General features: G+C 65.4%; 100 protein-coding genes and 2 tRNA genes (2 of these 102 cut by a window edge). 41 read left to right on the forward strand and 61 right to left on the reverse strand.

Annotated features, from left to right (window positions below; genetic code table 11):
* From ACWPM1_RS03300 to ACWPM1_RS03320, 5 genes are all read right to left on the reverse strand, one after another.
* Positions 1-3,388: the beginning of a beta strand repeat-containing protein gene (locus tag ACWPM1_RS03300; RefSeq protein WP_455693413.1), read on the reverse strand. It extends 4,160 nt beyond the left edge of the window; the window shows 3,388 of its 7,548 coding nt (coding positions 1-3,388); its start codon is at positions 3,386-3,388; its stop codon lies off the left edge, out of view.
* Positions 3,388-5,175, reverse strand: a complete 1,788-nt coding sequence (locus ACWPM1_RS03305; RefSeq protein WP_455693414.1) for a ShlB/FhaC/HecB family hemolysin secretion/activation protein — start codon at positions 5,173-5,175, stop codon at positions 3,388-3,390. Before ACWPM1_RS03305 ends, ACWPM1_RS03300 begins: the two co-directional genes overlap by 1 nt.
* Before the next feature lie 116 nt (positions 5,176-5,291).
* Positions 5,292-6,023, reverse strand: coding sequence for a hypothetical protein (locus ACWPM1_RS03310; protein WP_455693415.1), 732 nt, complete (start codon positions 6,021-6,023; stop codon positions 5,292-5,294).
* Entirely contained in the window at positions 6,010-8,052 is a 2,043-nt protein-coding gene (locus ACWPM1_RS03315; RefSeq protein WP_455693416.1) for a CHASE2 domain-containing protein, read from the reverse strand. The genes ACWPM1_RS03310 and ACWPM1_RS03315 overlap by 14 nt, the downstream gene beginning before the upstream one ends.
* A gap of 10 nt (positions 8,053-8,062) precedes the next feature.
* On the reverse strand, positions 8,063-11,107 hold the full coding sequence (locus ACWPM1_RS03320) for a CHAT domain-containing protein (RefSeq protein ID WP_455693417.1): 3,045 nt from the start codon (positions 11,105-11,107) through the stop codon (positions 8,063-8,065).
* A gap of 198 nt (positions 11,108-11,305) precedes the next feature.
* Between ACWPM1_RS03320 and gdhA the strand changes: the two genes are divergently transcribed.
* Positions 11,306-12,661: an NADP-specific glutamate dehydrogenase gene (gdhA, locus tag ACWPM1_RS03325; RefSeq protein ID WP_455693418.1), complete on the forward strand. Its 1,356-nt coding sequence runs from the start codon at positions 11,306-11,308 to the stop codon at positions 12,659-12,661.
* Here gdhA and ACWPM1_RS03330 read toward each other — a convergent pair.
* Positions 12,658-13,944, reverse strand: coding sequence for an acyl-CoA dehydrogenase family protein (locus tag ACWPM1_RS03330; protein WP_455693419.1), 1,287 nt, complete (start codon positions 13,942-13,944; stop codon positions 12,658-12,660). The two genes, gdhA and ACWPM1_RS03330, sit on opposite strands and share 4 nt — an antisense overlap.
* A gap of 59 nt (positions 13,945-14,003) precedes the next feature.
* Between ACWPM1_RS03330 and ACWPM1_RS03335 the strand changes: the two genes are divergently transcribed.
* Complete coding sequence (locus tag ACWPM1_RS03335) at positions 14,004-15,086, forward strand: phosphotransferase family protein (protein ID WP_455693420.1); 1,083 nt, start codon at positions 14,004-14,006, stop codon at positions 15,084-15,086.
* Positions 15,076-15,429 carry a DUF6285 domain-containing protein gene (locus ACWPM1_RS03340; protein ID WP_455693421.1) on the forward strand — a complete coding sequence of 118 codons (354 nt, stop codon included), beginning with the start codon at positions 15,076-15,078 and terminating at the stop codon, positions 15,427-15,429. Before ACWPM1_RS03335 ends, ACWPM1_RS03340 begins: the two co-directional genes overlap by 11 nt.
* Here the strand turns inward: ACWPM1_RS03340 and ACWPM1_RS03345 are convergent.
* From ACWPM1_RS03345 to ACWPM1_RS03360, 4 genes are all read right to left on the reverse strand, one after another.
* A complete protein-coding gene (locus ACWPM1_RS03345; RefSeq protein ID WP_455693422.1) occupies positions 15,426-15,842 on the reverse strand; it encodes a response regulator in 417 nt (138 codons plus the stop codon). The genes ACWPM1_RS03340 and ACWPM1_RS03345 overlap by 4 nt on opposite strands.
* On the reverse strand, positions 15,839-17,671 hold the full coding sequence (locus ACWPM1_RS03350) for a PAS domain-containing protein (protein WP_455693423.1): 1,833 nt from the start codon (positions 17,669-17,671) through the stop codon (positions 15,839-15,841). The genes ACWPM1_RS03345 and ACWPM1_RS03350 overlap by 4 nt, the downstream gene beginning before the upstream one ends.
* Positions 17,664-18,425 carry a Crp/Fnr family transcriptional regulator gene (locus ACWPM1_RS03355; protein ID WP_455693424.1) on the reverse strand — a complete coding sequence of 254 codons (762 nt, stop codon included), beginning with the start codon at positions 18,423-18,425 and terminating at the stop codon, positions 17,664-17,666. The genes ACWPM1_RS03350 and ACWPM1_RS03355 overlap by 8 nt, the downstream gene beginning before the upstream one ends.
* Before the next feature lie 151 nt (positions 18,426-18,576).
* Positions 18,577-18,669 (reverse strand) — tRNA-Ser (locus ACWPM1_RS03360).
* 187 nt (positions 18,670-18,856) lie between these two features.
* On the opposite strand from ACWPM1_RS03360, the gene ACWPM1_RS03365 reads away from it, so the two are divergent.
* The 3 genes from ACWPM1_RS03365 to ACWPM1_RS03375 all read left to right on the forward strand — a co-directional run bounded on the left by ACWPM1_RS03365 (position 18,857) and on the right by ACWPM1_RS03375 (position 21,468).
* Positions 18,857-19,657, forward strand: a complete 801-nt coding sequence (locus ACWPM1_RS03365) for a DUF1134 domain-containing protein (protein WP_455693425.1) — start codon at positions 18,857-18,859, stop codon at positions 19,655-19,657.
* Positions 19,658-19,747: 90 nt separating this feature from the next.
* Positions 19,748-20,926 (forward strand): amino acid aminotransferase, encoded by a 1,179-nt coding sequence (locus ACWPM1_RS03370; RefSeq protein ID WP_455693426.1) that lies wholly within the window; start codon positions 19,748-19,750, stop codon positions 20,924-20,926.
* A gap of 2 nt (positions 20,927-20,928) precedes the next feature.
* Positions 20,929-21,468 carry a GNAT family N-acetyltransferase gene (locus ACWPM1_RS03375; RefSeq protein ID WP_455693427.1) on the forward strand — a complete coding sequence of 180 codons (540 nt, stop codon included), beginning with the start codon at positions 20,929-20,931 and terminating at the stop codon, positions 21,466-21,468.
* 62 nt (positions 21,469-21,530) lie between these two features.
* Here ACWPM1_RS03375 and ACWPM1_RS03380 read toward each other — a convergent pair whose 3' ends face one another.
* The 4 genes from ACWPM1_RS03380 to secB form a co-directional block, all read right to left on the reverse strand.
* Positions 21,531-22,244 carry a DUF4136 domain-containing protein gene (locus ACWPM1_RS03380; protein ID WP_455693428.1) on the reverse strand — a complete coding sequence of 238 codons (714 nt, stop codon included), beginning with the start codon at positions 22,242-22,244 and terminating at the stop codon, positions 21,531-21,533.
* A gap of 139 nt (positions 22,245-22,383) precedes the next feature.
* Entirely contained in the window at positions 22,384-23,433 is a 1,050-nt protein-coding gene (trpS, locus tag ACWPM1_RS03385) for a tryptophan--tRNA ligase (protein ID WP_455693429.1), read from the reverse strand.
* A gap of 2 nt (positions 23,434-23,435) precedes the next feature.
* The gene (murJ, locus tag ACWPM1_RS03390) at positions 23,436-25,055 is read right to left on the reverse strand and encodes a murein biosynthesis integral membrane protein MurJ (RefSeq protein WP_455693430.1); all 1,620 of its coding nucleotides are present in this window, start codon (positions 25,053-25,055) and stop codon (positions 23,436-23,438) included.
* A gap of 22 nt (positions 25,056-25,077) precedes the next feature.
* Positions 25,078-25,617, reverse strand: coding sequence for a protein-export chaperone SecB (gene secB, locus ACWPM1_RS03395; protein WP_455693431.1), 540 nt, complete (start codon positions 25,615-25,617; stop codon positions 25,078-25,080).
* Positions 25,618-25,829: 212 nt separating this feature from the next.
* Between secB and ACWPM1_RS03400 the strand changes: the two genes are divergently transcribed.
* From ACWPM1_RS03400 to ACWPM1_RS03410, 3 genes are read left to right on the forward strand one after another with little or no spacing between them, the layout of a single operon-like run.
* Positions 25,830-26,480, forward strand: coding sequence for a Tim44/TimA family putative adaptor protein (locus ACWPM1_RS03400; RefSeq protein WP_455693432.1), 651 nt, complete (start codon positions 25,830-25,832; stop codon positions 26,478-26,480).
* Between the two features lie 30 nt (positions 26,481-26,510).
* Positions 26,511-27,722, forward strand: coding sequence for a murein transglycosylase A (gene mltA / locus ACWPM1_RS03405; protein WP_455693433.1), 1,212 nt, complete (start codon positions 26,511-26,513; stop codon positions 27,720-27,722).
* Positions 27,719-28,276, forward strand: a complete 558-nt coding sequence (locus ACWPM1_RS03410) for a Smr/MutS family protein (protein WP_455693434.1) — start codon at positions 27,719-27,721, stop codon at positions 28,274-28,276. Before mltA ends, ACWPM1_RS03410 begins: the two co-directional genes overlap by 4 nt.
* Before the next feature lie 4 nt (positions 28,277-28,280).
* Here ACWPM1_RS03410 and ACWPM1_RS03415 read toward each other — a convergent pair whose 3' ends face one another.
* The 6 genes from ACWPM1_RS03415 to aroC all read right to left on the reverse strand — a co-directional run bounded on the left by ACWPM1_RS03415 (position 28,281) and on the right by aroC (position 36,415).
* On the reverse strand, positions 28,281-29,021 hold the full coding sequence (locus ACWPM1_RS03415) for a transglutaminase-like cysteine peptidase (RefSeq protein WP_455693435.1): 741 nt from the start codon (positions 29,019-29,021) through the stop codon (positions 28,281-28,283).
* A 195-nt stretch (positions 29,022-29,216) separates the two neighbouring features.
* The gene (gene katG, locus ACWPM1_RS03420) at positions 29,217-31,451 is read right to left on the reverse strand and encodes a catalase/peroxidase HPI (RefSeq protein WP_455693436.1); all 2,235 of its coding nucleotides are present in this window, start codon (positions 31,449-31,451) and stop codon (positions 29,217-29,219) included.
* 129 nt (positions 31,452-31,580) lie between these two features.
* Positions 31,581-33,161 (reverse strand): alkyl hydroperoxide reductase subunit F, encoded by a 1,581-nt coding sequence (ahpF, locus tag ACWPM1_RS03425; RefSeq protein WP_455693437.1) that lies wholly within the window; start codon positions 33,159-33,161, stop codon positions 31,581-31,583.
* Between the two features lie 146 nt (positions 33,162-33,307).
* Positions 33,308-33,874, reverse strand: a complete 567-nt coding sequence (gene ahpC, locus ACWPM1_RS03430) for an alkyl hydroperoxide reductase subunit C (RefSeq protein WP_455693438.1) — start codon at positions 33,872-33,874, stop codon at positions 33,308-33,310.
* A 148-nt stretch (positions 33,875-34,022) separates the two neighbouring features.
* On the reverse strand, positions 34,023-35,234 hold the full coding sequence (locus tag ACWPM1_RS03435) for a vanadium-dependent haloperoxidase (protein WP_455693439.1): 1,212 nt from the start codon (positions 35,232-35,234) through the stop codon (positions 34,023-34,025).
* 113 nt (positions 35,235-35,347) lie between these two features.
* Positions 35,348-36,415 (reverse strand): chorismate synthase, encoded by a 1,068-nt coding sequence (gene aroC / locus ACWPM1_RS03440; protein ID WP_455693440.1) that lies wholly within the window; start codon positions 36,413-36,415, stop codon positions 35,348-35,350.
* A 275-nt stretch (positions 36,416-36,690) separates the two neighbouring features.
* Between aroC and ruvA the strand changes: the two genes are divergently transcribed.
* The 3 genes from ruvA to ruvB all read left to right on the forward strand — a co-directional run bounded on the left by ruvA (position 36,691) and on the right by ruvB (position 38,832).
* Positions 36,691-37,287, forward strand: coding sequence for a Holliday junction branch migration protein RuvA (gene ruvA, locus ACWPM1_RS03445; protein WP_455693441.1), 597 nt, complete (start codon positions 36,691-36,693; stop codon positions 37,285-37,287).
* A gap of 94 nt (positions 37,288-37,381) precedes the next feature.
* The gene (locus ACWPM1_RS03450) at positions 37,382-37,804 is read left to right on the forward strand and encodes a DoxX family protein (protein ID WP_455693442.1); all 423 of its coding nucleotides are present in this window, start codon (positions 37,382-37,384) and stop codon (positions 37,802-37,804) included.
* Positions 37,801-38,832: a Holliday junction branch migration DNA helicase RuvB gene (gene ruvB / locus ACWPM1_RS03455; RefSeq protein WP_455693443.1), complete on the forward strand. Its 1,032-nt coding sequence runs from the start codon at positions 37,801-37,803 to the stop codon at positions 38,830-38,832. The genes ACWPM1_RS03450 and ruvB overlap by 4 nt, the downstream gene beginning before the upstream one ends.
* A 544-nt stretch (positions 38,833-39,376) precedes the next feature.
* On the opposite strand, the gene ACWPM1_RS03460 is transcribed toward ruvB, so the two are convergent.
* Positions 39,377-39,958, reverse strand: coding sequence for a hypothetical protein (locus tag ACWPM1_RS03460; RefSeq protein ID WP_455693444.1), 582 nt, complete (start codon positions 39,956-39,958; stop codon positions 39,377-39,379).
* 1 nt (position 39,959) lies between these two features.
* Between ACWPM1_RS03460 and ACWPM1_RS03465 the strand changes: the two genes are divergently transcribed.
* Entirely contained in the window at positions 39,960-40,154 is a 195-nt protein-coding gene (locus tag ACWPM1_RS03465; protein ID WP_455693445.1) for a PEP-CTERM sorting domain-containing protein, read from the forward strand.
* A gap of 71 nt (positions 40,155-40,225) precedes the next feature.
* Here ACWPM1_RS03465 and acnA read toward each other — a convergent pair whose 3' ends face one another.
* Both acnA and ACWPM1_RS03475 read right to left on the reverse strand, forming a co-directional pair.
* Positions 40,226-42,901: an aconitate hydratase AcnA gene (gene acnA, locus ACWPM1_RS03470; protein ID WP_455693446.1), complete on the reverse strand. Its 2,676-nt coding sequence runs from the start codon at positions 42,899-42,901 to the stop codon at positions 40,226-40,228.
* Positions 42,902-43,012: 111 nt separating this feature from the next.
* Positions 43,013-43,906: a DMT family transporter gene (locus tag ACWPM1_RS03475; RefSeq protein ID WP_455693447.1), complete on the reverse strand. Its 894-nt coding sequence runs from the start codon at positions 43,904-43,906 to the stop codon at positions 43,013-43,015.
* 201 nt (positions 43,907-44,107) lie between these two features.
* Here ACWPM1_RS03475 and ACWPM1_RS03480 point away from each other — a divergent pair, with 201 nt between their 5' ends.
* Entirely contained in the window at positions 44,108-45,433 is a 1,326-nt protein-coding gene (locus ACWPM1_RS03480) for a L,D-transpeptidase family protein (protein WP_455695118.1), read from the forward strand.
* Positions 45,434-45,497: 64 nt separating this feature from the next.
* On the opposite strand, the gene ACWPM1_RS03485 is transcribed toward ACWPM1_RS03480, so the two are convergent.
* Both ACWPM1_RS03485 and ispG read right to left on the reverse strand, forming a co-directional pair.
* On the reverse strand, positions 45,498-46,211 hold the full coding sequence (locus ACWPM1_RS03485) for a murein L,D-transpeptidase catalytic domain-containing protein (protein WP_455695119.1): 714 nt from the start codon (positions 46,209-46,211) through the stop codon (positions 45,498-45,500).
* Between the two features lie 42 nt (positions 46,212-46,253).
* The gene (ispG, locus tag ACWPM1_RS03490; RefSeq protein ID WP_455693448.1) at positions 46,254-47,396 is read right to left on the reverse strand and encodes a flavodoxin-dependent (E)-4-hydroxy-3-methylbut-2-enyl-diphosphate synthase; all 1,143 of its coding nucleotides are present in this window, start codon (positions 47,394-47,396) and stop codon (positions 46,254-46,256) included.
* 72 nt (positions 47,397-47,468) lie between these two features.
* On the opposite strand from ispG, the gene ACWPM1_RS03495 reads away from it, so the two are divergent.
* Positions 47,469-48,488, forward strand: a complete 1,020-nt coding sequence (locus ACWPM1_RS03495) for a zinc transporter ZntB (protein WP_455693449.1) — start codon at positions 47,469-47,471, stop codon at positions 48,486-48,488.
* A gap of 114 nt (positions 48,489-48,602) precedes the next feature.
* A complete protein-coding gene (locus tag ACWPM1_RS03500) occupies positions 48,603-49,361 on the forward strand; it encodes a hypothetical protein (protein WP_455693450.1) in 759 nt (252 codons plus the stop codon).
* On the opposite strand, the gene ACWPM1_RS03505 is transcribed toward ACWPM1_RS03500, so the two are convergent.
* Positions 49,341-49,859, reverse strand: a complete 519-nt coding sequence (locus tag ACWPM1_RS03505; RefSeq protein ID WP_455693451.1) for an N-acetyltransferase family protein — start codon at positions 49,857-49,859, stop codon at positions 49,341-49,343. The two genes, ACWPM1_RS03500 and ACWPM1_RS03505, sit on opposite strands and share 21 nt — an antisense overlap.
* A 44-nt stretch (positions 49,860-49,903) precedes the next feature.
* Between ACWPM1_RS03505 and ACWPM1_RS03510 the strand changes: the two genes are divergently transcribed.
* Both ACWPM1_RS03510 and ACWPM1_RS03515 read left to right on the forward strand, forming a co-directional pair.
* A complete protein-coding gene (locus tag ACWPM1_RS03510) occupies positions 49,904-50,908 on the forward strand; it encodes an isoaspartyl peptidase/L-asparaginase family protein (protein ID WP_455693452.1) in 1,005 nt (334 codons plus the stop codon).
* A gap of 275 nt (positions 50,909-51,183) precedes the next feature.
* Positions 51,184-51,633 carry a hypothetical protein gene (locus ACWPM1_RS03515; protein ID WP_455693453.1) on the forward strand — a complete coding sequence of 150 codons (450 nt, stop codon included), beginning with the start codon at positions 51,184-51,186 and terminating at the stop codon, positions 51,631-51,633.
* Between the two features lie 25 nt (positions 51,634-51,658).
* Here the strand turns inward: ACWPM1_RS03515 and ACWPM1_RS03520 are convergent, their stop codons facing one another.
* From ACWPM1_RS03520 to ACWPM1_RS03550, 7 genes are read right to left on the reverse strand one after another with little or no spacing between them, the layout of a single operon-like run.
* Positions 51,659-52,558 carry an RDD family protein gene (locus ACWPM1_RS03520; RefSeq protein ID WP_455693454.1) on the reverse strand — a complete coding sequence of 300 codons (900 nt, stop codon included), beginning with the start codon at positions 52,556-52,558 and terminating at the stop codon, positions 51,659-51,661.
* Positions 52,555-53,589, reverse strand: a complete 1,035-nt coding sequence (locus ACWPM1_RS03525) for a stage II sporulation protein M (protein ID WP_455693455.1) — start codon at positions 53,587-53,589, stop codon at positions 52,555-52,557. The genes ACWPM1_RS03520 and ACWPM1_RS03525 overlap by 4 nt, the downstream gene beginning before the upstream one ends.
* Positions 53,586-54,899 carry a DUF58 domain-containing protein gene (locus ACWPM1_RS03530; RefSeq protein ID WP_455693456.1) on the reverse strand — a complete coding sequence of 438 codons (1,314 nt, stop codon included), beginning with the start codon at positions 54,897-54,899 and terminating at the stop codon, positions 53,586-53,588. Before ACWPM1_RS03530 ends, ACWPM1_RS03525 begins: the two co-directional genes overlap by 4 nt.
* On the reverse strand, positions 54,896-55,858 hold the full coding sequence (locus tag ACWPM1_RS03535; protein ID WP_455693457.1) for an AAA family ATPase: 963 nt from the start codon (positions 55,856-55,858) through the stop codon (positions 54,896-54,898). The genes ACWPM1_RS03530 and ACWPM1_RS03535 overlap by 4 nt, the downstream gene beginning before the upstream one ends.
* The gene (locus tag ACWPM1_RS03540; RefSeq protein ID WP_455693458.1) at positions 55,855-57,132 is read right to left on the reverse strand and encodes a DUF4350 domain-containing protein; all 1,278 of its coding nucleotides are present in this window, start codon (positions 57,130-57,132) and stop codon (positions 55,855-55,857) included. The genes ACWPM1_RS03535 and ACWPM1_RS03540 overlap by 4 nt, the downstream gene beginning before the upstream one ends.
* Positions 57,129-57,785: a hypothetical protein gene (locus ACWPM1_RS03545; RefSeq protein ID WP_455693459.1), complete on the reverse strand. Its 657-nt coding sequence runs from the start codon at positions 57,783-57,785 to the stop codon at positions 57,129-57,131. Before ACWPM1_RS03545 ends, ACWPM1_RS03540 begins: the two co-directional genes overlap by 4 nt.
* 35 nt (positions 57,786-57,820) lie before the next feature.
* Positions 57,821-58,711, reverse strand: coding sequence for a prephenate dehydratase (locus ACWPM1_RS03550; protein WP_455693460.1), 891 nt, complete (start codon positions 58,709-58,711; stop codon positions 57,821-57,823).
* A gap of 132 nt (positions 58,712-58,843) precedes the next feature.
* On the opposite strand from ACWPM1_RS03550, the gene ACWPM1_RS03555 reads away from it, so the two are divergent.
* A complete protein-coding gene (locus ACWPM1_RS03555; protein ID WP_455693461.1) occupies positions 58,844-59,539 on the forward strand; it encodes a c-type cytochrome in 696 nt (231 codons plus the stop codon).
* Here the strand turns inward: ACWPM1_RS03555 and ACWPM1_RS03560 are convergent.
* A complete protein-coding gene (locus tag ACWPM1_RS03560) occupies positions 59,536-60,234 on the reverse strand; it encodes an RlmE family RNA methyltransferase (protein WP_455693462.1) in 699 nt (232 codons plus the stop codon). The genes ACWPM1_RS03555 and ACWPM1_RS03560 overlap by 4 nt on opposite strands.
* Positions 60,234-61,403 carry a Ppx/GppA phosphatase family protein gene (locus ACWPM1_RS03565; RefSeq protein WP_455693463.1) on the reverse strand — a complete coding sequence of 390 codons (1,170 nt, stop codon included), beginning with the start codon at positions 61,401-61,403 and terminating at the stop codon, positions 60,234-60,236. Before ACWPM1_RS03565 ends, ACWPM1_RS03560 begins: the two co-directional genes overlap by 1 nt.
* A gap of 186 nt (positions 61,404-61,589) precedes the next feature.
* On the opposite strand from ACWPM1_RS03565, the gene ACWPM1_RS03570 reads away from it, so the two are divergent.
* Together ACWPM1_RS03570 and ACWPM1_RS03575 are read left to right on the forward strand one after the other, a co-directional pair.
* Positions 61,590-61,663, forward strand: a tRNA-Gln gene (locus tag ACWPM1_RS03570).
* A 52-nt stretch (positions 61,664-61,715) separates the two neighbouring features.
* Entirely contained in the window at positions 61,716-62,588 is an 873-nt protein-coding gene (locus ACWPM1_RS03575) for an LOG family protein (RefSeq protein WP_455693464.1), read from the forward strand.
* Here ACWPM1_RS03575 and thiD read toward each other — a convergent pair.
* From thiD to glmM, 3 genes are read right to left on the reverse strand one after another with little or no spacing between them, the layout of a single operon-like run.
* Entirely contained in the window at positions 62,585-63,382 is a 798-nt protein-coding gene (thiD, locus tag ACWPM1_RS03580) for a bifunctional hydroxymethylpyrimidine kinase/phosphomethylpyrimidine kinase (protein ID WP_455693465.1), read from the reverse strand. The two genes, ACWPM1_RS03575 and thiD, sit on opposite strands and share 4 nt — an antisense overlap.
* The gene (locus tag ACWPM1_RS03585; protein ID WP_455693466.1) at positions 63,379-63,603 is read right to left on the reverse strand and encodes a DUF1272 domain-containing protein; all 225 of its coding nucleotides are present in this window, start codon (positions 63,601-63,603) and stop codon (positions 63,379-63,381) included. Before ACWPM1_RS03585 ends, thiD begins: the two co-directional genes overlap by 4 nt.
* Positions 63,603-64,940, reverse strand: a complete 1,338-nt coding sequence (gene glmM / locus ACWPM1_RS03590; RefSeq protein ID WP_455693467.1) for a phosphoglucosamine mutase — start codon at positions 64,938-64,940, stop codon at positions 63,603-63,605. Before glmM ends, ACWPM1_RS03585 begins: the two co-directional genes overlap by 1 nt.
* A 90-nt stretch (positions 64,941-65,030) precedes the next feature.
* On the opposite strand from glmM, the gene ACWPM1_RS03595 reads away from it, so the two are divergent.
* The gene (locus ACWPM1_RS03595) at positions 65,031-66,308 is read left to right on the forward strand and encodes a dicarboxylate/amino acid:cation symporter (RefSeq protein WP_455693468.1); all 1,278 of its coding nucleotides are present in this window, start codon (positions 65,031-65,033) and stop codon (positions 66,306-66,308) included.
* Positions 66,309-66,371: 63 nt separating this feature from the next.
* Positions 66,372-66,983 (forward strand): superoxide dismutase, encoded by a 612-nt coding sequence (locus ACWPM1_RS03600; RefSeq protein WP_455693469.1) that lies wholly within the window; start codon positions 66,372-66,374, stop codon positions 66,981-66,983.
* Positions 66,984-66,990: 7 nt separating this feature from the next.
* Here the strand turns inward: ACWPM1_RS03600 and ACWPM1_RS03605 are convergent, their stop codons facing one another.
* Genes ACWPM1_RS03605 through ACWPM1_RS03615 form a run of 3 tightly spaced genes read right to left on the reverse strand, consistent with a single transcriptional unit; the run spans position 66,991 to position 69,230 of the window.
* Positions 66,991-68,217 carry an AI-2E family transporter gene (locus ACWPM1_RS03605; RefSeq protein WP_455693470.1) on the reverse strand — a complete coding sequence of 409 codons (1,227 nt, stop codon included), beginning with the start codon at positions 68,215-68,217 and terminating at the stop codon, positions 66,991-66,993.
* Between the two features lie 42 nt (positions 68,218-68,259).
* Positions 68,260-68,871 carry a sigma-70 family RNA polymerase sigma factor gene (locus ACWPM1_RS03610; RefSeq protein WP_455693471.1) on the reverse strand — a complete coding sequence of 204 codons (612 nt, stop codon included), beginning with the start codon at positions 68,869-68,871 and terminating at the stop codon, positions 68,260-68,262.
* Complete coding sequence (locus ACWPM1_RS03615) at positions 68,871-69,230, reverse strand: NepR family anti-sigma factor (RefSeq protein ID WP_455693472.1); 360 nt, start codon at positions 69,228-69,230, stop codon at positions 68,871-68,873. Before ACWPM1_RS03615 ends, ACWPM1_RS03610 begins: the two co-directional genes overlap by 1 nt.
* 10 nt (positions 69,231-69,240) lie before the next feature.
* Here ACWPM1_RS03615 and ACWPM1_RS03620 point away from each other — a divergent pair, with 10 nt between their 5' ends.
* Positions 69,241-70,893, forward strand: a complete 1,653-nt coding sequence (locus ACWPM1_RS03620; protein ID WP_455693473.1) for a CHASE domain-containing protein — start codon at positions 69,241-69,243, stop codon at positions 70,891-70,893.
* A gap of 54 nt (positions 70,894-70,947) precedes the next feature.
* Here ACWPM1_RS03620 and ACWPM1_RS03625 read toward each other — a convergent pair whose 3' ends face one another.
* Positions 70,948-71,739, reverse strand: a complete 792-nt coding sequence (locus tag ACWPM1_RS03625; protein ID WP_455693474.1) for a response regulator — start codon at positions 71,737-71,739, stop codon at positions 70,948-70,950.
* 458 nt (positions 71,740-72,197) lie between these two features.
* Here ACWPM1_RS03625 and ACWPM1_RS03630 point away from each other — a divergent pair, with 458 nt between their 5' ends.
* Positions 72,198-72,419, forward strand: coding sequence for a hypothetical protein (locus tag ACWPM1_RS03630; protein ID WP_455693475.1), 222 nt, complete (start codon positions 72,198-72,200; stop codon positions 72,417-72,419).
* A gap of 3 nt (positions 72,420-72,422) precedes the next feature.
* Here the strand turns inward: ACWPM1_RS03630 and ACWPM1_RS03635 are convergent, their stop codons facing one another.
* Together ACWPM1_RS03635 and ACWPM1_RS03640 are read right to left on the reverse strand one after the other, a co-directional pair.
* The gene (locus ACWPM1_RS03635) at positions 72,423-72,854 is read right to left on the reverse strand and encodes a response regulator (protein ID WP_455693476.1); all 432 of its coding nucleotides are present in this window, start codon (positions 72,852-72,854) and stop codon (positions 72,423-72,425) included.
* Between the two features lie 131 nt (positions 72,855-72,985).
* Complete coding sequence (locus ACWPM1_RS03640) at positions 72,986-74,140, reverse strand: N-acetyltransferase (protein WP_455693477.1); 1,155 nt, start codon at positions 74,138-74,140, stop codon at positions 72,986-72,988.
* A gap of 45 nt (positions 74,141-74,185) precedes the next feature.
* On the opposite strand from ACWPM1_RS03640, the gene ACWPM1_RS03645 reads away from it, so the two are divergent.
* A complete protein-coding gene (locus ACWPM1_RS03645) occupies positions 74,186-75,403 on the forward strand; it encodes a fatty acid desaturase family protein (protein WP_455693478.1) in 1,218 nt (405 codons plus the stop codon).
* 38 nt (positions 75,404-75,441) lie between these two features.
* On the opposite strand, the gene ACWPM1_RS03650 is transcribed toward ACWPM1_RS03645, so the two are convergent.
* The 6 genes from ACWPM1_RS03650 to ACWPM1_RS03675 form a co-directional block, all read right to left on the reverse strand.
* Complete coding sequence (locus tag ACWPM1_RS03650; protein WP_455693479.1) at positions 75,442-75,723, reverse strand: hypothetical protein; 282 nt, start codon at positions 75,721-75,723, stop codon at positions 75,442-75,444.
* Between the two features lie 61 nt (positions 75,724-75,784).
* Entirely contained in the window at positions 75,785-76,882 is a 1,098-nt protein-coding gene (lptG, locus tag ACWPM1_RS03655) for an LPS export ABC transporter permease LptG (protein WP_455693480.1), read from the reverse strand.
* A gap of 6 nt (positions 76,883-76,888) precedes the next feature.
* Entirely contained in the window at positions 76,889-78,121 is a 1,233-nt protein-coding gene (locus ACWPM1_RS03660) for an LptF/LptG family permease (RefSeq protein ID WP_455693481.1), read from the reverse strand.
* Positions 78,122-78,214: 93 nt separating this feature from the next.
* Positions 78,215-78,580 carry an ATP-dependent Clp protease adapter ClpS gene (gene clpS, locus ACWPM1_RS03665; protein WP_455693482.1) on the reverse strand — a complete coding sequence of 122 codons (366 nt, stop codon included), beginning with the start codon at positions 78,578-78,580 and terminating at the stop codon, positions 78,215-78,217.
* Positions 78,581-78,716: 136 nt separating this feature from the next.
* Positions 78,717-79,505 carry a phasin family protein gene (locus ACWPM1_RS03670; RefSeq protein ID WP_455693483.1) on the reverse strand — a complete coding sequence of 263 codons (789 nt, stop codon included), beginning with the start codon at positions 79,503-79,505 and terminating at the stop codon, positions 78,717-78,719.
* Positions 79,506-79,615: 110 nt separating this feature from the next.
* Positions 79,616-81,466 (reverse strand): PHA/PHB synthase family protein, encoded by a 1,851-nt coding sequence (locus ACWPM1_RS03675; RefSeq protein ID WP_455693484.1) that lies wholly within the window; start codon positions 81,464-81,466, stop codon positions 79,616-79,618.
* A 94-nt stretch (positions 81,467-81,560) separates the two neighbouring features.
* On the opposite strand from ACWPM1_RS03675, the gene ACWPM1_RS03680 reads away from it, so the two are divergent.
* On the forward strand, positions 81,561-82,760 hold the full coding sequence (locus ACWPM1_RS03680) for an LL-diaminopimelate aminotransferase (protein WP_455693485.1): 1,200 nt from the start codon (positions 81,561-81,563) through the stop codon (positions 82,758-82,760).
* A gap of 3 nt (positions 82,761-82,763) precedes the next feature.
* Here the strand turns inward: ACWPM1_RS03680 and ACWPM1_RS03685 are convergent, their stop codons facing one another.
* On the reverse strand, positions 82,764-83,978 hold the full coding sequence (locus ACWPM1_RS03685) for a UbiH/UbiF/VisC/COQ6 family ubiquinone biosynthesis hydroxylase (RefSeq protein WP_455693486.1): 1,215 nt from the start codon (positions 83,976-83,978) through the stop codon (positions 82,764-82,766).
* Between the two features lie 79 nt (positions 83,979-84,057).
* Here ACWPM1_RS03685 and ACWPM1_RS03690 point away from each other — a divergent pair, with 79 nt between their 5' ends.
* Positions 84,058-86,073, forward strand: coding sequence for a protein-disulfide reductase DsbD family protein (locus tag ACWPM1_RS03690; RefSeq protein ID WP_455693487.1), 2,016 nt, complete (start codon positions 84,058-84,060; stop codon positions 86,071-86,073).
* On the opposite strand, the gene ACWPM1_RS03695 is transcribed toward ACWPM1_RS03690, so the two are convergent.
* The 3 genes from ACWPM1_RS03695 to ACWPM1_RS03705 form a co-directional block, all read right to left on the reverse strand.
* Positions 86,024-86,614, reverse strand: a complete 591-nt coding sequence (locus tag ACWPM1_RS03695; protein WP_455693488.1) for a hypothetical protein — start codon at positions 86,612-86,614, stop codon at positions 86,024-86,026. The genes ACWPM1_RS03690 and ACWPM1_RS03695 overlap by 50 nt on opposite strands.
* 84 nt (positions 86,615-86,698) lie before the next feature.
* Positions 86,699-88,894, reverse strand: coding sequence for an excinuclease ABC subunit UvrB (uvrB, locus tag ACWPM1_RS03700; RefSeq protein WP_455693489.1), 2,196 nt, complete (start codon positions 88,892-88,894; stop codon positions 86,699-86,701).
* Positions 88,895-88,964: 70 nt separating this feature from the next.
* Complete coding sequence (locus ACWPM1_RS03705; RefSeq protein WP_455693490.1) at positions 88,965-89,555, reverse strand: ankyrin repeat domain-containing protein; 591 nt, start codon at positions 89,553-89,555, stop codon at positions 88,965-88,967.
* Between the two features lie 154 nt (positions 89,556-89,709).
* Between ACWPM1_RS03705 and ACWPM1_RS03710 the strand changes: the two genes are divergently transcribed.
* From ACWPM1_RS03710 to ACWPM1_RS03740, 7 genes are all read left to right on the forward strand, one after another.
* Positions 89,710-90,258 carry a DUF3617 domain-containing protein gene (locus ACWPM1_RS03710; protein WP_455693491.1) on the forward strand — a complete coding sequence of 183 codons (549 nt, stop codon included), beginning with the start codon at positions 89,710-89,712 and terminating at the stop codon, positions 90,256-90,258.
* A gap of 64 nt (positions 90,259-90,322) precedes the next feature.
* A complete protein-coding gene (locus ACWPM1_RS03715) occupies positions 90,323-91,087 on the forward strand; it encodes an esterase/lipase family protein (protein ID WP_455693492.1) in 765 nt (254 codons plus the stop codon).
* A 50-nt stretch (positions 91,088-91,137) separates the two neighbouring features.
* Positions 91,138-92,574: a circularly permuted type 2 ATP-grasp protein gene (locus ACWPM1_RS03720; RefSeq protein ID WP_455693493.1), complete on the forward strand. Its 1,437-nt coding sequence runs from the start codon at positions 91,138-91,140 to the stop codon at positions 92,572-92,574.
* On the forward strand, positions 92,574-93,518 hold the full coding sequence (locus tag ACWPM1_RS03725) for an alpha-E domain-containing protein (RefSeq protein ID WP_455693494.1): 945 nt from the start codon (positions 92,574-92,576) through the stop codon (positions 93,516-93,518). Before ACWPM1_RS03720 ends, ACWPM1_RS03725 begins: the two co-directional genes overlap by 1 nt.
* A 4-nt stretch (positions 93,519-93,522) precedes the next feature.
* Positions 93,523-94,338 (forward strand): transglutaminase family protein, encoded by an 816-nt coding sequence (locus tag ACWPM1_RS03730; RefSeq protein ID WP_455693495.1) that lies wholly within the window; start codon positions 93,523-93,525, stop codon positions 94,336-94,338.
* A 61-nt stretch (positions 94,339-94,399) separates the two neighbouring features.
* Positions 94,400-95,158 (forward strand): peptidase, encoded by a 759-nt coding sequence (locus ACWPM1_RS03735; protein WP_455693496.1) that lies wholly within the window; start codon positions 94,400-94,402, stop codon positions 95,156-95,158.
* A gap of 157 nt (positions 95,159-95,315) precedes the next feature.
* Positions 95,316-95,918 carry a response regulator transcription factor gene (locus tag ACWPM1_RS03740; protein ID WP_455693497.1) on the forward strand — a complete coding sequence of 201 codons (603 nt, stop codon included), beginning with the start codon at positions 95,316-95,318 and terminating at the stop codon, positions 95,916-95,918.
* Position 95,919: 1 nt separating this feature from the next.
* Here ACWPM1_RS03740 and ACWPM1_RS03745 read toward each other — a convergent pair whose 3' ends face one another.
* The gene (locus ACWPM1_RS03745; RefSeq protein WP_455693498.1) at positions 95,920-96,585 is read right to left on the reverse strand and encodes an extensin family protein; all 666 of its coding nucleotides are present in this window, start codon (positions 96,583-96,585) and stop codon (positions 95,920-95,922) included.
* A 35-nt stretch (positions 96,586-96,620) separates the two neighbouring features.
* A complete protein-coding gene (gene putP, locus ACWPM1_RS03750) occupies positions 96,621-98,066 on the reverse strand; it encodes a sodium/proline symporter PutP (RefSeq protein WP_455693499.1) in 1,446 nt (481 codons plus the stop codon).
* A 298-nt stretch (positions 98,067-98,364) separates the two neighbouring features.
* Between putP and ACWPM1_RS03755 the strand changes: the two genes are divergently transcribed.
* Positions 98,365-99,843, forward strand: a complete 1,479-nt coding sequence (locus ACWPM1_RS03755; RefSeq protein WP_455693500.1) for an ATPase domain-containing protein — start codon at positions 98,365-98,367, stop codon at positions 99,841-99,843.
* Positions 99,844-99,910: 67 nt separating this feature from the next.
* Complete coding sequence (locus ACWPM1_RS03760; RefSeq protein WP_455693501.1) at positions 99,911-102,373, forward strand: ATP-binding protein; 2,463 nt, start codon at positions 99,911-99,913, stop codon at positions 102,371-102,373.
* Here ACWPM1_RS03760 and ACWPM1_RS03765 read toward each other — a convergent pair.
* The 3 genes from ACWPM1_RS03765 to ACWPM1_RS03775 all read right to left on the reverse strand — a co-directional run bounded on the left by ACWPM1_RS03765 (position 102,370) and on the right by ACWPM1_RS03775 (position 105,809).
* On the reverse strand, positions 102,370-103,362 hold the full coding sequence (locus ACWPM1_RS03765; protein ID WP_455693502.1) for a hypothetical protein: 993 nt from the start codon (positions 103,360-103,362) through the stop codon (positions 102,370-102,372). The two genes, ACWPM1_RS03760 and ACWPM1_RS03765, sit on opposite strands and share 4 nt — an antisense overlap.
* 162 nt (positions 103,363-103,524) lie before the next feature.
* Positions 103,525-103,986 carry a YecA family protein gene (locus ACWPM1_RS03770; RefSeq protein WP_455693503.1) on the reverse strand — a complete coding sequence of 154 codons (462 nt, stop codon included), beginning with the start codon at positions 103,984-103,986 and terminating at the stop codon, positions 103,525-103,527.
* A 26-nt stretch (positions 103,987-104,012) separates the two neighbouring features.
* A complete protein-coding gene (locus tag ACWPM1_RS03775) occupies positions 104,013-105,809 on the reverse strand; it encodes a hypothetical protein (RefSeq protein ID WP_455693504.1) in 1,797 nt (598 codons plus the stop codon).
* A gap of 254 nt (positions 105,810-106,063) precedes the next feature.
* Here ACWPM1_RS03775 and ACWPM1_RS03780 point away from each other — a divergent pair, with 254 nt between their 5' ends.
* The gene (locus ACWPM1_RS03780) at positions 106,064-106,924 is read left to right on the forward strand and encodes a hypothetical protein (RefSeq protein ID WP_455693505.1); all 861 of its coding nucleotides are present in this window, start codon (positions 106,064-106,066) and stop codon (positions 106,922-106,924) included.
* On the forward strand, positions 106,918-107,331 hold the full coding sequence (locus ACWPM1_RS03785) for a hypothetical protein (RefSeq protein ID WP_455693506.1): 414 nt from the start codon (positions 106,918-106,920) through the stop codon (positions 107,329-107,331). Before ACWPM1_RS03780 ends, ACWPM1_RS03785 begins: the two co-directional genes overlap by 7 nt.
* 28 nt (positions 107,332-107,359) lie before the next feature.
* Here ACWPM1_RS03785 and typA read toward each other — a convergent pair whose 3' ends face one another.
* Positions 107,360-109,189 carry a translational GTPase TypA gene (typA, locus tag ACWPM1_RS03790; RefSeq protein ID WP_455693507.1) on the reverse strand — a complete coding sequence of 610 codons (1,830 nt, stop codon included), beginning with the start codon at positions 109,187-109,189 and terminating at the stop codon, positions 107,360-107,362.
* A 254-nt stretch (positions 109,190-109,443) separates the two neighbouring features.
* Between typA and ACWPM1_RS03795 the strand changes: the two genes are divergently transcribed.
* Positions 109,444-112,200, forward strand: coding sequence for a TonB-dependent receptor (locus ACWPM1_RS03795; RefSeq protein ID WP_455693508.1), 2,757 nt, complete (start codon positions 109,444-109,446; stop codon positions 112,198-112,200).
* 115 nt (positions 112,201-112,315) lie between these two features.
* A complete protein-coding gene (locus ACWPM1_RS03800; protein ID WP_455693509.1) occupies positions 112,316-112,774 on the forward strand; it encodes a DUF805 domain-containing protein in 459 nt (152 codons plus the stop codon).
* A 48-nt stretch (positions 112,775-112,822) separates the two neighbouring features.
* On the opposite strand, the gene ACWPM1_RS03805 is transcribed toward ACWPM1_RS03800, so the two are convergent.
* Positions 112,823-113,771: the 3' end of an ABC transporter permease gene (locus tag ACWPM1_RS03805; protein ID WP_455693510.1), read on the reverse strand. The gene runs 1,562 nt beyond the window's last position; 949 of the gene's 2,511 nt are visible here — the last part of the coding sequence; its start codon lies beyond the right edge, outside the window; it ends in the stop codon at positions 112,823-112,825.

A 113,771-nucleotide genomic window follows, 5' to 3' on the forward strand; every position in this document is an offset into this window, starting at 1 on the left:
CGTATCCGTTGGCACCGATTACCAGCCCGCCTTCGGAAGTGCCGGTGATGGCGATCGACCCACCGTTGGCTGCACCCAGAATAGCGTTGCCTCCGGTGGCAGTGCCCGCGGCCGTGAGCGCGCCCGAGGTATCGCCCTCGGAAAGGATCTCGATATATGCTGCGCTGACCGATCCCCCGTCCGCGACGAGCGAAGACGTGCCGCCCCGGACAGTCGGCGTGGAATCGGCGTCGAGCGGGTTGAATTCGCCCTCTCCAAGGTAGCCGGTGGAGCCGACATAGATCGCGTCGGCGGTGAGGCTGGCTCCGCCGTCAACCAGTACTCCCGCGGCACCCCCGATCGCTTGGTTGGCGCCGCCGTTGGAGCCGGTGAAAGCGGTCGCGTCGAGTGAAAGGGTGCCGCTTATCAGCAGCGATCCACCACCACCGACATGGAACTGCACGCCGACGACGTCGCCGAAGGCCGAGCCCGCCAGCGAACCGATGACCTGCGAGCTTGCGCCCCGCGCGTACGCGCTGAGGTCGGCGGTGGACCAGGAATGCGTTCCCCCGATGATATCGATTTGTGCGCTACCGCCGAAACCGTCGCCCCCGGTGCCTTCGGCCGCCTGGCCGCCCTGTCCGTAGCCGTCGAAGTCCAGCGAGAACGTCGTGAACGTGGCCGAGGCATCGCTCGTAAGCGACAGCGATCCGCCGCGTCCGTCGCCGCCGTCGCCCGAGGTCAGCGACTGCCCGCCCGTACCGTAAGCTTGCGCGATGAGCGTTCCGGTGATCTCGCCGCCTTCGAGCACGCGGACGGCGATGGTCCCGCCGGTGCCCGATCCGCCATCGAGGTCCGCCGTGCCCCCTTCGCCGAATGCGTACGCTTCGATCGGGGCGGCAACCGCACCGCCGATCGCGTCGATCGCGATAGATCCGCCAAAAGCGGGCGCGCCATTCGTGCTCGGAGCCGAGATGATGCCGGTCTCGCCTGCCGCTTCGAGTACGATGTTGATGCCAGGGGCGACGATCGAGCCGCCGCTGAGCGCCGCGAGCGATATGCTGCCGCCTCGCGATTCCCCTACCGCCTCACCGACCCCGGAATAGGCATCCGCCGAGATCTCGAACTCAGGAGTGGCCTCGCCGTCCTGGGCGCGCGTGCCGACAGAACCGCCATTCGCGGCTGTCACGGAAACGGTCCCGCCGTGCGCGAAACCTGCTCGCGTGGTGGCACCGTAGTTGTAGGCCCCCACATCGATGTCGATGAAACCGGCCTCGATCATCCCGCCGTCGGCGGTGACCGTAATATCGCCCCCCGTCAGGTCGGCTGTTGAATTCGGCAGGCTATCAAAGAAAAAGAACACCGTGTCCGCGCGAGAAACGAGACCGAGGCTGAACTCGGTGCGCAGGACTGCACCCTCGGTTACCGAAAGATCGATCGTACCGCCGCGGGAGAAGGACCCTTGCGGCCCGTTGATACCGCTCGAGGCGCTTGTATCGAGATACAGTTCCGACAGATCTACCGAAATTCCGCCGCCCACGGCGAACGTGATGTCGCCACCAATTGGATCGAGTGCGGCGTCGCCGTCGCGCGCGGTGGCGTAGCCGTAGATCGACGATAGGGATTGATCTCGCCGATCGAACAGTACGTCGATGGTGCCGCCAAATGCATCGCCACCAAGCCCCTCACCGAACGAACTGTTGCCGCCGACCGCCGAGGCGGACAGGTAGAGGAATTCCAAGTCGAGCGCACCGCCATCGGGGTCCGTCGTGAGATCGCCGAGGCTGTCCGCCAGCTGGATCGATCCGCCGCGGCCGACACCGCCGCGTCCCAAAACGAACTCGTCGTTTACGAAGCCCGACGCTTGGCCGCCGTCGCCGTTTGCGTAGATCGCCGTCGAGCCGGTCGTGATCGTCCCGCCGAAACCTGACGCGAGTTCCACCGAACCACCGGTACCATCGCCACCTTGAAGGGCGCCGTAGCCCCCTCGAGCCGACGCGGAGGCGTAGATGCTGCCCGCAGAGATGGTGCCTCCGATGGCGCGGACCGCGACCGTGCCGCCTTGGGCATCGGTACCCGTAAGGCCGTCCTCGCTCGTGCCGCCCTCATGCTGAGCAATCGCGGTAAGCTCGCCCGTGACGGCAATCGTGCCCGACCCCAAGCCGGCGCCGATTGCCTCGACGGTGATGGCGCCCGCCGCGGCATCGTTCCCGGTGCTCAGATTGATCCCGTTATCGGCCTGAATGCGAGTGCCGCTGGCGGCCGTCAGGTTGACCGACTGCCCGCCTTCCAGGTTGGTGGACGAGCGAAAGAAAGTAGTCGGCGCACCTTCGCTGGACGGGCCCGGGGGCGCTGGAGCCACGGTCAAATCGCCCGTCGCGCGCCCGTTCACCCCGTTGACGAATTCTCCCTCGCCGATGCGGATGTTGCCGGCGGGCGAGTTCGCATCGCCCGCCACGAGGACGATCGTTGAGCCGTCAGAAAAAGCATTGGATGCGGGCGCGTAGCCAATATTCCCCGACAGCAGCATCGTCATCGCTTCGTTCTTGGGAATCGCGACAAAGGAGATGGTCTTCGTATCGGCAGATCCGGTCGATGCACTTCCTGTCGTCGTGCCGGTGTGGACTACCCCGTTGGCATCCGTAGTGCCGCTCAGAACGGCAATCTCGAACATGCCCGCGTTGATGGTCAGATCGACTTGCTCGCCAGCCACGTAAGCGATCGATCGGCTGGCACTGATCAACCCGTTCTGCTCGATCCGCGGGGAGACCATCGCGACATAATTGCTCGCCGAGATCGTGCCGTTGTTGATGATCGAGGCGGTGGACCCTGCCGGGCCCCGCAGCTCGGTCGCTCCGTTGGCGTTCGTGAAGCTAACGCCGCCGTTGGCGTTGACCGAGTACGAAATGTCGTTCGTGCTCAGCAGCAGGCCGCCGACAGTGATCACCGCCCCGCCGCCGATCACAAAGCCGTTCGGCGTGTAGAACCAGACGTTCCCTCCGGTGACGGGAAGCTGCTCGGCGCCGGGCGAGACGAAGCTCCGGATCGTGCCGTTAAGGCCGATAGTCGCGGTGCCGCCGGGAATGATCCGGTTGAGGATCGTGTAGTCGCTCAGCGAAGAAGTGAAGGTTGCCGTCGTCGTGCTGGGTAAGAAATCGATTGTCCCACTCGTGGTTGTGCTGGACGGAGTCCAGGTCACCACGGCCTGACTGCTGCCGACGTCAACTGTCGTCGCGTTAACACCCGTGCTCACCGTGACGGATCCCGCGTTGACCGTCGGCGTGCCCTGGAAGCCGCGGTCGAAGGTCTGCCCCTGCGCTCGCTCCGGCGCAGCGGCAAAGACCAGCGCTAGCGCGGAGGCGCTCAGCAGCGCGGTGCGCCGCGCTCTGTGTGAGTTGGTGCGATCCATCAGCGGTCTCCCCAAGGCAGCAACTGTGCCGTCAGAGTAAACAGCACGCGCGGATCGCTCCGCTCGAGCTGATAACCCGCCCGCTGCAGCGGTGCTGCGAAAGTCACTCCGAAATCGAAGCGGTTACTCCATCGTCCGCGGAGGCCGGCGCCCGCGGTAAGCACGGCGCGAGGATCCGGGTTCAGGCCTCCGTCGTCGATCCAGGCCTTCGCCCAGTCGACAAAGCCGAACGGTTCGATGGCCAGTTCGCTCTGTGCGCCCGACGTCAATGAGCCGAACCGCATCTCGAACGCCGCGCCGACCGCACGATCGCCGAGCGCGATACCAGGGTCGAGGCCGCGGCCGATCGTGTAGTTGCCGAGGCTCACCTGCTCGTAGGCGAGCAGGGGGTTGTCGGACCATTGCGCCAAGGGAGCGAGCGCCAAGGTCACTCGCGGTGCGGGACGGAATTCCCATTGCCCTTCATAGCGTACCACGAACGCCTGCGGATCCGCGAGCACATTGCTGATCGGCACGTTGGGAGGCAGGCAGTTTGAAATCGGCGAACAGTCGCTGCTCGCGCCGAGGAAGCCGAGGCCCTTGCGCAGTTCGACCGAATTGGATGCCCGCCATCTTGGCTCGGCCGCCGAGAACCCTGTGCGGCCCCCCACGCTGCCGGCATCGGTCATCCCGTGATCGAGCCGGGCGAAGGCCACCCGCAGCTTGTCGTCGCTGAGCGGCACGGCGCCGAAGGTCAGTTCCTGGTCGACGAACTCGAGGCCGCCGGTGGCGTAGATCGAGCGTGCCAGGCCGCGTTCCAGAACCGCGCGCAAGTGAATTTCGGCCGCGAACGTGTCCGTCTCGAACCCGCCGCCCGCGAGATCTGGCTCGCTATGGCCGAACAGGGCGCTGCCGCCGAGCCGCAGCCCATTCGCGCCGAGCGCCAGTTCGTGGCTGAAGCTGATGATCCGCTGCTCTTCCCAGTCGATGGTATTGTAAATGCTCGCCGTGGTCCGGTCGCCCATGCCGAGCAGGCCGTTGAATGCGACTTGCGCGAAGATGCCCTCCCGGCCGGTCGATTTGGCGCCGAGGTTTTGCGCGCCAACGACCAGCTCCACTGGCACCCTGGTGACCTGGATGTCTCCGATGACCTCACCTGGATTGCGCTGGGCGGAACGAAGCGTCAGCCGCGCGTCGTAGCCAGGAAGGTCGTGGAGAAGCAGGAGATTGCGCTCGGCTTCGCGGGTGTTGAACCAGGTCTCGCCGGTCATCGGCTCGAGGTGCTCGGCGATCAGCCGCTCGGCACCGCCAGCGTCGCCGCGAACCTCCAACTCGACCAGCTTGGCTGCAAGCACGTCCATCCGCACGATCCCGCCCTTTTCGATCCGTTGCGGCGGAATCTGCACGGCGGCGAGGAAACCGCGAGCGCGTAGCAGCGTCGCCGCGCGGTCGCGCACGTCGCAGAGGGAGGCGATGGGCAGGTCCTGGCCGGTCAGGGGGCGCCAGATTGGCTCGAGCTCGCTCGCGGGAATGCCCGGAAGGCCGGTGAACTCGACGGCGGAGAAAGTGACCCTGGCGGCGGAGAAAGCTTGATCGGAAAGGGGGCAGGGACCTCGCTCGATGCCGTCCTCGACCCGCAATCGTTGTACGGGCGCGGTATCCTCGCGGCCCACTTGCAAGTCGTCGCGGCTGGGCGGGGCGACTTGAGCGTGCGCAGCGATGGGCGTGAGCGTGAGCGCCGAGCCCAGCGCGAGGCAAGCGCGAAGCCAACGCCGCGATACCGCACGTTCTTTTGACGCAGGCCCCATCCCTCACTCCTCACCTGTCGGCGCGGGCCTCCCTTTGCGGGCCTGGCCTCGCCGAACTCAAATATGCTTCGAAGGGGTCGTTGCCCCCGGGTGCGACCCGTTTCTAGCTCCGGCGATTAACCGTCGGCGTCTGCCATCGCCGAAGAGAGCACCTCCAACTGGGCAGTGCAGCCCAATTCAATGAGCTTGGAAGCGAGCGCCTCGGCTGTTTCGGGCACCGGATCGAGCACGCGGAAGGTGACTTCGTTCGGCTTTCCGTCGCCGCCGGCGATGACATATGTCGAGCCGTCCGTGATCGGGGCCTGGCTGAGGTCCCACACCGTCAGCATGTCGCCGTCGCCGAAACTGGCTCTGCTTGTCCCCTTCGTGCCGCCGAGCCCGATCGCGTACATCTGCTCGCCGCCGGTGACGGGGCGCCAGAGACGCACTTCGGAAGGATCGGCGAGACACATCGTGCCCGACTGCCGCACATCGACGTACCACAAGTTGGGGCGGGAAATCGCCGCCCCGCCGATGTCCCGTACAGCCCCCGTGCGCATGCGCTGGGCGGAGCGCTGGCGAGTTAGCAGCGCGAAAGCGCCGCTGCGGTCGGCGTTAGCCTTGGTCGAAAGGGTGTATGTGCCTGCACCGCGCAATACACGGGTGCCTTTCTCATCGAGAACGCTGAGAGTGTCGCCCGCCTGAAGGACGATCTTGTCTGTCGCACCAATCTTTCGGCCCACCGGGTAAGTCTTCGCAGACGGTCCGCTTACCGCCACTACGACGCCAGCCTGAGCATGAGCCACCGGGATAGCGGCAGCCAACAGCGCGGCTGTAAAGGCGCCGAGCCGGATTTTACGAAACGACATAGGCCCCCTCCTCATTCAGTTGTTGAGTCCTTAGTAGCAAATTCAGCAATGCATTGTCAGCGTTATAGCGCTTGGCGAGGTCATTTATTTTCCCCGCGGCCGCATCGGGGTGAGTCTCGCCAAGCGACAGCGCGTGCCCCAGGGCCGATCTCTCTTCCGGAGTCCATTCGGGCGCGATGTCGAAAACATCGACCGGCTGCTTGCGGCCCCGGAGAACGATCCGCCCCATCGGCCGCCACCAATCGAGACCGCTACGCTCGACGACCTCACGGCTGACAAGGAGCTGCGTTTCCAGGTTCTTGTTGGCCGCTTCAAGCCGCGCCGCCGTGTTCATGCTGTCCCCGAGCGCAGTGTACTGAATTCGGTTCTCGCCCCCGAAATTGCCCACCACGGCATCGCCGAAATGCAGCCCCACGCGGGTTCGGCCAATGGGTGGCAGCGAAGGGTCCATCTTGGCGACCTCGGCGCGAAAGGCCTCGCCCGCCTGCCACAGCGCGTAGCACGCCCGGGCGGCCCGTTCAGCGTCGTCCGCGCGCGCGATCGGGGCGCCCCAGAACGCCACCACCGCATCGCCGACGAACTTGTCCAGAACGCCGCCGTGATCCAGCACGACCTTGCTCAGCATCGACAGGTAACGATTGACCAGCCGTGCGACCTGTTCGGGCTGGAGCGCGTGGCTCATCTTGGTGAACCCCTCGAGGTCCGAGAATAGCACGTAAATCTGGCTCTTCTCGCCATGCAGCTTGAGCAGCTCGGGATGCTCGATGATCTCGCGTGCCATCTCCTGCGGCAGGTATTTGCCAAGGGCACCCTGGGCGAAATTGCGCTGGACCGCGCCAGCAGTCCGCGCCGCCGAGGTGACGGCGGTGAACGCGAGAATCCATCCGAACACCCAGCCCACTGCCGGCAGGCCATAAGTGTCCACGTTGTTGAACTGCATCGCAAACGGCGCGCCGATCATCACGCCGAACTGCGCGGCCAGAAGCACATAGATGCGCCAGCTACCCCATTCGAGCAGGCCCGTGAGGACCGCCATCAACACGAAAAGGAAGGCAAACGCCCATAAGGTCACGGGCAGCGGCTTATTCGGCGCTTTTCCGTCGAGCATCTGCGAGATCATTTCCGCGTGGACCTGCAGACCCGGCGGGGGCTCATCACCCGACCATTCGCTCATAGGTGTGGGAACGCGGTCGGTATCGACGATATCGCCCCCTATGAGGACATACTTACCGGCGACCGCCGGGGCGAGCGCTTCGGCGAGCGCGGGATCGGTGAACGTCTGGATCGGCAGCGAAGAAAACACCGGGAGCTCGTCGCTGACGGGCAAGCGATAAGTCACCGAACCGACATATCCGGTCAAGGTGCGGCCGCCCTCTCCCGCGAGCTCTAGCATCTTGCGCCCCAGCACCGGAGGAAGGCCGGGATGTGTCTCGGGCCATAGCCTCGTCACGCCGAACTGGTCGCTCAACCGCACGCTTCCAGGATGCGCGTTGCTGCCTTCGAGCCTGGCAAGGAACGACCTGAGATATTGCTCCTGCTCGTACTCGATACTCCCCTCGTTGGTCGCAACGTCGGCATAGCCGACCGCGACCGGGGTCTTCATGGCACGCAGCGCCGAGATCAGTTCGTCGTCTTCGTCTTGAGGCTGGTCGAACAGGATATCGATCCCGATCGCTCTCGCGCCCATCGCGTCGAGGTTGCGGAGCGCTTGCGCCAACAGGCCGCGGTCGAGGGGAGAACGTTTGCGAAGCTGGGCGAGCGTCTGGTCGTCGTAAACCACCAACACCACCCGCGGGTCCTGCCCCACCCGGCGACTGTCGGCGACGAGGTAACTGCGGAAATCGTACATCGCCCTCTCGGCCGGGCTGACCACCGGTAGCTCGCTGTCCGGGGTCAGGCCCCACCCGAATCGAGCCAAAGTCAGGGCGATGACGATGAGGACTCCGGTCAGCACCAGCCGCCGGGTGCCGGCCTCGCGGACGTTCCGCCAGCCGCGCCGCAGCAGGCCTCCGGCGAAGCTACCGCTCACTACGCCTCGCTCAGTTCGCGTGAAAAAGCGGGCGCTCGCCGTCGCCGATGAGCGCGAAACCGGACCAGTAGAATGGGTGGGAGGTGCGGGGATCGTCCATCAGTTGGGCCTGTGCCGCCAGCAGCGCGTCGCCAACTGCGGCGCCCGGCGCGGCATCGAACATGCTCTGGAACAGTCGCTTCGTAGCATCGAACTCGTCGGGCGCCGGCCAGTGGCTGGCGATCACCTGCCGTCCACCGGCCCCGATGAAGGCGCGAACGAGCCCGTCGAGCGCTTGGCCGCCGCCGCCCTCGACACCGGCGGCTTGCGTGGCCTCGAGCCCTGCCAGGCTGGCGGTATTACAGGCCGAAAGGATGACCAGATCGGCATCGAGCTCGAGGTCGAAGATGTCGCCGAACTGGAGCAGGCCGTCCGAACCGGGGCCGCCGAATGACGTCAGCAAAGCTGGCCGGATCGGGCACGAGGGACGCGGCGCGGTGACGATGCCGTGGGTTGCGAAATGGACGATGCGGAATCCGTCGAGATCGCCGCGCCCTTCGATGGCCGTGTCGGTGAACGCCGACCCCGTTATCAGCTCGGAGCTGCTTTCCCCCAGTTCGCGGCTCGCGGTGACGAGCTCCTCTTTGGAGATTGGCCGGTTCCATGCCGCTAGGGGAATTTCGCAGCCCAACTCGTCCCCGGTACTCGCACTCCGCACAAGCGAGGCCTGGGTTATCGGGCCGACCGGCTGGTTCTGTCCCAGCCCCAGGTAGAGCGACGCCGCCTTCGACGATGGTGCCTTGCGCGCATCGCGGAAGCTCGCGGGCGAAAGTGACGTGCTTATGGCCCGATCCCGGCCGAGCCAATCTACGCCCCGGAAGTCGTACTCGTCCCCGCCTTCGTCTACCCGCCGATTGTACGCGTCGACACCCCCCTGGCCCGCGACCAGCAAGTTGACCGGCAGTTCCATGAGCGCCCCGTCCGGTTCGAAGACGAGATGCTTCACGCCGGCAAGGTCGCCCGCAATCGGGCTCATCAGGTCATTGAACAACGCGCGGGCGGTGTCGATGTCGAAGGGGAACGTCGCGTTGACCCCGCCCAAGGTTACCGAAATGCTGTCCCGCAAGCGATTTACGAGCCCGGCCACTTCCGCTGCGCTGGCGCCCACCTTCCATCCGGTTGCCTTAGTCGGAGAGAGATAGACCGAATACATCGAGCCGCCGACCTTTACGAGCTGTAGGTAGGCCTCGTCCGCGCTCAGAATAGACCGTAGCTCGTCTGCCGTCATGTTCTCGCGCGCCTGCGAACGATAGGCAGGATAGGCAGACAGCTTGTCCAGCAGTTCGACCTGGCTCTGCTCGAGCCGCGTGCGGCGAGCGTCAAGCTCGGCCAGCGCCGCGGGATCAGGCTGCTCGGCACCGGGCGCAGTGTATTGCGCGCGGGTGAGATCGATCCGGTTGATCTCCCGCCGCACCGCCGTTTCGCGGCGGAACAAATCGGAAGCCTCGCCGTCGCCCGCCTCCAGTCTGCGCGAAAGCTGTGCAAGAGTCTGCGCCGCGCCCGGTCGCTCGATCAGTTGCGCAGCCGCAAACAGGTCCGACACCAGCTCCGGCTGCTGCGGAACGCTTGCCGCGAGCATGTCGAAATAGGGCACTAGCTGGTTTTCGAGCCCGATGAGCGCGGCACGGTCTTGGGCGGTCTCGGCGACAATCGCCTTGTAGAAATCCATCGCCTGCGCGGCCTGTCCATGTCGCGCCAGGAAGGCCGCGAGTCGCGCCTTCGCGGCACTGACCGAGGCGGTTTCGGGATAGCGCAACTCGGTGAGCGCGAGCGCTTCGCGCAACAGCCCCTCGGCCTGCGCATCCTGGCCCAGCGCCTCGTGAGACAGCGCCATCTCACTCATGAGTTGCGCTTCCAATCGTGCGGCTGAGATTACTCGCCCTTCGCGGATCGACGCGATGCGCTGGCGGGCGTCGGTGAGGGTCGCCAGTGCATCGCCTGGCTTGCCTTCGAGGCGGTCGGCTGTGGCCGCCAACTGGCGGGCCTGGGCATCGATGATCGCGGCACGCTCGACCGTCGTGAGCCGTGTGTCTTGGGAAACCGCGTCGGTCAAACCGGCTGCAATGCCCGAGTTAAGGCCATTGGACAGCGCAGGGTCGATCATTGCCGAGCCGTCCCCCGTTGCCACGGGGTCGACGAGTTCGGGGACCGCTCGTGCGAAAATCTCACGCGCGGCGGCCATGTCGCCGCGGTTGATCGCGTCAATCGCCTCAAAGTTGCGCAGCAGTCGCGACTGGATCGGGTCGCGCAGCTCCATCGCCCGCGCATTTTCGAATACGCGAGCGGCCTCTTGGTAGCGCCCGAGATTGGATAACTGCAGTGCCCGGTTGACCAGCACTTCGTGCCGCGCCGTCGCGGCGGCAGCCGGGTCCTGGGGTGCGCTTGCAGCCAAGAGGTCGGGGCGGAAGTATTCCTCCGCGCCGGAAAAGTTTCCCGCGTTGTTTTGGCGATAGCCCTGTCCGATCAGCAGCGATGTTTCGCCGAGGCTCGCGCGCGCCAGTGCCAGCGACCCCGCTCCCCCGGTAGTGACGATTTCGACCTGGCCGGGGACCACGCGGTCCTCCGCGATGCTCGCGAGCGCCAGGCGCAGCGCGCTGTCGAACGCCGCGAGGCCTTCGACAACTGTGGTCCGACCGCCCGAGGCGACCTGGTAGCTCAGCCATTCGAGGCCGCTGCTGCCTTCGCGGCAAGTGCGCACGGTCGCGCCGGCCGTTCCGCCGGCGGCTACCTGGGCCTCGCCACAGGCGAGCGCCACGCTGCGGTCGCGGGCAACCCGGTCGAGAGCGTCTCCGGCGCCGCGCCAGCTGTAGGCGGTGCCGACCGGGCGCGTCACGTCGCGGCATATCAGCGCCCACTTGCGGTCGTAAATCGAGCTGCGCACGGCGCCCAGCCGAACGCCTTGCGCTTCGCACACGGCCCCGGCATCGCCGATCGCGAAGCGCTCGCCGGCCAGCGGCGATCCGGGCTCGGCAAGCGCACCGTGCGCTCCGAGCGCAGCCGCCAATGCGGCAGCCATGCGAAATAAAGTGAAGTGCACCGTTTCCCCTCTCAAACAGCGACTCCGAAGAGGCGGCCGGAATCTGCGCCATGCCCGCGCACAGGGCAAGGGCCCTATTTATACAACTGCACTTCGCTTGCGGACCGGCCGATTTTGGTATGTCATTGCCCGCACAAGAAAAGCAGGGTCGAGTCGCGCCAAGCAGGGGGGATAACCATGGCCGTTTCGGATCACGTTGACTTTGTGCAATTCATGGAAGGCGTGAAGCGCCGCAATCCGCATCAGCCGGAGTTCGTCCAGGCGGTACAGGAAGTCGCCGAAGACATTTTCGACTTCATGCAGGACAAGGAGGAATACCACCAGGCCCAGATCCTTCGCCGCATTGCCGAGCCCGACCGCGTGGTCAGCTTCCGCGTCTGTTGGGAGGACGACGCGGGTAATATCCGCGTCCAGCGCGGCTGGCGGGTGCAGAACAACAATTCCATCGGCCCCTACAAGGGCGGCATCCGCTTCCACCCGAGCGTGAACGAGAGCGTGCTCAAGTTCCTGGCTTTCGAGCAGACCTTCAAGAACGCGCTCACCGGGCTACCGATGGGTGGGGGCAAAGGCGGCTCGAACTTCAACCCCAAGGGCAAGAGCGTGCGCGAGATCATGCGCTTCTGCCAAAGCTTCATGACCGAGCTGTACCGGCATATTGGCGCGGACGTGGACGTGCCGGCCGGCGACATCGGTGTCGGCGGGCGCGAGATCGGCTACATGTTCGGCCAGTACAAACGCATCACGAACCACTTTACTGGGGTGCTGACGGGCAAGGGGCTCGAATGGGGCGGTTCCCTCATCCGCACCGAAGCCACCGGCTATGGCGCAGTCTACTTTCTGGCCAATATGCTGGCGACCCGCGGCCAGGACCTGACCGGCAAGACGGCGGTCATCTCCGGTTCGGGCAATGTCGCCACTCACGCGGCAGAGAAAATCGTGCAACTGGGTGGCAAGGTGCTGACGCTCTCCGATTCAGGCGGTTTCGTCCATGATCCAGACGGGTTCTCGCAGGAGAAGATCGACTGGGTGAAGACTCACAAGACTCACCGCCGCGGGCGAATCGAGGAATATTGCGAGGCGTTCAAGGGCGCGACATTCCATGCGGGCAAGACCCCGTGGGCGGTGAAGTGCGACGTCGCGCTTCCCTGCGCCACCCAGAACGAACTGCTCGGCGAAGACGCGCGCACCCTGGTTGCGAACGGCTGCGTCGCCGTGAGCGAGGGTGCAAATATGCCCACCGACCTCGAGGGGGTGCATGTCTTCAAGGCCGCGAAGTTGCTTTATGCGCCCGGCAAGGCCTCGAACGCGGGCGGCGTCGCTGTGTCGGGCCTCGAAATGAGCCAAAATTCCGAACGCCGCGCGTGGAAGGAAGATGAGCTCCAGCAAATGCTCAAGGACATCATGCTGGGCATCCATTCGACCTGCCAGCGCTACGGCGACCAAGGCGGCGGTTATATCGACTACGTCAAAGGCGCCAACATCGGCGGTTTCAAGAAGGTTGCCGATGCCATGCTCGCGTTCGGGGTGGTCTAGCCGTACATTCCCCGCTTGGGGCCGAGATAGCCGAACAGGTACGCGCCGACCTTGCGCATCTGGATCTCCTCGGCCCCCTCGGTGATGCGGTAGCGGCGGTGGTGGCGGTAGATGTGTTCGAACGGCTTGTGCCGTGAGTAGCCGATGCCGCCATGCACCTGCATCGCCCGGTCGGCCGCCTGGCACACCAGCCGGTTCGCCCAGTAATTGCACATGCTGACCTTGTCGGAGATCGTCCGTTCGATGTCCTCGTGCGGCATGTTGTCCATTTCCCAGGCGGTCTTGTAGATCAGCAGCCGCAGCATCTCGCACTGGGTGGCAAGCTCCACCAACGGGAACTGGATTGCCTGATTGCGCGCGAGTTCTTCCCCGAAGGGCTTGCGCTCCCGCGCGTATCGCACGCTTTCTTCGACGCAGTAGCTGGCCGCGCCCAGGCTGCTGGCGGCCTGGCGGATCCGGTTCTGGTGGACGAAGCTCTGCGCGAGCGAGAGCCCGCGTCCCTCGGCGCCCAGGATAGCGCTTTCTGGCACCCAGACATTGTTGAACGAAAGCCGAGGATGGTCGGTGGGCATGTTGAACGTCCACATCCATTCCTCGATCTCGAGGCCGGGTGTCGGATTGGGCACCAGGAAGCAGGTTATCCCACGCGCGTCTCCCGGCTCCCCGCTCGTCCGCGCAAACGTTGCGCAGTGCGTGGCGACGTGCATGCCGGTGATCCACATCTTCTCGCCATCGATCCGCCAGCCGTCGATCCCGTCGCGCGTCTCGCGAACCGCGCGGGTCTCCATCCAGGTCGCATCGCTGCCATGGTGCGGCTCGGTCAGGCCGAAGGCGACGCGGCGACGGCCCTCGAACCCTCCCAGGATGTACTCGTGCTTCTGCTCCTCGGTCCCGAACGTCTCGAACATCGCCACAAACGGGAAGTTGCCGACGATCGAGTGTTCGTTCTGAAGGTCGTTGTGGAGGCCAAGACCGCGGGCAGCAAAGCGATCGCGGATCACCGCCATCGCCAAATTCGACCCTTCCTGGCCGCCGTATTTCTTGGGGGCGGAGAAACGCCAGTGACCTGCCTTGTCCGCGATCTTGCGCGACTGTCGCAGAAGGTCCTCCCAATCGCGGCGAGGCAGGCCGCCCTTGTCCCAGTCCGTGCGAGAATGCTCTCGCCGGTGATCGAAAAACCGAACGTTGTCATCCTTTGCTACCAGCGGCTCGATCTCGGCCTCGATGAAGGTCGCCAGTTGGGCGTAGTATTCCTCGATCTCGCGCGGAATCGTGAAGTCCATTCGGCTTTCTCCCTGCGCGGTGGGTGGACCGGGTGCCGCTTTTAGGCAAGGGTCGCTGCATGCCTGCCGACGCATCGCCGCCTGTCGCCGCCTTGGGAAGCGCTGGAAGCGCGCCGGTCGATGTCGAGGCTCTCGCGGTAGCCTTGCTCCAGTCCGCACGCGATTCCGGGTTGGCGGCTACAGCGGTCGACGGACTTGCCCGCCTGGGGGGCGGCGCGAGCAAGGAGATGTGGCGCTTCGATCTGAAGGTCGAAGATGGCGACGCGCTTCGGCTCGTCCTGCGCCGCCAGCCGCCGGGCCGCATGCGCGCCAGCCAGGGCTTGCCTAGCGTGGCGGCGGAGGCCGCACTCGTGCGGCTCGCCGAGCGGGCCGGAATCCCGGTTCCCGCGATCGCCTTCGAGTTGCCTGAAGGATCGCCCGCCGGAGACGGCTACGCAATGGCGCGGCTCGACGGAGAGACTGTCGGCGGTAGGGTGTTGAAGCTGCCCGAACTCGCAGAGGCGCGCACCGGAATGGCGCGTCGCTGCGGCGAGATTCTCGCGCGCCTTCACGCTTCCACGGGTCATGAGGACCTCGGCTTGCCCTCGCGCGGAGCGCGCGATGAATTGAATGCGCTTGAGGCGCGGCATCGCGAGACGGGCCAGGATCGCCCGGTGTTCGAATTCGCGCTGCGGTGGCTGCACGACAACCTTCCGGAGGAGCGCGGGCGGACGCTGCTGCATGGCGACTTCCGCAACGGCAACCTGATGGTCGGTCCGGAGGGCATTCGCGCCGTGCTCGACTGGGAACTCGCCCATGTCGGGCCTCCCGCCTACGACCTGGCATGGATCTGCGTGCCGAGCTGGCGCTTCCAACGGCCCGAGCTGCCGGTCGGCGGCTTCGGCAGCCGCGAGGACCTTCTCGAGGGCTACGCGGCGGCCGGCGGCGCGCCGGTCGACTTGGCAGAGCTGCACGCATGGGAGGTGTTCCAGACCATGAATTGGGGCGTCATGTGCGCAGGGGCCGCGAAGGCTTTCATGGATGGCGCTCGCTCGCTCGAAGGTGCGGTCATCGCGCGTCGGGCCTCGGAGACCGAATTCGACCTAATGCGCATGCTCGCGCCCGATCACCCTGCCTGGAAGGAGGCGCTGGGTGCAGGATGATCCCCCCGCCGGCCTGCTCGTCGCCGAGGCGAGGAAGGCACTAGATGCAGGGCTTGCCCCGGGCTTCCCGCAGAAGGTCGCGGCCAACGCATTGGGTATCTCGCAGCGCGAACTCGAACTCGGACCTTCCTACGCGGACGAGGAACTCGCGAGGCTCGCCGAGTTGCTGGGGGAGACGGGCCGCATCGAAGACCTCAATGCGCAACTGGTAAATACAATTCGGGCTGGTGACGCCATGCGCGAGAGCGACGTCACGCGGCACCTGATCCTGACAACCTTCGCCAAGCTTTCCATCGACCAGCCGGGATATCGCGGCTTCCGGGCGCTCCGGGGTGAGCTCTAAGCCAAACCACTGGGGCCCTGGGTGCGAGCGCCACTCTCGGCGGGGCCGCCATCGAGCAACTCCGCGAGCAAGGTGACCAGCATCCTTTCGTTGGCCGGTTTTTGCAGTCGCGGGACCCGCCCAAGGCCCGAGGGGATAGATCCTTCGTCATAACCGGTAAGGAATGCGAACGGCACTCCCTCTTGGCGAAGATAGTCGGCCGTCGCGAAGTCCGGCCCCGCGCCGAGGTTGATGTCGAGCAAAGCGGCGTCGATGGTCCCCCCTTCGAGAAGCTCCGGAACATCCTCCGCCCGCCCGGTGGGGCCTACCACCGTTGCCCCCCGGCGTTCGAGCGCATCCTTTATGTCGCGCGCCTGGAAGTATTCGTCTTCCACCAGCAGGATCGTCCGGCCCTGGAGGTGCGGTGAGATCATGACACGTGATCCCGTGCGGGAGTGGTCTCCAGGATGCTGGCGCCTTCGAGAAGGGGGAAGCCGATCTTTGCCAACACGCTTTCGCCCTCTATCCGAAGACTTGCCTCACCGTTAAGTTCATAGGGAACACGCTCCTCGATCAATTCGGTTCCAAAGCCCGCGGTGATCGGTCGTGGCGTCAGCCGAATGCAGCGTTCGTTCCAAACGAGTTCGACCCACTGCTGTCCGTTGCGCGTCGTGGTGTCCCAAGTGACCGAAAGTCGGCCGTCCTGATTGGACAGTGCCCCATACTTGAGCGAATTTGTCGCCAGTTCGTGAAGCGCGAGAGTCAGCACTTCGGCTGCCTTGGGTGACAGGCCCACGGCTGGCCCGCCGACCTGCATGCGCCGTTCGTCGATCAGCTGGGATTCCAGCTCATCCCACACGAGGCCCTCGAGATCGACTCTGGCGCCGGGTTCGCGGGTCAGCAGCACTTGTGTGCGCGCCAGCGCGTCGAGCCGGCCCACGAGGTGCGCGGAGAATTCGTCGATATCTTCGTGCCCGTGCGCGGTGAAACGCACCATCGAGCGGATCATCCCAAGAATGTTCCGCACGCGGTGCTGGAGTTCGGCAAGGAGCAGTTCCTGCCGCTGGCCCGCCGCATGCTGCTCAGTGACGTCCTGGCCGATCTTGAGGAAGCCGATGAGCTTGCCATCGGGGTTGCGCAGCGCAGTCGATACGCCGTCGATGAACACCCGCGCCCCGCCTTTGCGGACGTGCCAGCGCACGTCGCCCGCCTTCCCGTGCTCAGCGGCGGTCGCGCGCTCCCGCTCTGGCTGCTTTGCCGCGCGGTCCTCCGGCGTGAACAGGATATGGCAGCTCTGCCCGACCATCTCCTGCGCGGAGTAGCCGAAGACGTTCTGGGCCCCCTCGCGCCAGTCGGTGACCATCCCGTCGACGTCGGTCGTGAAAATCGCGTAGTCCTCGGCATTCTCGACTATCAGGCGCATGCGCTCTTCGCTCTCGCGCAAGGCGGCGTCGGATTCGTGCCACTGGGTCGAGTCCTCCATGACGCCGATCATCCGGCACGGCTCGCCGTCGTCGTCATAGAAGAATCGCCCTCGGGCCGAGCACCAGCGTATGGCCCCATCCGGATGTAGGATCCGGAAGGTCTGTACGTAGGGCTCTCTGGCATCGCGGGCCGCTTCAATTGCAGCGACGGTGCCGGCGCGATCGGCGGGGTGGACGCGGGCCAGCCAGGCTTCGAAGGTTGAGGTGCCTTCGCCCTCTTGGTCGCATTCGGTCCCGTTCTGAAGATCGTTCCACGTTAGCACGCCGCTGCGCAGGTCCCAGTCCCAGCTCGCAAGTTGCCCGACGTCGAGCGCAAGAGCGAGCCGCTCCTCGCTCTCGCGCAGGGAGGTCTCTGCCCGTCTGAGGTCGGTTACATCCTGGGCGATGCCGCCCGCGCGCTTCACCTCGCCGTTCTCGCGGATGGGAAAGCCGGTATCGCGAATCCAGCGGACCGATCGATCCGGCCGGATGATGCGGTAGTCGGCGACACAGGGTTCGCCGGCCAACACTCGCGGGAGCGCTTGCACGGCGAGCGCCCGGTCGTCGGGATGTATGAACTCCGCCCAGCGGGAGAGGTCGTCCATCACTTCATGGGGGGCGATGCCCCAGATTCGTTCGAACGCAGGGCTTAGATATTCGAGCCGGCGTGTCTCGGCGTCGATGATCCACAGCGCATCCTGACTGTTGTCGGCGAATTCGCGAAAGCGTCCTTCGCTTTCCCTCAGGGACAGGCCTGTTTCCGGAAGCAGGCTTGCCTTTGAGGCGCGACCGTCAGCCATTGGCGTCCAGTTGCCGCCCTTCGTGGTCGAGGTGCAGATAGTTCGCGTTGAACATCGACAGCCTCGATAACTCATCGAGGTCGAAAATCTTGAGCCGCTTGGCGCGCAACTCGATCAACCCCTGTCGCCGCAATTCCTGCAGGGTGCGGTTGAGATGAACCGAGGTGACCCCTGTAGCCTCAGCTAGGTCGTTCTGGGTGAGGGGGAAATCGATTGTGTTGTCACGCGCAAGCCCGACTGCACGAAGGCGGTAAAACAGTTCGACGAACAAGTGGGCCAGCCGCTCGAGAGCGCTGCGCTGACCGATGTTGAGCAGCCATTCGCGCTGGACGGAGGATTCGACGAGGTGATGCCACAGCAGCGCCTGCGCTACGCGAGGCCGGGCATGAGTGAGCTCTTCCATCAAATCCGGAGGAATGGCGAGGTATTTCACCGGCGTTATGGCGCCGATCGAATGGTCCATGTGCTGCAGGATGTAGACGTTTAGGTCGCAGAAATCGCCCGGAATGAAGAATCCCACGATCTGCCGGCGGCCGTCCGGCAGGTCCTTGTAGCGGCACGCCCATCCAGACACGATCAGCCGCACCACGGTAGGATCCTGCCCTTCGCGCACGATGTCTCCGCGAGCCTTCGCCTCGCAGAGCGGGGCGGCCTTCAACTGGTTCAGTGCCCGGCGATCGTCGGCCGAGAGACGGACATAGCGCTCGAGATTGAGGATCAGGGTTCCCACCAACGAAGAAAACGATGTTATCATCGGCAGATATCCGACTTTGTCAGCAACGCAGTTACATACGTTAAGGGCGCTTCGCGGCCTCCCAGTGAGGTAACAAATGTGAGCCAAATACGTGCCGGCTGGGGGCAGGCTGATCCTAGCGGCGGAGGTCAGCGCGAAGGCGATCGAATGCTGGCGGAGACGGAGGGATTCGAACCCTCGGTACCGGATTTACCAGTACGACGGTTTAGCAAACCGTTGGTTTCAGCCACTCACCCACGTCTCCGGATCGCAGCGGCGAGCGGGCCCTATAGCGAGGGGTCATGGGAGCGGCAAGGCCCGGGCGCGCGAGAAATGGCCGACTCGTTTCACCGCAAATCAGACTCGGCTCGCCGCGCATTCATTGCCGCTTCACCGGCGAAGGAGTCTCCTGACGCCTGGACGCATCCCGGGGTCGGGAACGGAGGGAAATCATGAGTTTGTTGACTGGCTTGTCGCGCCGCGGCTGGATTGCCGCGCTGGGCGCTGCCGCATTTCTCGCCGCGCCGGCGGCGGCGCAGATCGAGACGATCGATCCCAATTCGGGCATCGATGCCGACCTCGCCCAACCGGCCGAGACGCCGGGTGAGCCGGCGCCGTACGAGAACTCGACCACCTACTCGCAAACCCCGCCGCCGGGCGCCCCGGCCGAAGTCGCGCCCGAGTGGACCGACCCGGTTGTCACCAGCGCCGACCCGTCGACCGCCGCGACCCAGGCTGCGGCCGATCCGGCAGTCGCGGCTGCACAGGGCGACACATACAAGAAGGACGACCTGATCGGCGCCGCGGAGGGGGTGTTCGGCAAAGGCGCGGAAGGCGTCGCGCGGATGATCGAAGACCTGCTCGCCAAGCAGGGTGAGCCCAATGCCTACATCGTCGGCCGCGAGGCGGGTGGGGCGTTCGTCGTCGGCGCGCGCTACGGCTCGGGCACGCTCTATCACAAGGTCGAAGGGCAGAAGCCCGTCTATTGGACCGGCCCCTCGGTCGGGTTCGACGCCGGCGCCAACGCCGGCAACACGTTCGTGCTGGTTTACAACCTCTACGACAGCGAAGAGCTGTTCGAGCGCTTTCCCGCCGGGGAGGCGGCCGCATATGCAATCGGCGGCCTCAATGCCTCTTACATGCGCAAGGGCAACGTCGTGCTGATCCCGATCCGTGTCGGTGCCGGCCTGCGGCTCGGGGTTAACGCGGGCTATATGAAGTTTTCCAAGAAGCAGCGCTGGCTGCCGTTTTGACCCACTAAACTTATTATAGGGTCACCTTCCCGGGGGCTGCGACGGCTTAGCTGTTGCGGCCCCTTTCGCTTGCGGTAAACGAGCCGCGCCATGCTCGAACGCCTCGCCCCGCAAGCCCCCGACGCGCTGCTCGCGCTGATCAAGCTCCACAAGGCCGACCCGCGCGCCGACAAGATCGACCTCGGCGTCGGCGTTTATCGCACCGGACAGGGCGACACGCCGGTATTCGGCGCGATCAAGGCGGCCGAAATGCTGCTGGTGCGCGATCAGGATTCCAAGGCCTATCTCGGGCCGGAGGGCGATATGGCCTTCGTCGAGGCTTTGCTGCCCTATGTGTTCGGGGCGGAGGACCCCACTATGGGCGGGAGGATCGAGGGGTTGCAGACGCCCGGCGGCACCGGCGCGGTCCGCCTGGCGACGGCAATCGGCAAGGCTGCGGGTGTGACTCGCGTGCACCTCGGCATGCCAAGCTGGCCCAACCATGCGCAGATCCTGGCCGATCTCGGCCTTGAGACAGTGCCCTTCCAGCATGCTTGCGTGGACGGCACCGCCGATATCGATGCAGTCCTGGCGGCCATCGAGGGAGCGGAGGAAGGCGACGCCGTGCTGCTGCATGGCTGCTGTCACAACCCCACCGGCATCGACTACGACGCCAGCGACTGGGCGCGGATCGCCGCCGCCTTCGCCGCAAGCAAGGCGCTGCCGATCATCGACCTGGCCTACCAGGGCCTTGGCGCGGGCATGGAGGAAGATGCCGCGGGCCTGCGGACGGTGCTCGCCGCGGTGCCGGAGGCGCTGGTCGCTTATAGCTGCGACAAGAACTTCGGCCTTTATCGGGACCGGGTCGGCGCATTTTACATCGTGGCGAACGAAGCCGGCCAGCTGCCGGCGATCGTCTCCAATGCGGCAGCGCTCGCGCGAGCGAACTGGTCGATGCCGCCGGACCACGGCGCGGCGGCGGTGCGCTTGGTACTGGCGGACAAGGCGCTTACCGCGCAGTGGCAGGACGAGCTCGACACGATGCGCACCCGAATCCGCCAGGTCCGCGAGCGGCTGGCGGCGGCGGGCCGCATCGGCACGGTCGACCTCGCCCCGGTGGGCGCGCAGCACGGGCTGTTCTCGGTGCTCGCGTTGTCGAAAGAGCAGATCGCCGCCCTGCGCGAGGATCACGGTATCTACATGGCGGGTTCCGGCCGTATCAACGTCGCCGGCCTGACGGGGGGCAACATCGACAAGTTCGTCGACGCGCTGCGCGAGGTCGCGGGCTGACCTTGGACCGCCAGCCGGTCCTCGAAGGTGAGCGGCTGCTGCTGCGCCCGCTGCGGCCAGAGGACTGGCCGGCGCTTTTTGCCGTCGCCTCGGACCCGCTGGTGTGGGAAGTTCACCCGGCGCACGACCGCTGGCAGGAGGCGGTCTTCCGCGCGTTCTTCGACGAGGCGCTGGCCGAGGGTGGGGCGCTGGTGGCCATCCGTAAGGACGATGGAAAGATCGTCGGCAGCTCGCAGTTCCGCGCTTGCCCGATCTCGCCCGAGGACATCGAGATCGGCTGGACTTTCCTCGCCCGTGAGTGCTGGGGGACCGGTCTCAACCCTGCAATGAAGCGCTTGATGCTGGCGCATGCACTGTTCGATTATCCGCGTGTACTGTTCCGCATCGGTGAAACGAACGGTCGCTCGCGCAAGGCGCTCGAAGCGATCGGTGGACGGCTGACCGACATGGTCGAGGATGGCGAGTACAAGGGCGCGCCTGTGCGCCACGTGGTCTACGAGATCGACCGCGGGAATTTCGCGAGCGGGCCGCTTGGCCGCTGAATTGAAACGGGCGGGGCGCATCGCTGCGCACCCGCCCGCCGTGTTCCCTCCGGAAGCAGCGCCTAGCGGCGCTGGACCGGCTGCTTCTCCGGCGCGACCGAGATGCGAACGGTCTCGCCTGAACGGCCCGGGAAGTCGGTGAACATCGCTTCGACCAGGTTGGGCACGAGATACTGCAGGCGGTTCGAGGTCGACAGCGCCTCGGCCTTGCCCTCGAACAGGCGCTGGCCGCCGCGGTTGTCGATCTTCAGCTCGATCCCACTGGTGTAAACCGTCTGGATGTCGATGCCGTTGTCGAAGAACGGATCGTAGAAGCCGTAGCTCCACGGGCGGGCGCCGTAGAAACCGCGGCCGTAACGAGGGCCGTAAAAGCCCCGGCCGTACCCGAAGCGGCTGTACCCGAGCCGGCTGTAGCCGAACCAAGGATCGTAGAACGGATCGCGGAAGCCCGTCTCGCGGACGCGCTGACGGCCCTTGTCGATTCCGTAGTCGAACCGGACGATCATGTCGGCGCCGTCGGTGCTGTTGACCGGGCGGTAGCCGAGCGAGGCCATTCGGTCGGCGACGTAGGTCGCGTACTGGCGGAACTCGAGGCCGCCGGCGAGCGCCGGATCGTCGGCCACAACGGTGAAAGTCTGGCCCTGCGGTGCCGGCAATGCGCTCTGGAAGCGCTGAACGTCCGCGTTGAATGGGGTGGCACAAGCCGCGAGCGCGCCTAGCGCCAGCGGCGCGGCGACGAGCTTGAGCGTGCGACCCCAATTGGTCTGAATGGACATCGTGCGAAACCCTTCTGTGATGGAGGGACGATGCTCGGCACCCTCAGAAAGCGGGCACAAGCTGTCACCTATGCGGCGGGGTGTAAAGGATTCGCGGTGAACCGAGTTTGAATGGCGCGGTTAGCAAAAGTTATACCAGTCAGCGGACGAGACCCAGCGCGCTATAGGTCCTGTCGAGCGTCGGCGCGCCGATTTCGCGGGCGCGGGCGGCACCGCGAGCGAGGATCGCATCGAGCGCCTCGCGGTCGGCGAGAAGCTCGCGAAAGCGCGCGGAAATGGGCCGCAAGGTTTCGACCAGCAATTCCCCCAGCGCCGGCTTGAAGGCTCCGAACCCCTGGCCGCCGAAACGCGCCAGAACGTCCGCCGCACTCTCGCCCGTCAGCGCGGCATAGACGGTCACAAGATTGAGCGCTTCCGGGCGCGCTTCGAGGCCGGCCGGCTCGCTCGGGAGCGGCTCGGCGTCGGTCTTCGCCTTCCTGATTTTCTGCATTACGAGGTCGGCGTCGTCGATCAGGTTGATCCGGCTCATGTCGCTCGGATCGGACTTGCTCATCTTGGCGCTGCCGTCGCGCAGGCTCATGATGCGGGCAGCCTCCGGCGGCACGATCGGCTCGGGCAGGGTGAAAATCTCCTCGCCCGCGCCGAAATCGTTGTTGAACTTCTGCGCGATGTCGCGGGCGAGCTCGAGGTGCTGCTTCTGGTCCTCGCCAACCGGCACGTGGGTAGTCTGGTAGAGCAGCACGTCGGCGGCCTGGAGGACCGGGTAGGTGAACAGCGCAGCGGATTGGCCTTCGCGGTTCTTGCCTGCCTTGTCCTTCCACTGCGTCATGCGATTGAGCCAGCCCATCCGCGCTGTGCCCGAAAGCAGCCACTGCAATTCGGCATGCGCGGGAACCTGCGCCTGGTTGAAGAGCACCGAGCGGGCAGGGTCGATGCCGCAGGCCACCAGCGCGGCGGCCATCTCGAGCGTCGCACGCTTGAGTTCGTCGGGAGAATGAGGCTGCGAGATCGCGTGAAGGTCGGCGAGGAAGAACAGGCACTGATTTTCCGACGCGCTACCGCCTTCGGCCGCTTGAGAGCGATTGGCCGTCTCCATCGCGTCCTGCATCCGCACCCAGTTGCGGATCGCCCCGAGGTAATTGCCGAGGTGCAGGTTGCCCGTGGGCTGGATGCCGGAAACGACGCGCATGATTACTCCGCCAGGTCGACCGGCGCTTGCTTGCTCGGGGCCGGGCGCCGGCGCCGTAGCTGGGCCACGAGGTCCTTGTCGAGCGCCCCGATGAGGTAGGCGACCGCGAAGAACACCGCCAATCCGCCGAGGACCAGCGCCAGCAGCGACCACGCGCGCTCTAACACGCTGCCGCCGAAGCGGTCGGCCAGCAGGGGCATGAGCCAGTAGAGGAACCCGCCCATCACCGCGGTCGCAATGGCCTGGCGCGCTACGCGGCCGGCCAGGCGGGCCGAAAAGTGGAACCATCCGCGCAGGTGCAGGATGCAATAGAGCAGGACGACGTTGAGCGTGGCAGTCACCGCCGTCGCGGCGGCGAGGCCGACGATGCCGTAGCGCGGCACGACCCAGAAATTAAGCGCGACGTTTACCGTCAGCGCCGCTGCCGCGGTCCACACCGGGGTGCGGGTGTCTTCGCGGCTGAAGAACGCCGGCTGAAACACCTTTACCAGGACGTAGGCCGGCAAGCCGCACACCAGCGCGACGACGATATCCGCCATGATGGCGCCGTCGGCGAGGGTCATCTTGCCGCCTACGAAGAAGGCGGTGACGAACGCCGGCGCGCAGATCGCGAGTGCGACCGCCGCCGGCAGGGTGAGCAGGGTACCCACCTCGACAGCGTTCCCCTGCAGGCGCTGCGCCTCGGCAGCGTCGCCGGTCTGGATATGCCGCGCGAGCATCGGCAGGATCGCCGTGCCGAGCGCGATGCCGAAGATGCCGAGCGGCATCTGGTTGAGGCGGTCGGCGAGCTTGAGCAGGGTCAGCGACCCCTGCGGCAGGCTGGTGGCGAAGAAGGTGTCGACCAGCTGGCTGATCTGGTAGATTCCGGCGCCGAACGTGGCCGGCAGGATAAGAAGCCCCAGCCGTTTCACCTCCGGCGAGAAGCGCGGGCGATTGACCTGCAAGCGCACCCCGGCGCGCCGGGTGCACAAGAACATGAAGCCGAGCTGGACGACGCCCGCGAGGCACAGCGCGACCGCCAGCGCCCAGGCGACCACCGCGTCGTCGCCCTCGGGCCCGCGCCAGTACCACCCGACCATTATCCCGCCAATCATGACCAGGTTGAGGAACACCGGGGCGAAGGCGCCCGGCGCGAACCGGCTACGGGCGTTGAGCAGTCCCGACAGCATCGCCACCAGGCTGACGAGCGCCAAGTAGGGGAATGTTACCCGGCTGAGCAGGACAGCCAGTTCGAATTTACCCGGTATTTCCGAGTACTCGCGCGCCAGCAGCCACACGATGCCCGGCATCGCGATCATGCAGACCGCACTGAAGACCAACAAGACCCAGACGAAAACCGACAACACGTCACCGGCGAACTCGTCGGCCGAGGCTGAGCCTTCCTCCGGACTTTCGGCGCCGTGCAGCTTCTTCGAATACATCGGCACGAACGCCACGCTGAACGCGCCTTCAGCGAACAGCCGGCGGAAGGTGTTGGGCAGCGTGAAGGCGAGCTGCCAGGCGTCGGCCGCCATCCCCGCACCGAGCACGCGGCTCAACAGCATGTCGCGTACGAAACCGAAGACGCGGCTGACCGCGGTCAGCGCGCCGATCGTTCCGACATTGCGGACGAGATTGCTCATCCCGCCCCCCGGGATTGGCCGATCAGGCCTGGCCGGCCGGCGGCGGTGCGTCGCCGCCCGTTGCCGCCTGCTCTTCTGCCTTGCGCTGGAGCTGCTGCACATAGAGCCCATTGAAGTCGATCGGGTCGATCATCATGGGCTGGAAGCCGAGGTCCCGCGTGGCGTCGGCGATCACCCGGCGGGCGAACGGGAACAGGAGCCGCGGGGCTTCGGCGAACAGGAACGCGTGGGTGTGCTCGTCGGGCAGGTTGCGGATGCCGACGAGGCCGGCATAGGCGAGTTCGACGAGATAGAGGTCGCCCTCGTCGGTCTTGGCGGTGACCTTCACCTTAAGCTCGACCTCGTGGACCTCGTCGCTCACCTGTTCCGCGCCGATGTTGAACTGCAGGTCGATGTTGGGCGGGCTCTGCCACTGGAAGCACGCCGGCGCGTTCGGGTTCTCGACCGAGAGATCCTTGACGTATTGCGAGATGATGCCGGCCACGGGCTGGTTGTCGGCACCGTTTCCGGTGGCGGCGTTGTCGAGGTTGAGGTCGGTGAGCACGTCGCCTTCGTCGGCCATGATATTCGGGTATCCTGCTGGTTGGCGCGGAGCTTTGCCGCGCGTGAAACGCGGGCGCGCCTAGCACCCTCTACGGTATGCCGCAACGGCGCACCCGATTGCCCGGTTCATGCGTTGTTCGTTTGTAATTCGTAACTATGTAGGGCACGATTGAACAACGCCTGGCAGCGGTGACAGCGCAAGCGGGCCATAGCGGAAAACGGACAGAACCGGTGATACTCCAGATCGTCATCCTAGCCATGATCGCAGCCTTCCTGGGCCTGCGGCTCTATTCGGTGCTGGGGCGGCGTGCGGAGCACGAGGAAGAGCCCGTGCCGACCCGCTTCGACGCCGGCGACAGCGCGCCCGCGGCCCAGCCGCAGCTCCGCTCGGCGCAGCCGGTTCGGCCGCCTGCGCTCGAAGGTGCGCTGCCAGCCGTCGAACGCGGGGTGCGAGAGATCGCTGCGGTGGACAAGCGGTTCGATATCTCCGGCTTCGTCGAGGGCGCCAAGAGCGCCTACGCGATGATCCTCGAGGCCTTCTGGCAGGGCGACCGCGAAACTCTCAAGGAGCTCTGCGACGGCGACGTCTACGCCGGGTTCGACGCCGCCATCACGGCGCGCGAAGCCGCGGGCGAGACGCTGGAGAACCGCCTCGTCCGGATCGAGGACGCGACCATCGACATGGCCGAGTTGGTCGGCAAGACTGCCCGAGTGCGTGTGCGCTTCGTTGCCGATATCGCGGCGGTGACCCGCGACAAGGACGGCACGGTGGTCGCTGGTTCGCTCGACGACGCGGTCGAGGCGCGGGACTTGTGGACCTTCAAGCGCGACGTGCGCGAGGTGGATCCGCATTGGCTGCTCGACGAAACCGACGAGGCCTGATCCAGCTCAATCGTTAGCGGAGGAGGGGACATGCGCACCAAGCTTGCGATGGCGCTGCTGTCGGTTGCGCTCGCCGGCTGCCGGGTGATCCCCCAGGGCGAAGTCCCGCCTGCCACGCCGCTGCCACCTAGAGCGCAACCGATGCCGCCGTCGTCACCGCCGCCCGTTCCCACCACCGCCCTGGCGGCCGGTTTGCGCGCGGGGCCCGCGTTCTCCTCGCTTCCGGTCGGCCGCTCGGACGCAGCCGCGGCGCTGGCGAGTTTCCGTGAAAGCTGTCCCCGGCTGCTCGCCCGCGCCGATGCCAGCGGACTGACCACGGGCTCGCAGTGGGCGCCTGCCTGCACCGCGGCGGGCGGATGGACTGGCGAGCCGTCGGCATTTTTCGAGCGCTACTTCGAAACCGTTCGGGTGGGCGAGGGCTCAGCTTTCGCCACGGGCTACTACGAGCCCGAGATCGCCGGCAGCCGCGTGCGCCTGCCCGGCTTCGACGTCCCGGTCTACGCGCTTCCCTCCGACCTGGAGCGTGGCTGGCCGGACGAGATCCCCGAGGCCGAGCGCACGGGGCGCCCGCCGCTCGGCCGCCGCGATGCCTCGGGCAAGTTCGTGCTCTATCACGAGCGAGCAGAGATAGAGGCAGGGGCCCTCGCCGGCCGCGGGCTGGAGATTGCCTGGGCCGCCGACCCGATCGAGTTCTTCTTCCTCCAGATCCAGGGCTCCGGCCGCCTGCGCGCGCCGAACGGCGAGGTCATGCGCATCGGTTACGCGGGCCAGAACGGGCGCGAGTATCTCGGCATCGGGGCGGTGATGCGCGAGCGCGGGCTGATTGGCGGCGACACCGGCTATCCCACCTCGATGCAGGGCATCATGGCCTGGCTGCGCGCCAATCCCGAGGCGGGCCGGGCGCTGATGAACGAGAACAAGAGCTGGGTGTTCTTCAAGGAGCTGACCGGAGACGGGCCGCTCGGCGCGCTCAACGTGCCGGTGCGTCGCGAAAGCTCGGTCGCTGCGGACCCCGCCTACGTTCCGCTCGGAGCGCCGGTGTGGCTCGACATGGACCGACCCGAGGCCGACGGCCTGTGGATCGCGCAGGATACCGGCGGGGCGATCAAGGGCGCGAACCGATTCGACACGTTCTGGGGCGCGGGCGACGATGCGCGGACGATCGCAGGGGGCATGAGCGCGCGGGGGAACGCTCTCGTCCTCTTGCCCAAAGGGACGCTCGAGCGCCTCGGCGTCAGGTGAAGCCGCCGCGCGGGTTGAGCGCCGAGGAGGCGGCCGCTTGGGCGCAGGTCGCGGCGACCGTGAAGCCTCTCCGGATCGTCGCGGCGAAGAAGCCGCTCCCATCCGTCACCACCGGCAAACCGGTCGCAGCGGCTCCGCCGGTCGCGGCAGCATCTACGCGAGGCCCGCCCCGTCCGGCGAAAGCCGCGACGCCCGAGCGGCCTAACCCTCCGGGCCTCGACTCTCACTGGGATCGCCGCTTCCGGGCCGGCTCGGTCGAGCCAGATTTCACTCTCGATCTTCACGGCCACACCCTCGACCAGGCGCATGCCCGGCTCGATTCCGGTCTCGGCCAGGCCAAGGCGATGGGCGCGCGGGTCGTGCTGATAATCGCCGGCAAGTCGCGCCCGGTCGATGCCGCCGATCGCGGCACGGCACGCGGCGCGATCCGGGCCAAGCTGCTCGACTGGCTCGCGGCGGGTCCGCACGGCGGCGATGTCGCGGCGGTTCGCAAGGCTCACCGTCGCCACGGGGGCGATGGTGCGCTCTACCTGGTATTGAAGCGCAAAAGCTGACCGGTCAGCCGGCCCGCAGGCCGTACGTCCAGGCAAAGGCGCCCGAGAAACTGAGCACGGGCGTGTAGTCGGCGATGGCCTCGGCCGGGAGCATCTTGTCGGTGCGGTTGTCGAGGACGAACATCGCGCCGTCGCGCTTCACCGCCAGCACCGCATGATCGTTCTGGCGCTGGTCGCGCAGTACCACCAGGTACATGTCGTCCGACGGGACGCCCAGCGCGAGCAGCAGGCCCATTTTGGCGAGCGCAAAGTCCTCGCAGTCGCCGAAACCGCGCCTGAGGGTTGCCGACGCGGGGGCCCATTCGTCCCCGGCAGGGTCGTCGCGATAGCTGACGTGCCAGTTCACCCACTGGTTTACCATGGCGACGGGGTCGGTCCCGGGTATTTTTCCGGCCTGGGCCAGAAGCTCGTCCCACGGGCCCGGCTCGCTGATCGCGTCCTCGCGGGCACTGTGCCACTTCTGCGTCGGCGCGCCGTTCCCGAAGGGCAGGGCGATCATGCGGAACAGGCTGGGCGCGGGCGGGCGCACGGGGGGAGGTGGCAGCGGAACAGCGCAGTGGGGCGCCGCCGCTTCGTCGTCCGGAGGCAGGGTGAAAGGCACACCGGTGGTCGGCATCACGACCGGGGCCGGTTCAGTGGGGCAGGGTATAGCGACCGAGGGCGCGGGTTCGGCCACGACATCTTGCGCCGGCGCAGGCCCCGCGAACAATGCGATCGCCGCCAGCAGTGGCATCTTGCCGCGCACTCGGTCGCTCACCCCATCCCTGCGATCGTCCTCGGCAAGGATGCGGCCGACTGCGCAGGCCCGCAATGGCGGCCGAACCGGTTCGACTCGATTGCAGCACCGCGCGGCGCACGGATGCGGTTGGCCGATAGCGAAAGGCCCCCGGCATCGCGTCGACGCCGGGGGCCCCGTGCAAGGCGAACCCTGAAAAGGGGGTCAGGCCGCCTTGTGGTATTTCGCGCAGCGGATGTCGAAGCGGTCGGCGTCCATCACCTTGGTCCACGCCTTGACGAAGTCCTTCACGAACTTCTCCTCGTGGCCCTTCTCGGCATAGACCTCCGCCACCGCGCGCAGTTCCGAGTTCGAGCCGAAGATGAGGTCTGCGCGGGTTGCTCGCCAGGTCTCGCCGCCGCCGGTGCGGTCGGTGGCGATGAACTCCTGGTCGTCGCTCCCTTCGACCGCCTTCCAGACATTGGTCATGTCGAGCAGGTTGACGAAGAAGTCGTTGGTGAGTTGACCCGAACGCTTGGTGAGGTGGCCGTGGCCGCGCTCGCCGTGGTTGGCGCCGAGCACCCGCAAGCCGCCGACCAGCACCACCATCTCGGGCGAGGACAGGCCGAGCAGGCTGGCGCGGTCGAGCATCATCTCCTCGGTCAGCACCCGCAGCCGTTTGGGCTGGTAGTTCCGGAACGCATCCGCTTCGGGTTCAAGCACCTTGAAGCTGTCGACGTCGGTCTCCTCCTGCGTGGCGTCGCCGCGCCCGCCGGTGAACGGCACTGGCACGTTGAACCCGGCGTCGGCGATCGCCTTCTCGAGGCCCACCACGCCGCCGAGCACGATCGCATCGGCGAGGCTCATCGAGCCGCGCAGTCCGTTGAGCGTATCGATCACCTTGGCGAGCATCTCGGGCTCGTTGACGTCCCAGGTCCTCTGCGGCTCGAGCGCGACGCGCGCGCCGTTGGCGCCGCCGCGGTGGTCCGACTTGCGGTACGTCGAGGCCGAGGCCCAGGCCGTCTTGATCAACTGGCTGACGGTCAGCCCGCTGTCGCGGATCTTGGCCTTCACGGCCTGAACGTCGGCGTCGGACGGCGTAGTGCCGGCCGGAACCGGGTCCTGCCAGATCAAGTCCTCGGACGGGACTTCCGGGCCGAGGTAACGGACCTTGGGGCCCATGTCGCGGTGGGTCAGCTTGAACCACGCGCGCGCGAAGGCGTCCTTGAACGCCTCGTGGTCGTTGCGGAACTTCTCGCTGATCGCGCGCAGCTCGGGGTCCTCTCGCAGCGCCATGTCGGCGGTGGTCATCATCGTCGGGACCTTGATGTTGGGATCCCAGGCGGCCGGCGCCATGTCCTCTTCGCGCTGATTGATCGGCTGCCACTGCTGTGCGCCCGCCGGGCTACGGACGAGCTCGTATTCGTAGTCGAGCAACAGGCGGAAGTAGTTCTCGCTCCACTCGGTGGGCGTGTTGACCCACGATCCTTCGATGCCGCTGGTCACGGTGTGCTCGCCGATACCGCCGCTCTCGTGGCTCGAGACCCAGCCGAAGCCCAACGCGGCGAGATCGCCGCCCGCCGGGGCTGCGCCGAGCAGCGAGGCGTCGCCGTTGCCGTGCGCCTTGCCGAAAGTATGCCCGCCGGCGGTGAGCGCGACAGTCTCTTCGTGGTTCATCGCCATGCGCTCGAAAGTCACCTTGATGTCGCGCGCGGACTGGAGGGGATCCGGGTTGCCGCCCGGGCCTTCTGGATTGACGTAGATCAGGCCCATCTGGATCGCCGCCAGGGGTCCGTCGAGCTCGTGGTAGCCTTCCTCGGGGCGCAGGCGAGTCTCGACGCCTTCGTTGACCCACTTGTCTTCCTCGCCCCAGTAGATGTCCTTCTCCGGCTCGAACACGTCGGCGCGGCCGCCGCCGAAGCCGAACACCGGGCCGCCCATCGACTCGATCGCGACATTGCCGGCGAGAATGAACAGGTCAGCCCACGAGATGTGGCGGCCGTACTTCTGCTTGATCGGCCACAGCAGGCGCCGCGCCTTGTCGAGGTTGCCGTTGTCGGGCCACGAATCGAGCGGGGCGAAGCGCTGCTGGCCGCTATTGGCGCCGCCGCGGCCGTCGCCGGTGCGATAGGTGCCCGCCGCGTGCCAGGCCATGCGGATAAAGAACGGGCCGTAATGACCGTAGTCTGCCGGCCACCACGGCTGGCTGTCGGTCATCAGCGCGGTGAGGTCCTGCTTCAGCGCGTTGTAGTCGAGAGCGTTGAACGCCTCGGCGTAGTCGTAGTCGTCGCCCATCGGATTCGACGGGCCATTGGGGGCGAGGATGTCGACCGCGAGAGCCTGCGGCCACCAATCGCGGTTGGTGCGGCCGAGCAGGCTACGCACGCTGGAGTCGAACGGGCAGCCCCCATTGCTGTCGGGGCCGCCTCCGTTGCCGATCGATCCGGTTTTGGCGTCCATGGTCAGGCTCTCCTCTTGCTCTCGAGGCGCTGCTGCGCCCCGTTTGTGGCAAGACGATGCCCCTTGCCGGATCAATCGTCCAATCGATTAATTGGGACTTATTGAGCGATGCAGACGATAAATGGACGCTCAAGCGGCCTGGGCGACCGGCTCGTTCCGGATGAGGTAGTCGAACGCCGCCAGCGCCGCCTTCGAGCCCTCTCCCATCGCGACGACGATCTGCTTGTAGGGAACGGTGGTCGCGTCGCCCGCAGCGAACACGCCAGGGATGCTGGTGCGCCCTTCTTCGTCGGTGACGATCTCGCCGAAGGGCGACAGCTCGAGACCGCTGTCTTTCAGCCACTCGGTATTGGGCACCAGGCCGATCTGAACGAACACGCCGGCGAGATCGATCGTCCGCTCAACGCATGTCGCGCGATCCTTCCACACCAGCCCGGTCACTTTCCCCCCGGCTCCGAGAACCTGGGTGGTCTGGGCGCCGGTCACGACGTCGACGTTGCCGAGGCTGCGGAGCTTGGACTGGAGCACCGCATCGGCCCGCAGCTTGGTGTCGAATTCGATCAGGGTGACGTGATCGACGATCTTGGCGAGGTCGATCGCCGCCTCGACTCCCGAGTTGCCGCCGCCCACCACCGCGATACGCTTGCCCTTGAACAAGGGCCCGTCGCAGTGGGGGCAGTAGGCGACGCCCTTGTTGCGATACTCGGCCTCTCCCGGCACCCCGAGCGAGCGCCAGCGCGCGCCGGTGGCGAGGATCAGGCTACGCGTCACGAGCGTGCCGCCGCCGGCGAAGTGGACCGTGTGGAGGCCGCCCGCCTGCCGTGCGGGCACCAGCCGTTCCGCCTCGGCCAAATTCACGAGGTCGATCGCGTTGGCGTCGACCTGGCCCTTGAGCTCGCCCGCGAGCCTGGGCCCTTGGGTGTAGACGGTGCCGGGCAGGTTTTCGATGCCGAGGGTGTCGTTGAGCTGCCCGCCGAAACGCTCGGCGGCGATGCCGGTCGTGAAACCTTTGCGCGCCGTGTAGATCGCCGAGGCGACCCCGGCCGGGCCGCCCCCGATCACCAGTACCTCGAACGGCGGCTTGGCGGAAAGCGTCGCGGCGAGCTTGTCGCTCGCGCCCGTATCCAGCTTGTCGAGGACCTCGGCCAGCTCCAGCTTGCCGTTCCAGAACGGCTCGCCGTTCAGGAAGGTAGCCGGCACCGCCATCACGCCTCGTTCCTCCACCTCGGCCTGGAACGTCCCGCCTTCGATCAGGGTGGCGGTCACGCGCGGGTTCTCGAATGCCATCAGCGTGAGCGCTTGCACCACGTCCGGGCAATTGTGGCACGACAGCGAGAAGTACATCTCGAACGCATAGTCGCCCTCTAGCTCCCGCGCTTGTTCGAGCAGTTCGGGCGCGACCTTGGGCGGATGCCCGCCGGCCCACAGCAGCGCTAGCACGAGCGAAGTGAACTCGTGCCCCATCGGCAGGCCGGCGAAGCGCACCCACTTGGCGGGATCGTTCGCGCGGCGGATGATGAAGCTCGGCTTGCGCGCATCGTCGCCGTCGAAGCTGGCGCTGACCATCTCGTGCAGTTCCGCGATCTCGCCGATCAGCTCGCGCGTCTGCGCCGATTTGGCGTCGTCACCCAGCGATGCGACGAGATCGATCGGCTCGCGCAAGTTGGCGAGGTAGCTCTTGAGCTGGGTCTGCATCGCGGCGTCGAGCATGGTCTTGCGAATCCTGTTTATTCCTGAAGGCAAAAGGCCCGGGGCGCGTTTCGAGGGATCGCCCCGGGCCTTCCAGCGACCCGAGTTCGAACTCGGGCTCTTGCCGGGGCGCCTTGCTTGAGGGGGGAGGGCGCCCCGGGTACTCGTTAGAGCTTGCCGACAAGGTCCAGGCTTGGGGCGAGGGTCTCTTCACCCTGTTCCCACGCGGCCGGGCAGACCTGTCCGGGGTTCTCGCGCACGTACTGCGCGGCGCGGATCTTGCGGACCAGTTCGTTGGCATTGCGGCCGACGCCTTCGCTGGTGATCTCGACCAACTGAATCACGCCGTCGGGGTCGACCACGAACGTCGCCCGGTCGGCAAGTCCCTGGCCTTCGCGCAGGACGCCGAAGTTGTTCGACAGCGCGTGGTTCTGGTCGCCGAGGAACGGGAAGGTCAGCTTGCCGATCCGCTCCGAGCTGTCCGCCCACGCCTTATGGCTGAAGTGGGTGTCGGTCGACACAGCGAACACTTCCACCCCGAGCTTCTGCAACTGGGCGTAGTGCTCGCCGAGGTCTTCCAGTTCGGTCGGGCAGACGAAAGTGAAGTCGGCCGGGTAGAAAAAGAACACCGCCCACTTGCCGAGCACGTCCTGCTCGCTAACGTCGTAGAACTTCTCGCCAGCCTTGAACGCGGTGGCGGTGAACGGCTTCAGGTTGCTGCCGATGATACCCATTGTTGTCGATCTCCAGTTCGGATGCGGTTGAATTCCGAGGCGGAGATAGGGTTTACCGCTTCGCAGCAAAGATCATTGTTGCGATTGCGAACATCGAAATTTTTAATCAGTGGCGCGCACTTTTCGGAAAGTGGGCTGCCCCTGTGCACTACAGCGGCGGCGCGAACCTCTCCATCGCGTGCAAGGCCAGCCTTCGTCCGAGGTCGTCGCTGATATCGTTGGTCATGCGGAAGTGGACCCCTGCGAGAATCCGGGAATAGGACACCTCGCGCGCATAAGTCGCGAGGTCGGGGACGGTGATGCGGACGCCCGGCATCCGTTCGGTGGTGAAGGCGTATCCTCCTGGCGGCGGGGGCCCTTCCGCCGCCAGCACGGTCGCAGTCAGGTTCGCGAACATGCAGTGGCCGCACGGGTACTCGGGCTGGTTCGGGGTGTTCAGCAGTGGCACCCAACCCGGTTCCGCCTCGGTCGCGTCGTTGCCGTCGCTGTCGGCGGTGCGGATCGCGTTGATCGGCCGCCAGAACATGTGGTGCAGCTTCCCTTCCGCCATGACGAAATCCATGTCGTCGGCGGCCATCGCCCACTGCGCGTACATGCGCGCGTTGCGCACTACGCTACGGCCGGGCTGGCTGGCGATCTGGCGCAGCACGGGGTCGAGTTCATAGAACGCCCAGAAGCGCGCCTTAATGGTTTCGGCGGGAGTGCGCGCCTTGCTCTCGCGCGCGCCGATCTTTTTCACCTCGTTGAAGGACGCGGCCCACGCCCCGCTGGCGAGCGGCGGCGGCTCGGCGATCCGGAACTGGGTCAGGCTGGTGAGGAACCACGGCCGACCGGCCGACATCTCGGCGGGGAAGGGCACGTTGCTCGGAGCCCAGCGTCCGGCGGGGCCGGTCGGGCGGTAATACGACAGCCTGGCCTTGTCGTCCCACCCGCCGCGTTTGAGCGCTTCCTCGGCGGCCCTCTTGCCCAGCGCGACTCCATCGGCCTTGGCCTTGCCTTCGGGAACATTGCCGAGCGCGAGCGTGAGCGCGTCGTCGAGCGACTTCTTCTGCCCTGCGTAGAGATTCGTCAGTACAGCATGCGCCGCGCTCGCGACGGCCGCGTCCACCGATGCGCCTCGCGGGGCGCGCTCGATGCCGAGGTAAGAGCGGTAACGGGGGTCGGCCGCATTGGCCGCTTCGAACATCGCCAGCGTAAGCCGGCCATAAGCGGAAATCTTGGCCGGGTCGAAAGGGGCCATGGGATCGGATTCGGCCCGGTCTGCAATGGTCTGCAACTCGGCCCAGTCGCTGACGACATCGGCGCTGGCAGGAGCCGCGACGGCGCACGCCGCGACGGCGCCCAGGATGGCTAGCTTCATCTCCCGTCCCCTCAGATAAGAAGTAGGACGACCCGCCTGTTTATGTGGCCTTGGTTCGCATGCCGCAGGGGCCGCGTAAAGAGCCCGTTTCCGTTAATTCGGCCTGACGGTGGCTACCCGCACTGCGCTCGGTGCAGCAGCTTGTGGTCGGCGAGTACCAGCGCCATCATCGCGGCGACGACGGGCGTTCCGCGAATGCCGACGCAGGGGTCGTGGCGGCCCTTGGTGCGGATCTCGGTGGCGTTGCCCTCGCGGTCGATCGTTTCGACCGGGGTGAGGATCGAGCTGGTCGGCTTGAACGCCACGCGCACCACCACCGGCTGGCTGGTCGAGATGCCGCCGGCGATGCCGCCCGCATGATTGGCCTCGAAACGGGGGCCGTCGTTTCCGGGCCGCATGGAGTCGGCGTTCGCCTCGCCAGTCAGGCGCGCAGCGGCGAAGCCGTCGCCGATCTCGACGGCCTTGACCGCGTTGATCCCCATCATCGCTGCGGCGAGGTCGGCGTCGAGCTTGGCGTAGATCGGCGCGCCCCAGCCGGCGGGAACTCCGTGCGCGACGCATTCGACCACGGCGCCGAGCGAGGACCCCTTCAGCCGCGCCTCGTCCACCGCCTGGGCCCAGCGCTCGGCGGCTGCGGCGTCGGGGGACCAGAACGGGTTGTTGCCGGCTTCATCGAAGTCGAACGCCGCGCGGTCGATGGCGTCGCCGCCGATCTCGACCACATAGGCCTCGATCCGCACTTCCGGGATCACCAGCCGCGCGACCGCGCCCGCCGCTACCCGCGCCGCGGTCTCGCGCGCCGAGCTGCGCCCGCCGCCGCGGTAGTCGCGGAAGCCGTACTTGGCGTCGTAAGCGTAGTCGGCGTGGCCGGGGCGGTACGCCTTGGCGACCTCGGAGTAATCCTTCGATCGCTGATCGACGTTCTCGATCATCAGGCTGATCGGAGTGCCCGTGGTCTTGCCTTCGAACGTTCCCGAGAGAACGCGCACCGCGTCGGGCTCCTGCCGCTGGGTGGTGAACTTGTTCTGCCCCGGCCGCCGCGCGTCGAGGAACGGCTGGATGTCGGCTTCGGACAAAGTCAGACCCGGGGGGCACCCATCGACGATCGCGCCCAGGGCCGGCCCGTGGCTTTCGCCCCAGGTGGTCATCCGCAGCGCGCGGCCGAAAGTGTTCCAGCTCATGGGCCCCACTTTGCTGAAAGCGCGGTGTGTGTCGAGCGCCCACGCGAAACGCATTGCTAGGGCGGGCGAAAATTTTCCTACACGCCTGCATTCTGCCAACACGGCTGGATGCTGCAGATCGCCCATTCCCCGACCCGAATTCTGGCGAGCTATGCGAGGGTGAAATTTCTTGCCCTGAACAGTGTGCCAGGTGTGCCAAGTCCTACAATACCGGCGCGGTGGACGAGTCGGGCGCGGCGCTGGCCAAACGCGCAAGGCTCGGGCAGGAACAAAGCATGATTGCCAAGCTGAAGGGCCTGCTCGACGAGACCGGTGCCGACTGGGCGGTGATCGACGTCGCGGGCGTGGGCTATCTCGTCCATTGTTCGGCGCGCACGCTGTCGGCGCTCGGCGAAACGGGTGAGGGTTGCACCGTCTTCACCGACCTGCAGGTTTCCGAGAACGACATGCGCCTGCTCGGCTTCGCCACCGCGGGCGAACGCGACTGGTTTCGCCTGCTGACCCAGGTGCAGGGCGTGGGCAGCAAAGTCGGCCTGGCGATCCTCTCCGCGCTCTCGACCGAAGATCTCCAACGCGCTTGCGCCGCCCAGGATGCTCCCACGGTGGCGCGGGCGCAAGGGGTGGGGCCGAAGCTGGCGAGCCGCATCGTCAATGAGCTCAAGGACAAGGCCGGTGCGCTGCCGACCGCTCCCGGCGCTGCCGCCGCGCTGCCGAAGGGCGGGGCTAGTGCCGACGCCCTCAGCGCGTTGCAGAACCTCGGCTTCAAACCCGCCATCGCGGCGCAGGCCGTGGCTCGCGCGATCGATGAACTTGGCGAAGGTGCGGGCGAGGGCGACTTGATCCGCGTGGCGCTGAAGAGGGCGGCGGGGTGAGCCATCCGTCGAGGAATCCCGCATACCGGAAGATCCGACGCTTCATTGGGTCTGCCACGGCGTTATGCGTGGCGCGTCAATGGAGGGGGACCACATGAAAGCTCTAATGCTAAACCACCTGTCGCGCTGGAGCGACCTTACCTTGTTCGCCTTGCGTGCACTCACCGGCGTCTTCCTCGTACACGAAACCTGGGACAACGTCTCAAGCGCCGCGCGGATGGCGGAGTTCGTCAAGTTCCTCGACCAGTTCGGCTTTCCTGCCCCGGCGGTGATGGCGCCGCTCTCGGTGGCGGTGCAGTTCGGCTGCGGCGTGCTGCTGATTCTCGGGCTGTTCACGCGGCTCTCGGGCCTGGTGATCGCGGCGAACTTCGTGGTTGCGGTGCTGATGGTGCACTTCAATGAGCCCTTCCGCGGGTGGTGGCCGGCGCTGATCCTAGTGTTTCTCGGGCTGCACTTCGCCGCCGCCGGCTCGGGCAAGTTCGGGCTCGACGCGATGTTCGGATCCAAGCGCCGTTGATCGACGACGACCGCCTCACCGCGCCGGAGCGGCGCCCCGACGATCCCGACGCGGCGCTGCGTCCGAAGAGCCTGGGCGAGTTCGTCGGGCAGGAGGCGGCGCGGGAGAACCTGCGGGTGTTCGTCGATGCCGCGCGCGGACGCGGCGAGGCGATGGATCACGTGCTGTTCTTCGGCCCGCCCGGGCTGGGCAAGACCACGCTGGCGCAAATCGTCGCGCGCGAACTGGGGGTGGGATTCCGCGCCACCAGCGGGCCGGTGATCGGCAAGGCAGGCGATCTGGCGGCGCTGCTGACCAATCTCGAAGCCAACGATGTGCTGTTCATCGACGAGATCCACCGGCTCAATCCGGTGGTCGAGGAAGTGCTCTATCCAGCGATGGAGGACCGTGCGCTCGACCTGATCATCGGCGAAGGGCCCTCGGCGCGGAGCGTGCGAATCGACCTGCCGCCGTTCACCCTGATCGGCGCGACCACGCGGCAGGGCCTGTTGACCACGCCCCTGCGCGATCGCTTCGGCATCCCGGTGCGGCTGATCTTCTACACCGTCGACGAGCTCGAACGTGTGGTGACGCGCGGTGCCCGGCTGCTCGGGCTGGAGCTGGGCCCGGGCGGGGCGCGCGAGATCGCCCGCCGTTCGCGCGGCACGCCGCGGGTGGCGGGGCGGCTGCTGCGCCGCGTACGCGACTTCGCGCATGTCGGTGGCGACGGCGCGGTGACGGCCGGTGTCGCCGACGCAGCACTCACCCGGCTTGAGATTGACAATCTCGGGCTCGACGCGATGGACCGCCGCTACCTCAAAATGATCGCCGGGATCTACAAGGGCGGGCCAGTGGGGGTGGAAACGCTTGCCGCCGGCCTCGCCGAGCCGCGCGACACGATCGAGGAAGTGGTCGAGCCGTATCTCATCCAGCTCGGACTGGTCGCGCGCACCGCGCGCGGGCGGTGCCTCAACGACGCGGGATGGACTCACCTCGGCATGACCCCGCCGACAGGGAGCCAGACCGGCTTGTTCGACGAAGGGAAGTAAGTCCCGTTAGGCGTTAAGGCTTAATCGGGAGCCTGAAGCGGTTCCGTTATGGGACAACCCCTCGCCGCGGGGCACCCCGGAACCCCGAAATCGCCCCATGCGACGGTAATTCTTGGTTAATTCCGTTGCCGTTGCGCATCCGGCGGCGTTTCCTTGCCAGACAGGGCGCATCCACCGGACTCACCCGGCGGGCGGCCCGAGAGGAAACGAGAGCTCAGCTTATGTCGGTCAAGATGGCCCTGGCAAAACTGTCCGCCACCGCTGCGGGCACTGCGCTCCTTACTGGCGGCGCGCTCCATGTCGCCGAGACCCAGGCCAATGCCACCTCGCTGCGATCGGTGAAGTCGAGCAAGGTCCAGCCGGTCCGCTACGTCAAGAAGCGCCCGGTGGTGCGACGCCAAGTGGCCCGCCCAATCCAGCACAAGCGGCGTATCGTGAAGCGCGAAGTCGAATGCGTGCCGGCCGGCCCGGCGCAGATCGGCGCATACGGCGCGACCTCGGGCGGCATCTACTCTGAAACCGAGATGGCCTGTCCGCCGGTCTATCAATACGCCATGGCGCCGATTGCCCTTCCCGCACCGGCGCCGGTCGCCGGTGGCAGCGGCGGCGGCGTCACCGTCATCGGCGGAAGCGGCGGCTTCGGCGGCGTAGGCGGCGGGTTCTTCGGCGGCTTCTTCGGCGGCGGATCGAGCGGCGGCGGCAGTGTCGTCGTCAGTACCTCGACTACCACCAGCGGTTCGAGCTCGGGCAGCTCGAGCTCATCGGGCGGCATCGTCATAGACATCGACAACTCGAACAATGGGGGCTCGACCTCGACATCGACGGGCGGCTCTAGCACCAGCGGTGGCTCGACCTCGACGTCGAGCGGCGGGTCCAGCACCAGCACCAGCGGTGGCTCGACCTCGACCTCGACCGGCGGTTTCACTTCTACCACGACAGGCGGGTCGACCTCCACCTCGACCTCCAGCGGTGGGATTACTAGCACCAGCACATCGAGTTCAGGCAACGTGACGAGCACGAGTTCGTCATCGACCTCCGGCAATGTGTCGTCGAGCTCCTCGGGCAACGTGTCCTCGTCGACATCGACCTCGGGCAATGTCTCCACCAGCACGTCAACCTCGGGCAACGTGACAAGCAGCACCTCGACCTCGTCGTCGACCTCGTCGTCCAGTTCATCGAGCGGCGGGCATCACGGATCGAGCGGCTGGCATGGCACGAGCAGCGGGACGCCGGTCCCGGCGCCGCCGATGACCATCCTGTTCGGTGCGGCCGCCGCGGCGGTATTCGCCCGGCGCAAGAAAAAGGCCAAGCAGGCGGACTGAGCCTCGAAGCAGACCGCCGAGCGGAGGGGCGGCTTCCCGCAAGGGAGCCGCCCCTTTTTCGTGCCTGAGCCTTAGGCGGCCAACTTGCGCAGAACGTAGTGCAGGATGCCGCCGTTGAAGTAGTATTCGAGCTCGTTTGCGGTATCGATCCGGCACCTGGCGATGAAGCTGGTCTTGCTGCCGTCGGGCTTGGTTACCTGGACCTCGACGTCCTGGCCCGGCTGGATGTCGGCAAGCCCGGTGATGGTGAAGGCATCATCCCCCGTCAGGCCGAGCGAGCTCCGACTCTCGCCGTCGCGGAACTGCAGCGGCAGCACGCCCATGCCGACAAGGTTCGAGCGGTGGATGCGCTCGAAGCTCTCGACGATCACCGCGCGCACGCCCAGCAGGTTGGTGCCCTTCGCTGCCCAATCGCGGCTGGAGCCGGTGCCATATTCCTTGCCCGCCAGGATCACCAGCGGCGTGCCGTCTGCCTTGTGCTTCATCGCGGCGTCGTAGATCGCCATGGTCTCCCCGTTGTAGCGGGTCATCCCGCCCTCAACTCCGGGGACCATCTCGTTCTTGATGCGGATGTTGGCGAAAGTGCCGCGCATCATCACCTCGTGGTTGCCGCGGCGGCTGCCGTAGGAGTTGAAGTCGGCCTTGGCGACCTGGTGCTCCTGCAGGAAGGTGCCTGCCGGACTATCGGCCTTGATCGAACCGGCGGGTGAAATGTGATCGGTGGTGACTGAATCTCCAAGGATCGCCAGCGGCTTCGCATCGATGATGTCGGTCACCGGCGAGGGGGTCATTTCCATCCCCTCGAAGTACGGCGGGTTGGCGATGTAGGTGCTGCCGGCGCGCCACTGGTAGGTGTCCGACCCGGTGACGTCGATCGCCTGCCAGTGCTTGTCGCCCTTGTAGACATCGGCGTAGCGCGACACGAACATCTCGCGGTTGATCGAGCTCATACGAAGCTGGGAGATCTCTTCGTTGGTCGGCCAGATGTCCTTGAGATAGACGTCCGCGCCATCGGTGCCGATACCGATCGGGCTGTTGATCAGATCCTCCGTCACCGTGCCCTTGAGCGCATAGGCTACCACCAACGGCGGCGAGGCGAGGAAGTTCGCGCGGACGTCAGGGCTGACGCGGCCTTCGAAGTTGCGGTTGCCCGAGAGCACGCTAGCGGCGACGAGATCGTTCTGGTTGATCGCGTCCGAGATCGGCTCCGCGAGGGGACCGGAGTTGCCGATGCAGGTGGTGCAGCCGTAGCCCACGAGGTCGAACCCGATGGCGTCGAGGTGCTTCTGCAAGCCGGCCTTGATAAGGTAATCGGTGACGACCTGCGAACCTGGGGCGAGGCTGGTCTTGACCCACGGCTTGGGCTTGAGGCCGCGCTCATTGGCCTTCTTGGCGACGAGCCCCGCGGCGATCAGTACGTCCGGATTCGAGGTGTTGGTGCAGCTGGTAATCGCCGCAATCACCACGTCGCCGTCGCCGATGTCGTGGTCTTTGCCTGCTACCGGCGTACGCTTGGGGGACGACTTGCCGTAGATCTCCTTGAGCTGGCCATTGAACAGTTCGTCGACCTCGGTAAGCACCACCTTGTCCTGCGGGCGCTTCGGTCCCGCAAGGCTGGGAACCACCGAGCCGAGATCGAGCTCGAGCGTATCGGTGAACACGGGATCCTCCGCGGTGGGATCGATCCACAGGCCCTGTTCCTTGGCGTAGGCTTCGACCAGCGCGATCTGGTCGTCGGCTCGGCCGGTGAGGCGGAGGTATTCGAGCGTCTTGTGGTCGATACCGAAGAAACCGCAGGTGGCGCCGTATTCGGGCGCCATGTTGGCAAGCGTCGCGCGGTCGGCGAGGCTGAGCGAGGCGAGGCCCGAACCGAAATACTCCACGAACCGCCCCACGACGCCGCGGGCGCGCAGCATCTGGGTGGCGGTCAACACGAGGTCGGTCGCGGTGACACCCTCGGCAAGTTCGCCCGTCATCTTGAAGCCGACGACCTCGGGGATCAGCATCGAAACGGGCTGGCCGAGCATCGCCGCTTCGGCCTCGATCCCGCCCACGCCCCAGCCCAGCACGCCGAGGCCGTTGATCATCGTCGTGTGGCTGTCGGTGCCAACGCAGGTGTCGGGGTAGGCAACCATCGCGCCGTTCTGGTCCATGCTTGTCCACACGGCCTGTGCAATGTGCTCGAGGTTCACCTGGTGGCAGATGCCCGTGCCGGGCGGCACCGCGGCGAAGTTGTCGAGGCTCTTCGAGCCCCACTTGAGGAAGTCGTAGCGCTCGGCGTTACGAGCATATTCGAGGTCGACGTTCTGCTCGAACGCCTTGGGGTGGCCGAACTCGTCGACCATCACCGAGTGGTCGATCACGAGGTGCACCGGGACCAGCGGGTTGATCTTCTTGGTGTCGCCGCCGAGCTTGGCGATAGCGTCACGCATGGCCGCGAGATCCACCACGCAGGGCACTCCGGTGAAATCCTGCATCAGCACTCGCGCCGGGCGGTACTGGATCTCGCCCCCGGTAGCGGGATTGCGCTGCCAGTCCGCGAGCGCCTGGATGTGCCCGACCGAGACCGTGAAGCCGGCGTCCTCGAACCGCAGCAGGTTCTCGAGCAGCACCTTCATGCTGAACGGCAGGCGGCTGACGTCGCCGATCGTCTCCGCCGCCTTGGCAAGCGAGTAATAGGCGTAGTCCTTGCCCCCCACCGTCAACGTGCTGCGGGTGCGGAGCGAGTCCTTGCCGACCTGGGTCATGCCTTGCCGTGTCCTTCGAAATATGGGGCGAGATTTTCGCTCGCGCACCTGCGCGCAAGCCGCTTTCAGGTCAAGGGGAGCGGCGGCGAGGAAAGCTTGGCGCGAGCGAAGTCAGGCGACCGCATTTTCGGGCTCGGGCACCTTGCCGCGGGTGGCTATCCAGCACCCGGCGACGATCAGAACCGCGCCCGCAACGGTCGCTGCACTCACGCCTTCGCCGAAGAACAGCCAACCGAATAATACTGCCCAGAGAAAGCCCGTATATTCGAGCGGCGCGAGGCGCTGGGTCTCCGCGCGCGCATAGCCCCACGTGAACAGCATCGCGCCCGACAGCGAGAGCAGCGCACTGACGACGATGTCGCTCCACTCTCCCGGCTCTGGCATCTCGAAGAACCACGGCGCGAAGCCGACCAGGACCAGGAAGGTGATCGCGTTCTGGAATGCCGCCACCTCGAGCGGCTTGGCGACCAGGGCCTGCTGCCTCGTCAGCACCAGGTTCCAGGCGTAAAACATTGCCGAGGTCAGGACCGCGCCGATTCCGAGCAGCGCACCCTCGGGCATCGCTTCGCGCCAGATCTTGCCCGCGAGGATCACGCCGACCCCGAACAGTCCCAGCAGCGCCCCGATCACCGCGCGCCGCCCGACCTGCTCGCCCAGCAACACGCTGGCAAGGAACAGCGCGAACAGCGGCGCGATGAAGCTCAGCGCGATAGCCTGCGCGAGCGGCAGCAGCGTGAGCGAGAAGAAGAACAGGAACGCCATCGCGGCCACCACCACGCCGCGAATCAGGTGGATGCGCAGAACGGCGGGAGCGGGCCACTTGCCGCCGCTGAGGCGCCAGGCCGGCCCGGCGATGAGAAAGCCGATCGGCGCGCGCAGCAGCAGCGCGCTGTAAGCCCCTACCGCGAGCGCCGCCGCCTTCATGAACGCATCCATCCAGCTCAGCAGGCCGATCGCGGCAATCGCGGCGAGCACGGGCATGATGGGATGGTCGCGGCGCGGCATGACCAGCCGGTTCGTGGCAATCGTGCCACCGGTCAAGGCAGATTCAGCCTAGCGACAGGCGTATTCGTTGAAGGAAGGGGTGGTTCGGCGCTATCATGCGCCGTATTCGAGGTCGGCCGCTTTGCGGCGCAGATTCAAGGGGCTTTGGTGGTGATCGTCGGTTTCAAACGCGCGTGGCTGGTGAGTGTGGCCGGGCTGGCCATGTCGGGCGCTGCTTATGCGCAGAACAGGGGTCCCGAGAACCTCCTTCCGTCCGAGACCGCCCCGGCGAAGGCGACCGCTGCGCCGCAAGCCGCCGAACCCACGGCGACCGTCCAGCCCACCGAGCCGCTGGTCCAGGTATGGACGGTAGCCGACGCCCGCGCCCTCGCCGCGGTGGTGGAAGGCATCGGTGCCGAAGGCCTCGATCCCAAGGATTACAAGCCGGCCGCCCTTCAGGCCGCTATTGCCGGCGGTCCCGGCGACGCGCTCAACGAGACGGCCAGCCGCACTTTCGCCTGGCTGGTCGAGGACCTGCGCGACGGGCGCACCCCAATGGAAGCGCGCAAGCAGTGGTTCGTCGTCGATCCCGATCCTGACCGCTACCGCACGGGCGACGTCATGGCCCAGGCGCTCAAGAACCGCTCGATCGCCGCGACCCTCGCCTCGCTCAACCCGGAACATCCGGACTACGGCGCGTTGAAGGCTGAACTCGCCAACGCGACGAGCCCCGCGCAGCGCAAGCTCATCCGCGCCAACATGGACCGCTGGCGCTGGCTGGCGAAGGACCTCGGCAACCAGTATCTGATCACGAACGTGCCTGAATATCAGCTGCGGCTGACCGTCAACGACAAGATCATCAGCACTTACCGGACGATCGTCGGCAAGCCGGGCCGCACCGCGACACCGCAGTTGGCCGAGACGGTAGAGGGCGTGATCTTCAACCCGACCTGGACCGTCCCGCAGTCGATCGTGAAGGGCGAAGGCCTGGGCGCAAAAGTGCTCGGCAATCCGGGCTGGGCCAAAGCCGCCGGCTACAAGGGCACGCGGGATGCCAAGACCGGCTTCGTTACCGTCGTCCAGCAGCCGGGGCCGGGCAACTCGCTTGGACTGATGAAGCTCGACATGCCCAACCCGCACGCGATCTTCCTGCACGACACCCCCAACCGCAACCTGTTCGCGCAGGAGAACCGCGCGCTGAGCCACGGCTGCATTCGCACCGAACGCGCGCAGGAACTGGCGATCACGCTGGCGATCCTGGGCAACCTTGCGACTACTCCCGAGACGCGCAAGGCGGCGGCCGACGAAGCGGTGGCGGTTAGCAAGTCGGGCAAATACACCCGCGTGCCGATCGAGAAGTCGATGCCGGTGTACATCACCTATTTCACGATGGGCCGCGACATCACCGGCAAGCTGCGCCAGTTCAACGACATCTACGCCCGCGATGCGCCCGTGCTGGCGAGCTTCGATGCCCCGCGCCAGGAAAACCGCGCTCGAAGCACGAGCGAGGAAGCCGTCGAGATCGTGGACGACCTGCAGACGACCTGAGGGCGTTGGGCGACTCTCAATCGAACCGTCACCCAGGGTTACGGCTCGGTATAGGGCAGCTTGATTAAAACACGCCGGGGGTGGCGCTCGGCTGTGGTGAGCCTTGGGGGACGAGCAATTGCAGGTCCTTCGGCGGCTCGGTGACGTGCTCGCCGCTGGGGCCGATGCCAAGCTTGTCCGCGAACAGGAGCCGCCCTCCGGCCAGGCGCACGAGGGCGATCTTGAAATCGGCGTCACTCATCGCGAAGCAGCCGTTCGAGCGGCCGAGCTTGCCGAACTTCGCGATGTGCCCGGGCTCGCAGTAGCTGGCGCGGTGCATCACGATCGCGCGATCGAGCGCGTTCGAATTGGTCGGCTCGCGACCTTCAAGCCGCATCGAGGTGCCGAATTGGCCGCTGTACCAGCCGAAGGTCATGTACGCGCCGCGGCTCGAGCACCACGATTCATGGACATTCGAGAACCAGTTGAGCCAGCCGTCGTGCTCCGGGTCCGAGCCCATGCCGTGGGCGCAGTGGTAACTGTCGACGGTGGAGCGGTCGAAATCGACCAGGTGGAGCCGTGGCTCGCGCGAATGGAGGCCGAAGTCGACCACGCCGACGACGTCGCGGTGCCACAGGCCTCGCCCGTGCCGCGCCATCTGCTCTTGCGCGATCGCGAACAGCCGGCGATCGCGCAAACCAAGCGGATTGGGCGTCGCAGGCACTTGGGCGCGCACCGCGGGAACCGCCAGCGTCGCGCCGACGGCAATGGATCCGGCCAGGAGATCGCGCCGCTTCATGCCCGCCACTCTAACGAAGGAATCCTAACGACAGGCTGAACCTCATTCCGCGGCCTCGGCCACGTCGGCCTGCCCGGCATCGCTCATCCCGGCCTCGATCTCGGCGGCCTTGGCCTCGACCAGACTGACGATGTGGTCGAGCATGTGCTCGCTCTGCACGTGATGATCGGTCACCCCCGAGAGATAGACCATGTGCTTGCCCGCACCGCCGCCGGTGAGGCCGATGTCGGTCTCGCGCGCCTCGCCGGGGCCGTTGACGACGCAGCCCAGCACCGAGAGGCTGAGCGGCGTCTTGATATGCTCCAGGCGCTTTTCCAGCGCCTCGACCGTGCGGATGACGTCGAACCCCTGCCGCGAGCAGGAGGGGCAGCTGACGATGCGCACGCCGCGGGTGCGCAGTCCCAGGCTCTTCAGTATCTCGAAGCCGACGCGGACTTCCTGCTCGGGCTCGGCCGAGAGGCTGACACGAATGGTGTCGCCGACCCCGGCCCACAGCAGGTTGCCGATGCCGATGCTGGACTTGACCGTGCCGCCGATCAAGCCGCCGGCTTCGGTGATCCCGAGGTGCAGCGGGCAGTCGACCGCATCGGCGAGCTGCATGTAGGCGGCGACCGCGAGGAACACGTCGCTTGCCTTCACGGCGACCTTGAATTCGTGAAAATCGTGGTCCTGCAGCAGCTTGATATGGTCGAGTGCGCTTTCGACGAGCGCCTCGGGGCAAGGCTCGCCGTACTTCTCGAGCAGGTCCTTCTCGAGGCTGCCGGCGTTGACCCCGATGCGGATCGCGCAGCCGTTGGCCTTGGCGGCGCGAACGACTTCCGCCACCCGTTCCCCGGACCCGATGTTGCCCGGGTTGATGCGCAGGCAGGCGGCGCCCTTGTCGGCCGCTTCGAGCGCGCGTTTGTAGTGGAAGTGGATGTCGGCGACGACGGGCACGTTGGCCGCGCGCGTGATCCGGTCGAAATGCCGGGTGGATTCTTCGGTCGGGCACGAAACGCGGATGATGTCGACGCCGGCGTCCTCGCAGCGGCGAATCTGGTCGATCGTCGCCCCCACGTCCTCGGTCGGCGTGTTGGTCATCGTCTGCACGCTGATCGGCGCATCCCCGCCGACGGGAACCTTGCCGACCATGATCTGGCGGGACTGGCGGCGCGCGATGTCGCGCCATGGACGGATCGAGGACATGGCCGCGCATATAGGCCGCAGCAGGTGAAGGGGCAATGACAGCGGGCTCGACTTGCGGCATGAGCCGCCCGCATGAACGCTCCCGACCCGGTCGACGATGAAACCTGCGATGGTCCCCTGCTGATCGGGCGCGTGCTCGATGGCAAGGGCGGCGCGCGGGAAGTTTCGTGGAAGCATGCGCAGGGCTGGCAGCAGGCCACGCCCACCGAGGTGCTTTGGCTTCACGTCGACCGGACCCAGCCGGAGGTTGGCGAGTGGCTGCAAACCGAATTCGGCATACCCGAGAGCATCGCCGAACTGCTCACCAGCGACGACACCCGCCCTCGCGCATTTCGCGACGGGGAGGTACTCGTGGCCACCCTGCGCGCGATCAATTTCAACCCTGGAGCCGACCCGGAAGACATGGTGTCGATGCAGCTGTGGTCCGACGGCAAGCGCGTGATCACGCTCCGCCGCCATCCGCTGCAGACCACCCGCGACATGCTCGACGAGGTCGATTCCGGTCATGGCCCCCTGGACGCCGGGGCGCTGATCACCTCGCTTGCCGAGCACATGGTCCACCGGATCAACCGCGTCATCGTCGACATGAACGACGAGATCGACCGGCTCGAGGACCTGGAATTCGCCGATGTCGACCATGAGCAGTTGCTGGCCGACGTCGTGGCGATCCGCCGCAGCGCCCTCGCCCTGCAGCGCCACATGGGCCCGGAGCACGTCGCGCTCGAATCTATCAGCCGCGATGCACCCGGCTGGTTCGAGAAGCACGACCGGCAGACGATCGGCGAGACGATTGCCCTGCTTCGCCGCTTCATCGACGATATCGACATCAGCAAGGAAAGCGCAGTCGTGCTGATGGACGAATTGCGCAGCCGCGCGCTCGCCCGGTCGGAGAAGACCAATCGTCGTCTGACTCTCGTTGCGACCGTCTTCCTGCCGCTGAGCTTTCTCGTTGGCCTGTTCGGCATCAACGTCGGCGGGATGCCGTGGGCCGACCTCGAGGGGCATCCTTACGGCTTCTGGCTGGTCACGGGCCTGTGCGCGGTGTTCGGAGGAATTATCCTGTTCCTGTTCCGCCGCTGGAAATGGCTCTGACCGTATCACCCCGGGACAGCGGCGAGGGCGGGGCGCGTTAGCCACGTCCGTTAACCGACAGCGGTTTGGCATGCCGCTAGCGCGGCTGCTCGCCATTCTCGGGAAGACTTGTCGATGTTCCGCGTACTCCGCGCCTGGGTTGCCTCATTGGCGGCGGAAGCCGCCGGCCAGGCCCGGCTGCTCGCGGCAAGCGAGGCAGTGCGGCGCGCGATCATGTGGCTGTGGCCATATGCGGGCGTGCTGGTCGGCCTCGATGTTGCGGCGCATTACGGGGACGCGACGGGTGCTGCTCTTCCTGTACAGTTCTTCATCTCGCAAGATCATAGTTTTGGTGAGGTGTTCGAGTACGCTTTAAGCGCTTCATCCGCACTCATGCTGTTCGTGCTCTGGCGCCGGCTCGGGCCGACCGCATACCTCGCCAACGCGGTCATGATGGTCTGGCTGACGCTCGACAACATGCTGGAATTTCACGAGAAGTTCGGTCACTGGGTCGCGCCGATACTGCCGTTGCCGGCGGATTTCCCGGTCGCCGCCCACCACATCGGCGAGGCGCTCTTCTTCGCACTCGCCGGCAGCATCTGGCTCGTCGGACTCGCCACCGCGCTGCTCGGCGCGAAGCCCCGCGCCGCGGTCCGCAGCCTGTTCATCGCCGCCGGTATCGGCGGCGCCGCGGTGTTCGGCGTGGCCGTCGACATGCTCGTCACCTGGGGTCCGCACACGTTGGCGATGCTCGATTTCCAGACTTGGCTCGAAGACGGCGGCGAGTTCGCCTTCCTTAACCTGACATTCCTGATGGTAGTCGGGTTCTTCCACGCTGAGCGGACCGCATGGCACACCCGATCATGCGAAATGTCAGAGCCGCAGCTCGTATAGGAATTCGTCGTCGCGGTGATTGCCGACCCAGAAGTCGATGTCCGCGACTTTCGCGAATCCGTAGCGCCCGTAGAGCCGCTGGGCGCCGAAGTTCTCGCTGTAGACGGAAAGCTGTACCGCGTCGCATCCGTGCGCGCGGGCCTCGTCGAGGGCGTGCTCCAGCAGCGCGGTGCCGATGCCACGCCCGGTCGCCTCGCTGGCGCAATAAAGCTGGCTGAGGGTCGCCGGGTGCGTTGGGCGGGGCGGCGGGCGCTCGTCGAAACCCCTGCCAAGGTAGACGGTCGAGTATCCCAGAAAGGCGCCGCTAGCATCAGCCACCGTCACGACCACATTATCGGATCGGATATCGGCAGCGAGCTTTTCTGGCGCTCGGAATGCATCGAGGAACGCGGCGAGGTCCTCGGGCCGGTAAAGATGACCGAACGCACTGGTGAAGCTCTGCCGCCCGAGTTCCACCAAGGCGTGAATGTCATCGGAGGTCGCTGTTCGCAGGATCATAGAAGCCTCCCTAGAGCGGAAAATGCTGGCCCGGCCAATGGTGCATGGTAGACCGCGACATGCGCCTGATCCTGTTCATCGCAGCGCTGCTGCTGCCGTCCGCCGCCATTGCCGAGGAGAAACCCATGACGCCGAGCTGGAGCTTAGCGATCCATGGGGGCGCCGGAACCCTGGAACGCTCGCGAATGAGTCCCGCGCAGCAGGCGGAATATAAGGCCGCCTTGCGGGCCGCGCTCGACGCTGGGGCCAAGGTCCTGCGCGAAGGTGGAACGGCGCTCGACGCGGTCACCGCGGCCATCACGATCCTCGAGGACGATCCGAAATTCAACGCCGGGCGCGGCGCGGTTTTCACCTGGGACGGCACCAACGAGCTCGACGCCTCGATCATGGACGGCAACGGCCGGCGCGCGGGTGCGGTGGCCGGATTGCGGACGGTGCGCCACCCGATCTTGTTAGCAAGGGCGGTGATGGACGACGGGCGCCATGTGTTCCTCTCGGGCAAAGGCGCCGAGGAGTTTGCCGGAGACCGCAAGCTCGAGATCGTATCGCCCGAATGGTTCGCCACCGACGAGCGCCGGCGGCAGCTCGAAGAGTTGAAGGCGAAAAATCTCTCGGCGCTCGACGTCGAGTTCAAGTACGGCACCGTCGGCGCGGTCGCCCGTGATAGTGCCGGCCACCTCGCCGCCGGTACCTCCACCGGTGGAATGACGGGAAAGCGCTGGGGGCGTATCGGGGACTCGCCCGTCATCGGCGCCGGGACCTATGCGGACGACCGCTCCTGCGCGGTAAGCGCCACGGGATCGGGTGAATACTTTATCCGGGTCGGCGTGGCTCACCAGGTCTGCAATCGCATGCTGCTCGCGGGCGAAGACATGCAGACCGCCGCCGATGCGGTGATCGCCGAGGTCGGCGCGCTGGGCGGTGATGGCGGCATCATCGCGGTTTCCAAGGATGGCGAGGCGGTGTTCAGCATGAACACCCCCGGGATGTACCGCGGCCGCGCCAACTCGGCGGGGCTCAACGAGGTAGCGATTTTTGCCGACGAATGAGGGGAGCTTCGTGCGGCCGCCACTAGGTATGGACTGGTTGCGGATCGCCCCTGTCGACCTCCTGATCTGCTACCTGTTCTACATCATCGAGAAGAACGATATTTGTCTTGATGGCGTGGTCCTTGTGTCTCCGATTGAGACTCGACAAGCGGCGGAATCCGCCTAGCGTCTCCCTCGCCGAGGGGCCGGCCCACAGGGGACACGTGAGGGTCGCCCGACTCCAGAGCCATGCCGGAGGCGCAGTTCGCGCCTGCCGTGCTTTGAGAGGGCATAAAATGAAAAAGCTGGGACTGGCTGCGCTTGGCGCGGTAGCGATGACATTTGCCGTTGGGGCATCGGCACAGGAAAAGGATCCTTACCCTTTCGACGGCGGGGATTACATGGAAGTGACCGGCATCGACATCGCCGACGGGTCCGAGCTCAAGTATGCTCAATGGCTCGCGGGCGAGTGGCGGTCGAACGAAGACTTCTTCGTCGCTCAGGGCTGGAATACCCGTTACGAGATCCTCAGCAACGTCCATCCCCGCGAAGGCGAGCCCGACATCTATCTCGTGCGGTACTTCAAGGCTTTCGTCGACAATGCCGAAGGTGAGCGTCGGCGTCAGGCGATGGCTGCACGGTACAAGCGCACCGAGGAAAAGCTGATGGAGGAATCGGCGGGCCGCGCCGCCTATCGCACGGTGGGCAGCACGACGCTGCTGCGTAATCTCCAGTGGAAGAAGTAATCTAGTGATAGCGGGGCGGACGGGTTCAGCTGAACTTGTCCGCCTTTCGCTTCCCGAAACGCATCCCACCTTCGAGCCGCGCTCGAAACTGCGCGTAATAGGCCTCGAGGAAGGCGCGTTCGTCGCCCGCCCCGGGATTCCATCCGATCTTCCGGCAGATCGCCTCGTGCACGGCGGCGAGGGCATCAGGCCGGTTATCGCGCAGTATGCGCTCCAGCGTCTGCAGCTCGTACTCGCCATAGACGGCCAGCTCGGCCTCTCCGAAGCGATAGGTCGCCCCAGTCACACGGCTCGAGCCTCGCGCACCCTCGGCGACCGACAGAATGGCCGCGAGCTTCTTGCGCGGCGCTTCGACCACCCACGTCCCTGCGACCAGGTCTCCGGCGCGCAGTGCATCCCGGTTGAAGAAGGGAAAGAAGGCGAAGACCAGAAACCACAGCAACCCCGCCATGCCGGCGGAACCGGCCTGCCCAGTCGGCGCGACCACGAGAAAGATCAGCGGCAGGAACAGTTCGATATCGCGGAGCAGGTTGCGCGCGATCACCGCTTCGGCGGTGAGGCGGCCCCCGTCCCGCGCAGCGACCCTGATGCCGGTGATCCGCTTGCCGGGAGTGGCGCCGCGCGGCGACAGCTCGAAGGCCATGAAGTAGCCGTTCCACGCGACGAACCAGAACAGCATCCAGACGACGCCTAGAAATTCACCGGAGCCCCCTTCCGCTTTCCCGGCCATCATGCTTAGCCCCCCGGCGACGTAAGCGACGAACAGGGTCACCGCGAGCGTGATGATGAGCAGGATCAGGTAATCGAGCAGCAGAGCCCCCAAGCGTGCACCGCGGGTCGCGATTTTGAAGGGCAGGGCGATGCCTTCCGGCGTAACGACCGTGCGTGCGCGCTTGGCGTCGTGCTGAAGGAGCCTGGTATTCAACGCGCGGATTGCCCCGCGGGCACGCGGCGAAAGACGAAGAAGTAGGCCAGCCAGGCTGCGAGCGTCGATCCGCCGATAATCAGCCGTTCCGACGTTTCGCCGACCAATTGGCGTGGAAATGCCTCGAGCAATGCGGCGACCACCAGCATCAGCACGACCCCCACCATGACGGTCGCGGATCGCCGTCCGGCGGCGGCGGTCGCGGCCATGATCGAGCGATCACCGGGGAAGGCCATCGCCCTCCCGACATGAAGGCCCGCTGCGCCCGCGAGCAGGATGGCGAATAGTTCGGTCGTGCCGTGGACCGATAGCCAGGCAGCGAACTCGAGAGAAAGCTCCTGGGTCGAGAATAGCCAAACCATCGCCCCGAGAGTGGCCATCTCCTTGAGCAGTAGGAGCAAGGTGGGGATCCCGAAGGCGAAGCCGAGCGCAAAGGCGAGGATCGAGACCCCGGCGTTGTTCTGGAACAGGAATGCGGCAAAGCCGGAAAGGCCCGCGGCGCTGTCCTCCGTAGCGAGCGTCTGCAGGAGTGCTTCGCGGCTGGCGCCCGGCACCCGGGTATCGGAGAACTGGCTGGGGACGAGGGTCCAGTACCATTCCTGATCCTCGCTCACGAGCAGCCATCCCGCGATCCCGCCCGCGATCATAACCGCAAGAGCGATGCAGATATCCAACCAGATGCTGCGCACGGCCGCGGATAGTCCCCCGCCGAGGAAATCTGCGAACCAGCGGGCGAACCCCTGTCGGGGCCCGTAGACCTGGAACCAGGCACGCTGGACGAGCCCCTCGAGGTAGCTCAGGGTGGCGCCGTCGAGCGATGTCTCGCGCGCCACCGCCAGGCTGGAGGCCGCGGTGCGGTAAAGCGCCGGCAAGGCGAGCACGTCGTCGTCGGAGAGGCGGCGCAGACGACCCCGCTCCATCGCTGCAACGATCGCCTCGAGCCGCGCCCACTCGCCTTCGCGGGCGATCCGGAACCTGTCCGATCGCAGGACTGCCGCTTCGAGGCTGGTGGCCGGAGAGGGTGCGTTCACCCGATCCCCCCCTTGCGCTTGATATCGAGATAGCGGTCGATCAGTCGATAGCCGATGACCTGCCAGGGGGCTTCGAGCACATCGATCCCCAACTGCCGAAGGCGCCGTAGAACGAGCGCGCGCTGGCGGGCGAGGGTATCGGCGGACACCGCGGTCGCCAAGGCGTCAAGGTTGGTGGGTTCCGCCTGCTGGAGTGCGGAAAGCTCGGTGTCCTCCATCGTCACGAAAAGGATCAGGTGGCGGTCGATCAGCCTGCCGAGGCTCTCCACCATCAGTTCCGCGCTGGTGGGATCCGTGAAATCCGAGAAAAGGACGATGAGGCTGCGCCGCTTCAGCCTTGCCGACAGCGTCGCCAGCGCGAGCGTGAAATTGGGTTCTTCGGCATGGTAATCGAGGCCGGCGGCGGCCGATTGCAGCCGGTGAAACGCACGCGTTTCGCCATAGAACGGTGTCATGACCTCGGGCCGGCGGGCGAAGCCGAACAGGCTCACCCGGTCGCCACCCTTGATCGCCACCCATGCTGCCGTGAGTGCGGCCGATACTGCGCGGTCGATCCGCGGCAGGCCGTCGACCGGCTCGCACATGGCTTGGCCGCAATCAAATGCGAACACGATCTGGTTGTTGCGCTCCGCCTCGTTCTCCCTCGCGAACAGACGGGTGTGGCGCGCGCTGGTCTTCCAGTCGAGCCGGCGCCGATCCATTCCCGGGTGGTACTCGCTCAGCGCCTCGAATTGGGTGCCTTCGCCGCGAATGCGCCGGGCAACCAGGCCGAACGCGGCGTCGCGCAGGAAATGCTGAAGCGCCGGGCTGCGCACGGGGGAGAGATCCGGCCACACGCGCACTGCCTGATCGAGCCGATGGGAGACTTGCCGCGCGCCTAGCCCGAGCGGACCAGTCCAGCGCAACCAAACGCGCGCGAGTTCGCCCTTTCCGCGCCGGTTCGGCACGATGGTCGCCGCCCCCTGCCAGGCATTGTGCGAAGGGTGTAAGCGGACCTGTGCGCGGCCCGAGCCGCCAAGACGGGGATCGAACCCGAGGCTGGCTTCCACCAGCCCGCCGCCCGATCGGCCGGCAATGTCCGCCATCACCGCAATCGCCAACTGCTCGCCAACTTCCGCGTCGGCGGGTGCGGCTACCTTCCACTCGGTCAACCGTCCGGCCAAGAGCACGTCCGCCAGGATCAGCACTAGCAGACCGAGCGCGGCGAACGGCGCAACGAGCCACGCGGCCGGCGCTGCCGCTGCAATGACCAGCGCGACGGGGGCCGCAAGCGCGGCGATCAGGACCGCCCGGGCGGTCGGCAGGATCAACGCGGCGCCTCGGTTCGCTCGATTAGCTCGGCGACGAGGTCCTCCACCAACCGGCCTTCGATCTCCGCGGCGGGACTCAGCACGAGGCGGTGACGTAGCACCGCGGTTGCGAGCGCCTTGACGTCGTCGGGTAGAACGTAGTCCCTCCCCTCGAGCGCCGCGCGGGCGCGGGCGGCGTTGGCAAGGCTCACCGCGGCGCGGGGGCTCGCGCCGTTGGAGAGATCGGCGCTCTCGCGCGTTCCCCTGACCAGCCGCACGACGTAGTCGACGACTTCTGCCGCGACCGTGATCTGATTCAACGCCTCGGTCGCGGCAGCCAGCCTGACAGCATCGGCCACATGTTCGATACCGAACTCGGCCGGCCGTGGCGGACCTTGCCGCTGGGCGAAGCGGGTAACGATCCGGGCCTCGTCCTCGACCGAGGGGTAAGGCACGATGAGCTTGAACAGAAACCGGTCGAGCTGCGCTTCGGGCAAGGGATAGACCCCCTGGCTCTCGATCGGATTTTGCGTGGCGACGACCATAAAGCGCGGCGGTAGCGAGTGCGTTTCGCCGTCGAGCGTGACCTTGCGCTCTTGCATCGCCTCAAGCAGCGCGGCCTGGGTCTTGGGAGGCGTGCGGTTGATCTCGTCGGCCAACAGCAGATCGCAAAAAATCGGCCCTCGGGTGAGCGTGAACTGGCTGGTCTGGAAATTGAACAGGTTGGAGCCCAGGATATCGCCCGGCAACAAGTCCGGCGTGAACTGGATCCGGCCGAAGTCGAGGCCCACGGCGCAGGCGAAGCACTGGGCCAAAAACGTCTTGGCGGTGCCAGGCGGTCCCTCGAGCAGGACATGGCCCTCCGCGAGCAGGGCGACGAGCAGGTGCTCGACCGTTTCCTCCTGACCGACGATCGCCTTGCCGATTTCGCTACGAATGGCAGAGGCGAGCGAGCGGACCTCGTCGAGCGTCATGGTCATCGGCGAAGTGTCCTTTCGAGCGTGTAGAGAGCGTGCGCCGCCCGAAGCGTTTCGTTCGCCCCGCGTGACTGTTCAAGCCTCGCGACGAGAGCGGAATAGGAAAGTTCGTCTGGCCGTCGGGCAAGGGCCGCGTCGATTGCCGACGCGTCGGAACCCCGCAGCCCGAGGACCGCGGCGAGCCTTCGACCGACCAGCCCGGCGTACGGACGTGCCAGCAAATGATAGCGCCGGCTCCGCCGGACTAGACCTGCGGAGTTCGAGGCCAACTGCGTCTTGCCGAACGCGATCTCCGGCACTTCCGCGAACGGCGGCCCGAAGCGTCCGAACGCCCGCCAGCCGACCGCGACTAGAGCGGCGATGAGGCACAGTGTTGCCGCCAGGAAGGGCGGAGCGAACGCCAACGTGAGCAAGTTGCGCTGTCCGCCCAGCCCCGCCAGGGTCAGATCGAAGATCACGGGAATGTCCTGCCCCTCGCGGGCAATATCAACCAGTCGGGCAGCGAGCATCGCGCGGTTGCGCTCCGCAAGGCCGTAGTTGTTGAGGATATCGGGCTCGAAGACGACCATGACCGTCCACCGCCTGCCATCGCAATCCTGCTCGTCCGGCGTGTCGTAGCCGGCGGCAGTGTCGAGCACGGGGTAGCACCCGTCGTCGTCCGTGTAGGCGACAAGGTCTCGACCGGACGAATCCCTCACCACGCCTGCCCACAATCCGTCGCGCAGGGCTTGCACCCGGGAGCGATCGGGTAGGCGGCCCGCCAATTCGCCCGTCCCGCGCCAGTCCGGGATGGTGCTCTCGGCAAGCGTCTCGATGCTTACGTCCATCTCGAGCGCATCGTCGAGTTCGCCCGCCCAGGGGGGCGTTTGCGCGCTGATGAGCGAGACCCAGCCACCGCGTCCGTCCTTGGTGCCCGGCGGTAGCGGGGCGGCGAACCACTTCGGCAGAATCAGGAGGGTAGGCCCCTGGTATCGCCGGCCCTCGATAACCTCGATGATGTCGTCGGGGTCGGCGGACATCGTTGGGGTCAAGATCAGAAGCGCTTCGTCGCCGAACCGGGCCGGGGTGCGCGACAGCGAAACGCTGTGGCCCTGTTTCTGCAACAGATCGGCAAGCCCGGCATAGCCAGTCAGGCCGTGCCCGGCCGCGTGCGCCTGCCCGTTCTCAGGCCCCGGACCTGTGTCTCCTTGCCCGATGAACCACAGCATCGCCAGAAAGGCCACGGCCCCGAACACGATCACAGCGAGCACTGTACGGGGATTGAAAACCCCGCTCATACCGCCTGGGGCAGTGTGGCGAGAGCAAATTCTGCATAGGCCGCGCGTGCCGCTTGCCAGTCGTCGCGGTCGAGCGATCGCAGGGCGAAGAGACTCCGTTCGACGCGGGTGGCAATGGTGCCGAAGGCGGCGCGCGCGGAGTCCGTCAGCGCGCTTAGAGCCGACAGCTCGCGCGCGGTGGTGGCGGGTTCGACGAGATCGGGCCGGACATCGGCGATCTGGCCGATGCTGCGCTGGAGCAGCAGGTGAGTGGCCTCGTCGTAACGCCCATCAGCGGCCAGCCGGTCCGCATCCTCGAGTAGAGCTAGGGCGGCACCGGCGTCAGGCGTCCAGTCGGCTTCCTCAGCGCCCGCTTCGCCCGGGCGCGGCCGCCAGCCGAGTGCGGGCGCGAGCATGCGCCACAAGAGCAACAGGGCAGCCCCGACGCCGATCGCCAGAAGCACCCATTTGAATACCGGCCAACTCAGCCCCAGCGCTCGGCCCAGGGGTTCGAGGAGGCTGCCGAGCCATTCGAAGAAGGCGTCGAGCCAGCTTGGCGGCTCGCGGGGTTCGGGCGGCGCCACTTCGACCGGAGTGAACTGGATCGCCTCGTCGGCGCGGACGGCTTCCCAGGCCTCGCCCGCTTCGCCGATTTGCTGAGCCCCCGTCGTCACCGTGCGGTGGTGACACGCCGCGTGCTACGAGACAACTACCCCCGCACCCGCTCCTGCGGGTATGTGCCGAGAATGCGCAGCTCCTTGCAGTGGAACGCCAATTCCTCGAGCGCCCGGTCGACCGGCGCGTGGCCGGGTTTGCCGATTATGTCCGCGAAGAACATCGTCGCGGAGAAGCTCGCCCCTTGCTGATAGCTTTCGAGCTTGGTCATGTTGACGCCGTTGGTGGCGAAGCCGCCGAGCGCCTTGTAGAGCGCTGCGGGCACGTTTTTCACCTCGAACACGAACGTCGTGATCGTCGGCCGGGCGATGGTCGCGGGCTCCAGCGGCTCGGGCGCCAGCGCCAGGAAGCGCGTGGTGTTGTCGGGCGCGTCCTCCACATCGTTGTCGATGATCCGAAGCCCGTAGAACTCGGCGGCGAGGGGGGGCGCGATCGCGGCGATGCCAGGGTCTCCGCGCTCGGCGACGAAAGCGGCCGCGGCGGCCGTGTCGGCGTAGCTCAGCGGCACGATGCGGCGCTCGCGCAAGTAGCGGCGCGACTGCCCCAAGGCCTGGGGATGGCTGTAGGCGGCCTCGAACGGGCCGGGACCCAGCGCCATCAGCGCGTGGTTGATGCGCAGGAAATGCTCGCCGACGATGCTGAGCCCGCTTTCGGGCAGGAGGAAGTGAATGTCCGCCACCCGGCCGTGCTGGCTGTTCTCGATCGGGATCGCGGCGCACGCGGCACGTCCGGCCTTCACCGCATCGATCGCGTCCTCGAAGCTGAAGCAGGGTAGCGGCAACCCGTCGGGACGCATTTCGAGCGCCGCGCGATGCGAGTTGGCCCCCGGCGCTCCCGAGAACGCGATGGCGCGGGCAGGGTCGGCAGCGGCCGCCGTCTGCATCGCTTCGACCATCGAGCGGGCGGGAGCGGGAAAGCTGTCCATCGTCGCGCGGCGGGTAGCTGTGCATCATTCGCGGGGCAAGTCGCATCGGAACCCTTGCGCCGGCACGGTCGTCTCACTAGAGCGCGGCGCAAACCCGCACCTTCCATTCCAAAAACGCGGATAGCTTAACGCATGGACGACCGTTTCAACACCGCCGCCGGCTGGGTTCTGTTCTCCGGCATCGTCGCGCTCGGCCTATCGAGCGTGAGCGCGAAGTACTTCGAAGCCGACAAGCCCCATCGCCCTCACCACATGGGCTTCGTGCCCGAAGGCGTGGTCGAGGAAGGCGAAGGCGGGGCCGACGAGGGACCTGGCCTTGCTGCGCTCCTCGCGAGCGGCGATGCCGCTGCGGGCGAGAAGGCCGCGACCGGCCGCTGCGGAACCTGCCACACGTTCGACCAGGGCGGCGCGGTCAAGCAGGGCCCGAACCTGTTCGGCGTGATGGGCAAGCCGATCGGCAAGCATGCAGCCGGCTTTGCCTACTCGAGCGCCCTGTCGGGGCATGGCGGCGATTGGTCTTACGAGAACATGGACGCCTGGCTTTCGAACCCGAAGGCTTTCGCCCCAGGCACGAAAATGAGCTTCGCAGGCCTGTCCAACGGGCAGGACCGCGCGAACATCATCCTGTACCTGCGCCAGCAGGGCGGCGGGCCGGCACTGCCGACTCCCGAGGCGGCTGCACCCGCCGGAGAGGAAGCCGAAGCCGCCGCTGCCGGCGACCCGAGCGCAACCGCCGGGCCGGCGGCGAAGCCAGGCCAGGAAGCGGCCGGCGCGGTGGCCAATCCGGTCGGCGACCAGCCCACCCAGACCAACAAGGGCGAGAACTAGGCCGGTTCCGCCTCCTCTTCGCGAGGCGCCTGCCGCTCGCCCTTGAATCCCTGGGCGATTACGTACCACTCGCTGGAGCCTTTGCGGCTCGCGGGCGGCTTGGCGTGCTTCACGGTGCGAAAATGCTTTTTGAGCAGCGCCAGGATCTCGGCGTCGGTGCCGCCGGCGAAGACCTTGGCGACGAACGTGCCGCCGGGTGCGAGGTGTTCGACCGCGAACCAGACCGCCGCCTCGACCAGGCCCATCGTGCGCAGGTGATCCGTTTGCTTATGACCGACCGTATTGGCGGCCATGTCCGACAGCACCAGATCCGGCAGCCCGCCCAGCGCCTCGGTTAGCGCCGCGGGCGCGGCGTCGCCCATGAAGTCCATTTCCAGCAAGGTTACGCCGTCGATGGGCTCGGTCGGCAACAGGTCGATGCCAATGACAGTAGCCTTGGGGCGCATCTTCCGCACCACCTGCGCCCAGCCGCCGGGCGCCACCCCGAGGTCGATGATGCGGTTGGCGCCTTTGAGAACGGCGAACTTCTCGTCCAGCTCGATCAGCTTGTAAGCCGCCCGGCTGCGATAGCCTTCGGCCTTGGCCTGCCGCACATACGGATCGTTGAGCTGCCGCGAGAGCCAGCGGTTGGACGAAGCGGTCCGGCCGCGCGCGGTCTTAACCCGCTTGCCGACGTCCTTGCCGCCGCGCGGCATCAAACGTTGCAGGGGGCAGGGTTGCCCGCCATCAGGCTGCGCAGGATACCCTCGCGAATGCCCCGGTCCGCTACGCCCAGGCGGTCGGCCGGCCAGATGTCGAGGATCGACTCGAGAATGGCGCAGCCGGCAACGACGAGGTCGGCCCGATCCGGCCCGATGCAAGGGAGCGTGCGGCGTTGCTCGAGCGACATAGCCGACAGCTTGTCGCTGATCTGGCGCATAGCCACCGAGGGCACGATCAATCCATCAACGGCCCGGCGATCGTATTGCGGCAACCCCAGATGCAGGCTGGCGAGCGTGGTCACGGTACCGCTGGTGCCGAGCAAACGGATGTCCTCGGCGCCACCTGCGTCTTGGATCCGCCCGGCGAAGGGAGCGAAGCTGTCCGAGACCAGCATCCGCATCCGGGCGTACCGCTCCAGGCGCGCCGCCTCGTCGTCGCCCTCGGGGCGCCCGACGGTGTCGGTAAGCGAAACGACGCCCCACGGAACGCTGGCCCAGTCGATGATGTGGGGTACCCGCTCGCCGGGCTCGATCAGCACCAGTTCGGTCGATCCGCCTCCGATATCGAAGATCACCGCGGGGCCGTGGCCCTGCTCGAGAAGGATATGGCAGCCGAGAACGGCCAGGCGCGCCTCCTCCTGCGCTGAGATTATGTCGAGCGCGATCCCGGTCTCGGCGCGGACGCGCTCGATGAAGTCCGCGCCGTTCTCGGCGCGCCGGCAGGCCTCGGTCGCCACCGACCGCGCAAGGAAGACGTTGCGCCTCTTGAGCTTCTCCGCGCAGACCTGCAGGGCGCCGAGCGCGCGGTCCATCGCCGCTTCGCTCAGTCGCCCGCTGGCCGCTAGCCCTTCGCCCAGGCGGACAACCCGGCTGAAGGCGTCGATCACCGTGAAGTGTTCGCCTTCGGGCCGCGCGATCAGCAACCGGCAGTTGTTGGTGCCCAGATCGAGGGCCGCGTAGGCCTGCCGCCGCGGCGACCCGGGTCCGGTGGCATGCCGCGTCATATCGTCGCGGCCCGGGAGTGACTTGCCGTTGCTTCGGGCTTCAGACTGTGCGGGGCGCTTGTAGCGAAAATCGGCTACCTTGCCGGACGTTTTGCCCCGTTTGATGCCAGTCTTCCTGCCGAGGCTCCTTTGTCCGTCCGGCGGAGATTGATCCGCCATTACAACGCTTTCTGTTCCTCTCGCGGGCAGAGTGATAAATCCCACGAGGACCTGACGCCCACGCTAGCGGCGAGTCAGCGGAACGGCAAGCGGGGCGCGCAGCCGGCCATGCGCGGCGCCCTTGACCTCATGCTCACGCGAAACTAAGTGCGCCCCCTCGCCAGCGGGCCGGTGCCCGCGCGCCGATGCCCCGTCCTCTAATGGTAAGAGAGCGGACTCTGACTCCGTCAATCAAGGTTCGAATCCTTGCGGGGCATCCAATCACTTGACGACTCCTTGTGCGGCCCCCCGCCGCCGCCTATCGGCGAGCCAATGACAGATAGAGAAGAGCGCGACCTTCAAGGGCGCAAGTTTTACGGTGCCGACCAGGAAGCGGCGTTCAGCGAAAAGGCCAGTCCGGATACGCCGCAGACGAGGCATCCGGCCTATCGGCTCGCGTTCCAGGACACCGATTTCCTCCTTCGCCAGGAACTGCGCCCGGTCCGCTTCCAGCTCGAATTGCTGAAGCCCGAGATGCTGCTCGACGAAGCCGGGGTCGGCTCGACCCTGGTGATGTACGGTTCGGCCCGGATACCTTCGCCCGACCACGTCGATGCGCTGCTGAAGAATGCGAGCGACGACAACCGCGTCATCGCCGAGCGGCTGGCCGAGAAGGCCAAGTATTACGACGAGGCTTATCGCCTTGCGCGGATGGTGAGCGAGCGCGCCATTATCCAGGAAGGGAAGCGCCAGTTCGTGATCTGCTCGGGTGGCGGACCTTCCATCATGGAAGCCGCGAACCGCGGCGCAAGCGATGCCGGCGCCGAATCGATCGGGCTCAACATCGTGCTTCCGCACGAGCAGGCGCCGAACCAGTACGTCACGCCGTACCTGAGCTTCCAGTTTCACTACTTCGCGCTGAGGAAGATGCACTTCCTGCTTCGGGCGAAGGCGGTGGCGGTGTTCCCGGGCGGTTTCGGTACGTTCGACGAGTTCTTCGAGCTTCTCACGCTGGTGCAGACCGGCAAGATCAGGCCGATGCCGATCCTGCTGTTCGGCAAGGATTTCTGGACGCGGGTAATCGACTGGGAAGCGTTCGCGGAAGAAGGGGTGATCTCGAAGGCGGATCTCAATCTCTTCCGCTGGTGCGAGACCGCCGATGAGGCCTGGGGCCACATCAAGGCCTTCTACGAACTGAAGGACTAGTTCCGCACCGCTTGGTGACCGAGCGGGCCGTTGCCCGCCCCGAAGCCGGGAGCGGCCTGGATGGCGCGCCGAGTGAACTGACGCCCGATACGGACCGCATGCTCCAGCGGCTGCCCGTAGCCGAGCAGTGTGGCGATCGCCGCCGACAGCGTGCAGCCGGTACCGTGGGTGTGGCGGGTATCGATCCGCGGATCGTCGAACGCCACGGCGCGAGTGTCGCCCGGGCCGACGAGCAGGTCGATCACCCGCGCATCTTCGGTATGGCCACCCTTGGCGAGCACGTGGCAGCCGAACTCTTCGGCCAAGGCCAGGGCGGCGCCGGTGATCTGGTCGGTGTCGCGCAGGGTGCGGCGGGCCAGATGCTCCAGCTCCGGCAGGTTGGGCGTTATCACTGTCGCGCGCCGGAAAAGCCGCTCCTTCATCGCGGCGATGGCCTCTTCGGCGATCAGGGGCGCACCCGAAGTCGCGATCATGACCGGGTCGAGGACGATCGGCACCGTGACCGAGCTCAGCGATCCGGCGACCGCTTCGATGATCTCGATGTCGTGCAGCATGCCGATCTTGATCGAGTCCACCCCGATGTCGTCGACACACGAGGCGATTTGCTCCGCCACCACGTCGCCGCTGAGCGGAGCGATCGCCTGGACGCCGACGGTGTTCTGCGCGGTTACCGCGGTAATCGCGGTCATTGCGTAGCCACCCAGCATCGCGATAGTCTTGATGTCGGCCTGGATACCCGCGCCGCCCGAGCTGTCGGAGCCGGCGATCGCAAGCACGCGGGGCGGCGCGTTCACCCCTTGAACTTCCGTTCGGTGCTGGGCGGGTACTTGTCTTGCAGCTTTTTGGCGCGGGTGGGGCGGTCCATCAGTTCGCCGCCGCAATTGGGGCAGCGGTCGTCGAGCGCCTCGGCGCAGTCGGCGCAGAAGGTGCATTCGAAGCTGCAGATGAACGCGCCGGGCGTGTCAGCCGCAAGATCGTTGCCGCACCGCTCGCAGTCGGGCCGCATCTCGAGCATCAGACCGCCTCTCTCACCGCGTCACAGATGGCATCGACCACTTGCTCGACCTGCCGCGCGTCGTCGCCTTCGGCCATCACGCGGATGAGCGGTTCGGTGCCCGAGGCGCGGATGACCAGGCGCCCACGGCCGGCAAGCTCCGCCTCGCCAGCGGCGATGGCGTCCTTCACCCGCGGGTTTTCCAGCGGCGCGCCGCCGGCATAGCGGACATTCTTGAGGAGCTGCGGGACGCGGTCGAACTGGTGCAGCAACTCGCTCGCCGGTTTACCCGAGCGGACCAGCGCGGCGAGGACGTTGAGCGCGGCCACTGTGCCATCGCCGGTGGTCCCGTGGTCAAGCAGGATCATGTGGCCCGATTGCTCGCCGCCAAGGTTGAAGCCGCCCTCGCGCATTCGTTCGAGCACGTAGCGGTCGCCGACCTGGGTGCGTTCGAGGGTGAGCCCGAGGGCGTGCAGGAAACGCTCGAGCCCGAGGTTCGACATGACCGTCGCGACCACGCCCGCGCCCTTGAGCAGCCCGTCGCGCTGCATGCCGAGCGCGATGAGCGCCATGATCTGATCGCCGTCGACCGTCTCGCCCTTTTCGTCGACGACGATCAGCCGATCGGCGTCACCGTCGAGCGCTAGGCCGATGTCGGCGCCTTCCTCGACCACCTTGGCCTTGATCGCCTCGAGCGAAGTGCTGCCGACGTCCTTGTTGATGTTGATGCCGTTGGGCGAGATCCCGAGCGGGACGATCTTCGCGCCGAGTTCCCAGATTGCACTGGGTGCGACCTGATATGCTGCACCATTCGCGCAATCGAGCACTACTTTGAGATCATCGAAGCGTATTTCGGCCGGAATCGAGCGCTTGATTGCATGGATATAGCGCCCACGGGCGTCCTCGATCCGCCTCGCGCGGCCGACATGCGGCGCGTCGGCCAGCACCGGCTCTTCGGCCAAGAGCGCCTCGATCGCCAGCTCATCGGCGTCGGAAAGCTTGAATCCGTCAGGGCCAAACAGCTTTATCCCGTTGTCTTCAAAAGGATTATGGCTGGCGCTGATCATCACGCCGAGGTCGGCCCGCAACTCGCGCGCGAGCAGCGCGATCGCCGGGGTCGGGAGCGGGCCAGTCATGACGACGTCCATCCCCACGCTGGTAAACCCGGCAACGAGCGCACTCTCCATCATGTAACCCGACAACCGCGTGTCCTTGCCGATCACGACTCGATGGCGGTGGTCGCCGCGGAGGAAGTGACGGCCGGCCGCCTGGCCCACTTTCATGGCGACCGCAGCCGTCATCACCCCTTCGTTGGTGCGTCCCCGAATGCCGTCGGTGCCGAAGAACTTGCGTGTCATGTAGCTGTGCCGGGACCTTCTCTTGCCGAAAATGCCATGGCGGGAAGCCTTTGCGTTGTCACTAGGCCGTGAGACGCTATCAAGCGAGCAATGAACCAGACGATCGAGCAAAGGGCCAGCGGCCCGCAACTGATTAGTGTGCGGATACCGGCGGGTTGGACGCTGGCCGGGCTTGTCGCCGGAATCGTGGTGGGCTTCGCCCTTACCCGGACGAGTGTGCTCGAGCCGGCGCTCGCGATCGCCAAGCCGGTGGGCACCCTCTGGCTGCGCGCGCTGCAGGTGACCATCGTTCCGCTGGTGGCCTCGCTCCTCGTTCTCGGCATTTCTCGCATGGCCGAAGCCGCGCGCGCCGGTGCCGCGGCCCGACGAATGATCGGCTGGATCTTTGCCATCCTGCTGTTCTCCGGCACCATGAGTGTGCTGATCACTCCGGCACTGCTAACGCTATTTCCGCCGCCAGCGGCCGCGTCCGGAGTGCTGTCCGCTGCCGGCCAGGCACAGGAAGTGCCGAGCCTCGGGGCCTTCATCGAATCGCTAATCGCGCCCAACGTGGTCGCGGCAGCCGCCGAGACGGCCATGCTGCCCCTCACCTTGTTCTTCGCCGCGTTCGCGCTCGCTCTGGCCAGCCTTCCAGCAGATCAGCGCGAGTTGCTGGTGGGCTTCTTCCGCGCCGTCGCGAATACCATGCTGCGCATTATTGGCTGGGTCTTGTGGATCGCGCCGGTGGGTGTGTTCGCCCTTGCCCTCGCGGTCGGAGCCGCGAGCGGGGGAGCAGCGTTCGCAACCCTCATTCACTACATCCTGATGGTCGTCGCGGTCGGCACTGTAGTGTTCGTCGCCATGTTCATGTTGACGTGGCTAGGCGGCGGAATCGGGCCGGCGCGCTTTGCGAGGGCGCTGATCCCGGCACATGCCGTGGCCCTTTCGACCCAAAGCTCGCTCGCGAGCTTGCCGGCGATGCTCGATACAGCGCGGCGATTACATCTGCACGAGGAGACCGCGGAATTCGTGCTCCCGCTCGCTGTCGCGGTGTTCCGCGCGACCAGCCCCGCAATGAACCTCGCCGTCGCCATCTACGTGGCCCACCTCGCTGGCGTTGAGCTGACTCCGGCCGCCTTGGCCGCGGGGGTTGCCGTTGCGTTCGTCATTGCGATCGGCTCGGTAAGCCTGCCTGGTACGATCAGCTTCGTGGTGTCCGTGGGCCCGATCGCCCTTGCCATGGGCGCACCGATCGGGCCCCTCGCCCTTTTGGTTGCAGTCGAGATGCTACCGGACCTCATGCGGACGGTAGGCAACGTCACCGCCGACGTGGCACTTGCGACGGTAGTCGACCGGGGCGAAAAATCCGGGCCCGTTCTGCAACCCTGAGCCCGCCTCGCGCGTTGCGGGAGAGAGCGACCGCTCACCCATTTTCCCTGACCGGAGATTTTCATGGCTTTTCAAGTCACGCCGCTGCCCTACGCGGACACCGCGCTGGAGCCGGCGATCAGCGCGAAGACGCTGAGCTACCACCACGGCAAGCATCACAAGGCATACATCGACAAGACCAACGCCGCAGTCGCCGGTACGGCGTTGGCCGACTCCGACCTCGAAGCGGTTATCGCCGAAGCCCGTGGTAGCAATGGAGCGCTATTCAACAACGCCGCGCAGAGTTGGAACCACGGGTTCTATTGGCATTCGCTGTGTGAGAGTCCGGCTGAGGTGACCGGTGAGTTGGCAGGGAAGATGGAGGCCGCTTTTGGTTCGTTCGACGACCTGAAGACGCAGTTGAAGGAGCGTGGCGCGGGTCATTTCTCGAATGGCTGGGTCTGGTTGCTAGAGCGTGGTGGCCGCCTTGAGATCGGCGAGACGCATGATGGCGACACTTTTGCCGACCAGGATGCCAATCCGCTCCTGGTGGTGGACCTGTGGGAGCACGCCTATTACCTCGACCACCAGAATCTGCGGCCGGCCTATCTTGCGGCGGTGATCGACAGCAAGCTCAACTGGGAGTTCGCCGCCGAGAACCTCGCGCGCGGAACGACCTGGAAATACCCGGCGTAACTGGATGCTAGCCCGAAGCCCCGGCCGGTCCAGGGTCTACATCGGATCCGGGATCGGGGCCTTCGACAGGAAATAGGGGCTCGCCGAAGACGAAGCCTACGAGATTCGGCCGGCCCACATGATCGAAGAAGGCCGTGAGGGTCAGCAGGATCGGCACCGACAGAAGGCCGCCGAAGACGCCCCAGATCCATGAAAAATAGCTCAGCGCGATGAGGATGAGGACCGGATTCATCGTGAAGCGGGCGCCGAGTATGGACGGCGTCACGACGTTCGACTCGACGGCATGGAGTCCGAGATAGGCCGCGGCGGGGATGATCCCGAGCAGGGCGGTATCCGCGGTCCCGACCCCGAACAATGCCAGGATGGCCACCATTATGAGCGGTCCAATGTAGGGGATGAAGTTGAGGATCGCGGCCAGACCGCCCCACATGACCGGAGCTTCCAAGCCGAAGGCCCAAGCGCCGAGCGCGACTACGACACCCACTGCTGCGTTGATCCACGTCACCGTCAGAATGTAGGCGGCGACCCTGTCCTGCACGTCGCGAATAACTCGGGCGGCCTTGAGGCTCGCCCCAAAGTCGCTCCGTTCGAGCAGCAGACGCCGCCGCATCCGAACCCGCGCCTCCACCATGAAGAACGTCATCAGGACCGTGAGCAGGGTTTCGAGAACCACGCTGGGCGTCGCGTAGGCAAACTGCTCAAGGGCGGAGGGGCCTGCGAGGACCACTTCGTTGCCGGACTGGCCGGTGAGATCAGACAGCCGGTCGTTGGCTTGGGCCAGCCAAGCAAACTGACGCTGGAGTTCGGTGAAGCGCTGGCCAAGCTGATCGATGATCGCCGGTAGCGAGTCGAACAGGGTGATCGCCGGCTGGAGAATCAGAATACCAGCCAGCGCGACGGTAGCTATCATTACCAGCAGCGCGATAAGCGAGGCGAGCACGTTCGGCAGGCCCCAACCCGCCAGCTTGTCCGCCAGCGGCGAAAGCACGATCGTCAGGATCAAGGCGGTCACGAGAGGAAGGAAGACGACCGAACCGATCGACAGGACGAACGGTAGTGCGAGGAACAGGCCCAACCCGAGGATAACGACAAGCGCCGATATCAGCCGCAGTTCCTGAGCGGCGAACGTCATCCGCGCCGTACGGCCGGAAGGGCGGCCCGTGCGCGGCAGCGCGTCCGGTTCGCTACCGGTCGTAGTCCGCGCTTCATTCATGATGTTCAAAACCCCCTGCACTCGGGAGCGAGTCTGCCGCGAAGGAAGGAAGGGTGCAAGCCGCTAGCGGGTCGGCTCACTGACGCCATTGCCCGCGGCCACGACGTCGAGTTCCTCGAGGATCGCGCGGTGAGCACCTGCGTCGTCGATCGAGCGCTTGGGCATGGAGCCATCTTCGAGCATCGTAGTGAGCGCGGCCCTGGCACGGCCTACCCGGCTCTTGATCGTACCCACAGCACAGCCACAAATCTCGGCCGCTTCCTCGTAGGAGAAGCCGCCCGCGCCAACTAACAGGAGAGCCTCGCGCCGCTCGGGCGGTAGCGTAAGCAGGGCGCGGCGCATGTCGCTGAGATGGATCGGCTCTTCCTGGCCGGCCGGCGCCGTCAGGATGCGCTCGGCGACAGATTCGTCGTAGTCCCCGCGGAAGCGGTTGCGCCGCATGTCGGTCAGATACGCATTGCGGAGTATGACGAAGGTCCACGCCCGCATGCTGGTGCCCGGCTCGAACCGCTCCTGCGCGGCCCACGCCTTCAGCAAGGTTTCCTGAACGAGGTCGTCGGCCATGTCCGGGCGGCCGCACAGGCCGCGCGCGAAAGCGCGGAGATGCGGTACCACCTCGGTCAGTTCGCGTTTGAAATCGGCCTCGTCGGAGGCCGTCCGCTGTGGGTCGGCCATCAGCTCTTGCTGTCCAGCTTCGACAACAGATCCTTTAGACTGTCCGGCAGCGGCTCGTGCGCCACGGAATCGTATAGTTGACGCAAGCCCGAAGCCCATCCTGGTGCCTGGTTCTGTTTATTCTTTCTCACGGTCGAATTCTTGCCTAGCCCCCCGCGCGGCGACTTGCCGGTTGATCGCTTGTCCAATGCCGTTCCCGCCCCAATGTGGTGATCCCTACGGAAAAGTCCCGCGCGCGCGCGAAAACCCGTCCTGGTGATGGACCTATAAAGCGGGGAACGAAGGTTGCGCGCCTTTGTTCCCTTCTCACTTCCGCGGTATCGACTAGGCCGGGACAGAAATCGAAGGGGCGGGGGCATCGCTTTGCAAGTGACCGACCAAAACCGGCGCCGTACGCGGCGATGGCTGGTCTCTTATCCACGCGCCACGCCGCTGACGATTTTCATGCTGATCGTCGCGATCACAGCGCTCAGCGTCTTCGCCATCGAGCGCGGCGAGAACCGCCGCGAGGAAGCCGAACTATCCGAAACCGCCCAATCTATCGCCTCGGCGATCGAACGGCGCGGCAACACGTCGTCGGCATATCTTCGTGCCGGCGCGGCGCTGTTCAGCACTGTCGAGCGAGTGCCGGCCACTCTGTTTCACCGCTTTGTAAGCGAACTGCGCCTCGACTCCGACTACCGCGGAGCGGAGGGCGTCGGGTGGGCAGAGGTGATTTCGTCCAACGAGATCGACGAGTTCGAACTGCGTACTAGCGCCGAGGTAGCAGGCATGCCGAGAGTGCGCCCCCGCCCGCAAGGTGGCCGGGGTCAGTTGCTTCCGGTCACCTTCCTGCAGCCCGACACGGCACGAAACCGGCGTGCGCTGGGCTACGACATGTACTCCGATCCAGTCCGTCGTGCCGCCATGGACGAGGCCGAGCGGGCGATGCGTCCGACAGCGAGCGGCCGAGTTCTGCTCATCCAGGACGATTCCCCTGGGTTCCTGATCTACATGCCAGTGTTCGACCAAGTCGACGGAACTCGCCGCCTCAAGGGATTCATCTACAGCCCCTTCGATGCCCGCGACTTCCTGGAGTCTGCGGTGCAGCAAAGTAACGACAGCGGGATGGGCGTACGCCTCCATGATGGGAGCGACAGCGATCCTTCGGCGTTGCTGGCAGAGATTGAGCCCGCCAGCCGAAGCGGGCGCACTATTACTCAGATCGTCACTATCGCCAACCGGCCAATGCTGCTCACGGTCGAATCAACCCGCGGCGAAACATTGTCCATGCTGTCGATGCTGACGCTGCTGTTCGGTCTCTTAGTGGCGAGCTTGCTGATGGTGGTGGCCCGGTTGCTGACCCAGCAAGCGGTCGAGGACCAGGCCTCGCTCGACTGGCTGGCGGAGCAGAATTCCATCCGCGACACGCTCACCCGAGAACTCAATCACCGGGTAAAGAACACGCTGGCCAACGTGCTTTCGATCGTCAGCCTGACCCGCCGTCGCGCGACCAGCCTCGACGAATTCGCCGAAGGTCTCGACGGGCGCATCCGCGCGCTGTCGGCGACGCACGATCTTCTCACCCAGTCGGACTGGAGCACCACGCCGGTGCGATCCGTGGTCGAAGCGGAGCTCGCGCCCTATGCTCGCTCCGAGGGCGCGATCGAACTGGCTGGCCCCGAGGTCGAGCTTGCCCCCAACGATGCACTGTCGCTCGGATTGGCGATACACGAACTGGCTACCAACGCCAGCAAGTACGGGGCGCTATCCGCGCCCGGCGGGAAAGTGCGCGTGACATGGGCGTTGGACCGGCCGGATCTCGCCAGCTTGCGCTGGGTGGAAAGCGGCGGTCCGCCCGTCCCCCCACAACGCTCGCGCGGGTTCGGGACCGATCTCATCGAAAAGATCGTGGCTCACGAGCTTCGTCACCCGGTGGATCTCAGGTTCGAGGAAACTGGCGTGTCGTGTACATTGCATGTGCCGGTGCGGTCACCGAGCGAGTTCGAAATTCGCGCACGGAGGCGCGCACGGCCCTCATAAAGGAAAGGCCCGCCACAAGCGGATTTGAACTAGGCTATCGGCACACTTCGCCGATTATCCGAGCGGACGGCTGGACCCGAAGAACAGCGCCTGGCTGATCGCCGCGCGAACGGTCGATTCTTGGAATGGCTTGGTGACCAGATAAGTGGGCTCCGGGCGATCGCCGGTAAGCAGCCGCTCGGGGTAAGCCGTGATGAAGATCACCGGTACGCTGTCGATCGCGAGGATGTCGTCCACGGCATCCAGCCCCGAAGAGCCGTCGGCAAGTTGGATGTCGGCGAGCACCAGTCCCGGAGTGCGCTCGGCCACGACTTCCTGGGCTTGCGTACGAGTTGCCGCGGTCCCGCAGATTTCGTGCCCTAGCGAGCGGACGAGATCCTCGAGCTGCATCGAGATAAGCGGTTCGTCTTCGATAATCAGAACGCTCGTGGTCGATTCGCGATCGATTTCATCGACCGCTTCCTGGACCATCGTTTCCACGTCCCGAGGGTCCATCTCCATGATTTCAGCGGCGTCGGACACCGAGAAATCCTCGAGCGTGGTGAGTAGCAGCGCCTGACGGTTAAGCGGCGTGATCGTACGCAGGCGATCCTGGGCGGCATTCTCGTGGTGGGAGTCGGCCTCGGCATCGGCCACCTCGAGGTAGGCGCTCGACCACACTTTATTGAAGGCTTTGTACAGGGGCACCCGACCACCAGCGAGCGACTGTTTCACCTCATCGTCGGCCAAGGCGGCTTCTAGCGTGGCGCGTACGAACGCGTCGCCTGTGTGCTGTGAGCCAGTTAGCGCGCGCGCGTAGCGGCGCAGATATGGCAGGTTAGCGGCGACTTGATCCCCGAGCGACATGCAATCCCTTCCGTCAATTTCTGCGCACAGAACGTGGCCCCGCGCCTATGGTTCCGCTGCGGCTTTGACAAGCGCCCTACGGGCATCCCGGTCACAATCGCGCATGGCCTGTGGGTTGGATAGGGTGATGGAGAAGACGAACGAACGCGGCTGCGCTAGCGCCTATTGAGTTCAAGGATATTGAGGGATTTCAACGCTGATGTGTCGCGATGCGAAGATTTGCAAAAAAGTTTGAACGGGGTGGGAACGCTGCTGGGGGTGGGGCATTTTACCTTTGTCACCGCCGAGACCCCCCCTCCCGTCCAAGCGGCTGGTGATACGATCCCGAAGGGCCTCCGCTCTGTAAGCAGAGCGGAGGCCTTTTTTTGTTCGGGCGAGACGTTGAGGATGTGGTTCTCAATACCCACTTCGTAGCTATGACGAGCGAACGAGACAAAGCCGCTGGCGAATTTCGTCGCATGATCAAATGGGTTGCGCTGGCGGGCGTGGCGATGGTCATTGCCGCTCTCGTTTATCTGCGTCTGGTGGGGGAATGGAGCCCGCACGCAGTCGTCGCGACCGTTCTGGGGGTTTTCTTCTCGGTATTGCTGGGCAGCGGCCTGTTCGCCCTGGCGTTCTTCAGCGACAAGAGCGGCCACGACGCGTCCGCCAGCCGGAGTGCCAGGCGGGACGACGAATAAGCGTCAGCTCAACGCATGCTTGATGCGCGCGAGGAGGCCCGCTCGCGGCGGCCGGCGCAGCGCTGCGATCAGCTCTGCATGGTCGTACGGTTTCTCAAGCACTGGTCCGAGCTCCGCAATCTCGGAAGGTATGTCTTGCGGGGAGCCGGTCGAGAACACGATCCGCGGAGGGTTGGGCCCAACCGAATTGACGAGTTCTGCGATCGCCCAGCCGTCGTCGCGATCGGCCAGGTGGATGTCCAGCACCATCGAGTCCGGCTTGTGATCGCGCAAAGCAGCGAGCGCCTCCGCGGTCGTCGTGCAGATCGTCACCGACTTGGCACCGGCGTCGAGCAGCGAGCCTTCTAGAGCTACCGCGATCAGTGCATCGTCTTCGACGAGCAGAACGTCACCCAGCGCCCGCCTGGTCTTTCCCTCGGATGCTGCTTTCGCCAAGTCGCCCGTCTCCCTGCGCCGTAAGGCATCATAGCCTCTTCAAGCACTATGCGAACAGCGCCCATTACCGGCGGTTCCACCGGCTTCTTCGAATTGCGCTACCCCGTGTCGTCCACGCCACCAAAGTGGCTTCAGAGGGTCTTTCCGTACACGACATACTCGCGATTCACCCTGCTCTCGATTGCCTCCGCGATCGCGACCATCCCCTGATTGTCGTCGAGAATCCATCCGATCTCGCCCCTTTGGGCTCCGTAGCGAGATACGGCATTTCGCCGGATATGCTCGATCATCATGAACGCCAGTTGGCTTGCCATGCGCGAGGATTGTAGCTTCTTGCGCACACCCATGAGTGGCACGCGCATGGTGCGCACCTTTGGCCGGCGTAGCCACCATAGCAATTTGACCCAACCGAACGGGAGGAGCCTGCCCTGAAGCGGAGCGAGCACCTCGTTCAAGTTCGGCAATGTCATCATGAAAGCGACGGGCTCCCCATCGTATTCGGCGATCATGATGAGATCCTCGAAAACGATGGGTTTGAACTTCTTGCCCGCGTAAGCGATTTCCGCCTCGGTAAAGGGCACGAAGCCCCAGTTATCCGACCAGGCATCGTTCAAGATCTCGAGGATCAGCCTTGCTTCGGCGTCAAAGTGTTTCTTGTCGACGTTGCGGATGCGGATGCGTTCATTCCGCTCCCCGGCCGATACTATCCGCTGGATCAGCGGGGGAAATTCCCGGGTGACATCGAGTTCGTAGGTCAGGAGCGATTTCGCGGGCTTGTAGCCGCCGGCGCTTTTGATCCAGTCGGCATAGTCCTTCTTTTGGTGCCCCATCATCACCGTCGGTGGGTGGTCGTGTCCGCGGACGAGTTGCCCCGGTTCTTCCCAGATCGACATGCTCAACGGGGCAAGAACTCGGGTCATTCCACGAGCGCGAAGCCAGGCCTCTGCCCGCGCTATGAGCTCGTGCGCGACTTCCTCATCCTCGGCCTCAAGCAAGCCCCAATTGCCGGTACCGGGCCCCATTCCCTGCTCGGCAGGCTGCGACAGGGCGAGACGGTCGATGTGGGCAGAAATGCGGCCAACCACCCGGCCATGCTCGCGAGCAAGCATGAGCTGGACATCCGCGTGCTCGAAGAACGGATTGCTGCCCGGAGTGATGAGCTCCGACGCCTCGCTGCGCAGCGGCGCCACCCAGTTCGGGTCTTTGCCATTGAGGCGATAACTCAGATCTACGAAATCGCGCCGGTCCCGCTTGCTGGTGACTGGAGTGACCTCTATCTTCCGCATCGATCGCTCCGCCCTCGTTCATCCCGGGTCGAGTGCAACACGGTTATGGCCCGCGAGGCCCGGGTGCGCCGGATAGGACGCGCGCTCGCTTCGGAAAAGCAGGAAATGACAGCCAGTGTTCCTCCCTCGCAGACTGAGCCGGTTTCGCCGGGGTACTCAGGCGCGCGCGATCAGGATGACAAAGCGCTGCTACGCGCCGCCGCGGAGATGACCCGCGACCTCGCGCAGGCGAAGGGGACCATCTACTGGCCCGACATGTTGGGTTCGGCTGCCCTTGGCTATGCCGCCTTGGTTGGCGCCATCTTCCTTCCGCTGGGCTGGGCGACGCTAGCGCTAGGCGTGATATCCACCCTGGCGCTCTATCGGGCGCTGTTGTTTATCCACGAGCTGACGCATCTCCATCGCGACGCGCTACCTGGGTTCCGCACCACGTGGAACCTGCTCGTCGGCATTCCCATGCTGACGCCTTCCTTCATGTACGAGGATGGCCACACCATACATCACTCGCGCAAGCGATACGGCACTCCGGAGGATCCGGAGTACCTGCCGCTGGCGCTGATGAAGCCGTGGAGCTTGCCGCTTTTCCTGCTCATCGCACTGCTGGCTCCGCCGGCGCTTGTGATCCGGTATGGAGTTCTCGCTCCGCTGGGACTGATATTCCCCAAGATCAGGCGCTTGAATTGGGAGCGCTTCTCGACGCTCGCCATCAATCCCGACTTCCGCCGGCGGGCAGCCGATCCGAAGGACAAGCTTCGTTTCGTGCTGCTTGAGACTGGCGCCGCGCTATGGGGTGTCGCCCTGATTGCGAGCATCGTCGCTTTGGGTTGGCGGCCGCTAGCGGTGGCACTGGCGGTATTCTCGGCAGTGGCGGTGCTCAACCAGCTTCGCACGCTCGTTGCCCACCTGTGGGAGAATGAGGGGGAGCCCATGAGCGTGACCGCGCAATATCTCGATACGGTGAACGTCCCGCCACCGGGTTATGTCGCCGAACTCTGGGCGCCGGTTGGGCTTCGCTACCATGCCCTGCACCATTTGTTGCCGTCGCTGCCTTATCATTCACTGCCGGAGGCCCATCGCCGCCTAGCCGCTCATGGCGGGGCGCAGGCGACATATGGCCGCGCGCACTATCGCGGCATGGCGCCTCTCGTGGGGCGGATCGCCGCCAACACGATGCGCGCGCCCCGAGGCGCTAAGCTGCGCGACACCCGCGAAAAAGGGGCCGCCTCTATAGAGACGGCCCCCTCGAGCGCCGGTAGCGGCTGAGCATCAGCCCCACCGCGCGCCGCGCGTGACGATGCTGATTACTCCGGAGTCGCGCCGGTTGTCGGCGTAGCAGTCGTGCCACCGGTTGTGGTGGTGGTCGTGCCGGTGGTGTCCGTGCCGGTCTGGGTGGTGGCCGGGTCGCCCGCCATGCCGGTGTCGGTTGCCATCGGATCGGTGGTCGCCGTCGTATCGGCCGGCATCGGCTCGGTTATCGTGGTGTCGGCAGCGGCGTCGGTTGCCGTCGCGTCTTCCGGGGTGCTGTCAGCGCAAGCGGCAAGCGCGAGCGAGGCAGCGAGGGCGGTAAAAGCAAGCTTCTTCATAAATGTCCTCCAGCGTGGGGATTCCCGAAACTGGCGACATTTGCCAAAGTTCCGCCTTATTTCACTCTTCGGTACGAATGAGCACAGTCTCGCCGATGAGGGCGAACAGCACGAAGGGTGCCCATGCCGCGAGCAGGGGAGGGTACCCTCCGAAATTGCCCATCGCGAGTGCGGCATTGTCGACGACGAAGTATGCGAACCCGAGCGCCATGCCGATCACGGCTCGTACGAACACTTGCCCCGATCGAGCGAGCCCGAAGGCAGCCACCGCGCCGAGCAAGGGCATGAGGACTGAAGAGAGCGGACCAGCGAGCTTGTGCCACCACTTGGACTTCATCTCCGCCGTCCGACGCCCGGCTGCTTCGTAGTCGGCGATAGTCTCGCGCAGTTGCCAGAACGACTGCGAGTCCGGATCTGCCCCTCCAAGGGACACCTGGCGAGGGGTCAAGGCCTGGCCTATCACGACATCGCCCAGTCGGTAGCTGCGCGCGCCCGCGATTTCGAAGCGGACCGCATCTTCAAGTCTCCAGCCCTCGCCGGTCCATGTCGCGCGCGAGCCGCGGATTTGGTCGGCGATGGCTCCGCTCGGGGCACGTCGATACCAGGTCACGCCAGTTAACTCGGTGGCCTCGCCCGCCCCAGAAACGGTACTGGCCGACAGAATATCGGATCCCTCGGTCACGTAGACATTCGCTCGCACGCCGGAGTCCCTCGGCACCTCGGCGAACTTCACCGCATCCCAGGCTTTCAACGTGGCGTTGGCGCGAGTCACGACCCGTTCGTTGAAGGCGAAGCTGGCGATCCCGATCACCAGCGCCGTGAGGATCAGCGGGGACAGCACCTGGTGCGCGCTCATCCCGGCGGCCTTCATGGCCACAACCTCGCTGTTCTGGTTCAACCCGACGAGGGTGATGATCGTCGCCAGCAGTACGGAATAGGGAAGGAAGCGGGCGACGAGCTGAGGCATGCGCAAGGTCGCGTAAGTCCACACTTCGGACTGGGTGTTGCCCGGCACGGCCAGAATCTTTCCGCTCGCGGTGAGCAGATCGAGCATAAGCAAGACGAGCACCAACATCACTAGGACCGCAAAGATGCGCACTACGAAGAGCTTCGCGAGGTAAAGCGTCAGCGTCCGCGAAGGAAAGAAGTCGAACTGCATCGGGGTTTACTCGGCCGGCGCCAGCATCGGTGCGGCGCTGGGGGCAGTGCGCCGGAGCAGTTTGCGCAGCCGCTTGGCGGCCTTATTGAAGCCGGACTCGAGGGCGCCGATCGCCTGACCTCCGGGAACATAGGCTACCCGCCAGTACATCCACAGTATCAAGGCTCCGAAAAGCGCGAATGGCAGCCACAGGGCGACTGTGGGGTCGACCCGGCCCAGACCGGCGAAGTCTTCGGCGTACTGATTGATCTTATGATACGCGACCACCATCACGATGGCGACGAAGACGCCCAGCGCACTGGTCGATCGCTTGGGCGGGATCGCCAAGGCCACCGCGAGCAGCGGCATCAGCAGCATCATGACGACCTCGACGAGCCGGAAGTTGAAGCTGGCCTGGCTGCTGGCCTCGGCCGAGCGCGTTTCCGCGTCTCCGCCCCAACCGATGCGGAGCAGCTCTGGCAAGATGTACTCCCGAGTTTCGTCGCCGCGGGCGCGGAACTTGGCCACGGTGGGCAGATCGATCGGCAGGTCGTGGCGGCTGAAGCTCAGAACGCGCGGCGTCGCCGTACCGCCCATGTCCTGGACGATGATCCCGTTCGTGAGACGCAGGATGATCGTGTCGGGACTGTCGCTGGTGGCGAGGAACGATCCCTCGTTGGCCGAGATGGACAGGACTTGCCCCTTATCGTTGGCCACGCGGGCGAAGATGCCGATCAGCCGCCTTCCCTCGTCCTCGCTGCGCTCGATGCGCAGCGCCATCCGGTCCTTGAGGGTAGTGAACTCGCCTACCTTGATTGAGGCCCCGAGCGCGCCGGATCTCAGCTCGTAATCGAGCCGTTCATACCAGTAGCGGCTGACCGGCTGGACGTAGAACACCAGCACGACGTTCACCGCGATCAGCAGCGCGCCGATCATGTACGGCACCCGCAGCAGCCGGGTGTAGCCGAGGCCGACCGCACGCATCACGTCAAGCTCGCTCGAGGTCGCCAGTTTGCGGAATGCGAACAAGGTGCCGAGGAGCAGGCCCAGCGGGATCGCGAGGCTGGCGTACTCCGGCATCATCGTCGCCAGCATCTTGAACACGACGCCGATGGGCCCGCCCTGCACGGCCACGAAATCGAGCAGCCGGAGCATCTTGTCGAGCACGAGCAGCGAGGCGGCGAGCGCGAACACCCCGAGCATCGGCATGATGGTCAGCCGAAAGATATAACGGTCGATGGCGGGCAGGAATGTGAACAAGGGGGCGGCGGTCTCTCGGTTCCGGCGCGCCTTTAGCGACAAACCGCCGCAAGGTCATGCCCTGTCATCGACGGCGGGGGCGGCAATGCTGCCTCAAGCTTTCTCCAGTGTGCACTGCAGCGGGTGCTGATTCTGCCGGGCAAAGTCCATCACCTGGTTCACTTTGGTCTCGGCCACTTCGTAAGGGAATACGCCGCACACACCGACGCCGCGCTGGTGGACGTGGAGCATGACCCGCGTTGCCTGCTCCAGATCCATGCGGAAGAAGCGCTTCAAAACCATCACGACGAACTCCATCGGGGTGTAATCGTCGTTGAGTAGCAGCACTTTGTACTGACTTGGCTTCTTCGGCTTGGCGCGGGTCTTGGTGGCAACGCCGATCTGATCGCCGGTATCAGCGCCATCGTCCTGCCCGGCGGACGTAGTTGGCAGCGGGAGGTCGGGGAAGCGATCGGTCATCGGGTTCGCAATATCGTATCGAAAGGGCAGGCCGCAAGATGCGCGGGCAAGGTTAAGGCTGCACGAACGGCAACGGGCCGGACGGTCTGCACCGTCCGGCCCGCTATCGTTTTCGTTTCGCTTGCGCGAGGGTCGCTTACGCGGCCTTCGAGAGGCGCTCGGCGGCGAGGCTCATGCGGCTCGAGATCGGCGCGAATGCGTCGTTGGCGAGCTTCATGCCGACTTCGGCGTTCTTCGAGGTGCGAGCGACCAGCATGTCGAAGTTGCGGCGGGCGATCTCGCCCTGCAGCTTGAACAGCTCGGTCGGGCTCTTCACCGCGGCCATCGCCTTGAGGTCGGCGGTCAGGGTCTCAAAGGCACCCTTGGCGGCTTCGACTTCGCTGCGCGCGATATCCTGCACGCCCGCGCCGAGGATCTTGCCCGACTCGACGACGGCTTCGACGTTGCCCTTGGTGACTTCGGTCATCTCGCCGGCATAGGCCTGCAGCTTCTCGTAGGCTGCCTTCGCGCGGGTCTGCGCTTCGGCGGTAGCATTCTTCACGGAGGCGGTGAAATCGGTGGTCTTGGCAGTGGCCATGATACGGTCCTTCAGCTTGGAAACGGTTGTGGTGGTGGAAGGCTTAGCGGCCCTCGGCGCGGCGGGCTTGGCAGCCGGCTTGACCTTGGCAGCGATCTTCTTCGGCGTGGCCGGCTTGCGCGGCGCAGCGACCTTCTTGGCGGCGGCCGGTTTTGCCTTGCGGACGGTCTTTTTCGCCTTTTTCGGGGCGGCCTTCACTTCGGCTACGGCGGCGTCGATCTTGGCGGCGGGCTTGGACGCCTCGTCGGTCTTCTTGGGGCTGACGGTTTCGCTCGCGGCGGCGTATGCCTTCTCGGCGGCGGCGTCCGCCTTGGTCTCGACGGTCTTTGGTTCAGCCTGGGTGGCCATGGAACTTCGCTCCTAATGTTGCACTGCACAAAATAGGCATTGCACCCGCGAAGTCAAGCGGATTTTGTGCAGTGCAACATAGTACCGGATATGGCTGTTACGCCAAGGGGTTAGCGGGCTCTGACGTACCGCCCGGGTGCGTCTTCGATGACCGTATCGCCTTGGCCGCCCGGAGCGCGTTTGCCGGTCGCGGGGACAGTCTTGCCTCCGCGTGCCTCGAGCCACTCGCGCCAATGCGGCCACCAGCTACCGGGATGCTCGGTCGCGTTTTCGACGAACTCCGCCAGGCTCGGTGCCGCGCTGTCGCCCGTCCAGTACTGGTATTTGCCCGCGTCGGGATGGTTGACCACGCCGGCAATATGCCCCGAGCCGGCCAGCACGAAGGTCGTGTCGCCGCGCACATGGCGGGTCATCCGCCACACGCTCTCGGCCGGTGCGATGTGGTCCTCCTTGCCGGCTTGGATGTAGATCGGGGTCTCGATCCGGGTAAGGTCGATCGGCGTGCCGTCGGCCTCCATCGCGTCGGGCACCACCAGCTTGTTGCCGCGGTAGAGGTCGCGCAGGTAGTCGCCGTGCCACTTGGCGGGCAGGTTGGTGACATCGCCGTTCCAGTGGAGAAGGTCGAAGGCCGGGTAGTCTTCGCCCAGCAGGTAGTTGTTGACCACGTAGTTCCAGATGAGGTCGCGCCCGCGCAGCAGGTTGAACGTCGCCGCCATGTAGCGCCCGTCGAGGTAGCCATCCTTGGCGACGTTACCGATCATCTCGAGCTGGCCGTCGTCGATGAAGTGCTTGAGCTCGCCTGCCTTCTCGAAGTCGACCTGCGCGGTGAAGAAGGTGGCGGTCGCCACCTTGTCCGCCTCTCTGCGACGGGCGAGGATCGCCAGCGTAGCGGCGAGCGTGGTTCCGGCGACGCAGTAGCCGATCGCGTGCACCGATTTGACCGACAGCCGCGCGCGAATGTGGTCGATCGCTTCGATTTGCGCGCGGATGTAGTCGTCCCACACTACGTCCTTCATGGTCGCGTCGGCCGATTTCCAGCTTACGACGAACACGCTGAGGCCCTGGTCGACCGCCCACTTTATGAAGCTCTTCTTTGGTGTCAGGTCGAGGATGTAGAAGCGGTTGATCCAGGGCGGGAAGATCACCAGCGGCGTTTCCAGCACGCTGTCCGTTGTCGGGCTGTATTGGATGAGCTGGTAGAGCGAGCCTTCGTGGATCACCTTGCCCGGGGTGGTCGCGATGTTCTCGCCGAGCCGGAAGGCGTTGGCGTCGGTATGCGTCAGTTGGCCGCGCCTGAGATCGTTGATCAGGTGCTGCATCCCCTTGACGAGATTGGCCCCCCGGGTCTCGATCGTCCGCTGGAGCACGACTGGGTTGGTGGCGAGGAAGTGGTCGGGGCTCATCGCCTCCACCAGCGATTTCATCGCGAAGGTGAGCTGTTCCTTCTTCTCGGGATCGACCCCTTCGATACGCTCCGCGGCCTGCACGAAGTACTCGGCCAGCATGAGATAGGTCTGGTGGAGCAGCGCAAAGGCCGGGTGGTTGCGCCACGCAGGGTCCGCGAAGCGCCGATCCTTGCGGGGCAAGTCGGGCTCGGCCTCGCCGCCACCGAAGGCACTGCCCATTACCCCTTGCCACAGCTTCATGCTGTCCTCGGCAAGCTTCGCCTGCGCCGCGAACCCGTCCTGCGCGGCCTTGGCGAGGCCTTGGCTGATCAGCATGAACTGCGCGGGGTCGACGGCGGGGCCACCAGTGGCGGTGGCCTTCATCTTCTCGCCGATGAACTCGAGCCACATCGCCTGCAGCTTCTGGCCGGTCTCGGCCCAGCCCGACATCTCGGCCCATTCCTTGGGCAAGGACGCGCTCTGTGGCACGAATTGGCCCCACAGCTCGCGCATCGCCTCGCCCTGCATGTCGAAGAATCCCGCGAGCGGATCGTTGGGACGGTCTTGGTCGGCCATCGGGCACTCCTGGCAGCAAGGCGGTTTCGCCGCAGCGCGGAATCGCATACAGCCAATCGCTCCGGGACGCACCCCATCCAACGCCACGAGATCGATGACCGACGAATTCTACCGCATGAAGCGCTTGCCGCCCTACGTTATTGCCGAAGTCAACGGCATGCGGGCCGCAGCACGCGCCGCGGGCAAGGACATCATCGACCTCGGCATGGGCAATCCGGACCTTCCGCCGCCCCAGCATGTGATCGAAAAACTGTGCGAAGTGGCGATGAAGCCCAACGCTCACGGGTATTCGCAATCGAAGGGCATCCCCGGGCTTCGCCGCGCGCAGGCGAATTACTACGGCCGCCGTTTCGGGGTCGACCTCGAGCCCGAGAGTGAGGTCGTGGTCACCATGGGCTCGAAGGAAGGGCTCGCCAGTCTCGCCACCGCGATCACCGCGCCCGGCGATGTCGTGCTGGCGCCCAATCCTAGCTACCCTATCCACACCTTTGGCTTCATCATCGCCGGGGCGACGATCCGCAGCGTGCCGACAACGCCCGACGAGAATTACTTCGCTTCGTTGGAACGGGCGATGGCGTTTACCGTGCCGCGGCCGAGCATCCTGGTGGTCAATTATCCCTCGAACCCGACCGCCGAGACTGTCGATCTGGCGTTCTACGAGCGGCTGGTCGCCTGGGCGAAGGAGAACAAGGTCTGGATTATCTCGGACTTGGCCTATTCGGAGCTCTACTACGACGGCAACCCGACCGTCTCGATCCTGCAGGTGCCCGGCGCCAAGGACATCGCGGTCGAGTTCACCTCGCTCTCCAAGACCTTCTCGATGGCTGGCTGGCGGATCGGCTTCGCGGTCGGCAACAAGCAGCTGATTGCGGCGATGACTCGAGTGAAGAGCTATCTCGACTACGGAGCCTTCACCCCGATCCAGGCGGCCGCCTGCGCCGCCCTCAACGGGCCGCAGGACATCGTCGAGAAGAACCGCGCGCTCTATCACAAGCGCCGCGACGTGCTGGTCGAGGTTATGAGTCGCGCCGGCTGGGAGATTCCCCCGCCGCCCGCGAGCATGTTCGCCTGGGCCCCGCTGCCCCCGGCGCTGACGCACATGGGCAGCCTCGAATTCTCCAAGCAGATGTTGCTCCATGCTGAGGTCGCGGTCGCGCCGGGCGTAGGCTACGGCGAGGACGGCGAAGGCTTCGTGCGCATTGCTCTCGTCGAAAACGAGCAGCGACTCCGTCAGGCTGCCCGCAACGTGAAGCGCTGGTTCCAGCAAATGGGCGTCAACAGCTCGGCCGCGTGAGCCTCAGCCCTTGAGCAATTCCGGCAAGGCGCCGGATACCCCACGCGCCTCATCCATGAACCAGTGTTTCAATGGGGCAGCGCGCTGAACGCCTGCCATCCCGAGCCGCCTGATCGCGCTCGCGGTCTTGCCGGGAATCCCGAACAGGCGGGTGAGGCTGTCGGTCGCCAGCGCCACAGAGAACGCATCGAGCCCGCGCCACCGCTCATAGCGGGCGAGCAGCTGCGCGTCGCCCGGCTCAAGCCCCAGACGCATGCCGTCCGCGAGCACCTCCACGAGGGCGCCAACGTCGCGCAGGCCGAGGTTAAGCCCCTGGCCGGCGATCGGATGGATGCCATGCGCGGCGTCGCCGACCAGCGCGAGCCGGTCGCCGACCACGGTCGCGGTGTGATGAAAGCCGAGCGGGTAGGATGCGCGCGGACCGATCGCAGTCACTTCGCCGAGTATGTCGCCCATGCGCCTGACCACTTCGGCGTGGAACGCGCGCTCGCCGAGCTTGAGGACGCCGGCGGCATCCTGCTCACTCACAGTCCACACCAGCGCGCTGCGGTGCAGCCCCTCGGCGCTGTCCTGCATCGGCAGCAGGGCGAACGGACCGGCCGGCCAGAATATCTCCCATGCGGTGCCGCCGTGCGGCTGCGAGTGTGTGAGCCCTGCTACGATAGCCCGGTGGCGGTAGTCCCAGGTCGCCACCGCGATGCCGGCGGCTTCGCGCGTGGGGGAGCGGCGGCCTTCGGCGGCGACCAGCAGACTTCCGGCGAGGGCGGAGCCGTCAGCCAGCCGAACCGCGACGCCATGCGGGCCTCGCTCGCGCTCGACTACCTCCGCGCGTTGGTGGAAGTCGATCAGCGGGTCGCCTTCCGCTGCCTCATAGAGCGCCAAGCGCAAGCGGCGATTCTCGAACATCCGGCCCAGCGAGCCCTCGTGCGGCTCGGGGACGAAATCGATCTCGCCGGGCTTCAACTGATCGCTCACAGCGATCCGCTCGATGGGGCAGGCGTAGCGCTCCAGTCTCTCTGCCAGCCCGATGTTCCCGAACAGGTTCCAGCTGGCGGTGGAGATCGCGCTGGCGCGGCCATCGAAACCTTCCGCGGTCAACTCGGCAGGGTCGGCGCGGTCGACGACGTGGCTCGAGATGCCTTTTCGTGCCGCCGTAAGGGCGAGAGTCATGCCGACCAGTCCGCCGCCGAGGATCACGAGGTCGCGCTTGTCGTTCATATCCGTGCGCCGTAGAGCCGGCGCCACCATGCGCGCAAGGTTATTGCCCCTGTTGGCCTCCCTCTGCGCGCTTTTGGCCGTGCTGCTGCCCGCGACCGTGGTTGCCCAGTCGCGCACCAACCACATTGCCGCGCGCCTCGTCGCTGATGGACCGGCTTCGCCTGGCAAACCGCTGACGCTGGCGATCGCGTTCGACCCCCAACCGGGGTGGCACGGCTATTGGTCGAACCCGGGCGACGCGGGCTATGGAATGGAATTGAAGTGGCAGCTTCCGGATGGCTGGCGTGCCGGCGAGCCCCGGTACCCTGTGCCGCAGCGTCTGGTCATCGGCGGCCTGATGAACCACGTCTACGAGGGGCCCTACGCGGTGCTCGTGGAGGTGGCCGTTCCGGTCCAAGCGGCGGTGCAGAATATCGTCCCGATCGCTCTCGATGCCCAATGGCTCGCCTGCACGGACAAGATTTGCGTGCCCGAGCGGGCGCGGCTCGTTCTCGACCTGTCGCAGCCGGGGCCCAGTGGCTCGTTCGATGCCTGGCGAGCAGCAATCCCCGCGCTCCTCGATGCGCGCGGAAGCTACGAGATCGATGGACGGTACCTGCGCATCGCGATCCCGCTACCGGCGTCGATGGACCTTCCCGATCCGCATGTCTTCGTCGGCCCGCGCGACCTCGTGAAATACGCCGCGGTGCAGACGTTCTCGCGCGACGGCGATCTGCTGGTGGCGGAAGTGCCGCTGGCCGACACGGTCGTCACCCCTTCGGAAATGGAGGGCATCCTGTCGCTCGGCGATCGCAACGGCGTGCGCTTTGTTGCCGAGCCTGGTCCCGTGCCGGCGAATGGCATCCCGGTGCGCAAGCTCACCGGCGGTCAGGCCGCCCCTGACCTGTGGCTGCTGATCGTGGGGGCGCTTGCGGGCGGGTTGCTGCTCAATGTGATGCCGTGCGTGTTTCCGATTCTGAGCCTCAAGGCGCTGAGCCTCGCCCGGGCCGGCGAGAGCGACGCCAAAGCCCGCGCGGAAGGGCTCGCCTATACCACCGGCGTGATCATGGCGACGCTGGCGCTGGGCGCCTTGCTGCTCGCCCTTCGCTCGGCTGGGGAGATGGTCGGCTGGGCGTTCCAGTTGCAGGAGCCGGCAGTGGTGGTCGCGCTGCTGCTCCTGGCGGTGGCGATCACGGCGAACCTGGCCGGACTGTTCGAGCTACCGTCGCTACCGGTTACACGGGGCGGCGAGCCGGCCGGCGCCTTCGCGACCGGGCTGTTGGCGGCATTCGTCGCCACCCCCTGCACCGGCCCGTTCATGGCTGCGGCGATGGGTGCGGCGCTCCTTCTGCCTCCGCTGCAGGCGCTGCTGCTGTTCGCCGCGCTTGGATTGGGGCTGGCGCTGCCCTTCCTGCTGCTGGGGCTCATTCCCCCCCTACGGCGACTGCTGCCAAGGCCCGGACCCTGGATGGAGCGTTTTCGGCACTGGATGGCCCTTCCCATGGGGCTCACTGCGCTCGCGCTGATCTGGCTGTGCTGGCGCCTCGGCGGCCCATGGTTCGCTATCGCCGGGGTCGTCGCCTCCGGCGGGCTGGTGCTCGCGCTATGGGCCGCTGGCAAGCGGCAGCGGAGCGGGGGGCGGGCGGCGCCTACTTTCGCGTTGCTCGCCGCCCCGTTCGCCGTTTTCGCGGCCGTCGCACTGCCGGCCGCACTCACCAATCGGCCCTCGATGGAGCGGGAGCAGGGCGTGATGCCCGCCCAGCAGTTCAGCGAGGCGCGCCTCGCTGCGGCGCGGGCCACGGGTCGGCCGGTATTCGTGTGGTTCACCGCGGACTGGTGCCTGAGCTGCAAGGTCAACGAGCGCGTCGCCATCGAGCGCGAGGCGACGCGCGAAGCCTTCAAGAAAGCCGGCGTCGTCGCGATGGTCGGCGACTGGACCCGCCGCGATCCGGAAATCACTCGCTTCCTGTCGCGCCACGGGGCTGCGGGCGTGCCGCTTTACTTGTGGTACCCCGCGGGCGGCGACGCCCGAACGCTGCCGCAGGTGCTGACGCCCGACGCACTCGTCAATCTGGCGCAGGGGTCGCCGGGACCACGCCCACCGCCGGTCCCTTGAGCCGGCGGCAGCGCTCGATCAGCTCCCCGGGCATCGGGCTCGGGTGAAGCACGAGAGTCCCCGCACCCGGGATGGTCAGTTCGAAACGCCGCCCGCCGGTCAGGGCATCGAGGCGGGTATCCTGCGGCGTGAAGCGCCCTTGCCACAGCGAGCCGCGATTTTCTCCCAGCGCGAGGGCGTCCACCTTCAGCCGCTCGACATGGCCGTTGCCAACGAGCGCCATCATGCCCTTGGCGCCGGGATCGGTCGGGGCGTAGCGGGTGACCTTGAGCATGTTTCCGCCATCGGCGCATTCGATCGCCAACAGCGGTGGGCTACCCGGCTGCCCGAAGACGATACGACCGGGAGCCGCGCTGGCGGCCCAAACCGCGTCCGTCGTATCGGGCGAGGTCATCATCACCTGCGGCCCCTTGTGCGCATCGTCGAGGGCGATGCGCTCCACATAGCCGTCGCTGGCCGGCGGGCGGCAGGCGGCGAGCAAGGCAAACGCGACCATGGCAATCGAACGGGCAACCATTGGGCGGGCGCTATGGCAGCGCATCCACACAGGGTAAACGCAAGACGTCAATCTGACTCGCAAACCTGACGAGAAACCGGCCCGTCGTGCCGCCGACGGTGACCTTCTCTACGGCCGGCCGTGCATCTTCTTGTAGCGCGTCTTGCCAAACCGGTCCTTGCGCGTGCCCGGCTTGCCTTCGTTACTGCGACCCACGATCGGCGCTTTCTTCTCCGCGTCCGGTAGCCCGAGTTCGTCGGACTCGAGCCGCCGGATTTCGTCGCGAAGTCGCCCGGCTTCCTCGAATTCGAGGTCGGCGGCGGCGGCACGCATCCGTTTCTCGAGGTCCTGGATGTAGGCGCGCAAGTTGTGACCGACGAGATTGTTGCGCTCTGGATCGCCAGTGTCGATCAGCACGCTGTCGCGGCTGGCGGTGTGCGCAACGATATCCTGGATGCCGCGGATGATCGTGGTCGGCGTGATGCCGTGCTCGGCGTTGAATTCCTCCTGCTTGGCCCGCCGACGTTCTGTCTCCGCCATCGCCCGCTCCATGCTGCCGGTGATCCGGTCGGCATAGAGGATGACCTTGGAATCGACGTTGCGCGCCGCGCGGCCGATAGTCTGGATCAGCGAGGTTTCTGAGCGGAGGAAACCTTCCTTGTCCGCATCGAGGATGCAGACCAGCCCGCACTCGGGGATGTCGAGCCCCTCGCGCAGGAGGTTGATGCCGATCAGCACGTCGTACACGCCGAGGCGCAGGTCGCGGATCAGCTCGATGCGCTCCAAGGTCTCCACGTCGGAGTGCATGTAGCGCACGCGCACGCCCTGCTCGTGCATGAACTCGGTCAGGTCCTCGGCCATCCGCTTGGTGAGCGTGGTTACGAGTGTCCTGTAACCCTTCTGCGCGGTCGCCTTGCACTCGGCGATGCAGTCTTGCACCTGGTCCTCGACAGGCCGGATCTCGACCGGCGGATCGATTAGCCCGGTCGGGCGGATCACCTGCTCGGCGAACACGCCGCCGGTCTGCTCCATCTCCCAGGTGCCTGGCGTCGCGCTGACCGCAAACGTCTGCGGGCGCATCGCATCCCATTCGTTGAAGCGAAGCGGGCGGTTGTCGATGCAGCTCGGCAGGCGAAAGCCGTATTCGGCCAGCGTGATCTTGCGGCGATGGTCGCCCTTCGCCATCGCGCCGATCTGCGGCACTGTCTGGTGGCTTTCGTCGACGAACAGCAGCGCGTTTTCAGGCAGGTATTCGAACAGCGTCGGCGGCGGTTCGCCCGGCAGGCGGCCGGTGAGGAAGCGGCTGTAGTTCTCGATACCGGCGCAAGAGCCGGTGGCATTGATCATTTCCAGGTCGAAGTTGGTGCGCTGCTCCAGCCGTTGGGCTTCGAGCAGGCGGCCTTCGCCTTGCAATTCCTTCAGCCGTTCTTCGAGCTCGAACCTGATTGCCTGGCTGGCCTGTTTCATCGTAGGGCCCGGCGTCACGTAGTGGCTGTTGGCGTAGACCCGCACCGAGTTGAGGCTTGCCCCCTTCTGCCCGGTCAACGGGTCGAATTCAGCGATCCCCTCGATCTCGTCGCCAAAGAAACTGACCCGCCAGGCCATATCCTCGTAGTGGCTGGGATAGATTTCCAGGCTGTCGCCGCGCACCCGGAAGTTGCCGCGCTGGAAAGCGGCGTCGTTGCGCTTGTACTGGAGGGCAACCAGCTTCCTGATGATTTCACGCTGGTCGACGCTTTCGCCCTTCTTGAGGTCGAAAATCATCGCCGAATACGTCTCGACCGAACCGATGCCGTAAAGGCACGAGACTGAGGCGACGATGATCACGTCGTCGCGTTCGAGTAGCGCGCGGGTGGCCGAGTGGCGCATACGGTCGATCGCCTCGTTAACCGAGCTTTCCTTCTCGATGTAGGTGTCCGACCGCGGCACGTAGGCCTCTGGCTGGTAGTAGTCGTAGTAGCTGACGAAATACTCGACCGCGTTGTTCGGGAAGAAGCTCTTGAATTCGCCATAGAGCTGTGCAGCGAGGATCTTGTTCGGTGCGAGCACGAGCGCGGGGCGCTGCAGCTCCTCGATCACCTTGGCCATGGTGAAGGTCTTGCCGCTGCCGGTAACGCCCAGCAGCACTTGCGTCTGCTCCCCGTCGCGCGCGCTGGCCACCAGCTCGGAGATCGCGGTCGGCTGGTCGCCCGCAGGTTGGTAATCGCTGACGAGCTCGAACCGCCGTCCGCCCATGGATTTTTCGGGCCGGGCCGGCTTGTGGGGGACGAATTTTTCGGAAGTGTCGGGCTCTTCCAGCCCGCGGCGGATGACGAGTTCAGCCATATCCAGCCATATGGGCGCGGATGCTGTTTTGTTCCAGCCTTCCGCGCTGCGATCCGCCGATATCAGGACGTCAGTAGTAGGATCCGGTCTTGAGGCAGGTCTGCCATTTGCGATATTCGCGCATCTTGCAGGTGCTGTCGGAACACAGCGCCTGGCTGGAATACCACCGCTGCTCGCAAAGCTTTTCCCGCGGGCTCTTTGTCGCCGACGCTGAGGCGCTCGTGCTGGCTGCCGCCGCCGGGCGGGGGCTGAAGGCGGGCTTTGCCGGAGCCATCGGGTTGATACCGGTCTTCGCTTCGACGGCCGAAGCGATTGCGGCCTTTACCATCGTGCTCCCGGCAACCTCGTAAGGTAATGACCCGTATTTTGTCTTGAGCGTGGGGTCCGCCCCGCGCTCGAGCAAGGCTTTGACCATCTCGAGATTACCGGCCTCCGCCGCGTAGTGCAGCATCGTCCAGCCTTCGTAATTGCCCTGGTCGATCGTGAACGCTCCGCTGTCGATCAGCTCGAGGGCCTTTTCGTTCTGCTTGATGCCGATGTAATAACGGGCGCTGTCGAACGGGTCGGCCTGCGCCATGGCGGGCGTCGCGATCGGATAGGCGAACTGCAACCCCGTTGCCACCGCGGCGGCAAGCGCCACCGCACTCAAAATCCTTTTCATTCGCGACCCCCGTAGCTTCAGCTAGCAGCTCGGCGGTTAGCGGACAGCGGTTCAAAGATATTGGAAGAACGCGACTTTCACGTCTTCGGATGACGAGCACCGTTTCATGGGATAGCCTGCGGCTGTCTGGTAGATACCCGAGAAAGAGATCGGCATGATGTTTCGAACCGCCCTGACGGCCTCAGCCGCCTTCTTGATCCTCGCCGCCTGCGGCGAAGAGAAGAAAGAGCCCAGGACTGCGGATGAAGTTATCGCGGAGGCCGGCGAGCTGGCGAAGCCGCTGCCCGGCCAGTACCGCACGTCGGTCGAATTGCTCGAATTCTCGGTACCCGGCTTGCCCGCGCAACAAGCTGAGCAGCTGAAGTCGATGATGGGCAACGCCTCCGCGCAGGCAAGCACGTATTGCCTCACCGAACAGGAAGCGGGGAAGGGCTTCGAGGAATCGATCCGCAAGATGACCGAAGGCAGCGGGGAGATGAAGTGCGAGTTCGGCCAATTCGCCGTCGATGGGGACGAGATCGACGCGGCGCTGACCTGCAAGGGTCCTCAAGGCGTCGCCGCGGACATCGCGCTCGCCGGAACAGCCGGTGCGGAAAGCTCGTCGATGCAGATGAAAATGGTGCAGAAGGCAGCCATGCTGCCCGGCGGCGAGATGCGGATGGAAATGAAAATGGACTCTCAGCGCGTCGGCGACTGTCCCTGAGCCCTTCATGAAACCCGCGCCTCGCCCCCGCGTTGATGGGCAGGATAACAGCGAGGCCGAGCGATTGGCGACACGATTCGATTACGGTCATCTGCGGGACGCCCGCGAAGCGCTCCGGCATCGGGTTGCGCTTGCCCGCGAGGACGGGGCGGAAGGCGTCGTCGGTCCGCCCCTGCGGCGATTGGTCGGCGAGTTGGAATGGGTCGTAGAACCGTTTCGCCGCGCGGTGCGGCGGCATGAGCCGGTCACCGCGGCGCGGCCGCGCACCGTAATGCTGCTCCCCGGGTTCGCCACGCACCCTGTGCGCATGCGCTATATGGCGCGCCGGCTCGAGGCTGCAGGGCACCGGGTCAAACGATGGGGGCTCGGGTTCAACTGGGGGCCGACGGCCGCCAATATCGCTCTGCTGGAAACCCGGCTCGCCGACATCGCGGAGCGTCATGGCGAGCCGGTCGCCCTTGTCGGCTGGAGCCTCGGCGGCCTGTTCGCCCGGGAGCTCGCCAAGCGGCGCCCACAGGACGTCGCCAAGGTCGTCACGATGGGGTCGCCATTTTCTTGGAGCCCGCGCGCCAACAATGTCTGGCGCGCGTATCACTTCGTCACGGGCCACCGGGTCGAGGAACCCCCGGTCGAGGTCGAGCTTGCCGGCAAGCCGCCGGTCGAAACGATCGCATTGTGGAGCCCTCGCGATGGCATCGTCCACCCGCGGGCGGCGCGGGGCCTCCCGGGTGAGCGCGATCGCGAAGTAGCCCTGCGGTGCACGCACATGGGCTTCGCCTACGACCCGCAAGTGATTGCCGCGGTTCTGCGCGAGCTCGACGCCGAATGAGCATTCACTTTCGTTGCTGCAATTCGCGCTCGCCCGTCTAACAAGCATCCATGGGGCAAGTAAGCGGCGAGGCCGCCCTTTTCGACGAGATGCGGGCGCCGGACGGTTCCATTCGTCCGGCATATGCGGGATATTCCAAGTGGTTCGAGGAACAGGACCGCGACTGGCTCCGGCGTAAGGATCGCGAGGCCGAGGGCGTGTTCCGCCGGACGGGGATCACCTTCAACGTCTACGGCGAGGATGCGGCGGAAGAGCGGCTGATCCCGTTCGATATGGTCCCGCGGATCATCTCGGCCACCGAGTGGCGCCGGCTCACCCGAGGCATCGAGCAACGGGTGAGGGCGCTCAATGCCTTCATTCACGATCTCTATCACCGGCAGGAGATCATTCGGGCGGGCCGCGTGCCCGAGCGGCTGCTCAAGGACAACGCGGCGTGGCTTCCTGACATGGTAGGCTTCACGCCCCCGGGCGGGGTCTACACCCATATCGTGGGCATCGACATCGTGCGCACCGGGACGAACGAGTTCTTCGTCCTGGAGGACAATGCCCGCACCCCTAGCGGCGTCTCGTACATGCTCGAGAACCGTGAAACGATGATGGCGATGTTTCCGGAGCTGTTCACGCGCGTCGGGGTGGAGACAGTAAGCGATTACCCGAGGAAGCTTGCCCGCAGCCTCGCGGCCTGTGCACCCAAGAAAGCCGGCGGCAAGCCCGTCGTCGCCGTGTTGACCCCCGGCATCTACAACAGCGCCTACTACGAGCATGCCTTCCTCGCCGACCAGATGGGCGCCGAGCTGGTGGAGGGAACGGACCTGCGGGTGATCGATGGCCGGGTCGCGATGCGCACGACCGGGGGCTACCAGCCGATCGACGTGCTCTATCGCCGGGTCGATGACGATTATCTCGATCCGCTCAGCTTCAACCCGAACAGCGTCCTCGGCGTGCCCGGGATCATGGACGTCTATCGGAGCGGCGGCATCACCATCGCGAACGCGCCGGGGACCGGCATCGCCGATGATAAGGCGATCTATTCGTTCATGCCCGAGATCGTCGAGTTCTACACCGGCGAGAAGCCGCTGTTGCCCAACGTCGAAACCTTTCGCTGTGCCGACGCGGACAGCCTAAAGTACGTGCTCGATAACCTGGGGCAGCTGGTGGTCAAGGAAGTCCACGGCTCGGGCGGATACGGCATGCTCGTCGGACCAACCTCGACGCGGCGCGAGATCGAGGATTTCCGCAAGAAGCTCGTCGCCCACCCCGAAAACTATATCGCCCAGCCGACGCTGGCGCTCAGCACGTGTCCGGTTTTCGCGCGCGCTGGGCTATCGCCGCGGCACGTCGACCTGCGGCCGTTCGTCCTGGTTTCGCCCGAGGGCATCGAGATCACCCCCGGCGGGCTCACTCGCGTGGCGCTCAAGAGGGGCAGCCTGGTGGTGAACTCCTCGCAAGGTGGGGGCACCAAGGACACCTGGGTGCTCAAAGACTGATGCTGGGCCGTACCGCCAACCACCTGTTCTGGATGTTCCGCTACCTCGAGCGGGCAGAGAACACCGCGCGCCTGCTCGAAGCGGGTTTGCGGATGGCGCTCACCCGCGACCTGGTGACCGCCGAACAGGAATGGCGCTCGGTGATCCATGCAGCCGGGCAAAGTCGCGCCTATCGCGCAAAGCACGGCACTTTCACCGGCATCCAGGTGTGGAACCACATTCTGCGCGACAAGGACAACAACGGCAGCGTCCTTGCCATGATGCGCCAGGTTCGCACCAACGCCCGCTTGGTGCGCAACGCCATCTCGGGCGAGCTATGGAGCGTCGTCAACGAGAGCTGGATGCAGATCGACGAGGCGCTCTCGCGCCCCGTCGGGCAGGGTACGGTAGGCAGCATCATCGCCATGATCCGTCGGGCGGGTACGCTGGCGCACGGGGCGATGGTCAACTCGATGCTGCGCGACGCCGGGTACAACTTCGCCAATACCGGGACGTTTGTCGAGCGGGCTGACAACACCGCCCGGATCCTCGACATGAAGTACTACCTGCTGCTGCCGTCGTTGAGCTATGTCGGGACCACGCTGGACAGCGGGCAGTGGGATCATGTCCTGCGATCGGTTTCGGGTGACCGAGCCTATCGCTGGCTTAACGCCGGGCAGGCCGACCCGCGGGGAATCGTCGAGTTCCTGATCCTCGACGAGCGCTTTCCGCGCAGCCTGGCCTATAGTCACACGCGGCTACGCGAGCATCTCGGCTGGCTGGCCCGCTTCCACGGTCATGAGGGGCACAGCAGTACCTTGATCCGCCAGTCTTCGACCATGCTCGGCGACCTCACGGTGGAGCAGGTATTCGACAAGGGGCTGCACGAATTCCTCACCGAATTCGAGCGTGCCAACGTCGAGATTGCTCGCGCCATCGCCGCCGACTACCGGTTCCTCGGTTAGCGCAATGCGTCTCGCGATCCGCCACACAACCAAGTACACTTTTGCGGCCCCGGTGGCGCACGCGCTCCAGCGGCTCCGGCTGACACCTAAGCATACTCAGGGACAAGTCGTGCTCGACTGGGCGATGAAATTCGTCAACGCGAAAGCTGAGCTCGAATATGAGGACCAGCATCACAACATCGTGACCTTGGTCTCGGTCGAGCCGGGCGCGCGCGAGGTCACCGTCACTTGCCACGGCACGGTCGAGACGCAGGATCACGCTGGCGTAATCGGTCGGCACTCCGGCCATCTGCCGTTGTGGTGCTTTACCGGTCAGACGACGCTGACCCGGCCCGGTCCGCGGCTGCGCCAGCTTGTCCGCTCGCTCGATTTCTCGGAAGGCCGGCGGCTTGAGTTTCTGCACGCCTTGTCTTCCGCGGTGCGGGGGGAAGTGGCCTATGTGACCGGATCGACAGGGGTCACCACCACTGCCGAGCAGGCGATCGAACTGGGCTGCGGCGTGTGCCAGGACCATGCGCATATCTTCATCAGCGCTGCACGCAGCGTCGGCATCCCGGCGCGATATGTCTCGGGCTATCTCATGATGAACGACCGCATCGAGCAGGAAGCAACGCATGCCTGGGCCGAGGCGCATGTCGACGGGCTCGGTTGGGTCGGCTTTGACGTATCCAACGGCATCAGCCCCGATCCGCGCTACGTGCGGGTTGCCACCGGGCGGGATTATCGCGATGCCGCGCCGATCACCGGAATTGTCTTCGGGACCGCGACCGAAGACCTCCACGTCGCCGTGGCTGTGGAACAGCAGCGCCAGGAACAGTGACCCTCGCGATGGTTTGATTACACTCTATTGTTGACCAGACGCCGGCCGGAGGGGTCCGAACATGACCTATTGCGTGGGGATGGTGCTCGAAAAGGGCCTCGTGTTGATGAGCGACACACGGACCAACTCGGGCGTCGACAACATCTCGGTGTTCCGCAAGATGATTCATTGGGAAGTGCCGGGCGAGCGGATCATCACGCTTATGACCGCCGGTAACCTCGCCACGACCCAGGCGGTTATCAGCCAGCTCGAGGAGCGAACCAAGGCGCCTGAAGAACGGCACAACACCGTCTACGAAGCGCTGACGATGTTTCAGGTTGCGACGGAAGTCGGGCGCCTCCTGCGCGAAACGATCGACGACCGCCAACTGGCCAATGGACCCGCCGGGCAGGGGCGCTTCACGGCTTCGATGATTGTCGCCGGCCAGATCAAGGGCATGGAGCCGCGGCTGTTCCTCATCTACCCGGAAGGGAATTTCATCGAGGCGAGCTGGGACACGCCGTTCTTCCAGATCGGAGAAACCAAGTACGGCCGGCCGATCCTCATCCGCGCCTACGACCGCACGATGAGCTTCGAAGATGCTGTCAAGCTGATGATGGTTAGCTTCGATTCGACGCTCAAGGCCAACCTGTCGGTCGGGCTACCGCTCGACCTGATGGTGATAGAGCGCGACACGTTCTCGGCCACCCATCACCGCCGCATCACCCACGAAGACCGCTATTACCAGGCCATTTCAGCAGGTTGGAGCGAGGCGCTGAAGAACGCCTTTATGGAATTGCCGGACTACTCGTTCTTCCAGTCGGAGAATGAGAAGGCCTAAGTTCCTTTGCATCGGGGCAATTCCGTAGGACTGCATCCGAAATGGACGTTGTCTCGCATTCGCTATCGGCGAGGCGCGCGGAAAGCCGAGCAAATCGGAGACATTCCGGATTGAATTGAAATTGTCGCGTCGGTGTTCGCGGTGCCAGCAGGTCACTATGAACGAACGACAAGTCATCCATTTCATCGACCCGGACACGCGGACACGGGCAGAGCTCGCGCGCACGGCATTCTCTCTCGGTCACCACGCCGAAGTTTATGCTGACCTTCTCGAGATATGCGAGCATCCGCCGCAACGGGGCATTGTCATCTTGCGCGACGACTTCGAGCATGGCGGGGTGGAAGCGGCGGTCGAACTGTTCGCTCGCTGCGGGATATGGTTGCCGCTCATCGCAATGGACGAAGCGCCGGGCACGACCCGCGTTGTCGCGGCAATTAAAGCTGGCGCGCTCGATTACCTTGCGCTGCCGGTCCCGGCTGAGCGCCTGGCCGACGTGCTGGCACAGATCGACGAGGAAGCGCGCGAGCATTCGGAGGCCCGGCGGCGAATGATAGAGGCGAGAGGCAGGATAGGCCACCTCTCTGCTCGCGAGCGCGAAGTGCTCGACTGGCTAGCGCAGGGTAGCAGCAACAAGGCGATCGCGCGCGAACTGCAGATCAGCCCGCGTACGGTCGAGATCCATCGGGCGAACATGATGGCGAAGCTGGGCGCCGCTCACTCCGCGGACGCCGTGCGCATTCGCCTCGAGGCGGGGCTCTAGCTTAGCGGCAGAAGCCGCGGCCGGTCGCTTCCAGGTGAAAGTGATCGCGGTGAGAGGCATTGTATTCGGGCCCCAGTATCGTGCCGAAGCGCTTGCAGGCGCTGGCGTGCACGAGGCGCAGGAAGCGCTGCTTGCCGGGATTACCCATGCTCCAGTCGCCCAGAACGCTTATTCGCCTCCCGTCGGCGAGAATGAAAGCGGATATGTCCACGGCGTTGGCTGTCGCGTGCGCCGAACGCCGCCCGCTACCGGCCACGTCACGGCACGAGTAGCTGCCCATGGTCTCAATGCGAGCGAGCGCGCTGCCGAGCACTTCGCGGGCTGCACGGTCGACACCGAAGCGCACCCATGCTGCCAGGGTCTCCGCCAGCGGGCAGGATACGGGCCCCAGGTTCGATAAGGCGAAGCGCGTGTCGTCGCCCTGAAGCGCCGCAAGATCGACCGTACCCACCGTCGAGCACCCAGCTCCGTAGAACCGGTCGGGCACAGCGGTGAAGTTCGCCCCCCGGGCGCCCAGTTCGCCGAGGCACAGCCGGTTCGCCGGGGCAAGCGCGACTGCGCGGGGTGCGGCCTGGCTCTGCGGCCGAGACGGGGCGTTGCTCTCGGGGACCAGCGAGCCACAGGCGGAGAGCGCGAGCAGGGCAAGCGAGGCGAGGCGGCGGAGCACGTCCGCCAGTGTCGCTTGGCTTGGTTAACAGGAACCTAATGCAGCGTCGGTGCTGGGGCGGGCGCGGGTGCCCTACGCCGGCTCACCAGAATGATCGCGAGCGAGGAGGCGAGGAAGCCCGGCATGATCTCGTACACGCCCGGTCCGCCGAGGAGCGACTTGTCCCAACCCAGCGCGATCCAGCCGATTACCACCAGTGCGCCCGTCACCAGTCCCGCGACGGCACCCGCTCCGGTCATTCGCCGCCAGGTGAGGGCCAGCACGATCATCGGCCCGAACGCCGCGCCGAAGCCTGCCCAGGCATGCGCGACGAGGCCAAGCACCCGGCTATCCGGATCGGCGGCGATGGCCATGCCCATCAGCGCGACCAGAAGCACACTGATCCGCCCGACCATCACCGCTTCGCGCTCGCCCGCCTGCTTGCGCAGGAACAGCCTGTAGAAATCCTCGGTCAACGAGCTTGAGGAAACGAGCAACTGGGAGCTTATCGTGCTCATGATCGCTGCCAGCAGCGCCGCGTAGAGGAAACCGGTCACGAGCGGGTGGAACAAAAGGTTGGCGAGCAAGATGAACACCGTTTCGGGATCCTCGAGCACGATGCCGTTGCCCTGCACGTAGGCGCGGCCCGCCAACCCCACGCCGATTGCTCCCAAGAGGCATACGCCCATCCACGCCATGGCGATGTTGCGCGCGGCGGGCATCTCTTCGACCGAGCGGATCGCCATGAAGCGCACGATGATGTGCGGTTGCCCGAAATAGCCGAGCCCCCACGTCACCGCGGACAGCCATCCCGCGAAGGTCAGGCCGTTCGTCAGGCTCAGGAACCCCTCCTGGGGCACTGTCGCCAGCTCTGCGTCACTACCGAACAGGATCACCAGCGGCATGATCACCAGTGCGGCGAACATGATGATGCCCTGCACGAAGTCGGTCAGGCTAACCGCGAGAAAGCCGCCAATCATGGTGTAGACGATGACCACGCCGGCGGTGACCCAGACGCCGGTCATGTATTGCCCGCCGAAGGCCATTTCGAACAGCTTGCCCCCTCCAACCATCCCGGCCGCGGTGTAGACGGTGAAGAACACCACCACGATGATGGCGCTGGTCAAGCGCAGCGCCACGGCTTTGTTGGGAAAGCGGTTGCCGAGAAATTCTGGGATTGTCAGGGCGTCGCCCAGCTCCTCGGTTTGGCGGCGCAGTCTGGGCGCCACCACGATCCAGTTCACGAGGGCTCCGACAAATAGCCCGATGGCGATCCAGGCTTCGACCAGTCCGCTGGCGTAAAGCGCGCCGGGAAGCCCCAACAGGAGCCATCCGGACATGTCTGAGGCCCCGGCCGAGAGCGCGGTAACCGACGGCGACAGGTCGCGCCCGGCGAGAAGGTAACCCTCGCTGTCGGCAGAGGATTTCCGCCAGGCGTATACGCCGATCGCCAGCATGAGGATGAAATAGAGTGCGAGAGAAACAAGGACGCCGGTCTGCATGGCGGGGTGCTATCATCGGCGCATCATCTTGGCTATCGACCTCGATGTTGCAGGAAAGGCACAGTTCGAAACCTTTGCGCGGCTGGCCGGAACGCACCCTGTCGGCGGGCCGTTTGAGCTCCATCGGATGTACAGCCCTGCGGGTCGCAGGCGGGGTTTCGAAAAGGGGAAAGGGCGTTCTTCGGAACGCCCTTTTTAACGACCGAGCCGGGACGGCGATGGTCAACGAGAAGCTTGCACGCTGGCGATTTTGACCGCATCGCCAATGAATTCAAGACGATCGCTGCGAGAGAATCGAATGAACAACTGTTCGACAGGCGTACAGGGGCTCGACGACATCCTCGCAGGAGGATTGGCCCGCGGCCGCTTGTTCCTGCTCGAGGGGAGCCCCGGCACCGGCAAGACCACGATCGCCAGCCAGTTCCTGATGGCCGGCGCCGACGCGGGTGAGCGCGGTCTCTATGTCACCCTGTCGGAAACTGCCGAGGAACTGCGCGCGAGCGCCGAATCCCATGGCTGGAAGTTCGGCGAAAACTTTGAAGTTTACGAACTCGTCCCGCCCGAAAGCCTGCTCGATCCGGAACAGCAACAGAGCCTGCTCTATTCATCCGACCTTGAGCTCGGTGAAGCGACGCGGCGGATCTTCGATGCGTTCGAAAAGGTCAAACCCACCCGGATCGTACTCGACAGTCTGTCGGAAATCCGGCTGCTGGCGCAAAGCTCGCTGCGGTACCGACGCCAGATCCTGGCCTTGAAACACTACTTCGCGCACAGCGATGCCACCGTGCTGATGCTGGACGACCTGACGGCCGATGCGATGGACAAGACCGTTCACAGCGTGGCCCACTGCGTAATCCGGCTTGAGGAACTGTCGCCCGATTACGGTCCGGAAAGGCGCAGGCTTCGCGTTCTCAAGTATCGGGGTCGGCGCTACCGCGGCGGTTATCACGATTTCGTGATCGAAACCGGCGGGGTGCGAGTCTTTCCGCGTCTCGTCGCGGCCGAGCATCGCACCACCTTCGTGCGCGAGACCGTCCCGGTTGAGAACTCCAGACTCAACGATCTGCTCGGAGGCGGCCTGGAGCGGGGCGCGAGCAACCTCATTCTCGGTCCCGCCGGCACCGGCAAATCGCTGTTCACGCTCGGCTTTATCAAATCCGCGGTCCAGCGCGGCGAGCACGCTGTCATGTTCGTCTTCGATGAAGAGCTCGGCTTGCTGTTCGACCGGGCCAAGGGCCTTGGCATCGATCTCCAGGATTTGGTTGGCTCGGGCGGCCTCACCATCGAACAAATCGACGCGGCCGAACTGACTCCGGGCGAGTTCTCCGAGCGTGTGCGGATGTGCGTCGAGCAGCACGGTGCGAGGACAGTGGTGATCGACAGCCTCAACGGATTCCAGTCCGCCATGCCCGAAGAGCAGGCCCTCGTGCTGCACATGCACGAGTTGCTCCAGTACCTTAATCGCCAAGGCGCGACGACCTTCCTCACCATCGCCCAGCACGGCTTGGTCGGCGACATGAAAACGCCGGTCGACGTGACCTACCTCGCCGATACCGTTATCCTCCTGCGGTATTTCGAGGCCAAGGGGCGGGTGCGGCGCGCGATATCGGTCGTGAAGAAGCGCACCGGTGCGCACGAAGACACTATCCGGGAATACATGATCGGGCCGAACGGGATCACGCTGGGCGAGCCGCTGACGGAGTTCCAGGGCGTGCTCCGCGGCGTGCCGCACATTGTGGGCGAAGAGGCCCCGCTACTCGATCCAACCGAAGCGTGACCGCCTCTTGAACCGAACCCTATCGAAGGCTGCCGTCATCCTGGCGCCAGTAGGGCGCGACGCAGCGGTGGCCGAACTCATCCTGCGGGAAGCGGGCTTTGATACGCGTGTCGCGGAGGATGCGGCGTCCTTCGCGAACACGCTGCGCGAAGGCGCGGGCTTTGCCATCGCCACCGAAGAAGCCTTGCGCGACGGCGGCCTTCAGGCGCTCTCCCGGTTCATCGCCGACCAGGATGAGTGGTCGGACTTCCCCTTTATCGTCCTGACCGGGCGAGGCGGCGGCCTCGAACGCAATCCGGTCGCGACGCAGATGCTCGAGGTTCTCGGCAACGTAACGTTTCTCGAGCGGCCCTTCCACCCGACAACCCTCGTCAGCCTGGCGAGAGCGGCATTGCGTGCCCGCATGCGGCAGTACGATGCGCGAGCGAGGCTGGAAGACATCCGCGAAGGGGAGGGTCGGCTGCGCCTGGCGCTGGTCGCGGGCGGGCTGGGCGCCTGGTCGATCGAGCTCAAGACCGATGCTCTGACGGTCTCGCCGGAGGGCAAGGCGCATTACGGCCGCGGCGCGGACGATCCATTCACTTACCAAAACTTTCTCGCATCCATCCACCCAGCCGACCGGCCGCGCATGCTCGAGGCGGTGCGGCGGGCGATCGAGACGCGGACCGATTACGACGTCGAGTACCGCACCGTCTGGCCTGACGGGTCGACGCATTGGGTGCAGGTGAACGGCCGGCTCGAGTTTGCCCCCGGCGGCAAGCCGGCGCGCATGGTCGGCGTGACGCGCGACGTTACCGTGAGCCGGCGGCGGGAAAGCCGCAGGGCCGCGCTGCTGACCCTGGGCGACGGACTACGCCAACTCGTCGAGCCGGCCGACATGTCCTATCTCGCGGCCAGGATTTTGGGCGAGACGATCGACGTCAGCCGCGCGGGGTATGGCATCATCGATCCGGTGGCGGAGACCATCCGCATCGATCGCGACTGGAACCAGCCTGGCACCGAGAGTCTCGCCGGCGTGCTGCATTTCCGCGACTACGGCTCGTACATCGAGAACCTCAAGCGCGGGGAAACCGTCGCGATCGCCGATGCGCGCGTCGATCCCCGGACGGCCGAGACCGCCGCCGCACTCGAAGCGATCCATGCGCGCGCGGTGCTCAACATGCCGCTGATCGATCACGAGAACTTCGTCGCGCTGCTCTATCTCAACCACCGCGACGCGCATGTCTGGACCGACGACGAGTTGGCGTTCGTGCGGGACGTTGCCGACCGCACCCAAGCGGCGATCGAGCGGCGCGTGGCGGAGGCCGCGCTGGCCAAGCTGGCGGAATCGCTCGAACAGCAGGTGGCCGAGCGCACCCGCGAGTTCGAAGCCGCGCAGGAGCAGCTGCGGCAGGCGCAGAAGATGGAAGCGGTCGGCCAGCTGACCGGGGGCATCGCGCACGACTTCAATAACCTGCTGACCGGCATCTCGGGGAGCATGGAGCTTATCGCCCGCCGGATCGACCAGGGGCGGACGGACGAGGTTGGCAAGTATCTCGAGATGGCGCAGACCGGGGTGACCCGCGCGGCCGCGCTGACCCATCGCCTGCTGGCCTTCTCGAGACGGCAGACCCTCGATCCCAAGCCGAGCGACATCGGCCAGCTGATCCGCAATACCTCCGAGTTCCTGAGCCGCACCGTCGGCCCTTCGATCGAGATCCGGATCGGCGGCGACGCGGCCGTCTGGACGACGCTGATCGATCCCAACCAGTTCGAGAACGCGCTTCTCAACGCCAGCATCAACGCGCGCGACGCGATGCCCGATGGCGGCACCATCCGTATCGACACCGAGAACCGCACCCTCGCCGAACCGGAGGCCCGCGAGCTCGGCCTCAGCCCCGGCGACTTCGTGGTGACGACCGTCAGCGACACCGGCACCGGCATGTCGCCGGAGACGATCGAGCGCGCCTTCGACCCGTTCTACACCACCAAGCCGCTGGGCGAGGGGACGGGGCTGGGCCTGTCGATGATCTACGGCTTCGTGCGCCAGTCGGGCGGCCAGGTCAGCATCCGCTCGACCCCCGGCAAGGGCACCACCCTGGCGCTCTACTTCCCGCGCGCCTTCGAGGAGGCCGGCGCTTCCGAAGAGCCGCGCGCGGCGGACGTGGGCCGTTCGGCGGACGGGCACGGCACGGTGATGGTGGTGGAGGACGAGTTCATCATCCGCGCGCTCATCACCGATGCCCTGGCGGAGCGCGGGTTCCACACGATCGAGGCGGGCGACGGGCACGAGGCGCTGACAGTGCTCGAGACCGCGCCCCCGCTCGACCTGCTGATCACCGACGTCGGCCTGCCCAAGGGCATGAACGGCCGCCAGCTCGCCGAGGCGGCGCGCTCCCGCCTGCCCGACCTCAAGATCCTGTTCATCACCGGCTACGCCGAGAACGCGGTGATCGGCGGCCGCCAGCTCGAGCCGGGGATGCACCTCCTGACCAAGCCGTTCGAGATCGAAACGCTCGCCGCCCGCGTGCAGGAGCTGACCGCCGGCTAGCGCTTCTCCCCGTTCCCGGCGGGCGGGGCGACCGCCCAGTCGGGCATTTCCTGGCCGATCTGGGTCCAGTGCGCCTCGCCTTCGGCCATCTCCACTTCTTCGTACTGCACCGCCGGCTCGAACGTGCCCTGCCAGGGCAGCGCGCCGTGCGGCAGCGCCAGGTAATCCTCGCCGGTGGAGTCCTCGGCGGCGAGCTCGAAGCCCTGGCCCGGGCCGCGCGCGTAGGCCGCCTCCACCGCCTGCTCGCGCGCCGCGCAGGCTTCGAGCGCGGCCATGATCTCGGCCCGCGCCTCGTCGTCGAGCGCCATCCCCGCGAACCCCTCGACCGCCGCCGCGGCCTTGTCCGCCCGCGCCGCGCGCTCCTCGCCGCCGGCCTCGCCCGCGCCGCCGCCGGTGATCACCGTCGTCACCGTGGTGTGCGAGGCTTCCGCGCCCGCCGCCGCGCCGCCTTCGCCCGATCCCGCCACCGCGAGACTGCCCGCTTGGGCGCTCGCCCGCGAAGAGAAGTAGTTGATCGTGGTCCGCTTGCCCGCGGCGTCCTTGCCGTAGTGGCGCAGGCAGAACATCAGCAGCGCGTCGTTGCGCTTGCGGCGGAAGCCCATGTGCTTGCCGTTCGCGAACACCGGGATCAGCTCGCCCTCGATCGCGCGTTCGAAGGCGATGTCCTTCATCTGCTGCAGCCCGCAATCGAGCGCCGCGTCCCACGCGCGGCGGAACTCCTCGGCTCCGGGCGAGCGGCGCAGGGTGTAGCAATTGGCCTGCGCCATATTGACCATCCGCGCCGCCCGGCTGACGCATCCGGTATCGGCAAGCGCCCCGATGAACGCCCGCTGCCGCTCGGGCGTCCACCCGTCATGGCGATAGGTCGCGCGCGGAACGGGGGTGAACGCCGGGACGGGCGGCGCGCCCTCGGGGCGAGCGGGGAGGGCAAAGGCGTTCTTCGGCGTGCGGGGGCGGCGCTTGGGGGCCGGGGGCTTGGGTTGGGACAAGGTGGACCCCTGGGGTGGCTGGACGGTTCGGAACAAAAGGCGAATCGATCAGCGTATGCGAGAGGTGGGGGTGTGTAGGAAAGTGTTTTCGGGCGTGTGCAGAGCCGAGCCCTTCGACGACACGGCTTGCCGCGGCGAAGTTTTCCTACCTTTGCTCTGAAGCTAGCGTCGTCCGTGGCACCGTTTGAATTTCTTTCCGCTCCCACACGGACATTGCTGATTGACCCCGATCTTCCCACGAGCTTTCGCCAATTCAACCCGCCGCTGGCCGAGGCGGCGGCCCGCTTCCAAATGTCGCGCTGCTTCTTCGTTCGGGAGCCCCTGAAGGCTTACCCATCGCCAATGGACTTCGCAAATCGCTCCACTTCCATCACATTCAATCTCGATAAGCAGGCGATGTTCTTCCCCCGACTGTCCGACAACGTTTTGTGTGTGGATCAATGCAACGATGGCATCGCGGGGAACGAGGGGAGACCAAACAAACATTGTGAAGGCGTGCTCGCCATAGCTCGAGAAAGGGCGCACTCGGCCAAGCTTCTCGTGGTCCATTAAAGCGTCATCGATTGCTTTCGAAATTGCTTCCCGGTGATCTCCCGCAGCATCGAGAAGAAAGCTTGCGAGCATAGAGCGGCCAGGCTTTCCGCTCTCACTCAGTTTCGAACGATTTCGCTGATCCGCTCCGGCATCTTCTGCCTTGGATGTGGGGGAGACTCGCCCTGGATTAGTTCGCTGAAATAACGATCGATATCAGTCCGATAACCATGAAAATCGATCTTTGACTTGTCTCGCCCGCGCAACTCCGTTGCATAACGAACATATTGATTTTCAACGAGATACATACCTAGGTGATCGAGTTCATCATCTAGCTCGATGAGTTCCGAGTTCGCCGCCTCAGTTCGCTGTTCAGCATAATGGAGGAAGGTCAATGGATCGTCGAATAGATCGACATAGGCCCGCAGATCATCGATTGAGAGGGCCCAGATTGGCCTTTGCCCAATATCCAATCCGACGTTTCGCAGGTGCTGTGCGCGCGCAGCCAATTCTGTGAATGGATCGAGTGTCACCGTGCAAATGGAAATTTTGCGGAACTGTCCGCGGCTTAGCCGACCGACTTCGCGGTGTTCCGCATCGTGGATCGTTATCACGTCAGCGCTCTCAAGATAATCGACAAACCTGCTGCCCTGACGTGCGGGTCCGAGCACCAGGTTCCGAAGCGACTCGATGTGCGCCTTAAGGTCAGTGGAGGGCGAAGTGTAGGTAAACGCTCCTGCCTTGACCTCGACTACAAACAAGTAGTCGTCATAGATGAGGAGACCATCTGCCTCATGCCACTGCGCTGGACCTTCGCCGGTTCTCCATCGATAATATACAGGGTTATATATAGTTGGCCCTGGGAGCAACTTCTCGAAGTATTCAAACGGCAACTTTTCGGATACCGTTTTTTGTCGATCATTCCAGTCTGATCTATATTCAGGGTATATTCTGAAAATTGCCCTCTGCAACACGCGGTAAAAATTGTCGAAAAGCGAAAACATGTCAAAGCAATAAGTTCGGCCTTCAACGCGAATGAATGGTCGCTTCATCACTGGCCATTGACGCAACGGCCAGCCAGAGAAGTCACCTGGAGCGAAAAACTCCTCGTCTTCGCCGGGCTCATAGCTCAATTCGTCAACTAGGGTTCGAGGCAAGTTCGTGACAAGTTCGACATCGAAGAGATCGTACGCAACGAACCCCCGAGCGACGCGCGCATTGGCTTCCCTCAGATCATCGTCCTCGAAAACCTTCTCCCGAACGGCTTCAACGTTTTCGAAGTCGCCTTCGTTGATCACCTCCTCCATGCGAGCGAGCGTGCGATCCCGCACCTCTTCCAGCTCCTGGTACAATTCCTGGAGACCGCGAGTGAGCTTGCCGAGAATCTTGTCGAGTTCGGCAATCAGCGCACCGGCGCTAATCCCGAAAAGCTTTTCTAGAATATCGCTATGCGGCGTGATTACATCAATCAGCGCCTGCCGCTCGTGTAGTTGATAGCGGCGGCCGCGGACATGAACCCACATGAGTTCCGCCCGAACTCGGAACTCCTCAAGCGCCATATCGAGGTCGGGCGTCATAGCCTTGTTGTGGGCTGATGATGCCACTTGAAAGGACCACGCTAATGTCTCGAAAAGTTTAGCAACGTCCCCTCTAAGGGTCTGCCACTCCTCCTCATTCACGTCGTCGGCTTGATCAGGGCTGGGCGGAACTGAGACGATGACGCTCTGAACATAGTCGAGCATTCTCAATGCCTCAGTCTGCGCCGCAGCATCCGACCCGTTCATGATGACAGCGGCGCTATGCTCCCACCACGCCCGATGAAGCAGCCGCAGAGGAGGAAGGCGCGAAACGCGCGCCGCAATCGATGCGACCAAAGCATCGATGTCTTGCACAATACCAGGATAAGCAGCTGCCATTCTCGCTTGGATTTCGCGATGCTGGCTCTCAGTCGCGTTGTTTCGCGCGACCATAACCCGGCCAAATCGGGCAAACTCAAGTGGGCCATGTGAGAAATAGTCGTCCGGTTTTCGTCCGCGCGTTTTGCCACTTTTCCGTTGACGGCCCATTTCACAACCCGACTCAAATGGATACTGCTGGCCTCGTAGCGGCCAGCCAGCCCACACTGTCATAAAAGCGTGAGGTGCGCACTGTTTCGAAGCAAGGACGCGCGATGACCGAGCTCTTCGATCTGGCCCTTTCATTCTTCATCGAATCTGGGCTGCGTGGATCGTTTAACGGCGTTCGTGCCGATCTCGCGCTCGCGCAATGCGGACTACCTGCTGGCTCAAGGCAAGAGATTGCAGCTTTGGTGGCCGATGAGCGCCTAGACTGCGTGTTTGCGAATGTAGACCTCAATCCTCACATCAAGCGCATGCCCGAGTTGGGCCGCAACAAGCAATTGGAGCTGCTTGATACAGAGGGGTTGGAAACAATCTGTCTATATCCAACGAGACTGGTGTTGAGAGAGGCTGTGGCCGATGAGTGGCTGCGCGACAAACCTTTTTCGCGTGCGATGTTACTAGGTGAAGCCCAACTCAATTATGCAGCGTTCGATCTTGCGGTACTTGGGCGCTATCGTATGGATCCACGCTTTGACCTGACGTTTCAGGATTATGTCGGCACGATGTGCGTGACAAGCGCGGCCTACGAGGATGATGCCTTCCCGGACCGCGACAAAATAAGTGTTCAGTCCTTTGGTTTGGGCTTTGACGAAGATGACCTGCCTTACGTGGTCGCATTCAATCGCTACCTGGCGAACTTGACACCCGAGCATCAACAGTCTTGGAATAGCTTCCGCACGGAAAAGCCCGTTCGAATATCCGATCCGTATTATCGGTCGGCGATCATCGGAGATTTTTGGAGCAACAGGTCAATTCGCCATGCCATTTCGGAAGAGATGCGACTCATAAACGCACTTGCCTTATCGAGCGTAGGACGGTCACTCTTTCGTCGACTTCTGACCTCCGATCTCCCCTTCGATTTGTCCGCATTTCTTGTCCCAAGTGCGGAAAATTTGATCTATTTATGCTGAGCTGGGATAAGATACTATCTGACAACATCGATGCCGCATTCTTTGAAGGTGCCGTTGCGTTAGAGCGAGAAGTGCATCGCAACGATGGCAAGATCATTGTCGTTCAGAAGGGAACTCTGGCACTTCTCCGTGAATGGCTGGAAGCTACTCTCAGTGGCCCGGATATCGAGGCCAAAGTTTATCAGATCGTCGGACCTCTTCGGGCAGTGAGATCGGGACGACAGCATCCCGCCCACCGCTTTCGCAAGAACAGTTTTTCAAAGGATTTTCACGAGCAACGCCGCGATGTGCTTCGGTCGATCTTCCAATCGTTGACTGAGCTGCGCACGGTGCTGTCTGAGCTACCGGGCGCGGAAGGCGTAAAGGCGCCTAAATGGTTGCGAGAAGAACGGATAGACGTCTTTTGAGCGGTCCGAGCGACGCGGTTCCGGTTTACTACGCGTCCTTCCGCCGCGCCTTCTTCCGCTCATGCGGGTCCAAAATCGCCTTCCGCAGCCGGATGCTCTTCGGCGTCACCTCGACCATCTCGTCGTCGTCGATGTAGGCGATCGCCTGTTCCAGCGTCATCACGCGGGGCGGGGTGAGGCGGATGGCGTCGTCCTTGCCGGTCGAGCGGAAGTTGGTCAGCTGTTTGGACTTCATCGGGTTGACCTCGAGGTCGTCCGGCTTGGCGTTCTCGCCGATCAGCATGCCTTCGTAGATCTTCTCCTGCGGGCGCACGAACAGGCTGCCGCGCTCTTCCAGCATATTGAGCGCGTAGCCGACCGCCTCGCCGGTGCCGTTGGAGATCAGCACGCCGTTGGCGCGGCCTTCGATCGGGCCCTTGTAGGGGCCGTACTTCTCGAACAACCGGTTCATGATCCCGGTGCCGCGCGTGTCGGAGAGGAATTCGCCGTGGTAGCCGATGAGGCCGCGGCTCGGGGCCGAGAAGGTGATCCGGGTCTTGCCGCCGCCGCTCGGGCGCATGTCGGTCATCTCGCCCTTGCGGTTGGCCATCTTCTCGACGACCGTTCCGCTGTGCTCGTCGTCGACGTCGATCACGACGGTCTCGTAAGGCTCGGTGCGGTTGCCGCTGTCGTCCTGGCGGTAGAGCACGCGCGGGCGGCTGATGCCGAGCTCGAAGCCTTCACGGCGCATCGTCTCGATCAGCACGCCCAGCTGGAGCTCGCCACGGCCGGCGACCTCGAAGCTGTCCTTGTCGGCGCTTTCGGTGACGCGGATGGCGACGTTGCTCTCGGCCTCGCGCTCCAGCCGGTCGCGGATCATGCGGCTGGTGACCTTGGTCCCCTCGCGCCCGGCGAACGGGCTGTCGTTGACCGCGAACCGCATCGACAGCGTCGGCGGGTCGATCGGCTGGGCGTGGAGCGGCTCGGTAACGGCCGGGTCGGCGATGGTGTTGGAAACGGTCGCCACCGCGAGGCCGGCGATCGAGACGATGTCGCCCGCGCGCGCTTCCTCGACCGGCACCCGCTCGAGCCCGCGGAAGGCGAGCAGCTTGGAGGCGCGGCCGGTCTCGACGATCTTGCCGTCGTTATCGAGCGCGTGGATCGGCGAGTTGACCTTGACCGTGCCCGACTGGACCTTGCCGGTGAGGATGCGGCCGAGGAAGTTGTCGCGATCGAGCAGGGTGACGAGAAACTTGAACGGCCCGTCGAAGTCCGCCTCGGGCGGGGGAACGTGGTCGACGATCTTCTGGAACAGCGGCGTCAGCGTGCCTTCGCGCAGGTCCGGGTTGTCGTTGGCGTAGCCGTTGCGCCCGCTGGCGTAGAGGACCGGGAAATCGAGTTGCTCGTCGCTCGCGTCGAGGCTGACGAAGAGATCGAACACTTCGTCGAGCACTTCCTGGATGCGCTCGTCGGGCCGGTCGATCTTGTTGACCACGACGATCGGCCTGAGGCCCAGCGCGAGCGCTTTGCCGGTGACGAACTTGGTCTGCGGCATCGCCCCTTCGGAGCTGTCGACCAACAGGATGACGCCGTCGACCATCGAGAGGATGCGCTCCACCTCGCCGCCGAAGTCGGCGTGGCCCGGCGTGTCGACGATGTTGATGTGCGTCGTCTCGCCGCCGGGCGGGGTCCACTCGACCGACGTGCACTTGGCCAGGATCGTGATGCCACGCTCCTTCTCCAAGTCATTGGAATCCATAGCTCTTTCTTCAACGCGCTGGTTGTCGCGGAAAGTGCCGGACTGGCGGAAAAGCTGGTCGACGAGCGTGGTCTTGCCATGGTCGACGTGGGCAATAATCGCCACGTTGCGAAGGTTCATCTGGACGGGTCTCTTGGATTGGACGCGGGTGATCGCGAAGTCGGGCGCGCCCCTAGCCGAGCGCGGCCTCCGGGGCAAGGGCAGCTGTGTCGCCCGCGCCACAGGTCGACAAGCAACTGACCGCATTCGACAAGTGCGCTTGAGCCGGCATATGCGTCGCCGTATTGACTCATATGTCAGCTACGGGTCGCTCCGCCTGCGCGAGGGTTCGCGCGAGGACGGGCGCCCATAAGGACGAGGATCTGATAACCCCCATGACCAAGAAATCCGCCGGCTTCGCCGGACACGCCCGCTTCGCCCTGCTGGCTGGCGCTGCCGTGCTCGCCTTCCCGGGCATTGCCCAAGCGCAAGACACCGACGAGCAGGAAGCGCAAGCCGCGGCCGACAGCGATGGCGACAACATCGACGACGCGGCCGACGCCGGGACCGGTAACGAGATCATCGTCACCGCCACCAAGCGCGAGCAGACCCTGCAGGAAACCCCGGTCGCGGTCAGCGTGACCACCGCCGAGACGATCGAGCGCGCGCAAATCCGCGATATTGCCGACCTCGCCTCAGTCGTGCCCTCGCTGCGCGTTACCCAGAGCCAGAGCCAGTTCGCCACGACGTATTCGATCCGCGGTTTCGGCACGAGCGGCAACAACATCGGCCTCGAGCCGTCGGTCGCGATGTTCGTCGACGGGGTCTATCGCAGCCGCGCGATCGCTCAGATCAGCGATCTTCCGGACATCCAGCGCGTCGAAGTGTTGCGCGGGCCGCAGTCGACGCTGTTCGGCAAGAACGCCAGCGCCGGCGTGATCTCGATCGTTACCAAGTCGCCGCAGTTCGATTTCGGCGGCATGGTCGAGGCGAGCTACGGCAATTACGATGCCATGGTGGTGAAGGGCTACCTAACGGGCCCGATCACCGAGACCATCGCGGCTTCGGTCGCGGCCGGGATCAACAAGCGCGACGGCTACGTCACCAACCTGTTCAACGGTGACGATGTCAACAACCGCGACCGCTGGTTCACCCGCGGCCAGCTGCTGTTCGAGCCGAGCGACAGCTTCAAATTCCGCGTGATCGGCGACTACGACAAGATCGAGGAAAAGTGCTGCGCGGCATTCAACCTGCAGCGCTCAGCGGCGACGTCGGCGATCAATGCCATCGGGGGCCAGGTCAATCCGACGCCGTTCGATCCCGGCGCCGACGTCATTTATTCGGACGTCGTGCCGTTCAGCAACGTGCGCAACTGGGGCGTGTCGGGTCAGGGTGATCTCGAGCTCGGCGCGGTTACGCTGACCTCGATTAGCGCCTATCGCGACACCAAGCTCGACGGCGACCAGGACGTCGATTTTACCAGTGCGCGGCTCGCTACCGGCGCCACTATCGGCCAGGTCCGCCTTAAGACCTTCACGCAGGAACTCCGCTTCGCTTCGGACTTCGATGGTCCGTTGAACTTCCTCGTCGGCGGCTATTACTTCAACGAGAAGGCGCGCTCGGCCGACCAGATCGTTTATGGTGCCGACTTCCGGAACTATGCGAACATTCTGATTGGCGGCCCCATCACGAGCCCGCCGAACGACGCCGCGGTCGACAATATCGAGGCAACCATCACCGCGCTGACTGGCACCAGCTACATCAACCGGTTTTTCCAGGCCGGGCAGGGCTTCTTTAACGAGATGCGCCAGGACAACGAGGCGTACTCGCTGTTCGGCAACGTCGATTTCGAGATCACCGACGGCATCACGCTGACCCTGGGCGCCAACTACACGCACGACGCCAAGGACGTGGTGACCAATTCGAACAGCACCGACGTGTTCTCGAGCGTCAATCTGGTTGCGGTCGGTCAAACGGCGATCTTCCAGCAGGCACTGGCCACCCAGATCGGCACCGCGCTCGGTCTGGGGCGCCTTGCCACAGGCGCTGAAATCGGCGCCTTCGCCGCGGCCCAGCCCGCCATCTTCGGTCAGATTCAGACCGGGGTGACTGCCTTCGCGCAGCTGAATGCGCCGCTGACCCAGCAACAGGCGGCTGCCGATACCAACCCGCAGACGGTCGGCAACCCGCTGCTGGCGCTTCGTCCCTTGCAGTTCCTGCCGCCGTTCCAGAATTGCCCGAACGCGGTGGAAAGCTGCAGCACGCGTGACGGCGACTGGAGTTGGACCGCCCGCCTCTCCGGGGAGATTACGCCGACGCTCAACGCCTATGTCAGCTGGTCGACGGGGTACAAGGCGCCGAGTTTCAACCTCTCGCGCGACAGCCGGCCGACGGCGATCGATCGCACGGCGCTAATTACCCAGGGTATCGCGGTGACCAACCTGTCGGCGGGCTCGCGTTTCGCCGCGGCGGAGAACTCGGAAGTCTACGAGCTCGGCCTGAAGGGTAACTGGGGTCTGGCGGCGGCCAACCTCACTTTCTTCAAGCAGTCGATCAAGAACTTCCAGACCAACGTGTTCACCGGCACCGGATTCGCCTTCGGCAATGCCGAGCGGCAGTCGACCGTGGGCGTGGAGTTCGACGGCTACGTCCGCCCGACCGACCAGCTGACCTTCAACCTGGCGATGACCTATCTTGACCCGAAGTACGACGTCTACACCGGCTCGGTGTTTGGCGATTTGTCGGGTCGCGAGATCGTCACCATTCCGAAGCTGTCGGCGGTGTTTGGCGCGCAATACGATCAGGAGCTCGGCAACGGCGACCGCATTATCGCGCGCGGCGACTTCAGCTACCAGGCGCCCGTCCAGGTGGCCGAAGGCCTTCTCGGCTTCGATCTGGCGACCGATACACCAGCGCAGGGACTCGCCCGCAACCTCGCCGCGGCGCGCCCGTTCCGCAGCGAGGTCAACGACCTCAATGCCTCGTTGACCTACGCGATGGAGATGGGCCTCGAACTCACTGTGTGGGGCCGCAACTTGCTCGACGACCGGAACATCACCGGCATCTTCGACTCGACCGCGCAGGACGGCTCGGTGTCGGGCTACACCAATCAGCCGCGCACTTACGGCGTCAGCGCGCGCTTCCGGTTCTGAGCTTCGCGCGATCGACCAAACAGGAAGGGCCCCGTTCGCGGGGCCCTTTTTTGTTGCGCCTGCCACCCGCTTGTGATTCCTTGTCATCCGGAAACACGAAGGGGGAGTACTTCGCATGGAATGGATGATCCTGCCGTTTAAGCGCTACGCGGAGTTCAGCGGCCGCTCGCGCCGGATGGAGTACTGGATGTTCACGTTGCTGAACGTCATCGTCGTCACGGTGCTGATGTTCGTCGTACTCGGCGCGGGCGGAGCGGCCGGCGTGCTAGAGGCCGACGCGGCGGGAGATCCGACAGCGGGCCTGGCTGCCCTGTTCGGCGGCATGGGCCTGCTCATACTGCTCTACATCCTGGCCATATTGATACCGAGCATAGCGGTCACTGTCCGCCGGTTGCATGACCGGGACATGTCCGGATGGTGGTATCTGGGCGCCGTCGTCGGAGGGATGATCCCGTACATCGGGTTCATCATTTCGATCGCGTTCGTCGTGCTCATGGCATTGCCGGGAACAGTCGGGCCCAACCGCTTCGGGCCTGATCCAAAGGGGGAGGGCGAAGCCGAAACCTTCGCCTGAGCGGGCGACGATTGACGGCCCGCTCCGTTCGGCAGCGGGCCGTTCCTTTTACAACTCGCGCAGGGCCTGCGCGGGCTTGGCGCGAAGCAGGGGGAGTGCGCCGGCGAGCGCAAAAGCGACGACCAGCGCCAGACCCGCGCCCAGTACGCCGAGCACCGCGTCCCATGCGGGCAGCCAGTCGAACTCGAACATCTGGGTCACGACGAACCAGGCCGCGGCGAGCCCGATCGCCAGCGCGACGCCGGCCAGCACAGCGGCCAGCGCTCCATATTCGGCCAGCGCCAGCAGCAGTACCTGTCGCCGGCTGGCGCCGAGGACCCGCAGCACCACGGTATCGTAAGTGCGCTGAGCGCGAGCCGCCGCTATCGCGCCCAGCAGGACGGCAAGCCCGGCCAAGACCGCAACCGACGCGGCCGCGAGGGTCGCAAGCCCGACCTGGCCCAGCAGTTCGCGTGCCTGAACCAACACGGGCCCCGTCTCGATCACGCTGGAGGAGGGAAAAGCGCGCACCAGCGAGCGCAGAAGACCGCCCTTGTCTGCCGATGCCGGCAATTCCACGGTGGCGGCCAGGTTGTGCGGCGCATCGGCGAGGGTGTTGGGGCTGAACACCAGCACGTAGTTGAAGCCCATCGTCTGCCAGTCGATCCGACGCAGCGAGGCTATGCGTGCCTGTCGCTCGACCCGGAGCACACCGATGGTAAGATAATCGCCGACTTCGAGGCCGACGGCGCCGGCCAGTTCCTCGTCAACCGAGACGAGCGGTTCCCCCGTGTACTCCTTAGGCCACCACTCGCCCTGGATGACGGTGTTTCCGGGCGGCAAGTCGGGCGCATAAGTGAGCCCGCGCTCGCCGCGCAAAGCCCATGCGCCTTCCGGCAGGTCTTCACCAAGGTCGGCGACGCGGGTCATCGAATCCTTCGGACCGTAGGCGAGGATCGCGCCCCGCAAAGCCGGAACCGTGCGGACGACTGCGCCCGGCGTGCTTTTCTGGACCAGT

The sequence above is a fragment of the Tsuneonella sp. HG249 genome, assembly GCF_053819205.1.

Excerpts from the sequence above, each read along its gene's own strand:
- ACWPM1_RS03305 (WP_455693414.1), bottom strand. The coding sequence starts at position 5,175 with ATGGGGCCTGCGTCAAAAGAACGTGCGGTATCGCGGCGTTGGCTTCGC.
- ACWPM1_RS03310 (WP_455693415.1), bottom strand. The coding sequence starts at position 6,023 with ATGTCGTTTCGTAAAATCCGGCTCGGCGCCTTTACAGCCGCGCTGTTG.
- ACWPM1_RS03320 (WP_455693417.1), bottom strand. The coding sequence starts at position 11,107 with ATGGCTGCCGCATTGGCGGCTGCGCTCGGAGCGCACGGTGCGCTTGCC.
- gdhA (WP_455693418.1), top strand. The coding sequence starts at position 11,306 with ATGGCCGTTTCGGATCACGTTGACTTTGTGCAATTCATGGAAGGCGTG.
- ACWPM1_RS03330 (WP_455693419.1), bottom strand. The coding sequence starts at position 13,944 with ATGGACTTCACGATTCCGCGCGAGATCGAGGAATACTACGCCCAACTG.
- ACWPM1_RS03335 (WP_455693420.1), top strand. The coding sequence starts at position 14,004 with ATGCCTGCCGACGCATCGCCGCCTGTCGCCGCCTTGGGAAGCGCTGGA.
- ACWPM1_RS03345 (WP_455693422.1), bottom strand. The coding sequence starts at position 15,842 with ATGATCTCACCGCACCTCCAGGGCCGGACGATCCTGCTGGTGGAAGAC.
- ACWPM1_RS03350 (WP_455693423.1), bottom strand. The coding sequence starts at position 17,671 with ATGGCTGACGGTCGCGCCTCAAAGGCAAGCCTGCTTCCGGAAACAGGC.
- ACWPM1_RS03355 (WP_455693424.1), bottom strand. The coding sequence starts at position 18,425 with ATGATAACATCGTTTTCTTCGTTGGTGGGAACCCTGATCCTCAATCTC.
- ACWPM1_RS03365 (WP_455693425.1), top strand. The coding sequence starts at position 18,857 with ATGAGTTTGTTGACTGGCTTGTCGCGCCGCGGCTGGATTGCCGCGCTG.
- ACWPM1_RS03370 (WP_455693426.1), top strand. The coding sequence starts at position 19,748 with ATGCTCGAACGCCTCGCCCCGCAAGCCCCCGACGCGCTGCTCGCGCTG.
- ACWPM1_RS03380 (WP_455693428.1), bottom strand. The coding sequence starts at position 22,244 with ATGTCCATTCAGACCAATTGGGGTCGCACGCTCAAGCTCGTCGCCGCG.
- trpS (WP_455693429.1), bottom strand. The coding sequence starts at position 23,433 with ATGCGCGTCGTTTCCGGCATCCAGCCCACGGGCAACCTGCACCTCGGC.
- murJ (WP_455693430.1), bottom strand. The coding sequence starts at position 25,055 with ATGAGCAATCTCGTCCGCAATGTCGGAACGATCGGCGCGCTGACCGCG.
- secB (WP_455693431.1), bottom strand. The coding sequence starts at position 25,617 with ATGGCCGACGAAGGCGACGTGCTCACCGACCTCAACCTCGACAACGCC.
- mltA (WP_455693433.1), top strand. The coding sequence starts at position 26,511 with ATGCGCACCAAGCTTGCGATGGCGCTGCTGTCGGTTGCGCTCGCCGGC.
- katG (WP_455693436.1), bottom strand. The coding sequence starts at position 31,451 with ATGGACGCCAAAACCGGATCGATCGGCAACGGAGGCGGCCCCGACAGC.
- ahpF (WP_455693437.1), bottom strand. The coding sequence starts at position 33,161 with ATGCTCGACGCCGCGATGCAGACCCAGCTCAAGAGCTACCTCGCCAAC.
- ahpC (WP_455693438.1), bottom strand. The coding sequence starts at position 33,874 with ATGGGTATCATCGGCAGCAACCTGAAGCCGTTCACCGCCACCGCGTTC.
- ACWPM1_RS03435 (WP_455693439.1), bottom strand. The coding sequence starts at position 35,234 with ATGAAGCTAGCCATCCTGGGCGCCGTCGCGGCGTGCGCCGTCGCGGCT.
- aroC (WP_455693440.1), bottom strand. The coding sequence starts at position 36,415 with ATGAGCTGGAACACTTTCGGCCGCGCGCTGCGGATGACCACCTGGGGC.
- ruvA (WP_455693441.1), top strand. The coding sequence starts at position 36,691 with ATGATTGCCAAGCTGAAGGGCCTGCTCGACGAGACCGGTGCCGACTGG.
- ACWPM1_RS03450 (WP_455693442.1), top strand. The coding sequence starts at position 37,382 with ATGAAAGCTCTAATGCTAAACCACCTGTCGCGCTGGAGCGACCTTACC.
- acnA (WP_455693446.1), bottom strand. The coding sequence starts at position 42,901 with ATGACCCAGGTCGGCAAGGACTCGCTCCGCACCCGCAGCACGTTGACG.
- ACWPM1_RS03475 (WP_455693447.1), bottom strand. The coding sequence starts at position 43,906 with ATGCCGCGCCGCGACCATCCCATCATGCCCGTGCTCGCCGCGATTGCC.
- ACWPM1_RS03480 (WP_455695118.1), top strand. The coding sequence starts at position 44,108 with ATGTCGGGCGCTGCTTATGCGCAGAACAGGGGTCCCGAGAACCTCCTT.
- ACWPM1_RS03485 (WP_455695119.1), bottom strand. The coding sequence starts at position 46,211 with ATGAAGCGGCGCGATCTCCTGGCCGGATCCATTGCCGTCGGCGCGACG.
- ispG (WP_455693448.1), bottom strand. The coding sequence starts at position 47,396 with ATGTCCTCGATCCGTCCATGGCGCGACATCGCGCGCCGCCAGTCCCGC.
- ACWPM1_RS03495 (WP_455693449.1), top strand. The coding sequence starts at position 47,469 with ATGAACGCTCCCGACCCGGTCGACGATGAAACCTGCGATGGTCCCCTG.
- ACWPM1_RS03500 (WP_455693450.1), top strand. The coding sequence starts at position 48,603 with ATGTTCCGCGTACTCCGCGCCTGGGTTGCCTCATTGGCGGCGGAAGCC.
- ACWPM1_RS03505 (WP_455693451.1), bottom strand. The coding sequence starts at position 49,859 with ATGATCCTGCGAACAGCGACCTCCGATGACATTCACGCCTTGGTGGAA.
- ACWPM1_RS03510 (WP_455693452.1), top strand. The coding sequence starts at position 49,904 with ATGGTAGACCGCGACATGCGCCTGATCCTGTTCATCGCAGCGCTGCTG.
- ACWPM1_RS03515 (WP_455693453.1), top strand. The coding sequence starts at position 51,184 with ATGAAAAAGCTGGGACTGGCTGCGCTTGGCGCGGTAGCGATGACATTT.
- ACWPM1_RS03535 (WP_455693457.1), bottom strand. The coding sequence starts at position 55,858 with ATGACCATGACGCTCGACGAGGTCCGCTCGCTCGCCTCTGCCATTCGT.
- ACWPM1_RS03540 (WP_455693458.1), bottom strand. The coding sequence starts at position 57,132 with ATGAGCGGGGTTTTCAATCCCCGTACAGTGCTCGCTGTGATCGTGTTC.
- ACWPM1_RS03550 (WP_455693460.1), bottom strand. The coding sequence starts at position 58,711 with ATGGACAGCTTTCCCGCTCCCGCCCGCTCGATGGTCGAAGCGATGCAG.
- ACWPM1_RS03555 (WP_455693461.1), top strand. The coding sequence starts at position 58,844 with ATGGACGACCGTTTCAACACCGCCGCCGGCTGGGTTCTGTTCTCCGGC.
- ACWPM1_RS03560 (WP_455693462.1), bottom strand. The coding sequence starts at position 60,234 with ATGCCGCGCGGCGGCAAGGACGTCGGCAAGCGGGTTAAGACCGCGCGC.
- ACWPM1_RS03565 (WP_455693463.1), bottom strand. The coding sequence starts at position 61,403 with ATGGCGGATCAATCTCCGCCGGACGGACAAAGGAGCCTCGGCAGGAAG.
- ACWPM1_RS03575 (WP_455693464.1), top strand. The coding sequence starts at position 61,716 with ATGACAGATAGAGAAGAGCGCGACCTTCAAGGGCGCAAGTTTTACGGT.
- ACWPM1_RS03585 (WP_455693466.1), bottom strand. The coding sequence starts at position 63,603 with ATGCTCGAGATGCGGCCCGACTGCGAGCGGTGCGGCAACGATCTTGCG.
- glmM (WP_455693467.1), bottom strand. The coding sequence starts at position 64,940 with ATGACACGCAAGTTCTTCGGCACCGACGGCATTCGGGGACGCACCAAC.
- ACWPM1_RS03595 (WP_455693468.1), top strand. The coding sequence starts at position 65,031 with ATGAACCAGACGATCGAGCAAAGGGCCAGCGGCCCGCAACTGATTAGT.
- ACWPM1_RS03600 (WP_455693469.1), top strand. The coding sequence starts at position 66,372 with ATGGCTTTTCAAGTCACGCCGCTGCCCTACGCGGACACCGCGCTGGAG.
- ACWPM1_RS03610 (WP_455693471.1), bottom strand. The coding sequence starts at position 68,871 with ATGGCCGACCCACAGCGGACGGCCTCCGACGAGGCCGATTTCAAACGC.
- ACWPM1_RS03615 (WP_455693472.1), bottom strand. The coding sequence starts at position 69,230 with ATGCCCCCGCCCCTTCGATTTCTGTCCCGGCCTAGTCGATACCGCGGA.
- ACWPM1_RS03625 (WP_455693474.1), bottom strand. The coding sequence starts at position 71,739 with ATGTCGCTCGGGGATCAAGTCGCCGCTAACCTGCCATATCTGCGCCGC.
- ACWPM1_RS03630 (WP_455693475.1), top strand. The coding sequence starts at position 72,198 with ATGATCAAATGGGTTGCGCTGGCGGGCGTGGCGATGGTCATTGCCGCT.
- ACWPM1_RS03640 (WP_455693477.1), bottom strand. The coding sequence starts at position 74,140 with ATGCGGAAGATAGAGGTCACTCCAGTCACCAGCAAGCGGGACCGGCGC.
- ACWPM1_RS03645 (WP_455693478.1), top strand. The coding sequence starts at position 74,186 with ATGGCCCGCGAGGCCCGGGTGCGCCGGATAGGACGCGCGCTCGCTTCG.
- ACWPM1_RS03650 (WP_455693479.1), bottom strand. The coding sequence starts at position 75,723 with ATGAAGAAGCTTGCTTTTACCGCCCTCGCTGCCTCGCTCGCGCTTGCC.
- lptG (WP_455693480.1), bottom strand. The coding sequence starts at position 76,882 with ATGCAGTTCGACTTCTTTCCTTCGCGGACGCTGACGCTTTACCTCGCG.
- clpS (WP_455693482.1), bottom strand. The coding sequence starts at position 78,580 with ATGACCGATCGCTTCCCCGACCTCCCGCTGCCAACTACGTCCGCCGGG.
- ACWPM1_RS03670 (WP_455693483.1), bottom strand. The coding sequence starts at position 79,505 with ATGGCCACCCAGGCTGAACCAAAGACCGTCGAGACCAAGGCGGACGCC.
- ACWPM1_RS03675 (WP_455693484.1), bottom strand. The coding sequence starts at position 81,466 with ATGGCCGACCAAGACCGTCCCAACGATCCGCTCGCGGGATTCTTCGAC.
- ACWPM1_RS03680 (WP_455693485.1), top strand. The coding sequence starts at position 81,561 with ATGACCGACGAATTCTACCGCATGAAGCGCTTGCCGCCCTACGTTATT.
- ACWPM1_RS03685 (WP_455693486.1), bottom strand. The coding sequence starts at position 83,978 with ATGAACGACAAGCGCGACCTCGTGATCCTCGGCGGCGGACTGGTCGGC.
- ACWPM1_RS03695 (WP_455693488.1), bottom strand. The coding sequence starts at position 86,614 with ATGCGCTGCCATAGCGCCCGCCCAATGGTTGCCCGTTCGATTGCCATG.
- uvrB (WP_455693489.1), bottom strand. The coding sequence starts at position 88,894 with ATGGCTGAACTCGTCATCCGCCGCGGGCTGGAAGAGCCCGACACTTCC.
- ACWPM1_RS03705 (WP_455693490.1), bottom strand. The coding sequence starts at position 89,555 with ATGAAAAGGATTTTGAGTGCGGTGGCGCTTGCCGCCGCGGTGGCAACG.
- ACWPM1_RS03710 (WP_455693491.1), top strand. The coding sequence starts at position 89,710 with ATGATGTTTCGAACCGCCCTGACGGCCTCAGCCGCCTTCTTGATCCTC.
- ACWPM1_RS03720 (WP_455693493.1), top strand. The coding sequence starts at position 91,138 with ATGGGGCAAGTAAGCGGCGAGGCCGCCCTTTTCGACGAGATGCGGGCG.
- ACWPM1_RS03725 (WP_455693494.1), top strand. The coding sequence starts at position 92,574 with ATGCTGGGCCGTACCGCCAACCACCTGTTCTGGATGTTCCGCTACCTC.
- ACWPM1_RS03730 (WP_455693495.1), top strand. The coding sequence starts at position 93,523 with ATGCGTCTCGCGATCCGCCACACAACCAAGTACACTTTTGCGGCCCCG.
- ACWPM1_RS03735 (WP_455693496.1), top strand. The coding sequence starts at position 94,400 with ATGACCTATTGCGTGGGGATGGTGCTCGAAAAGGGCCTCGTGTTGATG.
- ACWPM1_RS03740 (WP_455693497.1), top strand. The coding sequence starts at position 95,316 with ATGAACGAACGACAAGTCATCCATTTCATCGACCCGGACACGCGGACA.
- putP (WP_455693499.1), bottom strand. The coding sequence starts at position 98,066 with ATGCAGACCGGCGTCCTTGTTTCTCTCGCACTCTATTTCATCCTCATG.
- ACWPM1_RS03755 (WP_455693500.1), top strand. The coding sequence starts at position 98,365 with ATGAACAACTGTTCGACAGGCGTACAGGGGCTCGACGACATCCTCGCA.
- ACWPM1_RS03770 (WP_455693503.1), bottom strand. The coding sequence starts at position 103,986 with ATGCTCGCAAGCTTTCTTCTCGATGCTGCGGGAGATCACCGGGAAGCA.
- ACWPM1_RS03775 (WP_455693504.1), bottom strand. The coding sequence starts at position 105,809 with ATGGCAGCTGCTTATCCTGGTATTGTGCAAGACATCGATGCTTTGGTC.
- ACWPM1_RS03780 (WP_455693505.1), top strand. The coding sequence starts at position 106,064 with ATGACCGAGCTCTTCGATCTGGCCCTTTCATTCTTCATCGAATCTGGG.
- ACWPM1_RS03785 (WP_455693506.1), top strand. The coding sequence starts at position 106,918 with ATGCTGAGCTGGGATAAGATACTATCTGACAACATCGATGCCGCATTC.
- typA (WP_455693507.1), bottom strand. The coding sequence starts at position 109,189 with ATGAACCTTCGCAACGTGGCGATTATTGCCCACGTCGACCATGGCAAG.
- ACWPM1_RS03795 (WP_455693508.1), top strand. The coding sequence starts at position 109,444 with ATGACCAAGAAATCCGCCGGCTTCGCCGGACACGCCCGCTTCGCCCTG.
- ACWPM1_RS03800 (WP_455693509.1), top strand. The coding sequence starts at position 112,316 with ATGGAATGGATGATCCTGCCGTTTAAGCGCTACGCGGAGTTCAGCGGC.